Source organism: Photobacterium kasasachensis, assembly GCF_050336885.1.
Lineage (GTDB): Bacteria > Pseudomonadota > Gammaproteobacteria > Enterobacterales > Vibrionaceae > Photobacterium > Photobacterium kasasachensis.
Genome location: NZ_JAKJSH010000005.1, coordinates 115,343 through 230,685, shown reverse-complemented (window position 1 = coordinate 230,685; position 115,343 = coordinate 115,343). Strand labels below are relative to the sequence as shown.

Below are 115,343 nucleotides of genomic sequence, written 5' to 3'. Positions count from 1 at the left end.
TTATTCAAATTGTTAAATAATTTATCAATTATAGACAAGTGTTTACTTACATCTTGTGATATCTTCTCTTCTTTTAATTTTGCCAGCTTGATGTTCTTATCCAAGGCGTCATTTCTCAAAATCGATGGAGAAATACTTACTTCCTTTTCTTCTATAGCTTTTAATTCATCTTTTTCTAATTGAGCTGTAATTAATGTAAGATCCAGCATCAAAGTTTCTAATCTTTGCTGTTCAAACTTTATATCTGCAAGTACTTCTGTCTCTGAGAGTTTGGTAGCTTCTTCTGACTCTAAAAGCCTTCGGCTTGCATCAAGCGAAACTTTAGACTTTTTCAAGCGTTCACTAAGTTTGCCTATCTCCACATCCACAATAGAGCGCTCATTGTTCGTCCGGTCTAACCTTCGGGCCAGTGTGTCATTAAGCGCGCTTAGTTCATCAACTTCGCTCTGTTTCTGTGTTAGACGCTTGTCATATTCGCCGCCGACGATACCTTTAAGCCCGCCAATAAAGCCGCCCTTATTAGGGTCAGTACTAACAGAAGAGCACGCCGCTACCAATAACGATGTGGTAACTATCAGAATATTACGCACAATCAAGACCTATCTACTAATTCATACAATTCTTTATCGATTGCAACTAATTGTTGCTTTTGTTGATTGTATTTAGTCAACATTGCTTGCAATCCTGCCTCACCCTGCACATCAAACTGTTTTTCAAAATTTGCTAGGTTATTCGTGGCCTGCTCATACTTTTTATCTGTTAATTCAATAGCTTTAGCAATAACCTTACGGTCGTTTTGAATTTGGGCCACAAGATCTTCAAATTGCTGCTGTTGCTGCTGATTTTGCGCTATCTGAGATTCCAAATCACTCAGCCTTTTCCTATCTGCTGCTAGCAACTTTTGAGCGGTATTAACCATTGCTGAGAGATTTTCATTCTTATCACTTAAATCTTGTATTAACGCATTGAGAGCTGATTCTTTATCTGCGTATTCTTGCTTCTTTCCAGCAATATAGTAGCCGTAAGCGGCACCACCAGCAGCCCCAACTACTAATCCTGTTAATGCGGCCTCCTTGCTGTCACCTGCAACCAAACCAACCAGTGTGCCAGTTATCGCGCCGATTACAGCCCCCTCGGTGACGGTTTGGCTAAAATCATCTACTTGATTATTGAGCTGTTCTGCTTCTGGCGATATGTTTCTATCATTTAAAATGGGAATATCTGGTATGGTTTTACAGCTAACAAGGCTTACTACCAACAATGGTACAAGAAAAAAATGCCATATCTTAAGTGAAGCTGTCATATTAAATCCTTTTCGTTAACAAAATTGTTCAAGTATCAAGGCAATAATATCGTTGAAACAAACCAAACTTTTATCTCTTAATTTTAGTTATCACTTTAGCTGAACAAATGTAATGGCAATATGCAACATTAATCACTTCATTCTGTGGAGTATGTTTGCATTTTCAAGGTTTTTGTCAATCTTTATCGTCAACCTCTCTCTATAAGAATGAAGAAAGGTCCTTGTATTATCGTATGTAGGTTAGCTGACTGATTGAACACACCCGATAAACCTACTTGTCAAAGAAACGTTACTCAATATTAGTTCAACCAGTTGCTACACCCTATATTGCAAAGAATGCTTTCACTGGAACCAACCACAGAGCACAATCAATTCATTGTGTCTTAACGGTTTTCAGCAACAAAGAAACAAGATGCAGGGCAACCAAAGTGAAGAAGTCACAGTAAACGCCAAAACCATAACGAGCCCTCAGCTCCATGTGTCACCTGAAAGACCATGACGGGCTATAAACACACAGGCGGATAGCCTGAGCTATGAACTATGATCTTACTTTGGGTTGCTTTTGCTGATTACAAACTAACGGATGACATAGATTCCCCTTCCAGGGGATCTACCACACTGTAGTGGTTACTATTAACACTGGAGGCTCCCTGTCTGATTATTCTTATTTTGGCAGTATCGATTTAGCAAAAAATCATTTTACTACCCATGTCGTTGACTCTAAAGGTAAGGTCATTCTGCATAAATCGATTACTCGGTCTAAGATGTCAATTAAATAGCAATTTCGGATAACTTTTCGTAAGGAGACTTGTATCTACAGGGTACGAATGTTCCCCCCTTACACGTGGATTCCATAGAAGAAACGGGGCAAAAACGAGTAGACGCAACATGTCAGGCAAGACCGAAGCCTAATGGGATCTGACAGTTTGCGCCCAAACTTATTCAATTCATTTGTATTAGTTCCGACTAGTTATTGCTAAAGCTAGTCATTATATTTCGGCGTCAGCCGTTCGGCACTTTCGCTTTTATAAGTCAGGTACTGCGCATCGAAATAGTCATTAAGAGCGCCCATCGCTTGCTGAAAGTTTTCCTTACTGTGTTCAGTCTTCCATTGTCCGGCTTTCTCTAATAGCACTTCCTTCAGGTGCTGCCCGTTTGGTATATCACCCGCCCGCTTGTCCAGCTCCTTGGCAATATTCGAATCACTCTCTGTCAGTTTATCGAAGGCTTTGCCGATGCCTGTTTCGTGGTGCGATGCATACTGATCCCACAGTGCAGGCTGCTGGCCGTTTTGCCAGCCATTGAACTTTGTTTGCAGGTAAGTCAGCGTGTTATCACTGATCCACTCGGCAAGGTGATCATTGCTGCTGTGAGTGATACCCGCCCCCAGCTTAACCGCTCCGGCTGTGGCCGATGCATTTCCGCCTAACGACGTCGATTCTGTCGCACGGATATACTGCAGGTGGTATTTGTTGTCTTCCCCTTTAACAAAGTTGCCTTCAAACTGGGTACTGGCACTCAGTGAGCCACTTAATGCCAAATCATCCAGGCCGTCAATTTCACTCAACTCCAGACTATTTTCACTCAAGAACCGGCCAATGCCTTCTTTAAGGATCCCTTTGATCGCAGAGCTTTTATCCTTCACCGCCGGGATATCAAGCTTTAATGACGCATTGATATATTCGCCATCGTTATCAGGGTTGATATCACCGTCGATCTTGTTGTATTTCACCCCGAGATCAACGGTTTTTTCGCCCAAAACGGGCACCTGAACCGAGGTGGAGACGGTCCCCATTAACTGAGTATTGGTACTCATGGCACCTGATGTCAGCGTAAGAGACTTATCGATATGCTTTTGCTGTTCGAGGTTTAACTGAGGCGTCCTGAAGTCGTCAGCCACACTTTTCAGAAACTGGCTAAACGGTGCTTCCTGAGGATTAAGATGCGGTACTTCCCCTTCCCTGAAGCTTGCCATATAAGCCTGATTCAGCTTGGCATGAGTACACATTACTGCCCTTAAATACTCACCGCGCCCTTCTGCTCCCCGGCTTCCTTCAAATGCATGCTTGATATGGCCAAGATCGCGCTTTATCGCGCTACTTTCCCCACCAATTCGCGCTGCATCATAACTATTTACCACATTCAGGTATGAATCATATTCCAGCTTGAGAGCAACAATGACATCCTTCAGTTCACTGCGCTTGGCCGCCAGTTTGTCCTGATACATCTCCCCGTCATGATCCTGACCGAACGGCTCCTCACTCAGCTTTGTCGACAGTCTCATCAGCTCATTTTCTGTCTCCTGAATCCACTGCCTTCCTTCCGCGCCTTGTTTGGTCTGACGATCACCGAGAAAATCAGACAAATCCATCACAGCCGTATCTTTCAGGGGAACCGATACCGAGAAGAACTTACCGGGCCGACTCTCTATGCGATCGGGCTCGGTCATCAGGGTATCAAGCAAGTTGGCATGTTTGGTAAAGGTGGTATGAACAACAGAACCCTGTAGCGACCCTTTTAGTTTGGCTAACGCGTGAATGCCGGCCTCCAATGAGGCACTACCGTCGATACTCATACCAACCGCCGTGATCGGCGTCGCTGACTGACGGGGTTTGACCTGAATCTTATCGCCCTGCCCTAATATATTCTGCTGTATTAACTGCTTCGTCAGTTGCTGGTTGTGACTAACCACATTCCGCATCTGGGCATCCGCCCTGCGCGCCTGGATCATGCCCTTGAAATTATGCTTTAGCTTACCGGCTCCCTCCCCTGCCAACATAACCAGCATGTCATTGGCATGGTAATCAATAAAACTGTCCAAGTTGGCAAATGCCTGTGTCTTGCCCAGTGCCAGGCTACCAGTCAGCGCGACTTTGACAGGCGTTTCACCGCCACCCGCCTCCAGATTGACACTCAAGCTTCCCTTGTGAGATGCCCGGATCCGGGTATCGTCGTTGCCAGTGACCTTAACGTCATACCCAAACCCGACGGTCGCAGATGCCGCCTTGAGGTTAAATAATCCCAGCGCCGGTCCGATATCAAACTTTAAAGACACGGCACGCTCTGTGCCTCCTTTGGTCAGATGGTGGAACTGGTCTTGCAGACTCTGCTTAAACTCATTTCTCAGCTGTTCCATCCCGCCGCTTCTTACTTGCTCGGCAAGCTGGCGAACAGAAAGCGTCTGCGGATCACTTTTCGGCATTGACGATGCAAGATCTCTTAACGCCTCATAGGCCTGGCTGTGACTTTTCGCGTCCGTCTGAGTTGCCAGATTCTTTACCACCTGTTGCGCCTTGACGAGATTGGCTTTTGCCTCTGCCGGCAAGGCACGAGTGCTGAGGTGATCCAGTGCTTTGGCTACAACCGTCTGATCACCCGCATTATAAGTTTTCCCCAACAGTGCATTGGCTGTTAACTGAAGTCGCTCGTCTGAACCTTTGTATGTTTCTAGCTGACCGGCTGCTGCCATCACCTGATGAAAGGCTTGTTTGCTCAGCGGTTCTTGCTGCTGCTTGAGAAAAGGCGTTTCGAGTAATAAATGGCGTGAGGATTCTGGAAGTTGGTGGAACTGCGCGAGCTGTGATTGAGAGAACAATTGGCTCACCCGGTCGGCAGGCTGAGTAATGTTATGGCTCGGTATCGTTGATGGTGTTGCAGGAGGTGGGATAGCTCCGGAAGTTGATGATGTCGATTGCTGCTGAACATGTTGCGTCTGATCGAGCGCTCGCGTCTGTCCAACCGCTGATGCATTGAAATTAACCATGGAAACTCCTTATCAAACGAAACTCGCGCTGGCGATTGCCGATGGTGTTAGATCAGCGAATGCAGATACAGCCTCATCAGATGCTGTCTCATCAAGAACCGTCCCATCTGGTGAAATCAGTTTTTCAGCCCAGAACGCTGCGGCCTGTAAAAACTGGTTATACTGGTGTGCCCATTGCAGTGCTTGTTCGGCGGTGAACAGATAGGCAAGCAATACCTGGTTGCCCTCAAACACAGATAAGGTCGCCCCGTTTGTCTGCTGCCACATACAATTGGCAGACAGTAACTCGCGCAACTGTTGATCATGATTTACACGCCCTACCTGGGTATAGAGCACGACGCCATCAGGGCGATAATAGAAATTGACTGTAAGCGAGAGCGAAGGATGATTGATTGATGCCACATCATTTTCATCAAACCCCAAAGGACTTCCCGTCACTTCGGCCAACGCTTTTTGCCATGCTTCTTTGTTCATAGTTACCTCTTCTTGTTGTTATCATCTATTGCGATGCCGTTGAAAGTCGTGTTTCAAGCTGTTCGATGACATGCCCCATCGATGCCACAAACAGTTGGTCACCAATTTCAACTTCACACGCATTGTGTAAATGGTCAGCCCCCTCGCACTGAATATCGGGAAAATCACGAGTCATCACGCTGAGGTGCTCAGTAGGTACGCGAACTATCACGTTCTGGCTGTCTTGCACTTCCCTCAGAGCAAGTTTGACCAATGATCTGACTTGATCGGCTTCCGGATATTGGCTAATCATTGTCATCAAAGCCTCTTTGACTATTCCAGCCAGCTCGGATTCCAATGCCGACAAGGTCTCTTTCCAGCGTTCTCGCAGTTGCTGCTCGATATCAAGAACGACGATGGCTTGTCTGGCCTCGGCTTCCTTTTTTGCCAGCTCGAGCATTTCCTCAGCCTTTAACTTCGCTTCGGCAATCATCGCCTCGGCTTGCGTATGTGCAGACGCCAGTATTTCTTCTGCCTGTTGGTGCTGCTCAAGCTCCGATGCCGTTATGATTCTATTTCCCGCTCCTGCCGACATCAGGGCTGGAATCGTTGTAACCACTCGTACCATTCAGGGGATTTCCTTTGCAGACAAACCATTAAGCTAGGAGAGAGAGCATTCAGGGTTGCCGTGTTTATCGACAATGATGAAAGTGCAGATGGAGGTATAGATTCCTTTTCCGAACAAATCGGTAACTTCAGTTGCATCAGCCGCCGCCAGCATTCGGGCCAATCCTGAGTGAGCTTTCCCACTATCAAATTTCGTGTTCGCGCTTTTTCCTGCTGCCAATTCAATGCCGTAATTGCATATGGAGTCCTGGCAGACTTGGAGCGAGAACGCTTGGTGAGGTTGGAAAGCCAGGACAACGAGGAATAAGAGTGGCTAGATAGCTCTGTAGGGTGTGGATTGGCAGGATGCAGCCGCCCATGCGCCATCAGCCAATCGTAATCATTACCAAGATTATCTCTGATTGCTTGCAGGTCATTCCGACAGATTATCCGGGTGATCGCATCAAGGTGAAGCCACGCACTCCAGAGTGTCAGCACTTCTTCGAGTACCTGCCACGGTAATAGTGCCCAATACTGCAGCTGAGCCAGTTCGGACAACAGCGGCATCAAATCAAAGTGCTCAAGCAGCCCCTGATTGAGCCAGGCTTGCTGAGGCGCTGATAAATCCTCTGTCCACCACTGGCTGCTATTTAATCCCGCATTACCCGACTCAGAGCCTTCACTATCAGGTAGTTCTGCTTTCGTTAATCCGAGTTCAGCAAGTGCTGCCGCTGCCTGGGTAGGATGGATCACTTGATGCAAACACAAACAATGCTTCACTACCAACTGCTGCTCTGTATCACTGGCTCTGAGTAACACGCTCAAGCACCTCCAGATCGCGCCGCTTTTGCTGCCTTCTTTGCCAAATCATGACGCCAGTGAGTACCAACATCATAGTGCCAAGCAACCCAATCACACCGTATAGCACCATTGGCGTCGGCTGCAGGTTTTCTGCAACGACTGGTGCTAACAGCTGCGCCGATACCTGCGAGGCAACCATCACAACCTGAACATCATCGTACTTAAGCCCTTCGATACTGTTCTGGATCAGACTTTTGATCTGCGGGATCAACTGACCGACATCGGTGTTCTGCGCATGTTTGATAAATACGGCTGCCGACGAGGGCTTTAACGTCGCTCCCCTGACGGTTTCCGGTACCACCAAATGCACTCTGGCACTGATCACCCCATCAATCTGGTTAAGGGTTTCGGCCAGCGCCTGCGACAGCGCATAAACAAAACGCGCCTTTTCCTGGGTGGGTGTTGCCACCAACCCATCTTGCGGAAACAAGTCTTCTACCGTGGAAAACTGCTGGCGCGGATAACCATTTTGCTTTAGCAGCTCAACCGCATAGGCAAACTGCGTCTTCTCGACTTTCAGGCTAATGGTATCGCTGCTGGCTCCCTGCTTTTCGGCATCAACGCCATGGTTAAGCAGCAGCGCCAACATCTGGTTGGCATCCTGTTCAGAAAGGTTGGAATACAGGTTGTCTTTGCACCCCTGTAAAAGGCAGACAACCAATGCGATCAACAACCACCGGAGCCATCGTGGACCAAGAAAAGAAACAGCTGACATAACTATTGACTCTTTAGCAGGGTATCTATATTCTGGCTCGATTTGCTGACGGAGCGGGCCAGCGTTTCCTCAACCAAAACCAGACGCGACAAGTCCATCTGGACCTGAATCAAATCATGCAGAGACATTTCAGGGTTGTCGTTCAGGCGACTTTGGATCTGGTCTGCCTGAACATCCAAATCGTTGCGAATTGTCTGAATTCCCTCGACCATGGCATCGCCCATCGGCTGGGTGCTTTGCTCAAGCTGTTGGGTGAACAACTGCTCTAGGTTCACACTGGAAACACTTTGTTGCGGTAACACAAATGATGATTGCAGCGGGGCGACGGGATCAACCATGGTTAAGCTCCTTGATCAATTGCTCGCTAACGGGAATTAACGCATCTGCCATCGGCAATATTGTTCTTCCCAGGACTTCACCAGCCAAATAGCGTTCACCTTCTAACAGGTGGATCATTGCAATGAGCACCTGATTTTCAGGACCGCCTTCTTTTTTCAATACCGCCTGAGCCTGATGCATCTCATTGACTTCACACAGGCACATTGCCTGAATGATGGTGGCAACCTTGCGCTGGTATCGCCTTTGTTCGCTGTCTGCCGGAGACAATTCGCTGTCATCACCATGGTTTTCCAGTATCGGTGCCAGCAAAGTCTCGGCATCCTTGAGTCGAGCCTGACCGCCAAAAAGCAACGCGAGATTGGCCAAACCCTGTACTACATCTTTTGAATAATGCCCTGCAGCGCATCGCGTACTGATTTTATCGTCGCACTTTGCAGCCCCATCACCATTGACCACTCGCTGACCATCTTTTGAAATTTCATCAGATCTTCCGGCTTGCCCGGATCCATTTCTGTCGAGAAGCGAGTCAGCTCGGTATCCTTGGCTTCCATTATCTTGCCGAGCCCCTGGTTGATGGTATCGAAATTCATAATTCAGCCTTCCTTTATCATTGATATTATTCGCTATTTCTTGGTCGAGAATATGACTGACAGCCAGTTTCAATGCCTGCTGCCAACGCACCATCTGAGCAAACTGTGCAGGTAGCATAGGCTCAAGCAGCCGATTTTCGACCTGTGCCAATGCCCGCTCAAATTGACAAAAATGCTGCTCTAATAAAGTGGTATCTGAAAACATTCAACCTCCTGTCGGTAACCACCACTGCTTGCCATGTTTGGCTATTGCGATCCCTTCATCGGTAATTTCCCGAATCGTATAACCATCCCCGATCACAGCGCTGGTGAGGTATTTTTGACCATCGGACATCACGACATACGGTGTTCGACTCAGGCTCACCGCCCGGATAGACGGCAATGGGCTGTCTGGCAATAAGAAAGCCTGATATTTCACTGGCACCTGATGCCCAAACTGCTCGGCAGCTCGCTCGAGTAACGCTGTCAGTTTCGGCTTCTCCTGCTCTGCCAGCTTACCCGTCAGATAGATATGCTCGTCAGATTCAGCCACCATCAACCCCGGTAAATTCTGTTGTCGGATAGCTTGCTGAAGCCAACCGATCAAGCCTGATATACGGGCGGTCTGCCAATCCGTCCGGGTAAGCCCCTGAACATCGTCTTGCAGACTGTTAGAGATCTTGGCAAGTTCAAGGCCGTCTTTCAGCACCCCTTTAATGTGGGCGACACCCTGGGTATCAACCGCCACATCCAAGCCTGCCATGTCATGCTGGGCAAGCCAGGTCGTCACGGCGTTTTGTACGCTATCTACGCGATAAACTTGCCATTCAATGGGTTGCTGAGACTCGGCAAGAGTATTTTTCAACACTTGCAAACTTTCCCTGTCTTCGACATACCCTGACAACAGCAAGCGGTCGTTGAGTGGCTGCAGGGAAACCGAGGAATAGTCCAGCTGTTCCAATAGCTGAGCCGCTGTTGTCCTTCGTGCTTTGGCGTACTTTGTCGACACCACCAGCGATGCCGACAAACTGCCGACTACCAAAACCCCAGACAAGGCAATACCAGCCCAAGGGATTCGGCGGCGACTAACAACAGGAACAGTGAGTACCGGCCACACAACATCCGATGGCCCGAAAGCAAACGCCACTCCCCCGACCTGAATAACCTGATAAGGCTTGATACGGGCAATACCGGCTGACTGTCGTTTTCCATTCAGATACCAGACTTGGTCTGCCAAGATTTTTATTACCTGATCGGTATCCGTCAGGGTCAGCTGACAAGCAACGGCGGCAAAACCACAATCAGACAACACGCAATCGGCACGTGCACTGTCTGAACCCAAAACAATATTAGTTTGCTCGGTTGCCATTTCGGCCCCGGCATGGCTGCCGGACAGCACTTTTAATTTCCACCTTGTCATGCCCGTTACCTATATAAATGATGTGTAGAACCAGAGACAAAGGCTTGCTCCAGCGCCTCGACCTCGGCAACTCCCGGCACGATTTGCCTTAATTCAGGATATTGCTGGCGGGCTTCGGCCAGGTTATTCAAACCGGGCTCCAACACTTTTGGCCGGATCAGGAAAAGGCGAACCATTCGGCTGGTTGTGGTTTTCTCTTGGCTGAAAAGCGCCCCAATCATCGGTATGTCCCCCAACACAGGCACTTTGTCCGTTCCCATTGTTTCCGAATCCACAAAATATCCTCCAATCAGCAAGCTCTGGCCCTTTCTCACCATCGCTTCCGTCTTGATGAAACTGCCCTTAATTGTCGGCAGGTTGTCGACGCGCTCGTCAGTGGTTTTGCCATCCGTGATCTGGATATCAAGCTTGACCACATCGCCCGTCTTATCAGGGATAACCCTTGGGGTAACAGTGAGTTTCGTCCCGGCAGTCAATGGCACCAGTTGCGCGTCTTCCTTTGATGTCACTCGGGCATAAAATGTCTCGCTGTTATCCAGCACAGCTTCTGTATTTTCCTGGGTCAGCAAGGAAGGCCGAGACAGCATCCGCGCTTTGCTCTGGCTCTCTAACGCCTTGAGGCGGAACAATACACCGGTAATATTGGCCCCGATAATGGTGGAGAGATTGAGCCCGTCCCCCAGTACGCCGCTAATGACGCCACCTTGATAGCTCAAACTGCCCGACGAGCCATTGATTCCCCAGTCAATACCGAACTCCTCCAGTGCGTCTTCCTTGATATCAATGATCGTGACCCCAATTTCAACTTGCTTAAGGGCCCTGTCCATTGCGTGGATCATTCGAATATAGCGATCGATATTTGACTGGGTATCTCTTAGCAATACCGCATTACGGCTCTCATCCGATTCGATCCGGCCGATAGAGTCCTGCGAGTTGTACCCCATTAGCTTTCGCAGTGTCGTTGCGACCCCAGGTACTGTCTTGCCATCCCCGACCTGACGATCCCCCGCCCAGGCAAAGTACAGAGGAACGACATAGGTTTGCAGCTCTTCTGCCTGTTTGACCTTGGCCTGCTCGTCCAATCCGGTGGCCACCTGCTCGACAATGTCTACAAACCGCGGCGGACCCGATACCAGCAACAGCCCCTTGTCTTGCAATGAACGCCAGCCAAAACGGTCCAGATCCAAACCAACCTGCCCCATGGCCTGCTTCAGCGCAGCCGGTGACATCCGTTTCAAGGTCAGCACCTTTGTCTGCATTTCACTGCCGCAGTTAAAATAAAGCGTGTTGCCATAGCGAAACCAGATAAAGCCAAATGCAGCCTGTAGCTGACTTAAAAAATGCTCCGCCGTTGAGGCCGCGACCTGTCCATTGAACTTTTCACTAATACATTCACTGACAACGGCTGATAATCGGTAGTTGGCTGAAAACCCTTTCAGCACATCAGCCAGCGGCTCGTCTTGTCCGATATGCTGATAACCGCTACGCGGTAAAGATTGTGGCCAGGCCGGTGTTGAAGATAAGAACCCCACACAGAGCAACAGCAAAATAGAGATGGATAATGCCCTCGGCCTCCTTGGTGATAACCGCAACCATTTAGACAACCGTTTAAACAAAAGCTCAGACAAGCATTTCGATCCCCACTCAAGCATCAGACGAACACCATATTGTTAGCTGCCACAGAGGTAGCTGACGGCACCGTCAGTTGTTGTTCCGACCCCGTCAATTCATGCATAACGTCTACAACCCACAACAACTGCTCTATTCTCCCGTCCAGATCAACGGCCTCACTGCGATCGCCAGTCAGCTCACCGTCTCTTGTCAGGCGCTGCAGCAATGTCAGCTTGGAGTGATCCGATTCCACCATCAGCTCGACCTGAGTATGCTGTGCCACCCAGGCCATTTTTTTTAGTACTGCGCATAACTGGCGGCAGAGCTTATCAGGCTGCTGCCTTTCATCTGGCAGCAACATAAATGCGACCGATGCAACGCCTTTACTGACATCCACCTGCACCAGGGTGTTTTGGATTAATAACACTTCGATACCGTCAAGTTGCTGCACGGCTATATCATGTGTTTCAACAAACGCGTCGAGCTTTGATGCCAGTGTCGCCATTGATAAATTCACCCCGATTATTCAAGAAGTTATTGCAACATTGCCCACTTCATAAATCCTCAAAAAAACCTCAAATAAGTTGGAATCATGTTTTGAGAAAAAAAAGCGACCAATGGCAATGCCTGTGGTCGCTTTGGGCTACAAAGATTTGAAACGCCTAACGGGGCGAATTTGTTGTGTCACGAACAGCTTCCGTATAATCCGTTAGGGGCGCATCCATCCCTCTGATAGGTAGAGCATGCGAAGATAGCTTGGAACCCCATCCTTCTTCACATACTGAAATTGCTGATTAAGTTCGTCACGAACAAAGTGCGGATCCTTGCCGGTGTTCACGCCATCAATAACTCGGCCTAACACACCGTCTTGATCGTTCATCAATGACAGCAAGGCCTTGTCTGATTTCCGGCCAGTTTTCGAACCAAACTCCAGCTCTTCAGACGGCTCTGAGCCCAGCATGGTTTTCAATACCATCCGGTTCAGCTCCAGCTCCTTGTCTTCATCGCTCGGCTCAAAACCAAAGTCGTCTTTGCTCATGTGGGTATTTTCTGCCGGGCCGAGATACCGAAGCAGAGCCCGAACGGTACTGGTGTCGGTCAGCTCGAACGATTTCTCCTTGCCGTTATGGGTTGCTTCCAAACGAGGCAAAATACCGATCTCCATCCGCTTGGCACTGTCTTCATTGGCCGCAGCTTCCGGTATTACATGGTTCGCCGCCGCTTTAATTCCTGTCAGCCCAAGCGAATAGGCTTGTTTGGCGGCAAAATTGCCGACCGTATTGGTAACTGCAGAATCAACAGCGCCATTAACGATAGGCTTAATGCCCACCTTACCGACAGGACCAAGATTAAACGCCCCTAGCGGCATAAAGATAAAATCGACCGCTGTCGAGAACATCGCTTTGCGCGCCTGCTTTTCATGGCCTTCATAAAGAACATCGGTCAGGTTGTGAGCGAAGGTATTGCGGGTCTCTGGTTTTTCGGCCAGTTTCCCGATACGTCCGGCAAACAGTTCTTTGTCACACTCTTTGGAGGCAGTTACACACTTATCGACAATACCGACAAAATTACCAATCACAGGCACATACTTGGCTGCCTTCTTAACCGGTCCGCTGATATCTCCTTTTTTGGTGTCGTTCCAGACATCTGTCGCAGGCTTGCCGACATGCTCCTTGGCAAACTGCTTCACCTTGCCGTCGAAACAGCCCGGCTTATAATCCTCCAGCAACGCAATCATCCGCGGATCCCGGCCCGCCGTATTAAAGCATTCGGAAAGACATTTATACGCGTCCGGATCTATCTTCAGCTGCTGTAGCACCTGTTTCACTTCCTGGACATTGCGGCGGGTAATCGGATCACCTTTACGCAGGTTGTATTCCAGCGGACTGAACGCATCCAAACCATCTTTAGAATGCTCCCGTTGCAGCGCCGCCTTAAACTCGCGGCCTGTGGTGATATTCTCTTGCTTTAGCGCTTCGGCCTTACTGCTTGATACCAGACTGGTGATGCTGTCGATTTTTGAATCGGCCTTAACCACAGTGCCATCTTTGGCCAGCAAGCGAGTATCTGAGTTCTTGGCATACTGCATAAAATCTTGCAGCGGGACACTTGACGAGGTATTTCCAACTTGTGCAGGGCTCATCGTCGTCTCCTACACCATCATGGTTGTGACATCAGGTTGCGGGGTTTGGCTTTCTACCGATTTAAACCCGTCGGCCATCACCTTCCGCCAATGCTCGACCACTTCGACCGCGGTTTCAATTATTGCTGCAAATCCTTCGTACTGAACAACTTCCATTGAATCCTGGCGGCTGGCTATCAGCATGTCGGTTTCTGGCGACAGTGAGATCGTAAAGCCTTTGGTGCCCAGCCAGAAATAGTTGGCCGCAAGGATTTGCTTAAGCTGACTCACCGTGATGTCCTCAGGCAAAATGCCAACCTGAGTAAACAAAACCAAATAGCCCTTGTGCTCCTGCAAATGCAGACGAACACTATCTTGGTTGATTGCAAGGGTAACAATGCCCTCGTCGTTAGGCTCAATCAGATCGATACCGTAGTCCTGACAAAAATCTGCCATCAACTGTTTTAATTCCATCTAACACCTCCCATAAAATAAGGCGCTAGAGTAATTAATCAGTTTCATCAAATAAGGATAAAAACAGGAAATATCACTGAATTATTGATGTGTTCTCAGCAAGCCGTAATACCAAGCAAGCTTAAGGTGCTGGTTTATTTCACAACTTATTGACTACTTGGTTATTTGAGAGTTTTTTGAGGCTCAGAGCTTATATCCAAGCTACCTCAAGGTGCAGTATTCAGAGTGAGGCCAGCGATTTAAAGAAGCCTGGGGATATAAAAAAACCTCAGCACAACGGCTGAGGCTTTTCATTGAGAGGCTTGGCTTACTTAGAAGGTAAACTTCTTGAGTACCGTTTCAATAATGTTGTCGGCAATATACTTATGGGTTGCCGTTGTCGGGTGAGTCACTCCCCAGAATACATAAGAATCAGAACCATAATAGGCACACTCGTTTGTCAGGCTATGGCTGTACAGGTAATCGAGCGCCGAGCTACGGTTGATATCCAAACAAGGCTCAGAGGCATTCTGGAAGCCATGCTCCTGTGGGTTGCTCGTCATTTGCTCAAACAGAGAATAAGCATCGTACAATTGTACGTTAATGCCTTTGTCCTGATAGTACTGAGCTTGTTCCGCAATATACTGGTTAAATTCGACGATCTTCTGGCGAACCTTCAGCGCTTCTTCCTGAGTTGAATACTTAAACTGAGGCGCTTTGGTTGCATCAGGTAGAGTAAATAACAGGATGTTTTTCGCACCGGCATCGGTGAGGCGGATCAACGCAGCGCTAAAGTCAGATTTAACCTCCGGCACTTCACGGTCATAGTTCATAAAGTCGTTCAGGCCGAATTCCAGGGTGAACAGCGTATTTTCCGGGCGATAGTTTTTGGCCATCTTCATATAGGTCAGATAAGACGTAACCTGATCATAAACTCCCGTCAGGGCAACGTACTGGTTGGTGCCTGCCGCACCACCTACAGCCCAGTTATAAAGCGGGATGTCCTTGTTTTGCGCTATGTATTCAGTCCAGACAAATCCATTCGTGAAGTGGCCAAGGAACCAAGAGTTACTGTTTGGGAAAATCCACTGAGAGCCGTTAAACATATTACCCGTGTCTGACAGGCTGTCACCAAACACGACCATTTTATTGATCGCAGTTGGTTGGAACACATTATCGTTAGTCCAGATTGAGTGGTTATATGAGAAGCGGTTATCGGACGCGAAATACGTAATATCTGCCGTATCGTGAGTGACACCTAAGGTCTTATCACAACGCTGTTTGATGTTGTCCTGAGACTCGTCGGTATAGAACATGTTCTTAAACGAGACGGAAGAGTACCAGTAACCGGAAACTGTATAGTAGCTGCCATCGTCATTGAGTGCCCATTCCCAATCCGTTGCCGGATCATCGTGGCTAACCGCCGGGCGGTACCAACACCGAACATAGGTGTAGGTTTCCGAAGCCTGAACACTGCTGACTTGTGCAGCTGTAATTGCCTCTGGGGTTATCGTTGCATCAGCAGACGCTTGTGATGCAAACGGCAGTAGCATAGAGAGTAACAAGATATGTTTTTTCATTATTATCTACTTATAGTTTGTTGTGATGGAGTTTCCCCGCCAGGAAGGTCAGGGAGATTAATTGCAATGAAATGCAAATATATTTAGCCAGTTGTGCTTTTGCTCTAAATTAGAGCACTGCAACAGGTATCACTCACGTGAATAATTCTATTTTCTGAATGATACTCACAACAAATATCAATCCGGCATATGAAGCTCAGCTGGATGGTAGATTTTGCCAGAGGAATAAATTATCAATCTTCGGCAACAAACACGTACATATCACCACGGCAATAGTTGACACTGTACTCGATAGGCTTGCCACGGGTATCAAAGGCCGCTTGCTTAATCACCAAGACAGGCACAGAAGATTTTAAACCAAGGTGTTCGAGGAATTCATCGGTAGGCAGTTGCGCACTGACCCGGCTTTGGGTGCGTGTCGGGATGATATTCTGACTGCGGAAGTAGTCATACAACGACATTTGAATATCATCGACATCGCGGATCAAATAGGCAGGAACATAGGACTCTTCAACCGAAACCGGCTGATCATCAATGTAACGAATACGCTTTAGCAGGAAGACAGACTCATCAACCGCAATTTTCAGGTGCGAGGCAATCTCTTCAGAACAAGGAATAATATCTTTCTTGATCCAGAGCGTATCGGGCTTTTTCCCTTTCAACACCACTTGCTGAGAGAACCCCTTGGCCTCTTTCAACGAATATTCCATGGTCTCACTGATCATGGTGCCGCAGCCCCTTGATCGAACAATCACACCGTCTTTATCCAGCACATCAAGCGCCTTGCGTACAGTGATCCTTGAAACGCCGAGCAGATCACTGAGCTCACGTTCGGTCGGCAGAAAATCACCGCCGACCAGCATCTTTTGCTCAATCGCCTGTTTTACCGTTTCAGCTACCTTCACATACAGCGGGGATTTATCACCCTGCGCAATACGCTGTTTAATGTTCTCAATCAAGCTACTGTAATCGTTCATTTTATCTTGGTTCGCTTTCATCACCTCGGTTGGTGCAACCAAACCGAAGCTTTGGCATAAACTGTCGCCAACTATTTGATTGTCTTGAGGGAAGCATACCATGATAGGACCAATTCGCTCATCAATTAGAGTGATTTTGCAACATGCGTAGATTGAATCGGCTTTCCTTTTATCGGCTGAAGCCGCAACGACAGACCTATCGCAATAAGCATCAGACCACCGCAGGCATAATAGGCCACATCATACTCGCCAGAGAAATCAACCGCGACGGCTGCCAATACCGGGCCGATAAAGCCTCCTACTCCCCATGCGGTATACAAGACGCCGTAATTTGCCCCGTAGTGCTTCAAGCCATAAAAGCTTGCCATTATTGATGGGAACACAGCCAGCAAAGCGCCATAGCCAACCCCAGCCAGCGCCGCACCAACTAGCATCAGAATATTCGAATCATACCCGGCAAACAGGAACATATTGATGCCTTGCAGGCAAAAGGCCAGAGTCAGCGTTCTGACACCGCCCAGATAGTCCGACAAAACCCCTGCTGCCAGACGACCTCCCGAATTGAACAAGGCCAATGCCACCACAAGATAGGAGGCGCTAGTAATGTTAGCCTGATTAGCAGCAATCGAGGTGATATTGGCAATTACCATTAACCCTGCTGCAGAAGCGAAAGCAAACATCACCCACAGCATATAGAACTCACGCTGTTTCAGCATTTGGTGCCAGGGAATATCCTGACTGGCTGAAGATGATCCAGACACTTTAGACAAACCAGAGTCTTGTAATAACCCCTTCTCTTTTGAAGAGATGCCCTGTTGTAATGTATCGGCGGGCGTGTATCCGGTTGGCGGGTTATCTATCGTGCATGCCAGCGGGAAGGCTATCGCAATCAGTGCACATCCCAATACCAGAAAGCTGTGGCTGATCCCGTAGGTTTCAATCAAAAAGGTAACCAATGGAGCCAGATATACCGATGCAATACCAAAAGCCGTGGCCAGTAATCCATTGACCAGCCCTTTCTTCGATGAGTGAAACCACTTCATCGTAGCAGGATTAAGGCAGGCATAGCCAAAACCTATCCCGCAACCGGTGATCACCCCAAACGTAATATTCAACAGCAGCGGCGAAAGCGTAAAACTCGAGAGAATAAGTCCTGTTCCCGCAAGCAAGGTACCGGCCATCAGCACTTTCCGCGGTCCTATTCGGTCCTGGACAAAACCGGCAGCCAATAAGGCGAGCGACAACACGATAATCGAAATCGTATAGGGAAAGGATGCCTGAGCATTTGTCCAACCCGATTCAACCACCAGCGCATTTTTAAAGACACTCCATGCGTACAAAATGCCGATGCACAAATTCACGCCGCAACTCGCCAGCAAAACTCTGACGGCTTTGTTTTTATAATCCATATTATTGTTCCGAAGAAATAGCAGTAGCCGGTTGGCTACTGCTCATTTAATTACTGCTTAATAAGGTGGGCCCAATGAACAGCTAATGAATCTTCGAGCCCAGGGAAGTGATCACTCTGCAACTATGGTCGCCGACATTTAGTATTGAGAAAGGTAATCAGCGAGTTCTTTCTGACCAGGAGCACAATCTCCGCCGCGATGACTCACCACATAAGAAGCAATAGCGTTGCCAAGCAGCACCGCATCGGCAAGATCCCAGCCGGAAGCCAATCCTGCCAATACTCCACCTGCATGGGAGTCACCCGCCCCAATGCTATCAATCACCGTAGCTTTAAATGGCAGTACGCAGCCAATGGCGTTAGCATCGGCAAATAGCGCGCCATCACTGTCAATGCGTAAAATCAGCGGGCATTGATAGCGCTGATACCAAGAACGAGTAAAGCTCTCGGCATCGTCCATACCCAAAATCTGCGCTTCTTGGCGATTTAGCGACACGATTGGTTTTAGCACCAGCAGACGCTCAAGCAATACTGCCGGGATCTCAGCAAGCCGCGGGCCGAAATCCACAAACACATCGGTCGTTCGAGGCAATGACTCCAGCCAGGAAACAAGCAGCTCACCTGACGCCGAGGCCAGCTGATAGCCTGAGATATAAATCAGCGCATCCTCTTGCAATGGCAATGAATTCAACAATGCCTGATCCCATTGGTTTTCAACACCACTCACCGACAGGAACGTCCGCTCGCCGTCCGGCTCAACCAGAGCCATACACCAGCCATTGTCAGCCTGATCATTGCGAAGTTCGCTAATAACGCCTTTTTCGGCCATCGAAGCTTCTATGAGTGTCGCCCAGTTTCCCTTGCCAATCGGCAAAGCATTCAATGACTGAATACCCAGACGATTAAGCGCTATCGCAATGTTGAGTGCACAGCCACCAACATGGATCCCCTTTTCGGCCACCTCGGTATCTCCGCCTCGCGCAGGTAGCGTTGGCGTCTCGACCACAATATCAACGACCGCAGCACCGACGACACAGAGCTGACGCTGATTTTTCAGCGTCGGTATGAGCTGCAATAACGCATTATGAGGCATAGGCTTGCTCCTTCTGTTTACGCAGTTTGGCAAAGGACGTGCTGTATTTGCCGAAATCCAGCTGATTCGCTTCATCAAGCTGAACTTTCAGCCCGGCATCAATGCTCTCGATGCCATTCAGGGCGCCGCAGATCGCAGTTGCCATCGCGCCGATAGTATCGGTATCACCGCCAAGGTTGGCACACAAAATGGCACAGCGATTCGGATCGGTACCTGCCAGCTCCACCATACCAATCGCCGCCGGGACAGACTCGATAGTGCTGGTACCTGCGCCCACCAAGTCGTAAATTTTCTGCATTGCACTTTCGACACCGATATCTTCACGGGCTATCGACAATGCCAGCTCGATCCGCGCCCCCATCGACGGGCTGAAAGTAGTAATTTTCTTGGTCTGCGCCGCATTGGCGATAGCTGGTAGCTGATCGCAGATAGTCTGCCAGCTGTCACCATCAATAGCTTTAGAAACTGCCCAGGCAATGGCCGTTGCCCCGGCAATCGCAACGTCTGATTTATGGGTCGGGCTGGATGCCAGAGCGACTTGCTCAATGAAATCATCCAGCGAGTTGGTCGGCATCAGGCAGCCTAGTGGCGAAACACGCATCGCCGCCCCGTTGGTTACCCCGTTATTTTCCAGATCAGAAATCTGTACCCCTTCTTTGATAGCTTTCATCGCGGCTTTGGACGACGGACCGAAGACGTTCTTGTTAAAGGCATCAAACCCTTCGGCCCATGTCATCACATTACGTGCAATCACATCAGGCTCTATCTCACCCTGACACTCGATAATGGCATCGGCCAGTGCCAGCGCCATCGAGGTATCATCGGTAAAATGACAGGCATCAAAATAGCAAGCGGCATTATTCTCCGCAGGCCCTGGCAGAAAGCGGTCAATCCAACCAAAATGTGCCTTAACACGAGTGCGCGGCCAGAGTTCAGAAGGCATGCCCATTGAATCACCAAGGGCCTGACCGTAAAACGCACCAAGAATTCGACTTTCTGTATTGTTGTTCATTCAATTACACCTTAAAAATAAAAGAGTTCCGCCCAGCCCACTAACGCTGGACGGTCCCAAATAGTAATTACGCTTTTACTGCTTTCTGCTTGTCATCACTGTCGGTCTCGACACTGATTTCACTGATCTCGCCGCTTGGTTCACGGAAGAAAATCATGAAGAAGACAAAAATTACAGCAATCATCAGGGCACCAAATCCCCACATCCCTGCCCAGTTGAATGTCAATCCGTTCTGAGGCTCAGGATAAGCAAACATCTTCTCCATCAATACGCCGCCCAAGCGGTAACCCAACAGGCTACCAATACCCTGGCAGCACAGTGTGATAAGACCTTGCGCAGCTGTTCTCATGTGTTTAGGCGCTTTCTTGTCGACATAGATATAAGCGGTGACGAAGTAAAAATCGTAGCTCACACCGTGAAGCAAAATACCGGCAAACAGCAGCGAGTAGAGGTACCACTGATCGGCGCTGCCGTAGACAAAGAACCCGTAGCGTACAGCCGCAGTGAAAAGACCAAGCATTAATACCTTTTTAATACCATAGCGTTTGGTAAAGAAAGGCAGTGCCAGCATAAAGAAGATTTCAGAGAACTGTCCCAGCGTCATCCAGCCTGTCGCATTGGACATCCCAACTTCTGTTAAATAACCGTTCGCAAAAATGTAGTAGAAAGCCAGTGGCATACTGAACATGAACGAGCAAACGAAGAAGGCGAGGAAGTTTTTATCCTTTAGCAGTACCAACGCATCCAGGCCCAGCATCACCTTTAGATTGAGCTTGCCAGTACTCTTTGGTGGAGTATTTGGCAGTACCAGGGCATACACACCCAGCAAGGCAGAACTTGCCGCGGTAACCAATAGCGGGATGTTGGTCGCAGAGATCTCTCCGTAACCCAACCAGGTTGGCAAAAAACCACAAACAATACCTGAAGCAATCCAGCCAATGGTGCCTAGCACGCGGATCCGCGGGAAGTCGCGCTCGACATCCTCAACATTGGAGAATGCGATACTGTTCGTCAGCGCGATGGTCGGCATGTACGTTAACGAGTACAGCAGCAGCAGCGGGAAGAAACTCGAGAACTCGGTCTGCTGAGCAGCAAAGTACATTAACACCGCCCCTGCCAGCAACATAACGGACAGCACTTTTTGCGCCGGGAAGAACCGGTCGGTAATAGAGCCTACCAAGATTGGCGAAATGATTGCCGCAATTGCCGTACAGGCATACGACCACGCAATCTCAGTCGGTGTGAAACCATTTGTATTGAGAAACTGCCAGAGAGGAACAAACCAGGCTCCCCAGATGAACCATTCTATGAACATCATGAATGACAGCTTTGCATTTGTCTTAGTCATTACTTATTCCTTTAGTATGTAGGGCAGACCAAAAGTAATACTTAGATAATACCAAAGCAATACCAATGAGACCGAATAGTGATCAATTCGATCTTTTTCGTTCGAATGATCGTTAGAGTTAAGTCGCCCCTCCGCTCGCATATACCTCTGCTCTCATATAAGAAATGACGAACTACATGCTTTAAACGTAATACGTTTGGGGCTGAACAGGTAAAATGATTTTATTGGCATTGATTAAGAGGCAGAGCTAGAGTTGCGTACTTACGTACTATTCTGGATTCAATGGTGGAGTAAAACATCTACATGATATTAATTTTCATAGAGATATGTACTCTCACAGCTGGAAAAATATGTTAGCAATTAGACCTCTAACACGCCTTATAAAAGAATAACAACGAATAGGTAAGGTTAACTGCTTAAATTAACATATAAAGAAAATATTATACTTTTCATATTATTCAGAATGATATTAAAAGCATCGGCAATTCATATTGTTAGTTGATATAACCCTAATATTATTAGTAAGTCTCATAATTAAGAATGAAAGAATGTATAAGACATAATACAGTAATATATTAAATATCATACAACTGGTTATAATCATGAGTGATGGATCAGGCTCTAACCCTAAAGAGATAGAGGATAGAATCAATAGCTCAGCCAACGATATTCGTATCCTATTTATCTTTCTTCTAATTGCAGAGATGTTCATTATTATAACCATTTCAGGCATTACAGATTTACAGCTTCTAATGAGAAATGATAGCTATGCTATCCCTTTTCTTGGATTTAATGTTGATGTGGTTAACTTTTTTATATTTAGCCCATTATTTGTGTTATTTCTAACATATAATGTTAACTCTTCATTATTTGTACATTGTAAATATTTAAAGCAAACAGAGAGTTTAATAGATAAGGAAAACATCACTTCAAACTTTTTAAACAGAATATACATCAATGACAGGCCTATTGAGCAATTACTAATTCACATTAACATATCAGTTTTAATATCATTTATCCCCACATTTATTCAGCTATATTTATTAGCTCGCTTTCTTGACTACCAAAGTATACTAGTTACTATTTTTCACTTATCAATGGTAACTACAACTTACTTTATTTCAATTCTTTATTGGCAAAGAATATCTACACCAGAACTTTTACATGAAAAGTATGACAATATTAACGAATTAAAAGAAGTATTAAGGAGAGTTGTATACTTTAGATCTGATAGTACTGATAGTGCTGATAGTGCTGATAGTGCTGATAGTGCTGATAGTGCTGATAGTGCTGATAGTAACTCTAAAGAGCCGAAGATTCTTTACCTTTCTTTAGCAAAGTTAATAATTGCCACTATGATTTTTTATTTGCTAATTGTATGTTTACATCCATATATTTATCAATGGCTTGACATAGTAGAAAAGTCAATAGATCTTGAGTTTTTAGAAGACAAGAACTTAAGAGTAATAAGTCATGAGATTATAAAAGACTACGAAGACTTAACAATTAACATTTTGGCTTTAGCGACTTTGTCTTTAATTTGTAGAAGAATATCTTCACTTGTCATTTCTGTTTTAATCTTATACCTCTTAATAGAAACTCCATTTTTTCTATATAAGCTAGAAATTATATCAAACTTAAATTACATTTACTCATACTTAGACCATATCGAAATTGTCTATTTTTTCTTTGCACTATCATTGATATCATTGAAGACACAACCTGTAAGAAGAATAATCAACAAGTGTTTTACTGAAAACAGCCCCATCAGCAAGAGATTTTTAAATCCTGAAGAATTTAAAGGTATTTACATTTGGCAGTTTATTGAAATATCAGCACCAACCGTAGCATTAACATCAGCCATTATTCTAACACTAATATTAATAACATTATTATCAAAAGGAAAGTTTTATTCTGAAAGCCTTTCTTTTATTAACAAAGCTTATCCATTTATTAATGTCTCAGAAAAACAAATATTTGATTTATCAAAGTCATCACAGTTATTTGAAATCACCCATTCAACAGGTTCAGAATATTTACAAAACATGCAAACACTAAAAAAGTGTGTCAGTTTTAGTGGAGAAATTTGTCATTTTATAGAGCCTATAACTATCAACAATAGAAATTTACTTTTTTCAAAATTCAAAAACAGCAGAATGTACCAAATAAGAATAACAAACAGTGATTTAAGCTATAGCGACTTCACCCATTCTCACATGGAAGGTTCCACTGTAAAATTTAGTAATATTATCGAAGCTGATCTTTCCTTCGCTAAACTCCAAGGCTCTGATTTAGTTCATGTTGTTATTAACAAATCAAAAATGAAGTACACAAACATTTCCGATTCTACCATCTCAAATTCTAAGCTTGAAGAACTAGATATGTGCCATATTTCATTCAACAATTCTAAAATGTATAAGAGTAACTTCTCATGCTCATTAAAAATGCTGGAAGAAAGTAATGATATGCAAATTGATAAAAATTGCCAGTGTGATGTTAGTATTTATGATTTGTCTCCATCCATTTTCCAACAAAACAAAATTGCCAACATTATAGTTGACTTTAAAGACTATCTATACACTAAAGATAATGATAACCACCCTGTCATATTATTAGACCGAAACGAATTATTAAAAACTGACAAGAATAACTTTAAGCTAAAATTTCATATTGAGCCATCAGAACATTATACAAACAATGATTACCATATTCACAGCTCAATATTTGAGATATATGAAAACAATGAAAATCAAATTGATAGCATCACTAAAAAATTTAAACACATGTCAATTAATTTAAATAAGGATAAAACTAATAAAACAAAGACCACCAAAGAAGAAAATTCATCAAAAGTTAATGAGAACCATTGGACGAGTAATAACAACCCTGAAACGCATGCTCATATAATCAACATTATAAACCAATACAACCACAACAACAAAACAAAAAATAAAAACATATCCGAGAATAGTGAATATTTAAAGTATATTGGCGAACTATATTGCAGCTACTACAAATACAGAATTAGTATTCATTATAATAAGAAAAATGCAGATATCTTTACCGAGATAAGAGATGAATATATTAAAACAATAGCTAATGACAAATACCTTGAACCAAAAATAAGAAAATCCATAGTAAATAACTTACTATCTACACAACACACAGAATGTCAATAAATATAGAACAAACAAGATGGGACTCATTAACAAGCAATGTCATATCATTTATACGACTAGATTCTCTTAACGGTGGCTAAACTACGCATGTTAGCTTTGTCATTATACAATTAGCTTAGAAACAAAAATATTAAGATAGTTTAATAGATGAGTAAACCAGTAATTTGAAATTCATGAGAATAGAAATAGAAAATACTCACAGAGCGTTAAAAATGGAAGAGGCCATACTCGCCCCTTCCATTTTATCTAAACCTTGCAGCAATGGCCGTTATTACAAGGAACCCAACCATTTGGGCAAGCATTAATGCTGAAACTAGCCGAAGTACAAGACAATATTATTAACGCTGCAATAATTAATTTCTTACTTTTCTTTTTACCTTTCATTGTTCTAACCTTATGTCTATTCAAATGCTAAAAGACACATTACTAAGTATAGCTTCAAACAATTAAGCCAGCTACTAACCAAGCATGAATACAATTATCATAATGAAGTAAAAAGAACCATTACTTTCATATAAAACCGCCGTAACCTAGTAACTGCATTGCCATTTAAATGTAATACTTAGAACAACAGTTTAGTAAAATCAATCGAAATAAATTTGTGAGACACATATAAAAATCACATCCGATGGTTCGATCTTACTCTTTTTCAAAAACTATTTACTTTACGTCTTACGAAACTATCTAAGGATGTATAGACGTTTACTATCTAGCCTCACTAATATAGCAAGGCCAGACATTTCCTCAGCTCGCTTATCTCAACTCTAGGCTATAAAAAGCTCACCTTAATCCAGCGGCTTAGGCACATCACCGTTGAAGTCAATCCATGAGTTGGTGCCAAGAGTCTCAGTCCCTTCGACACTTAGTTCTTCGTAACGCATAACAAAGTGTTCAGGTCCGTGCCCATTAGTAGCATCCACTCCTAGAGCCGCACTCGCGGCTCTGATGAGTCACTGTTCAGCTACTTTCCAGCTCTTTAATTACTCAAATCTAACAACGATGGCTGATTGAACAGTCCCTGCAGGGTATTAATGAATTGGCCAACATGTAGGCCATCCACCAACCCGTGATGCACTTCTATCGAAAAGGGCATTCTCCAGTGCTCACCATCTTGCGTTAACTTCCCTAAGGCTGTTTTGGGAATACTGTCCGGATGTTTCGTATCCCTTGCGTGCGTCATGCTGGTGAAATCGACCCAAGGCAGTACAGTCATATGAATAGTATCTTGACGCATTTCTTTGCCAATAAACTGTTCCAGAATAAAAGATGAATCCTTGATTCTTTTTTCTACCTCAGTCGCGCTCTGGGTAAATTGTTTAAAAATAGGCTTATGAGGTAAATCGCAAAATCTTACTGTTTCGTCATTAGCCAGCAAAGCAACGCTGACACACATTGGTGAATAGATGCGCACTTCATCCCCAACAATGCGATATGCCAACGGCTCACACTGGTTAAGCGCTTGTTGCGTTAGATAAAGATAAGCATGGGAAAAACGATGACCATACTGCTTGCAATAATTGTATAGCTCAGTCACATCGAGGTTTGTGCAGATGTTATACCAAGGATGAGTAAAGCCTTGATAGAACTTGAAATGCTCTGCACGTGACCACTGGCTTTTATCCTGTACTTTATATGCCATTGAATTTCACTTTAAACCTATACCTTTGATGATTGTGGCGATGATATTGATTTATTTAAACAATGGGAACCAGAAAAAGATCCACAAGCCCCCTCTCGAAGCCACTCCATATGGCGCAAAAAAGCCGAAATAAGAATCAACACCAACTACAAGCCTCCCTCCCTTCTTTTAAACAGCAGAAATCACGCTTTAAGTACAGATCTTAAATCATATATATGGCACTAACTTAATCCAGATTAAGGATTGTCATCTATATAGTCGGTAATGTTTGCCGCTGCCGACTGCACATAGCAATAGTGGATAAAAGGACTGACATACATAAGTAAGGCTGTTCTTTATAAGGCTGATGAATAATACAAAACGATTTTAAGAGGATTGGACTTGAGTACTCTGTTTGCAGAAACCCGTATTGGCAACATGACATTAAAAAACCGCTTCATTCGAAGCGCGACGTGGGAAAATATGGCGACTGAAGAAGGTCATATGACGGATAAGCTATACGCCATCTACGAAGAACTCGCGAAAGGAGATGTCGGTCTGATTGTAACGGGCTACGCCAATATTGTAGAGGAAGAGAAGCCCAATGCCGGCATGATGGGAATGTACAATGATTCCTTTATCGTTGAATACCAAAAGCTTACTGAGTTGGTACACAACAACGACTCTAAAATAGTCATGCAGCTTGCCTACGGTGGCACAAAAACCACTTACAATGTCGGCGAAAGAGTGATTTATGCGCCAAGTGAAGTGTGTGAAAGAGGCACAAAAACACCAGGCAAAGCGATGACCCAGGATGAAATAGATTACATCGTCCAGGCCTTTGCTCAAGCAAGCCGACGAGCGCAAGAATCAGGATTTGACGGTATCGAAATCCATGCAGCACATACCTATTTAATCAATCAGTTCCTAAGTCCTTATTACAACCGAAGAGAAGATCAGTATGGTGGCAGCCTAGACAATCGAATGAGATTTCTCCTGGAGATTTATGCCGAAATACGAAAACTTGTCGGTGATGAATATCCAATATTAGTTAAATTAACGGCATCTGAATTTTTTGAGGGTGGCTTGACCTTCGATGAAACACGCATTATCTGTAAAAAATTAGAAGCAATTGGCGTGGATGCAATCATCATCTCGGGTAATATCCATGGTAAGGCGAATAGCATGATTGGCGAGTGCTATGACGGCTATACCATTCAGCAAGAAGGCTACTTCCATGAATATGGGCATGTTATCAGTCAAGAGATCAATGTTCCCGTTATTACCGTCGGCGGATTAACGGATATTGATGCGATAGAAGAAATTGCAAATACAACCAACATTCAATACTTTGCTCTTTCAAGACCTTTACTGTCTGAACCGCATTTAATTAAACGCTGGAAAGAAGGCGACAGAACACCAGTAGAGTGCGAAAGGTGCTCAAAATGCCGCACCAAACGTGGCAATTTCTGTGTCGTGAACAAAGAAAGAAAATCTCAACTAGCTTACCTATAAATAAGCTGACATATACCCCTCTCCAACAACAAGTCAGCAAATCATTGCTGACTTGCTCCATCTAAAAGCCACTGTCAATTCCCCCCCTGTTTTAGCGAAGCTACGTGATCATTTATACGAATTTTCAAGGAGTAAGGAACTATTTTTTTGCTTTGCAGGCCTTTGTATTGTCCGTAACTTGCCCTATACTACGCTGTAAATACATTTGTATGACAAATGGAAGAGGAGTCACGGTTATTCATTGAAATTAATCGGAATGAATACCAAGCAACGTAAGTATTTGATCATTATGCTGGTAAAAATCGTTTATAACTGCGTTATGATTTTACAATTAAAGAACTCGTTAGATTGTAATTCGAGCCTTGTTCTAAGTGATTTTTCCTGGGCAACTACCTGAACGACGACTTACTCTGATTGGTATAGAGATGCTGCTTAGTTACAAGAGATAGGATTAAATTACAACAATGTCAATAAAGAGAACGCTACACTGCATGGTGATCATTCTAATGCTCGCCATGGTTGCCATGATTTCAAGCTCACATTATTTTATTGGAAAAATACAAGCTGTAATAAATGCCTCTCAACTCGTTTATAGAGTCGAAGCTGACATGCTGGCATTGCGTAAGGACGAAAAGGACTTTTTAGCCCGCAGGGATATGAAATACAAAGAGAGTTTTGATTCAAGTTTCAGTCAATTTCACGCCGATTTACAGGCATTAAATCTCTCATTAGCCAATGCCGATATTTCGTTTGATAGTCTCCCAACACTAAAATCCATTACTAGCGAATACAACAGAATTTTTAATGAGGTTGTGTTAGTTCAACAGAAAATTGGTCTAAACAATAACAGCGGTATTATTAATTCCCTGAAAACTGCGGCCCATGAGTTAGAAACACAAATAAATCTTATTGATGACGCTCAATTGCGTGTTCAATTGCTTCTTCTTCGTCGCCAGGAAAAGGACTTTATGCTGCAGCGCCAGAATAAATATGCTGACGCCTTTACTAAACGTTTAAAACACATGCAGCACCACCTGTTATTACCTGAATATGCTGCAGTAAGAACTAACCTGACCCCTGTGTTGGCGCAATACCAAGAGTCGTTTAACCTTTTTGTATCCCTATCACACCAACAGGGCTTAACTGATAATCAAGGGTTAATTGGCGAACTAAGAAGTTCGATTAAAAGAACTGAATCTCTTCTGGCAGAGGAAGCGAGCCAGCTTAAAAGCCAGATAAGCCAGGCTCAAGATGAAGCGAGATCTTTCCTTCTCATGCTTGGTATTGGCATTACGATCATCATCTCTTCCTTAGTGATTTATTTCGCGAGTCGGATTTCTGGCCGCTTATCCCTAGTAACCAAAACCATGAACGACATTTCGCATGGTGACGGTGATCTTTGTGTGAGACTGGATACCAAAGGCAATGATGAGATTGCTGAATTGGGTTTAGCGTTTAACACTTTTGTAGGGAAGATCCATAGCACAGTCAATGTTGTCGCAAACTCAGTTCTGCAATTGGCCTCAACCACAGAGGAAATGTCGGCTGTTATGGAGCAGGCGAAAACAGGCGCATTCAAACAGCAGCAAGATATTAGCCAAATTGCTGTTGTCATGGAGGAAATGAATGCTTCCGTGCAAGAAGTTAAACAGAGCACAATCCAAGCCGATAACGCAGCAGAGCACGCCCATCAAGAAGCCGAGCAAGGGTGCGAAATGGCAGAACAAAGTATCCAGGGAGTCACTCTATTAGCCAATGAAGTAGAAAGTGCTACTGATGTAATTAAGACATTGATTATACATAGCGAAAATATCGGCGAAGTACTTAGCGTTATCCAAGGCATCGCAGATCAAACCAACCTGCTAGCGCTGAATGCTGCTATTGAGGCCGCTCGTGCCGGAGAATCTGGCAGAGGGTTTGCCGTTGTAGCTGACGAGGTTCGCTCCTTGGCATTTAGAACGCAGGAAGCTACGAAAGAAATCCTGACTATTACCGCCGGGCTTCAAACAGACGCTGAAGCCGCCACCAAGGTGATGGAAAACAGCGAAGGTCTCGCTACAAGTGCAGTATCGCAGACGAAGATGGCTAACCACTCGCTGCATGACATTACTAAAACGGTTGAATGCGTCAGTGAAATGAACCGTCACGTTGCCGTTGCAATTGAGCAGCAGAGTCATACAAGTGATGAGATTAACCTCCATATGGAAGACATCAACAATGTGTGTGAAGAGTCGGCAGCAGGTATGGAACAGTTAGCCATCGCAAACAAAGAATTGGCCACTATGACTCAAGAGCTGAAGGCCTTAATAGGGCAATTCAAACTTTGAGCAATCGGCTAAGCTGTATTAGTACAACTAAGCTACATGATGCTCGGTGTTAGACAAGCCGAGCGTCATACTCAAGATCAGTAAAATTGTACAAATTAAATAATCTATTGGAGTTATTGCGGGGGCGTCCGTTCTTAATTTAGTATTACTCAGTAGCCTCGTGGATCGCCTCTTTTGTACTCTGAGCCACTTCATTTGTCGTCCGCTTCGTTTCAGTCCAAATCGAAGATGAGTCCTTTTTAACGCCTTCCCATGTCTCAGCGCATCCACTAAGGAGTAGAACAATGGATAAGGCTGCAAGTGTATATTTCATTAAGTTCACCCCAAATAATCGATTTAGTTGTATATGATAAATAAAGAGACAATGCTAATCCAGCACGAGTATTTACATTTTCTCAACCAACGATTTAAATTGAGCCAACATTATGAAACATATTGATTAGTATAAATCAGCCTCACCCTTCACTTTAAATATCCTCGGCCAATTATGCTTCGGCATAGAAGCTAAGATCTCGCCGAAGGCTTTAAGTGCTAGTGCATTATCTTCGGTGCTGACCAGCAGCATTTACCATCCCTGCCGCAGCCATACCAAGAACTGGAACGGAGCTTGTTTCACCACTAATCATGGAGCTAGTGGCTTTCCATCATGCCCTGCTGAAACAGAAAGTCATCAACAACACCAGTCCATAGATACCAGTACGACTCAAATACGCTATGACCGCTGACTTGCTGCCCTAACTGATAAAATTTAAATGTGAGATCGCCTCCAGAGGCTTTATAAGTTTCGGCAAACTCTTCAATACTCTCATCGGCATAGAAAGGGTCATTATGCCCGTAAATGAACAGGCTCGGCACTTGCATTCTTCGACCGGCACTTTTGAACATAGGCAGGTTGGCTGACTCACTTTTAACTTGGCACATATCCGACACCCAACCACCCGAAAAATTAAGTACGCCAACCGCGGATTTAGGATGTTCAGAAGCATAGATAAGTGAAAGCATTCCTCCTCTGGAATGACCGGAAAGGACAATTTTCTCTTTGTTAACCCACGACTGAGAGTCTAGAAAGTTAAATGTGGCATCAAGTGATTCCAGTGCATACTCAATACCCTCGGTGATCCCCTTTGGGTTACAGGTATATTGCTCATCATAGCTTCCGCCAGAAGCCCCTCGCCCTCTTCTCATCGGAATAAGCAATGCGATATCTTTTTTAAGTAAATAATCACCAAAACCCCATGGGTTGATAGTCATGTCCTCGGGAATAACCCCCGGGCCCGTAGATCCATGGTTAAAGATCACTAGAGGAAAAGGGCCATCCCCCTCGGGTTTGTATAGCGTCGCTTCCAGAGTGATGTTCGAATCCCATAGAAGCCCTTCGTCTACCATCGGGATCTGAACCGTCTCCCCTTTATATTGGGCATTCGCCATCACCGGGAATAAACAAAATATAATCAGAGCAATTACGCGTTTTATCATCAGAGCGTCCTAATTAGAGGCTTAATCATCAGTAAATAATCAACTGTGTCAATGAGTTAGCTTAAAGCATTTCCGTTGCACAATGTGTGAGCAGACTACCTAAAACAAAAGGCCTGCCGAGGCAGACCTTTTTCTTTTTTATCAAGATGATAGCTGTGTTAAAGAGTTCGATTAATTAACTTTCAACAGTCGACCTGTTAGGGCTGGGACTGTGATAGTCGTTTTCTGATCTCCCGTTGCAATCACTTCATCAGTTAACAGATCGACTAGCTGGCCGGTCGCTTTCACCTTGCTCATATCCAGCTCGAAATTCTGCTCGTCGGTAGAGGTATTCAGTACGTACACAACCTGCTCATCACCGTACTGCTTCAGATCCGCATACACAGTCTCTGAGCTCAACAGATTACGGCGCTTACCTTTATACAATGCAGGAGTAGCAGCACGTACAGCCATCGCCTTGCTAAGCCAAGCCTTCAAATCTGCCTGTTCAGCCGATAATGTGACGCCTGTTACCCCTTCAATCTTGGCACTTGAACGTGCGACATGATCATCACACAGCCCTTGCGCTGCGCAGTCATCAGAGACCTTGGCAGCAAAGCCGTCGACTTCATCACCAATCTCGTCACCGTAGTAGAAGGTGATCGGGCCAGACCAAGCCGTCATGAAGCTAAACGCCGCCTTATGACGCTGGAAATACTCACCCTTATTGCCACGCTGGATCAAATCACCGAAGCGAACCAAATCGTGGTTGCCCAGCATCAGGTTAGGCATTGCATGGTATGGGTAGTTTTCGATCTTGTTCCAGGATGCATTGATCTCAGTTGCATTACCGGAGTTTCCTGACTCCTCTACAGCCAGAGCCTTAACCAAACCGTATCGTAGCGGGAAGTTAAATGCTGAAGATAGCGCCGGTTCTTTGTCGGTGCCGTAGGTTGTCGCTGCAATTTCGCCAGCCCCTTTCCATACTTCACCAACCATGTAACCCAAGGTACCCCAAGTCTTGCCTGCAGCCTTGTTGTCAGCCGAAGCTGCTTCAACCGCGGTACGAATCTCACGCCACTCAGCTAACGGCAACTGGTAGGACTGATCCAAGCGCCAACCATCGATGTCGTACTCGGTGATCCAGTGCGTTGCCACCTCTTTAAAGAACGCCAGACTATCGCTGTCAGGGTAAACTACCAGCTGGCCCGGATAGCTCGACCCACCCGATTTCAACGTCGGCAGTTTGCCTGTTGGCGATGGTTTCACCGTTACCTTATTGGTGTGGCCAAAAACGCCGTCGAGGAAGACATACAGACCTTTTTCATGGGCCTTGTTAATCAAGGTTTTCAGCTGGTCATTGGTTCCGAAACTCGGATCGACGTTGAAGAAGTCACAGGCAAAGTAGCCTGTTGCATCCAGCTTGTTATCCCCTGCCGTACCCGCACAGGAGTCAAACACAGGAGTCAGCCACAGCGCATTCACATTAAGGCTCTTGATGTAATCAAGGCTATTAATGATACCCTGCAGGTCACCACGGTGGTGGGACGGACCATACCCTTCGTTATAATCGGCGTTGCTATCGCCATCGACGAATGACTCAACCATCACCTGATACACCCTGAGGTCACAAGCTTTGTTGTCGCCACCGTAACAGGCAAAGTCAGTACCGGTACCTTTCACCACCACGGAAGGCTGATCTTTGTTGCTGGCGTCAAGCTCAAAGCGCCACACGCCCTGCTCAATTACTGTGATGCGAATGTTATCGCCGTTCTTTTCAAAGCTGACCGAACCGTCACCGGCTTTAACCTGGTCAAAGCCTAAGTTCACCGTACTCCAGTCTCCCGAGGCGATCTTAAACTCATACACTCCCGGCTCAAAATAGCTTTCAAACAAGTATTTTCCGTCGCCGATATATTGCATCTCGGCATCTTGCTCCCAGCTATTGAAAGAACCGCGAACAAAGATCTTTTCACTGCCATAAGGGGCTTTCACGACAGGTTTAATGTCGCCGCCAAGCCCTTCACCTTGCTCTCCGCTTTGTGGTTTAACAAACACTGCCGCAGTCAGTCCCGGTACTTCGAAGGTAGCATTTGTAAAGCTCGACGCTTTGATCTTGCTATCGGCAGAGCTCGCCATCACAGGATGAAGCTCAAACCCGGTGGTGCCATCAATCGTTACCGACTGGGTATTGATATTGGCATTAATCACCACGACCAACGCCTGATAATTGACATCAAGATCAGAACCCGCATTAACGCCGTCATCCACACTCATCACGATCATTCCCGGCGCGGATGATGCTCCGGTGTTGTGGAAGCGAACACGTTTCAGTACTTCGTCTTCAGTGTTCAGTTTAAGCAATGGTGTCGTCGAGCGGATCTTCAGCAGCTCTTTGAAGCGAGCATCGGTCCATTCGATATCTTGCGGGCGAGCCTGAGTGTTCGGGTTGGCAATAACCTGCTTGATCGCCTCCCAGTTGGCTTGATCTTTGTCTGCCCGTGGCAGACCCACATTCCAGTTATTGGTTTGCTTGCTAAAATCAACCTTGTTGTACCAGTCACCGGAATCGTAGCTATCACGCGCCATAGATTTGGAACGAAGCAGTTCCGAGCCCATATGCAGGAACGGGATCCCCTGCCCCAGCATAACCGGTGCCAGACCAATGATCTGCATCCGCGCGCGATCCTCAACCATCACACTCGGGTCTGCCTTGTACTGGTTGAAGTCCCACAATGTCTGGTTATCGTGCTTGGAAACGTAGTTAATGGATTCCTGTGGATCCAAGGTATAAGCCGCCCCTTGATCGCCGTATTTAAAATCACGGCCATTTACGGTGATACCGGTAGAGGTCTCAAGAGGGTAAGCCTGCAGATTGCCCGTCATGCCGTAGCGGATCAGATCCATTTTTGACTTCAGGTTGGCATCGAAGCGATCACCGGCATTGGCAAAGCCCGGCGTTTGTAGCAGGGCAAGACCGCTGTCGAACGGACCACCACCTCGTACACCGTCTCGCAGGCGATCGTTATAGGTACCGATCCCTGTCCCGGCCATTGGCCACTGGGTGGCATTCTCGCCACGAGCACCATTGACGACTTCGCCGAAGTTCCAGCCTTCACCATAGAACCAGTTATCCGGATCAACCGTTTTCACCTGGTCATAAACCTTGACCATGCTCGACTTCATCAGATGGCCCATCAGATCGAAGCGGAAACCATCAATCTTATAGTCCTGCGCCCACATCATGATGCTGTCGCCAACCAGCTTCTCAAACATCCGGTTCTCTGACGCCGTATTGTCACAACAGGTTGAGTTCTCGACAGCACCCGTTACCGGATTCAGGCGGTGGTAATAGCCAGGTACGGTCTTATCCAGTACCGATTTATCATAAAGGCCCGATGAGAAGGTGTGGTTATAGACGACATCCTGTACAACTCTGAAGCCAAGCTCGTGCAGTTTCAGGATCATGCTACGGTATTCTTTGATCCGGCTGACGCCGTCACTTTCTACCGCATAGCTACCTTCTGGCGCATTGTAGTGGAATGGATCATAGCCCCAGTTGAAGCCATCCAGCGGTCGGATATCTGCCAGCAGAGCCTGCGCACCGCCGGTAGTCGGGTCGATTTTCTCCAAAAGCTCAAGAATCGTTGATGAGCGCGAAGTACCGTCACTGCACAGATTGGCTTTAGGATTCACTGTGCAGAGCTTCTCGACGGTATCGTTGAGATCGACACGCTTGGCAGTATCTTCCTGAATTGATGCCAAATCATAACTTGGCAGTAAGTGGATTGTTGTCAGGCCAGCTTCCTTTAGGCTCTTAAGATGGCTGACACTGTCACGCTCCTCTTCGGTGAACGCCAGATACTTACCGTCATATTCAGGACTTCCCTTGCTATCACTGGCACTGAAGTCACGAATATGCAGTTCATAGATAATGTTCTCTTCCGGAGTTGCCAGAGTCGGGATCATTTGAGCGTCCCAGCCAGCAGGCTTAGCTGCCGGATCGGAGAGATCAACCAGCTGCGAATAGAGGCTCGAAGTGCTTAATGATAACGAGTACGGATCCGTCGTCGTCATCCACTCAATATGACCAGTTTTAAGGTGGTAGGCTTTAACCCGATAACGATAGAAGGCATTTTTCAGATCAGCATTGCCTTTATAGTGCCAGAGCCCGGTAGCCGGATCCTCAGTCAAGGCAACAGGCGATTCTGCGAGTAACGACTTATCGGCACCGTATAAATACAACTCAACGTCAGTGGCTGTTGGGGCCCATAGCGCAAAATTGGCCTCACCGGCCTCTATCCATGATCCCAGTCGAGCCTCATCCGCATCCTGCTTGCCTGCGGTGTAGAGCTGATCAACCACTCCCGGTATTTGAACCTTGGTTGCTGCAACAACTTTGTTGTTATCATCAATCGCGACAGCAATAAGCTGCTGCTTCAACAACGTCTTGGCAGCATCGCTTTCGACATCAAGAGTGAACGCCGTCCGACCGGCAAGGTGTGGGAACTTCGAATTCTTAATCACCCCAGACTGGCTAAGCGCTGCTCGCGTAAAATCATCGGGTTTAGTGATATCACCGTTACCCTTGTCTGTAGACCACAGCTCGTAACGGCTCGCGTCGCTATTTTCGAACCAGGCAAAAGTAGTGAGATCCAGCCAATGTGCTGATGCCCCGGACAATTTCACCGGAACTTCGGTAACCGCTTCATAATAAAGCGTGCTGTTACCATCAAAGGTGTAAATCTTGTCGCCCTTGGAAAAATCAAGCTGCAGATCATTGCCGCCTAGCGCTTTGTCGTTACCCTTGTGGACAATGAAATTCATACAGCTAGAGTGACCGGCCTTCAACGGCAGCTTATACACCGCACCGTATTCGTTGCTTATCTCGGTTGGAAGGAAAGGCGCTCCCCAAGACACACCTTCCAGCGCGCTATCGGCAATACTGTCACAAGTGTCGTTGTTCCAGATATGCAGGCCCCAGCCATCATAATTGCCATCGGCGCGCTTGTAGTGGATCACCGCTTCCGTGTATTCAGGCGCAGGTTTGTCCGGCGTGCTGTCAGTCCCTTTAGGATCAGGGTCGATACTGTCAGGAATGCCGTCACCATCGTCATCACTTGAGGCAAAGTCACCTAGGCCATCACCATTGGTATCAAGACTCTCAAATCGGTCACGTGGAAATGCATCGCTCTTGTTGTCTGCACCATCATTATCGATATCAGCATCATCCACATCGGCAATCTTATCACCATCAAGGTCGGCAGGCTGATCCGCTTTATCTTTGCTGCTTGAGCCTAAACGTTCCTCATCAGCATTCGACCAACCATCACCGTCCAAGTCTAGCGGAGTGGACTGCGGATTCTTAGGATCACTTCCAACCTCTAACTCTTTAGTATCTTTGAACGTATCGTTATCGTCATCAGGATCATCTGCATCGGCAATCTTATCGCCATCAAAGTCTGGCGGCGTTGAACTTGAATCATAAGGATCCGATTCCAGACGCAGCTCAACAGTGTCATTGAAGCCATCATTATCATCATCCAGATCGGCATGATCCCCAATTTTATCCTTATCAAAATCAGCACTTTCTTTCGGATCATTAGGAAAAAGATCTATATCGTCAGCAAAGCCGTCATTATCACTGTCAACAGCAACAGCCGGTTTTCCGTCTTTATCTTTAACTAACGTTTTATCTTTCAGGTTCGGTTCTTTATTATTCTTACGTTGGGTATCAATCTCTTGTCCAAGCGCTGTTGCACCCTGAGAAAGCGCCGCTTTCTGCTCGGCAATAGTATTTGTTTCTATCTGCTCAGGTAACAGCTGGGCAATAGCACGTGCCGACTGAGCAAGCAGCGTATTATTAGATGCGATGTAGTCTTGCTTTGGATCCAGATCAGGCTGAGCCAGTTCACTGCGCACTGAAGTCAAGGCCTCCTCTTCCGAGGCTCCCTCTGCCATTTTCAGGCCAATCATGGTCGTTACCGGGCTGATTTTCTGGTAACCCTTCGGCGCCATCATTACATAGTCACGAGTAACAGCAATATCAGGGTTATCCTCGTCGATAGTCTGCCCTTTAAGCACCTTGGTCATCAGCGAGTAGTGCGCCGGATCACCATTAAACTGGGTCAAATCCAAGGTCGCTTTACCTTCTGCACCAGTTATCGCCTGTGGCTCGTTAGGATCTAGCTTGAAGTTACCATTCACGTCCAGCCATACCTGGGCCTTTTGCAAGTAGCCATCCATTGCCTGAACACTTAATTGTGTTACCGGCTGGGTTGACGGCTGAGGTGACACTGAACCAGTGTCATTGTCGCCACAACCCGCTATCACACCGAGCGATGCTAGGGCAACGGTCAGCTTGGTTAGGTTCGTTTTCATTGTTCTACCCATTGATTTATAAAAGGCACCGGTGAAAACACGCCCTAACGAGAACGAAAGGAAACTGCGCACTGTACACCTTTACACATAAAAAAAGGGTATAAGAGCAAGGGGATACATTTCCTCCCCCTATCAGGATGCCGATAGGGGGATGAGAGTAGAGGCGTAGAAACTAAAGAATTGACGAGAGTCACTCTTTGTAAGTCTAATTATTTAATTGACTTACAAGATAAACCAACAATTCGCGATAGCCGTCACCTTTAGTTAGACAAAATGAGAGCATTAAGAAAATAAATAACATTTTGAGCAAATCAATGATAATGACAAATTTGTGCTGTTAATCAATAAAACTACATTGGATAAACTGCAGCAAACTTAGACTTTATGGATGATAAATAATCGAAACCAAGCCAAAATAATAAGTATGCGCTAGGTACGCATAAAACTATCCATATGCTGTGGAAGCCACCAAAAGGATGGCTCTAATTTTCATATTGAACGATGTGTTTTATTTGGTGTGAAAATGTCCATTTTGAACCAATACAAGCCTAGGGACAATAAACGCAGTCACTCCGAATTCATTTCAGCATGATAATACTAGGCGAGGTAAACCGTGTAAAATAATAACGTTAATCGTTACCATCTACCTACATCATAAACCCTCTTATAAAATACCAGTACATTCAATAAGTTAGAGTTAGAAATTGAAAGTGACGTTATGAAAGCAGAGCTACGCTGAATGCATGCAAGCATTCCGTAGAATAGACTTATTCGCATTTGAATATGTATGAGAAGCAAGTCTGTGTGCTAATCATTAAGATATTTTCTTTTATATTCAGAGGCTCGTGCAATAATGACAAACGGAAGTGCCGGTATGACTAAGCCAAGCGAGAAGATTATTTTTTCCTCTGATAGAAGCATTATCATACTCCCAATAATAGCGAGCAGTAGAGCACTGACTATAAGGTAATGACTTTTCTTATATTTTTGGCTAAATAAAGCGTAACTTCGGATCATAGTGAAAACTTTTAATGTTGTGTACCTTATTCTAGCGTCATATTGATAAAAAACTTAAATACTTTTTCTCTTTTTTATCTTGTCGCTTTATTATTAACACTCTTTCATATTGATGAATTTTCACTAGAGCTTTCGTTAACACACGTATAGATAATTTGAATAAAAATACAATTCTATTGTGGGCTATCACTGATCCAATAACTTTTTATATGCTAATAGGTAAATAAAGCACACTGGTAACTCTAGAAGCTTCGTATACCTTTAAATAGATTATATGCATAAGAAGTTACTAGATAGGTTTCATAGAAAAGCGATAAATAACATTCATTTTATGCTGAATAAACTTAAAGAAAATCTCGCTTTTTCGAATAAGGCTTAAATCAGTGGCGAAGCGACCAGGCTTGAAATCAACCGTAGGGCAAACCTAGCTCAACGCATACAAAAAAGCCTCGTCATTTTGACCGGGGCGCGCAGTCTGAGGCTTCAGTGTAGTGGCGGAACGGCCGGGGTCGCGCACGACCGGGACTCAAGCCGAAGGCTAGTGAGAGTTCCATCCTCTAACCTGCAAATAGCAAAAAGCCCAAGTCTTTCGACTCGGGCTTAAAGTAGTGGCGGAGCGGACGGGAGTCAACGCGCACGGCCAGTGCCGCGACCAAGAGGCCGAAGGACTCTCGTCGCGGGAATACAAAAAAGGCCCAGTCTTTCGACTGAGCCTTCAATGTAGTGGCGGAGCGGACGGGACTCGAACCCGCGACCCCCGGCGTGACAGGCCGGTATTCTAACCAACTGAACTACCGCTCCAATTCTGTACGAAACCCGGCTTGCGCCCAATTTCTAGAATGTGGCGGAGAGATAGGGATTTGAACCCTAGATACGCTACAAACGTATGCCGGTTTTCAAGACCGGTGCTTTCAACCACTCAGCCATCTCTCCGTAAGTGCGGTGAATAATACGCAGCCCTTGGGCCGTTGTAAAGAATCAACATAGTTAACTGCTCAACAGATAACCATTTTTGATGATTTATTTCTTATTTATCTCTGCTCAGGGCAAAACATGTCTATCACGGTTATTTTTCACACACATCCTGCGGCAACTCATACTTGTTGGAAGCCCTTAACTGCACGCCGGAGTCCCCTCTTCATCACACCCAATTGATTATGCAGCGGCTATAGTTATGCTAACCTCGAACCTTCACTCAAAAATAGATAACTACAACGATGAAAATATTCAGCAACTTTGAAAGTGGCAACATCCATGTTGTCAAAGCCGACACCCCCGAAGATATCCAGCTAACCATTCCCTGTGACAACCAATCTGAGTTCTACCAATGGTTTCATTTTCGTCTGGAAACTCAAGCTCAGACTGAGCACCACATCAAGCTGCTGAACCTGGCCAAGTCCGCCTATCCAGAAGGATGGCAGGACTACGATGTGGTCGCGTCGTATGATCGCGAAGAGTGGTTCCGTATTCCTGCCGAGTTTGACGGTGATACCCTGAGCTTTAAAGTGATCCCGGAATACGGCTCGATGTATTTTGCCTACTTTGCTCCTTACAGCTATGACCGCCACCAAGACCTGTTGCATCAGGCACAAACTCACTTTAACTGTCAGCTAACAACCCTTGGCTCGACCCTAGACGGCAACGACATGAGCTTGCTGACAATCGGCGAACCGTCGGATGAGAAGAAAAATATCTGGATCATTGGCCGCCAGCACCCAGGCGAAACCATGGCAGAATGGTTTATCGAAGGCTTATTGCAGCGCCTGCTGGATGACACTGACACTGTCGGTCGCGCCCTGCTCGACAAGGCGGTCTTTCATATCGTTCCGAATATGAACCCGGACGGCAGTATTCGCGGACACTTACGTACCAATGCCGTCGGCGTGAACCTGAATCGCGAATGGCAGACGCCATCAATGGAAAAAAGCCCGGAAGTGTTCCTGGTTCGCGAGCAAATGCTGAAAAGCGGTGTTGATATGTTCCTGGATATTCACGGTGACGAGGCAATACCATACAACTTTGTTGCCGGTAGTGAAGGCATTCCTTCCTATGACGAAAGGCTGGCAAGCCTGGAGAGTAAATTCAAGCAGGCCCTGCTGACCATTACTCCTGAATTTCAGGACGAACATGGGTATGACAAAGATAAGCCGGGCCAAGCTAACCTGACTATCGGTTCTTGCTGGGTGGCCGAGCAGTTCAAGTGCCTGTCTTACACCGTTGAAATGCCGTTTAAGGATCATATCCTTCATCCAGACAGCTTCTACGGCTGGTCGCCTGAGCGCAGCGTAGCCTTCGGCCAGGATGTGTTGGCGGCAGTACTGGCTGTTACGGATGATATTTAAGCTTCAAAGTTAACAAGCCTCAAATAGCAAAAAGCGCCAAATGACAAACAGGCTGACCATTACTGGCCAGCCTGATTGCTTCCCTGGGTATGTGAACAGCTCTTAACCGCTGTATTAGCGATTAATCATTTGCTCACGCTCCGGGCCTACCGAAATCATTTTGACCGGTACACCCATGAGTTCTTCGATACGCAGTACATACTTCTGCGCGGCAACTGGCAGACTTTCGAATGTACGGCATCCGGTAATATCTTCGCTCCAGCCTTCCATTTGCTCATAAACCGGCGCCAATGACGCAGTTTGCGGCCAAATTGGGTTCTCGCTGTGTTCGCCATCATAGTCAACGCAGATCTTCAGATCAGCCATGCCGCTCAGGCAATCAAGCTTAGTTAGCGCAATCTCGGTAGCTGCCTGAATTTCCACCCCGTTACGCGTTGCAACTGCATCAAAATAGCCCATATCACGCGGACGGCCGGTCACTGCACCATATTCGTTGGCTGACTCACGGAATGCATCTTGCTCTTCCATCGCCGTGATCAGGGTACCGGTGCCCACAGATGAACTGAATGCCTTAGCAACCGCAATGACACGCTCTGGGCGCAGTGCCGGCAAACCGCTACCAATACCTGCGTAGGTTGAGATCACGTTGGATGATGTCGTCCACGGGTATTCGCCGTAAACCAAATCTCGGCCAGCACCCAGCTGTGCTTCAAACAGCAGATTTTGCTCTTTTGCCTGTAGCTCTTTCAGCGGCAGGGTGACATTGCAGATTGCATCACGCCAAGGTGCTGATACCTCAAGCAGCCACTGCGTCATTTCTTCAGCAGTCTGCTCAAATTCAAAGGATGGATACAAAGCTTTAAGCTGAGGCAGTTTCCAATCCATCATAAACTGAATACGCTCTCGCAATACTTCTGGCTGCTTCAACCAACCGACCAAGATGCCTTTTTTCATGACTCGGTCGCCATAAGCGGGCGCTATGCCCTGACGTGTCGACCCGTAGGCACCATCACCCAAGCGCTCTTCTTCAAGTGTGTCTTCAATAGCGTGGAGTGGAAGACAAAGCGTCGCACGGTCTGAGATACGCATGTTGACGTTAACGCCAGCTGCTTTCACCTCAGCCAATTCTTCGGTTAATGGCGCCGGACTGATCACCATGCCTGGGCCTAGCACCGCAATACAATCAGGATTAAATACGCCGCTTGGAAGCTGGTGCAGCTTGAATGTGCCAAACTCGTTAACTACGGTATGGCCAGCATTGTTTCCGCCCTGAAAGCGAATGCTCGCTGAAGCCTGATCGGCTAAATAATCAACGATACGGCCTTTGCCTTCATCACCCCAGTTCGCACCAACAACAACAATAGACGACATGATTAACTCTCCTTAAAAGCGATGCCACTATCCTATTCCTCAGCTTGAAATAAGAAAAATTAATAATCGTTATTAGCTTGATAAGAATTCCATATGGGATTTTTCACTAACCAGCGTAGAATAACGCTTAGCATAGCGACAACTATCAGGGAGCAGCATGTTAGATATTCACTGGCTTAATACCTTCGTTACTTTGGCAAAATTAGAACATTTCGGTAAAACGGCTACTGAACTGCACATGACCCAGCCCAATGTCAGCCTTCACATCAAGCAGCTCGAACAGGCCACCCGGGTAAAGCTGATTGAACGTAACCCGTTTCGGTTAACACAGGCCGGCGAACGACTCTTGCAAAGTGCAGAAAATACCCTGATGGAACTACAGGTTTGTCAGGCCGATCTTAATGCTATCAACGACTTGTGTCAGGGAACACTGACGATAGCCGCCAGTGATATCATTTCAAGGCTGCTGCTGATTTCACCTTTCCAGTCGTTTAAGCAGGAGTTTCCCGGTATTGATTTGTCGCTACTCAACACGACTTCATCACAGGCCGCCGAGCTGGTGAAAAGTGCCAAGGCAGATCTGGGCTTCGTGATGGCGCAGAAGGAAAGCCAACCGTTGCATTTTACCGAATTACAACAGGTTAAGTGGTGCGCGCTCGGCAATGGATTGCAAAGCTGGCAGCAAGGAATCCAGACAAACAAGCAGGAAGAGCCCACACTGATCTTGCTCGGCCACGATACCCGTACCCGTGACCTACTTGATGCCGCCCTGCCAACCCTCAACCTGCCAACTTACCGTGTCATGGAAGTCGGTAGTGTTGATGCCCAAATTGACTGGGCCGAAGCCGGATTCGGGGTGGCGATAGTGCCGGAATTCTCCCTCCATCCCAAGCTTAACCTACAAACAACCATCACCCCACTGCCCGATTTCCCGACCACCAGTCTCGGCTATATCGTTAGGCAAAATCAGGTACTGTCTCGGGCAATCAAGCAGCTACTGAACTGGGTAAACGAAGAAATTGTCAGGTCACAACAGGTAAATACCTAGCCGCCCTTGTATAACAATTGCATATAAATTCCGCTACCGGGAACAATCTTGATATTACTCGCCACTTTACAGAATGTTATATATGACACATAAGCTATTGAAATATTTGATATAGCAAGGCCCCACTGATACTATGCGCGACCAATTTCTTAATAACAATCTGCATATTAAGTAAAACCAAGGAGTTGTATGCTTTGTTCAAAGTGCGAGTCTGCACGTTATCTTTCCGATTCATATTGCCCACAATGCGGTGATCAGCATCAAACGAAAATGACCATCAACCAGTGTCGTGATATTGATTCTGAAATTGCCAAGATTCACGATAAGCTGCCAAACGCCGAGGTGTTTACGGGTGTCATGACCGACACGCACCGCTATAAGCGTATCTTAAGGAATAAATCAAATAACAAAGAAGTCGGTTGTTGGTGGGTAACCCTTGATGACGGTGAAAACAAACGTCAACTTACACTTTCATCCGAAGATGACTTCCTCGACAGCCTGAACAAAGGCGACATTATTACTGTTTTCCGCCCAACCCCGGCAACAAAAACCTACAAAGTATTAGGCAAAGACTCCAAGGAAATTGTCACCAACGATGACTGGGCACCAGCTGTCGTTCTTCACAACGACAAAGGTCAGCGTTCAAGCCTGGATCCTATCTATGATCCAACACCACGCAATATTTCCAGCAGCATTTTCAGCACCTTATTAGGTAGTGCGATTCTAATGGGATTATTTTTCTGGTTTATTGACAGCCAGCGTATCTACATGACCACGGATAGCTTACTTGTTATCGGCGCTGTACTCTGGGGTATTTTGGCAACCTTATCCATTCGAAAAGATAAGGCGCGCTTCGAGGAAGAAACCGAGCTCCATAGTACAATCAAGCATTATCTGAAACGTATGCTTGGCTGCCAGACCAACGAGCTACAGGCAACGCACATCAAGCGTATCTACCAGCCAAACGACTGTATCTGCCCTGACTGCGATACCCGCATTCCATCCTCATCAAGCTATTGCTTTAAATGTGGTAGCAGCAGCAATGTGGCTCCAGAGCCAACAGCAGAAGCAAACTGTGACAGCGGGGAAAGCACTGAAGTAACAGTGCAGCAAAAGTCGACAATTTCAGCGCAAGAGCGCTTAATTGAAAAAGTCTCTCCAGCCCTGTATTCAGAAGCGACTGATTATACGCATAAATACGCCATTGGCTCAGCGGCTGGTACGCTGAACGGCCATGTGCTGTTTGGCACAGTGATCGACCGTGATCTGACATCCAACATTAACAGCTGGACTGAAGAGCAGATTGAAACAACGACCTATAAAAATGGCTACGGACATACAACGCGTACTGAGTCACGTGTAGTGAGCAGTGTTAACCACCGTCGTTCTAACATCAACGGCTACCTTGTCATTCGCACACTTAATGGTAAGGAGTATCCGTATAATCCTGGTAGTACCCAACTTGGCAGCACCGATGTTGGTGACCATGTAATGATTGGTTTTGCTGAAGCAAACTTCGGTGAACAGGACAAGACCAGCTTCCAGCAGTACTACTTTAACCTGACTAAAGATGATCTGTGGCAGAAAGAGTGTATTACCCAGCTTAACAAAACAGGGGCAACAAAAGCAGTAAACTTGCTTCTTCTGGCAGCCGCTGGTGGGCTCTACTTCTACTTCTCTGCCAACTACATGCAAGAGTTACTGATGATCCCGTATGCACTGCTCGGCGTGTTCGGTGTCTTGTGCATGAAAGCGATTGCTGCCGGTAGTGCCAACAACAAAGCCAGAAAGGCGCTTGCCGATATTCTTCATGACAAGTTGAATATTGCACGCAATGAGCGTGAAAACTGGCTTTCATGGCTTGGTTAACAGCCAATTTCAAATAACTTAAATAGCTAAAGCCGAGCAGTTGCTCGGCTTTGTTTATTATCATTGTCAGGAAATTTTTTAGTCTGGCTAATAGGATAGCAATCCTATTAAACGCAATTACGCTTTGGCCAGCTTGAACTTTTGCCAAGGCTGGATCTGATCCAGGAAGCGTAAGTTGGTATCAGTGACACGGCCGATAACATTGCTGCTGCCGTCATTGTCGAAATCAACCAGCGCAACATGCAACTCACCTTTGTAGCGTGGCGAGTTGGCATTATCGAGGATCACATCTCCCCGGCGGATCTGGCGCGCATTTTTCTCAGGGATCACTGCATCCTTAAACTTCAGGCGAGGCATGGTGGATCGAATAGTGTATTCACCGCAATCTCCGCGGAAGAAGTGCAGCTCTTCAAATGCGATAGTTTCCTCATCATCGTTAAGCTCGACTTCCAGCTCGACATCCAGTGTTACCAGCCCCTTGTGAAGCTCACCCAGCTTCTTCAGCTCTTCCTCACTCGGGAAGCAGTTGGCGATAATGACATCATCAACCACACCAGTATAAAACAGGTCTTTCGCCTGTACATCAATCGGCAAATCACGGTGCTCTTCGATGGTGCACAGACCATCAGCCAACGGCCAAGGGCCTTTCGCCCCCTCAACTGCCGACCCAACAAAGGCTGCAACGCGCAAACCGTGTTTCTTATAGATTTTTGAGCCCTTGATAAAGTGCTCACGCGTTAGACCAGAGCGGCGCTTAGGATAGAAGTTGTGACAGCCAATCAGGTAATCAGTATCAGGGTGGAAAGACAAAATGTTGTCCAGATAACCATTCGCCACACTGACGTTGAGCTCGATTTGCAACCCATATGGGTTAAATGTCATCAGGGCTTCTTCATTACCGGTAAAGCCTTCATCAAGGCGAATGCCATCCACGCCCATCTCGTTAAAGAAGCTCAAGTTCTCGTAGCTAATGCCAAGATCGTCGAAAATATGTGGTGCAACATCCGCAATGACTTCAAAGCCATGCTCTTTCGCACACAATACCATGTCTTTAAATTCGGCAATGATCTGCTCTTTATCACCGTCAACAGACAATAAGCAGGTAAAAATACGACTGAAACCATACTTGGCTGCCGTTTCGATATATTCCTTATTGCGCTCTAGGCTTGCTAATTCCGGATAAACCGATATACCCAACTTTCTCATTCATCTAATTCCTTATTGTAACTGCTCGATATTCTATTTCATTAAATATGGCGGAATCATATAAGCAAACTTCTTGTATCGAATCGCTATATTATTCACTCAAAAGAACGATAAAAAGAGGTCATAAACCATTTATTACCTCCCCTTTTATAAATCTATTCCCAGCCATTATATAATGGTTTAACTTTAAAAACAGTTTCCCCTGAAACAACAAAGATCACAATTACCATCAAACTTAGACATAAGTAAGCGCGCAATTTTTCGGGACACTTCGCAATTATATAAACGATGATTCACGGAATTACATAATGACCAATTATTAGTGTGTGAGATGAGGAAAGATAGGGCAACGCACTCAGCACCCAATTCTCTTCCAAAGTACACAATGACCGCTCAAGTCGGCAGAAGTGATCGCACATAGACATCAAGTGCCACAGTTCAAAGATGAGAATAACTCTCATTGACATCCCGGGTGATTATATGTAAGTTAAATGCATCTTTTGTTCATCTCGATGAAACATAATGAACTGTTCGATACTTCGGCCAAATGAAAATCATGTAAGATGGGGGTAAGAAAAAGGAACCTATGATGTCAAATAAGGAAATCCAGCTTTTTTGCCAAGACTTAAATATGTATCTCATGGAAAGGTTCAATTACAAAACCGGCCCAGCCACATCTAATATGTTCACTATTGATGCCAGCAGGAAACACTTTGATCTCTATTTAAGATTCAAGCCGACTACAGATATGTGGAAATCCAATACTATCGTCATTGCAAAAATAGGGTTTAAGCATACCCGTGTTGGGCATGGTACCGATCTACTCAAGTTCATCGTTAAAGTATCAAATAAATATCAAACCAATAATATCGGCATCGAAGGTGCCAATGACAGTTTAGCCAATTTTGCAAAAAACATGGGCTTTGAGAACTTTCAAGGCAAGCAATGGATTATTGATATAGAGCGATTAAGAACGATACTGAAATAAAGCTCCCATTATATTTGATAATAAGCTGACATACTTATACCTAAGCTAGCTCAAGCTGCTCGTTTCAGCGAGAATTACTTGGCTTCTGACCGAGCCGTGCAGGCTACTCAGCGATTTGGAAAGAGGGCGATTAAGCCCTCTCGGTTTTAACGTTAATCTTCTAGGATTTCACAATCCGGGAAGGCATCACGGAACACCTGTGGTACAGCGACCGACTCATAACCACTGCCATAACCGGTACGGTAGTCTGGCTGGCTCGGACGGCGGAAATCTAATAGTTTCAGCTTCTTGAGCTTGAACAGTACCTTAGGGAACTCATCGAAGTGGTTATAAGATAAATCCAGCTCTTCAAGCTCGGTTAACTTGGCAAGCTTAGCTGGCAGCCCCTCAAGGTGGTTAAACCTAAGACTCAGTTTTGTCACATCGGTATACAGCTCAAAACCGAATGGCAAAGCACCAAGGTAACAGTTACTCAAATTTAGCTCGGTAATTTTAGACGAAGCCGGCAAAGTCTTCGGCAGGCGGGTTTTAGGCTCTCCCAACATATTCTGGTGCTGCATATAAATATCCGGATAACGATGGCTATCAGTCATCCGTTTTTCGCTGGCACCTTCTAGCTGACCATTGAATCCACAACCTTTATTCCAGTTCAGGCACTCCCCTTCGATCAATTCGCTAATGATAGCAAGACGTTGAGGTGAGTCTTCTTTCTGGGTCAGCACCAATAGCAGGCCTTCACCATAGCGATCGAAGTAGTGCTTGGCAAAATCAAAGCAAAGCTCTGGTCCCCACTTTTTAAGCTGCCCTTTAAGCTTTTTGAACATCGGCCCTTCGCCCATATCCCAGCCTTCACCGTTATCACCACGCACCGCGTTAAACAAAATGCGATCATTGACTGCCAGTTGGAACAATTCGCTGCCATGACCCGCAAGCAGCGCCTTTATCTGAGCACGAAGGCCGTTATCTGAAGTCATCTTGAGGATCAAAAACAGCGGCATCAGCATAGCGCTGGTAACACCGCCCTGAGCCAGCATCTCAATCGCAACCCGGTGAGAAGCCTCATCCGGTGAATTCAGCATTTCCAGCACGCTGTCAATCATGCCGCTATCCACAGCACTCTCCTGTTGCAGAAACTGTGGCGCTTCTTGCTGGAAAAACTGTTGCAAGGCGGTATCGTCAACCAGTAAGTGCTGTTCAGGATCAATAGCCGCTGTACCTTTCGGATTATTACCCACCAGGATATGAGTAACCTTATCATCCAATTTTTTACTGATGCTAAAGCCCAGCTCAGCCGATTTAGCTTTGATTTCCGCAGACTTAAAACCACTGCGGCCGCAAATGAATATACAGCTATTTCTGTCCAACGGCCGTTTGGCCACCGTTGACTCGGCGACCTGTCGCAACCATGCCAGCGCCTGTTTTTTATACGGTGTATAGCGCGCTTCCATGAAGGTCAGGTAGAAACGCCCGTCCATTATCGGCAGTTCTCGGGGGAATTTCAGCGGGAGCAACTGTTGCCAATAATTACGTTTTTGATCTACCGTCAGCTCCGCATTAATTAATACCGCCAGCTGTTTTTGTAGCATCTCACTGCGACGCCCGTTGTCATACAGGCTAATCTCAACACTGCTCCCTGGTGGAAGAGCTGCCAAAGCTTCAAGGTTATAACCTTCTTCCTCATCAGGGTTAATCGCCAACTCCAAAGACTTGAACGCAGGCAAAGTAAGCAACCCGCTCAGCTCCGGCGAGTTTGCCGGATTTAGATTCATTGAAACATCGTCAATGACGACCTTCTCAAGCGAGCTCATTGCAGAGAGATCACCAAGCGCCTGCAATCGACACGTCTGAATAGTGAGCTGCTCTATCTGAGCCAATGTCCGGATTGCAGGATGCAGTTCAGTGCCGTCGCAATGATATAAAGCCAACGCTTTAAGGTTCGGCAGTTGTGGAAATACTGCGGTATCCATCAAACCTTGAATAGAACCCAATGACAAGTGTTGGAGATCGGAGCAAAGGTTGAGAAAGCCCAAATCATCAATGGAAGCACCGAATAAATCAATCTGTTCAAGGGCTGGCTGCTTTACCTGTGCAAAGCCGCTCATTACCCCTTTGGCATTACTTAATGCCAACTCTTTAACCGTTAGCTCGTCATGTAACAGGCAGCCGATGTTACATGGACTGTTATTCATGCGAAGAGATAAACGATCAACGCGCTTCAGTTGAGAAAACAAACCGTCCGGTAAGGATGCCGTCGGCTTTTTGAGCATGATTGTTAGCTCATCGGCAGAAAGCAGATTCCCGAACATCTTTTCCGGCAATGCCGCTGTCGTAATGTTCATCTCAAGCTTGCTCATATGTGGAGTATCACCCAGCACGTTTTCGGGCAAGCCATCCACGCAAGGCAATGACAGTCGCAGCTCATCCAGACTGTCGGGCAAACTTAGCCGCTTCACTGTCAGCTGGGTATCTTTGTCGTAATGGTAGCTTTCATCATTGAGATCTAACTGGCGCAGGGATCGTACAGCCCTAAGATCGATATCCAGCAATTCAACCGATGGCAGAACAAGGCTCACGAATTCAAGCGCCGATGCCGATGTCGCATCAAACACCAGAGACGTACCTTGTACGGACACTTCTAAGTGGCTCAGCTTAGGAAGATTGCCAAACACACTGAGATATTCCGCATCCAGCACTGAAGAGATAGTCACTGTTTCCAACTGAGACAGATTGGCAGGATCAACGCCTTCCAGTTGCACAAGGCAACCTCTTGCGAGCAGTTGCTTCAGTGCAGGGAAGTGAGCAAAAAAAACAGCATCGATTAACCGGCTCTGGTCTGCCCTATAACTGTAGCAGTTAAGCTCAATCGAACTCAGACTGGGAAATGCCTTCGCAACATCGCTCCATTCCGGCTTTTCTTTCCTGCATTCATATTTCAGGTGGGTGACATCGGAGTGCACCTTAGCCAACACTTCTTCAACGTCGTAATCATCCAGACAAGCATTCGTCACGAATTATTCCTTATTAATCATTATTCTGTACCGATTGACCATCCACGCATTATATGGATAATCACCTTAAAATCATACAGTTAAACGGTGTAACCACATTAGTTCTCACACATTGTCACGCATACTGGTAAAACTTATGTTGCGTGAGCCCTTCTATGGTCACTACCTGGGAGGCTTTCATAAATCGACAGTGGACAGCTGTGCTGAACATGCTCCGCCACTTCAGCTAAAGCCACAGGGAAAAAGCGACCTTCAACTGGTTTGCCTAAGTGAAACCTGGCAAAAACTGGACGAAGATCAACGGTTGGGGGCACTCAAGCATGAAGCTCTGCACTTGGTGTTTGGGCATCTCTTTGCGCGTGGCCGCTACGCTGATAAAGCCCGTTTTGACCTGGCCGCCGATCTCGTCGTCAATCAATACCTTGAGGCCAGACAACTGGTCGACACGGCGATAACGCTCTCAGACCTCAATAACTGGCGTCGAGAGCTCAAACTCCCTCCGCTAGAACCTAACCGCGAGCTCGCCTATTACTATCAGGCAATAGCGCAACCAGCAGAAGAACTTCCACCGCAATGGCGATCTGCCATTAGCAATAGTGAACGCAGTAATGATCGTGGCAATGACAATAACGACAAGACATCGCAAACCTTCAATCTGGGCCACGATGGTTGGCAAGTCTTCACCAATGCGGCTAAATCAGAACGATCCCTGTTGGAGCAACAGCTTGAGAATAAACTCAGCCAGGCAGCACAGCGAATAGAGCTGGATGCGAAATCACGAGGTAACCTGCCTGCCGCGGTCCTGCATGTATTGACCCAGCTTCTGGAAAAACGCCAGGCCACGGTGAACTGGCGCCGGTTGTTACGCCTATTTGCCAACAGCAGCCGTCGTACTTCAGTCAAAAATACCCTGCGCCGTCCGTCCAAGCGATACGGAACCACCCCGGGCACAAAGATCCAGCCGCATCAGCGCCTGTTAGTTGCCGTGGACACGTCTGCCAGTGTCGATAACAAACAACTTAGTGCCTTCTTTGAAGAAATTGGCCACATCTGGCGGGCAGGTGCCGAGATCACCGTACAAGAGTGCGATACCGAAATAAAACAGACATACCCGTATAAGGGCATTGCCCCGGATAACGTTTGTGGCCGAGGAGGGACTGATTTTAACGCCCCTATCGCCTACGCCAATCAGCACAAATTCGACGCCCTTATTTACTTCACTGACGGAGGCGCTCCGGCACCAGAGATCGCCCCACGAATGCCGCTGTTATGGCTGCTGCACAGCCCTGAACCTGGACATACGTCTAACGATTTACGCCGCAGCGGCCGCGTGATCCCGATGTCTGCATCCTGAATTTGACCCTTAAGCGAGTTCTTATGAGCCACAAACACAATTACACTTATTACGGCCTGAGCTGTCAGGCACCGGAAGTCCGCCAGTTTGTCGAACACCTTCTGCCTGTCGATGGCAAACGCAGCGTTCCTGTGTGTATCTGGGGTCGCCATGGGATCGGTAAAACCCAACTCGTTGAACAGATCGCCAAAGAACAAGGGATGCAATGGCGCGCGATTGCGCCGGCTCAGTTTGAAGAGATGGGAGACTTGCTGGGAATGCCAATTACCGAAACATTGGAAAGCGGTGAAACGGTCACCCGCTTTGCCGCTCCTCATTGGGTACCGACCGATCCGGGGCCTGGCATTCTGCTCATCGATGACGTTAACCGAGCCGATGAGCGAATCCTGCGGGGCATCATGCAGCTACTGCAAAACCATGAACTGATCAGCTGGACGCTGCCAGAAGGCTGGCAGATAGTACTGACTGCCAACCCGGATGGCGGTGACTATTCAGTCACACCAATGGATGATGCGATGCTAACCCGTATGATGCATGTGACCATGGAGTTTAATGCCAAGGCATGGGCAATGTGGGCAGAAAAGAGCGGCGTAGATCCACGCGGTATCGACTTTGTACTGACCTACCCGGAACTGGTCGATGGCGAGAGAACCACTCCCCGCTCGCTGGTACAGTTTTTCCAGAGCATTGCACCAATCGACGATCTGAAAGAGCAGCTACCGCTGGTAAACATGCTGGCACAATCGTGCCTCGACGAAACGACCTGCGCGGCATTTATCGCATTCGTTGAGCAAAACCTCAGCAAACTAGTATCACCACAGGCCATTGTAGACAATAAAAAGTTCGACAAAGAAATTGGTCCGCGGATCGTCAAAACTGTCGGCAGCAGCAACCCGCGTATTGATATCCTGGCAACACTCTGCACCAGACTGCACCACTACCTTGAGGTGTCCAGGCTAAAGGTCAACAAGACCCAAATGGGCAATATCCAGGCTTTTCTCAAAATGGATGTATTACCGAACGATTTACGCCTGGGCTTAATGCAGGATTTGATGAACTCAAGCAATACCAGCCTGAAAGGCGTCCTGGCAGACGCCGAACTGGCTAAGCTATTCCTTAGCCAGGCCGCTTAGAGCCAACATAAAAAACACCCTCAAGCAAAATGCTTGAGGGTGTTTTACCAAGCTCAGGATTTATTCAGCGGATCATGAACCTAACTGTTTGGTGTTGACTGATCGGCGTTAGCCTACATCATTTCAGCAATGATTAATTTTGGGCAACAAGCTCACCTTTCTCCTGTTGGCTTGGCGCAATCAGCTTGTAAGACATAATGCCGATGACCATGGCTTTGATAACCATCATTTGCGGGTTGCCGTAGTAGGCTGCCATTCCGATGAAACCTGACACCAGCATCAGTGCCCGGTACTTACGTAGCGTTGTCATATAAAGGGCTGCAACAATCAGTCCCAAGTCCATAAATTGCAAGGCAACAGGCAGTGTCGGCTCGGCAATAAACGCCGTAACAGCAACATACACGATGTACATGATTGCTGCTGCCATCACCGCGGCCAGTAAGTTAACCACCACTTTTGCAGCCTTGGTAAAATCATTGACGTAACGGTAAGTGTTAATGGCCGCTACAGACAGGTTGAGGATCAGTTTTGGCCACCAGCCCATCAGAATTGACCAGATAATGTCGTTCGCAGCAGAGCCAAATGCAGCAAAGCGGGTGAACTTCATACTGTTAAACACAGTGATGGAAATATAGAACGCAACTGACGTCCAACCTAATACTTCTGTAACTAGCTCTAGCAAAACCTAATCTCTTCTAATGTTATGCGGGTTAACCACACTCGGAGCAACATGAAGCTCTTAATGAGCTTATCTTTCCAGTGCAATTTGTCATCATGGTCGAATCATGCGGTGGATAATAACGTAAAGAACTCAAACTTTATAAACCAAAATTACGCTACAAGGCCATTTTGTGATGCCTGTACTAGCATGGGGATACATTTGGGGGCGAGTGTATATGAAAGCAGGCTAAATCCAGTCGAATACCCCCGCTATTAGTCTGGGTTTAGAATGTCTGAAACGACACAGGACTGGCTTCAAAACCTGAACACCCATTAAACCAAGCAGCCCTCAGATTAATGGGTGTTCTATCGTAGTACTATACTAGTTGCTGCTTTTTATAGTTTAGGTGGTGTCCCTTCACCGTTAGAAACAACGGCATCAATTTGAACTGATGCCGACATAGGAATAGACGCAACGCCAATCGTTGTTCTTGCTGGTAGTTCATCTTGGAAGTAGGTGACAAAAACATCATTAACGGCATCAATATCAGCAACATCTGTCAGTTGAACGTTCACTTTCACAACATCGTCCATGACATGATCAATGCTTTCTACGATCGCCTTAATGTTGTCCAGGCATTGTTTGGCCTGAGCTTTTACATCACCAGCGACAACTTCGCCTGTTTTAGGATTTAAGGGCAGCTGTGCTGCGATATGGTTGTAATGAGAAAACGCGACCGTTTGAGTGTAGTACGGGCTTGTTGGCGCGTTCTCTGTATTGTTGGCTTTGATAACGATGCCATGACGATCTTCTACTTCTTGCGGTGGAGTACCGTCACCGTGTGATACCACTGCGTCTATCTGTACCAACGCATCCATTGGTAATGCCGAAGCTACCACCACTGAGCGAGCAGGCACATAGGCAACAGCTCTCGCAATTGCGGAATCCGGGAAGTAGGTACTATAGATCTCGTTAACGGCTTCAATATCGTTAAGATCTTTTAGGAAGATGTTTACTTTGACGATATCATCAAATGGAACATCAATGCTCTCTAAAATCGCTTTGATATTCTGTAGGCACTGCCCTGTTTGCTCTTTGATTCCGCCAGAGACAATCTGATCTGTTGCCGGATCAATCGGTAATTGAGCAGACACATTATTATAGTGAGAAAACGCCACCGTTTGTGTAGACACAGCACTTTGTGGCGCATTGTCTGTATTTCTTACCAGTTTGATGAGGTCACACGGCTCTTGTGATGGGGTACCTTCACCATTAGAAATAACGGCATCGATTTGAACCAACGCATCATTTATTGGCAGCGCAGCCACCGCAACAGTTGTTCGAGTCGGAAGGTAACTGTTGAAAAAGCTTGAGTAGACATCATTTACAGCGTCAACATCAGCAATGTTTTTAACAAATACATTGAGTTTAACCACATCGTCCATAATGTGGCCGATGCTTTCAACAATGGCTTTAATATTGTCTAAACACTGTTTGGTTTGCTCTTTGATGCCACCGGTTACAATAAGGCCTGTGGTAGGGTCTATCGGTAATTGAGCTGAAATATTATTATAGTGAGAAAATGCAACGGTCTGTGTGGAGGCCAAGTCTTTAGGTGCGTTCTCAGTATTTCTTGAAAGTTTTATGATCTTGCTGGTCATGTCGGCGTTTATCCTGTTGTAGAGTAAGTGAATATTTTCTTCGTATTGGCTTGGGTTAATTCTTTATTTGCTCTTGTATTATTTAAATGAAAAGTAATTTCGGATAGCTAAAATTGCGAATGGTTAATAACTTTATAATAGATAAAGTGACGTACAATTTAATTTGATTAGAGTCAACATTCCGGATTAAACACTGATTCCGAGTAAAAAGTGTTAGCTTAATTTAAATATATTAAAGAAATAACATAGAAAAACCGATAGTGCGTTTTTATCACTAGAGAGGCGACTGATATTTTGCTAAAGCTGTTTCTTATCTTCTTTCTGTAGTTGCCATAAATATAAAAAGACCTCTAATAAATAGAGGCCTTTATTATTTAATATTGGTTAATCGCTATGCATTATAGTGTTTTTAAGAAGCCGTTGATCTTCTCTTCGTGATGCTTAATGGTCTCTTCTGTTGGAATGACCGCATGCTTGTGCGTGAAGTATACCAAGATGGCCATTTGAGCCGTTAAGCGGTTTTCAGCTTCATCGAACGCGACAGAGTACTCACTTTCTAGCGCACCACGGGTCACCTCTTCTTTGTCGTTAGCTGGTAGACAGTGCAACAACATTGCGCCTGGACGAGCTTTCACCATCAGTTCTTCGGTAATCACATAATCTGGCATGAAGGCAGCAAGACGCTCTTCTTTTTCATCCATTTGTGTTACCCAGTAGAAGCTGTCGCCGTAAACCACATCACACTCACTGATCTGATCTACATCATCAGTGATCTCGATATGACCACCAGACTCTTTACAGAAAGACTCTGCAAGTTCTACCCACTCTGGCTCCATATGGTATTTCTTAGGACCGATTTGCTTAAAGCCCATACCGTATTTTGCACATGTCAGCATCAGTGAGCGACATACGTCTGTCGCATCGCCCATAAAGGCAAGAGTCAGGTCTGACAGTCTGCGGCCATCTGTAATGTGCTCTCTGATGGTATAAAGGTCTGCAAGCATTTGAGTCGGGTGGAAGCGAGTATCCAGGCCGTTGATTACCGGCACGGTTGACATCTCTAACAGGCCATCTAGTGTTTCAGGACTGTTCGTACGCGCCATGATGATGTCACACATGCGTGATAATACACGTGAAGTATCATCAATAGACTCCTTACCGCCCAGGTGGATGTCTTTAGGAGACAGGAACAGTGCGTGTCCGCCAAGTAACGTCGCTGCCACTTCAAAAGAAACACGAGTACGCGTAGAGCCCGCCTCAAAAATCATCCCTACTGATTTACCCTTGAAAAGCTGAGGGATGGCGTTATCTCTGCGCGCTTGTTTGAGGTATGTCATCAGCTCCATCATGTTGTCCATCTCTTCAACAGAGAAGTCTTTCATTGACACCATGTGTTCCATGTTTGCTTTGTTTAGTTCAGTCGCGCTTGAAGAAGGTAGTTTCATGATAATGTTCCTTGTTTTATCCGGGGGATCTTCTTGTCGAACATCCCCTTTTGTTTCATTGAAAGTTGTTGGAGTAGATTTAAATTAAATTTTTGGTACTTGTTGGGTAATACAGTGGATGTTCCCGCCGCCAAGCAAGATTTCACGGGCAGGTACACCATTAACCTCGTAGCCAGGATAGATATCCTCTAATATCGCTTTGACGTCGTTGTCGTATCGCTCATCAAGCAGAGGCAGGACTATCTGCTTATTGGTAATAAGGTAGTTGGCATAAGAAGCCGCCAAACGTTCGCCTGCCTCTCGCTCCATTCCCTCTGCGATATCAATACCTGCCGCTTCTTCAGCAGACATAAACAGTGGGCCAGGCATCGGCAATTTGTGCACTTTGATGTTTCGTCCTTTGGCATCGGTTTGGCTGGACAGGTAATCGTAAGCTTCATGGCTAATTTCATACTGAGGATCATTTTCATCCTCACACCAGGTCAGTACGACTTCCCCTGGCTTCACAACGTGAAGAATGTTGTCGACATGGCCGTTAGTTTCATCGTTGTACAGCCCTCGTGGCAGCCAAATCACCTTGTCAACATTAAGGTGTTCACACAGAACGGCGGTAAGCTCCTCCTTGCTTAAGTCTGGGTTGCGGCTTTCATGAAGGAGGCACTCCTCAGTGGTATAGAGCGTGCCTTCACCATCAACGTGGATTGAACCGCCTTCCAAAACGATAGGCGCTCTGTAACGTGAATCTCTGATGGCTTCACACATTTTTTGTGCTACCTGATCATCACGATTCCATGGTGAATAGAGGCCATCAACAAACCCACCCCACGCATTGAACTCCCAGTCGACACCACGGCGTTCACCTTTGTCGTTGGTGACGTATGTCGCGCCAATATCACGCATCCATGAGTCATCCGTAGAAATCTCAAGTACCCGAATATCGTCTGGCAAGCGAGACACCGCGTTATCGTATTGCTCTGAACTCACCAGCATCGTCACTGGGGTAGTTTTGCTAATTTGCTTAGCGACATCGGTAAACACTCTTTGTGCTGGCTTGGCGCCATTGCGCCAGTTGTCTGTACGCTCTGGCCATGCCATCCAAATTTCACTATGAGGCTCATGCTCACCGGGCATTCTGAAACCATCTTGTTTTGGAGTCGTTGTAAACACTTTTTTCATGATTTTTCTCCTGAACTAAGCCTTCGCTTCTTGCTGTTCTACTTGTTCTTTTTTGCGTTTTAGTGCACCTAGCAGAATCCACTCACCAATCAAGATTGTGGCGATAACACCTACCAATACGGGGCCGGTATAGCTCCAATCTGCGACCGTAAGGTCAAGTGCTTCCGGGAAGATAAACAGTACGACTGCCTGGAAGATGACAAAGAAGCACACAATGGACATTACCCATTGGGCAGCCATGCCACCTGGCACTTGAAATGGACGCTCACGCTCGCCATCAACGAGGCGCAGCTTTAGGTAAGCCGGGAACATGAACAGGTAAGGCAGTAGGAAAATACAGCTAGAGAAAGCAAAGATTGACCAGAATAAGTCATCATTGCCCTGTGCAAACAATGCGTAAGACAAAATCACCACGGTAGAAACGATACCAGTAATGTTGTTTGCACCGACTGGTGAGCCTTTTTCTGACACTTTTGCCACTGGGGCTGGCAACTCGCCTTCTTGTGCCGCTTCTGCAGCAGCTCGGCTTGCACCCATTGTCCAGCTCACCATGTTGCCGATAAGAGTTAGCAGGGCGAGTGTGCCGAAAAGGTACACCATGGCAGTACCCAATACGCCGTCACCAAATAAGGTTTTGAAGGTATCGATAAGGCCGGCGACAAGGCCAATGCTTTCAACAGGCAGAGCCATCAAAATACCAACGGTGCCGAAGATGTAGAGGAAGGCCGTGATGCCAATAGAAAGGAAGACCGCTTTAGGCATGTCGCGAACATCTTTCATCTCTTTGGTCATGGTCGCAACCAGTTCGAAGCCCATTAGGTTAAAGACAATCGCAGGTAAGAAGGAAACGGCTGAATCCATATTTGGAATCATGGCTGAGAAGCTAAATTCGTTAGCGACACCATTGTTCATCGCATAGACAAAGCCGCCCACTCCAAGTGTGCTAATCACGATGATTTTCAACACCGCACCGACGTTTGTTACCCAGACGCCGATATCAGCAGACACATTACAAATCCAAACGGTTAACCAGGTTAGTAAGATACAGATGGCGATCTGTCCCCATAGGGAGAGATCCGGCATAAATAGCTCGGCAAACATTCCGGCAAACATGATGTAAACCGCTGGCATCCATAAACCAACATTGATCCAATAGAACCACGTGGTACGGACTGCCCATTTGAAATTAAACGCTTGTTTTACCCAATCGTATATCCCCCCGTCGCCTGGGTAGGTTGTGCTTAATTCGGATGTGATCAACCCATAAGGGATGACAAAAAAGATTAACATCAACACCCACCAGCCGATGGCACTAACACCGATACTGGCAGAGGCGGTTAATGTGTCGACTACCAACACTGCACATAAAGTAAATAGTGCAATAGCCGTGACTCCCATTTTACCTTGAGTTTCGTTACTCATCGCTCTTCTCTCCTTAATTCCAACTCGCTAGTTATTAAAGGAGAAAATTACGAAAAGAACTTTGATGAAAACTGAATATCGGTTTTGGTCAAATTAATTAGGATTAAAAATAAAATGGCTTCAACATAAATAGAGAAAATATACCCAATAGACCGGACAATTGATTTTTATCAATATTTGCCTTTTCGGATATCGATAAAAGGCTGGATAATTAAAATGTCTACGAGATCACATATCCAACTTGGAAAGTGGATTAATGATATTTTTGTGATTTAGGTAAGGTTTAATAATCCAGCTTTTGGACAAGAGTCGATTTGTGATTTTTATCCACAATCACAAGGATTTATTTCAATACAGTGTGATAAGTCTTTTTGACTTCACTTATTTGGAGAACTCGATATGTCTAAGCCTATTATTGTTGTCGCTGTAGGCGGAAATGCTTTGCTACAACGCGGTGAAATCATGAGTTGTGAAAATCAACAGAAAAGCATCGCGCAGACAGCAAGCTCATTAGCAGAGCTCAGCAAAGATTATCGTTTGGTTATTGTTCATGGCAATGGCCCTCAAGTGGGCTTACTTTCGTTGCAAAATGATGCTTACAAAGATTGTCCACCCTACCCATTTGATGTCCTGGGTGCTGAAACGCAAGGAATGATTGGCTACCTTATTCAACAAGGGCTCAATGCTGCCATTGAAGACCGTTATACCACCACCATTCTGACGCGTATTGTCGTCGACGAAAATGACCCAGCGGTGGCAGATCCTTCTAAGTTTATTGGACCTGTGTATACCGAAGAACAAGCCAAGCAGCTTGCCGAGCAAAATAGCTGGATAGTAAAACCAGATGGGGCGCATTGGCGTCGTGTTGTGCCGTCTCCGATGCCACAGGAAGTATTAGAGATCAAAGCTATTCAGGACCTATTAGAGAAGGAGCATCTCATCATCTGTGGTGGCGGTGGTGGTGCACCCGTGGTCGAAAAAGACGGCGCCTATGTGGGCTTTGAAGCCGTGATCGATAAAGACATGACTGCCGCATTGATTGCTCAGCAAATTGGTGCCGAACACCTGCTTATTCTGACAGACGGCACGCATGTGTGTTTGAACTGGGGAACACCAGACGAAGAGAAACTGGAAAATGTCTCCGTTGAGCAAATGAAACAGTACAACTTCCCAGCAGGTTCCATGGGGCCTAAAGTGGATGCATGCTGTCAGTTTGTCAAAAAAACAGGTCAAAAAGGACATATCGGTGACCTGACTTGCGCGTTAGAGATCATTGAAGGAAAATCCGGTACTCATATCCGTCGATAAAACCATTACTGTTTGATAAGCAGTTTAAAGGAGAGCTGGCTAAACTTTTCATTCTCTCAATGGATCTTTGGCAAGCGCTCCTTTATCTTTCTAATTAGTATTAGACTTAATGTATGGCAAGCATATGCGAAAAGTTAAGACAGAAGAAAAATTACGGAGAATTCACGAAGCTGTTGTCCAGTTGATGGATAGGCGTGAAGCAACGGATATCTCTATGTATGATGTCGCTAAAGAATGTGGCATGGCGACATCAACGTTGTACCATCACTACCCCAACATAGAAGACTTGTTTCATACATTATTAAAGGATGTTTTTGACGAGTTCGACCTATTATTGGAACGATGTATAGATGAAGAAAAAGTCTCGCATTGGACTGATATTAACAAGATGATAGAAACTGCCTATGTGGACTATTACAATAATAATCCTATTGCGAAGAAGCTAATATTAGGTCGCCATACATTCTCTGAATTAGGCCATGCCGATACCGAACATGATCTTGAATTAGGTCATCAGGTTGAAATGATTTATAGACGTTTTTTCGATATCCCTCAACTGTCGCAACCTATTAATATTTTTGCCATATCACTACAAGTTGCCGATAAAATCTATTCTCTTTCCTACCGGAAATTTGGTTATATCACACCAGAGTTAGCTCAAGAAGCGGTACGTCTTACCGAATCTTATCTTCAAATCTACATCCCCAAAATTTGTCAAAGAGTCGATTCAGAATGAAACCCCTAAGCAGTATAACGACAGCAATATACTGAAGGTTATTTATTAGCTAGCAGTAACTCACTCTAATACAGGCATTCAGCTAAACAATATAAGAGGTCGTTGAACCATATCGACCTTATGAAAATAAGGGGCCCTGAGTAGCCTTAATAAGCTACGTTTGGTAGCTTATTTTCTATTTGTTACTAATAATAATAAAATTTGGTATGAATAAATGGCGTTTAGAAAACTAAGTTTAAAGCAGTTGCTTACATCAATCATCGGAACCATGCTTTCTGTTATAGTTCTGAGTTTATCATTAATCAGTTTTACAACCTTCCAGGACTTTAACTATCAAGAAGCACTCCACTTTAGAAAGCAACAAGGTTTATCGGTCACCATTCAAGTCGATCAATACATTTCTGGTGTTGAACAGCAGCTAGGCATGATCAGTGAAGCGATCCAATATAAAGAAGGGGTAGTTACTAACAAAGTTGCGGTGGTGAACTTGTTAGCCAAACTAAACAATTCTGCAAACGGTACTGCAACTTATATTGTTTTTGAGGATGGTACATCTCTAGAGCATTCTGGAGAACAATACACAGATATACAACTTAATAAGCATTGGTATACCGGACCAAAATCTGGATTGCCATTCGTTCTTACCGAGCCATCGATTGATCAGGTAACAGGAAAGCTTCTATCTTCACTTGTAGTGCCTCTGACTCAAGAGGGACTATTTATCGGTGTTGTTGGCGTTGATATATCATCCGATGTATGGAAAAAGCTCGTCTCAAAAAATGTAACTGATGGGCAAATATTTCTTACCGATACCGAAAACAAAGTCTTGTACGCACCTTACCCCGAACTCCTTGGAAAAGACTTTTTTGAATTTCGACCAATGTATCGCAACTTTCCTGATTCCCATTTGCAATACCAAACAGATGATGGAAAAGAGTTCGTAGCGACTAAAAACGGTCCAACGAACTACGGATTGAACGTTTACACCTTCGAGAAATTAGATGTGATCTTAGCGCCTAGTGAAGATATGTTGAGCGTATCATTACTGTCTGCAGCCGTGTTTATAGCCATCACTCTAGTGGCCATATACACGATTATTGTTAAGTTGATTTACGTCCCTATTGGTGGTGAACCTAAAGAAATACAAGCCATTATCGAACGAGTTGCAGAAGGCGACCTAACCGTTAATGCTGTATCCAGAGGAAATGACACAGGGGTTTATGCAGCGACAGTTACCATGGTCGAAAAGCTCAAGATGGTAGTTGGTAGTATCAGCAACCAATCAACTCAGGTTGAGCATACTTCGGGTGAATTGACGTCGTTGGCGGAAGAAACAAGGCAAAGCTCAGATCAACAAATCTCCCAGATGGAGATGACCGCAACGGCGATGAACGAGATGGTTTCTACAGTAGAAGAAATCTCAAGAAATGCGCAACAGGCTTCAAGCTCTGCAACCGACGCATTTGAGCAAGCGAGAAGTGGTGCCAATATCACGAAGAAAACATCTCAAGTTATAGATTCATTGGGCCAAGATATTAGCTCTGTATCTCAAACAATTGATGAACTAAGGGTGGAAACAGAGAATGTGGGAGATGTACTGGGAGTCATTAGAGGTATTGCCGACCAAACCAACCTGCTTGCACTGAATGCCGCAATAGAAGCCGCTCGTGCTGGAGAGCAAGGCCGGGGTTTTGCCGTTGTAGCCGATGAAGTTCGTTCACTGGCGAGCCGTACACAAGATAGTATCGAAGAAATCAATCTAACGATTGATAAGCTACAAAAGGTTGCAACATCAGCTGTAGACTCAATGGAACACAGCCAGAGCAATAGGAAAGAGGCTATTTCAATGGCAACAAAAGCCAGAGAGTCATTGAATGCTATTTTGACCTCAGTTGGACAGATACAAGATATGAATACTCAGATAGCAACAGCTGCAGAAGAGCAGAATGCTGTAGCTCAAGAGATCAATCAATCGGTTATCGAAGTAAATGGCCTTGCTATAGCAACCAACGAGAATGCGGAAAGTACAGAGCACTCAACAAAGCAATTATCGAGTGTCGTAGAAAGCCTATCTGAAATTACAGGCAAGTTTAAGTTGTAGGGGCCTAGATTTTGGGCATAAAAAAACCGCTAATTGCTTAGCGGTTTTTTTGAATGTGGCGGAGAGATAGGGATTTACTGCTCGCAAGCTCGCGCCCTTCGGGCTATCGGCAGAGCCGATGTGCTTTCGCTTCGCTCAGGTGAACCCTCATCCAGGCTTCTTCACCCTATCTCATTCTTTACCAAGCAACAGATGTAAAAAAGCCAGCAATTAAGCTGGCTTTTTTTGAGTTTGGCGGAGAGATAGGGATTTGAACCCTAGATACGCTACAAACGTATGCCGGTTTTCAAGACCGGTGCTTTCAACCACTCAGCCATCTCTCCGTAAGTGCGGCGCATGATACGAGGCTAGCTGTTGCTTGTAAAGCAGATTTTCAAAAACTCCGTTTATATGATTAAACCTTGAGCAACATAGCATTATTTGGCAGTTGCGCCCTCCACAAGGAAGGCACTCTTGCTACTAACCTACACACCACCTAAACCGAAAACTTTCGCATCTCCTGATTGAGATCATCCACCTGAGCCTTGATCGCCTGCGAAGTCTGATTGGCGCTATCGCAATTGCTCGACACATCGGCAGCCGAATCAGACAACTGGTGCACTAAATCTGCCAGCGATTGAGATACATCAGATTGCTGCTCGGTCGCGGTCGTCATATCACTGACTTTGTCAGCCACATCGTCCATATAGCGAATAGTGTCTTGCAGCATGGTATTGGCCTGCGCGGTGTGTTCAGTGCCTGCCTTGACCAGCGACTGACTCTCACTGATCACCTTGACCACTTGCCCGGTCGAGGTTTGAATTGCATCAACAATCGCGTTGATTTCAGTCGTAGATTCCGTGGTGCGTTGTGCCAGCAATCGAACCTCATCGGCAACCACGGCAAACCCCCTACCCTGCTCTCCGGCCCTCGCAGCCTCTATCGCAGCATTAAGCGCCAACAAGTTAGTTTGTTCAGCAACACTCTCAATTACTTCTGTGACTCGCTCGATGCGATCACTCTCGTTACTCAGATGCTGAACCATTTCGCTTGCCCGGCCGATAAGGGCGTTAAGCTCACCCACCGTCTGCTGGTTTTGCTCTAAGGCTTTTTCACCGTTACCAAGCAGCTGTGAAGAGTGCTTCAGATCATCCGATGCCGCCTGAGTATGCTGCGCCGTTTCACTGGCTGTTACCGACATTTCCTCAATCGCCGTTGCCATTGAGCGAATTTTCTCGGCCTGATTCGTTGCCTCGTTCGCGGTACTGCTATTGTTCTCCAGCAATCGGTTCATACTTGAATCAACGTCTTTGGCCTTGTCCGTAACTCCGGTTACCAACGCCGACAACGATGCTGTCATACGATTTACTGCACCCACCAACGAAGCAATCTCATCATCGCCTTTGTTTTCAAGCGCTTCCCCGGAGAAGTTACCGTGGGAAATCTCTTCGGCCCTCTGGCCGACCAGAGTGAGTCTCGAGCCAATGCTCCGTCCCAACCAAGTCGCAACAAGTAGCGAACAGACACAAGCAATAATCGCCACCGCTATCAAAGTGGTGATCACCCGCGACACACTATCGCTGATAGCTATACCGCCTTGTTGGGCATTGTTCTGCTGAGCAACCACGACGGCATCAAGAAGCTCGGTAAACTGCGCTGCCGCAGGTCCGGTCTGCTGCGCCATCAAATAGTTGGCTTTGTTCCATTCCGGTGACTGACGCAAGATAATCACCTGCTCGGCTAGCGGCAGATACATCTTCTGCATCTCCTCAAAGATCTGCCACAGGCTTAAATCGCTATCGCTGAGCAATACCAGATGATTATTGACTTCGGCAACCGACTTGGAATGCTTCGTCATCAGCTCTTTGTACTTATCAAGATGATCCTGATTACCGTCAAACAGATAATCACGCAGTGCACCCAGCGCGTTCGAAAGCGAGGTATAGCTATCAGCATAAAGCTTCATGAGCCTTTTCCGCTCACCACCGAATGCATTGTTCTCTTCTTCGTTGATTAACCCTTGCAGCTGATCAAGCGCTACTTCGGCAATAGGGGCGACCTCGTTGAGCATCAGGGCATGAGCCGGGAGGTTGTCTGGCGTATGGCTAATATCAACGATAGCCTGCTCACTTTCCATCAGTGCCTGCCAGCTCTGCCCCACCTTGTCATACTGTTCATCGGTTAAATGGCTCTTCAGCTCGGCTAACTGGCGTTCAACAAGGGCAAAGGTATCTGTGAGCTGCTGCCTAAGAGCCTGACCGGAGGCTTCATCCCCGCCCTGCAGCATATAGGCCTGCAGCACCAATAAGGATGACTGCGCAGACTGCTGAAGCGAGCGGCTGGCATCCACCGTCGGCAAATCCTCATTGAGCAGGTAGTGGGCATTGTCTTCGACTTGCTTGATTTGTTGGTAAAGGATAACCGCTGCACATAAAAACAGTGCGGTAATCAACAAAAAGCTAATCCTCAGCTTTCTGGCGATAGAAAATTTCATAGGTACTACATCCATGTCTAACCAAGAAAGGTTAATATAATGTTAAATCAGTCAATAATAAATAATCCATGCGGATTAATCGCTACTAAGTGGTGAAAAATCACACAATTAAATTTAAAAACATATAAAATGAAAGGCTTACTTCTACCTCATACTTTGTTTCTTTACACTAGTGCAACTTCATCAAATTAATAAGAAATCAGTAACATAATAGTTGTATGACATTTAAGCGTCTGATAGCTTAAAGAACATGAACGAGAAAATTTTGCGCCAAACTTCAATGATGCACATGCCTTCACAGCGAATGCTGCGAGGGATGGGCTGCTTGTTCTAACAAACCATAAAAGCAACACCATTCCAATCATCACAAACTGGAATGGTTCGTTGGCAAAATAGGTGTCTGTTCCCTTCCGGTTTTGAAAGTTAACCCAAGGAGACACACTGATGACATCTTTTGTAACCACCCCTATTTTCTACGCCAATGGCGATCCGCATCTCGGCCACGCCTATAGTGGGATCATTGCCGACATTTTCCATCGCTTCAGGCAACTATCAGGGCAGCAAAATATATTCATTACCGGTACCGATGAACACGGACTGAAAATCGCTACTACGGCACAATCAGCAGGTATAGAGGTCACTGAGTTTGTTGATACTAAAGCCGCTGTTTTCTCGGGGTTATGGCCGGAACTGGATATTCATCCCGATATTTTCATTCGAACAACCCAGCAAGAGCATAAAGATCATATCAGCGCTGTGTGGCAACAATTATTCGAGAATAACGATATCTATCTGGGAAAATACTCAGGGCAATACTGTGTTGCCTGCGAGCAATTTTACTCTCCTCGAGAGTTGGAAAGTAACCTGTGCCCGGTTCATAAAAGGGAAGTCGAAACGGTTGAAGAAGAGACGTATCTGTTCCGGTTGGAAAAATACCGCCAGCGATTGCTGGAATACTATCTGACACACCCTGATCTCATTACCCCTAAACATTTTCAAGATTCTATTGTTTCATTGCTTCAGGAAGGCCCGCTGGAAGATCTCTCGGTATCCAGAATTAACAACGCATGGGGGATCAAAGTCCCTAACAATAACGAGCACACGGTGTATGTCTGGATTGATGCTTTATTCAGTTATATCACCGCTATCCAGCAAACAGGTAACGCTAACCAATCAATATCTCAAACTGTCCATGTATTGGGAAAAGACATCCTTAAGTTTCACGCGTTATATTGGCCAGCCTTCTTGCTCGCTCTTGATCTGCCTTTACCTGAAAAACTGGTGGTTCATGGTTGGTGGACAATAAACGGGCTAAAAATATCAAAATCTAACCCGGAAACAACGGTTAACCCCAATACCTTCAGCCACCAGCTTAGCTCTGATGGTCTTCGCTATGCGCTGGTAAGGCAGAAACCCCTTTTCCGCGATGGCAATGTCGCCAGCGAAGAACTGACCGAGGTAGTTAATGCCGATCTTGCCAATAACCTTGCCAATCTGGTGAAGAGAAATAACACCCTGGTATTGAAGTACTTTGATGGCCAATTAGAGAAAACCATCAAACATACCCTCGATGATGGATGTAAGCAGCTGTTGGCATCCTGCCACTCAGAGCTTGAAAGAGCCATTCATTGTTACAAGGGATATGATTTATATCAGGCCACTTTAGTCCTGAAACAAATCCTTGATCAGCTGAATACTTTCTTTCACCAGCGAACACCTTGGCTTATCAGCAAAGGACAAGATAGCCAACATGTGAAAAACACCTGCTTTGTGGTAAGTAATATTCTTCGTCAGGTGGTGCTAAGCTACGCTCCTATAACCCCTAAGCTTTCGGGCAGTGTGCTGGCTGAGTTTGGTATTGATATCTCTAAGTGCTTATTACGCTCCAGCATTGAATTAAGCGCTATCAATATCAGCCAAGCCAATAGCCACTTTGCAAGGATTAAGCTCAGTAACTAATTGATACTGCTGATTATTGGCACAGCTGACAAGTAGCACCACTACGCATTTTTAGGCCGTTGAGCGTCATTCAGGTCACGGCCTGAGAACTCTGTAACAAAGGTGGTCAGGAAATTCTGACAACCCGCGAAAAAACATCTTCTATTTCGCGATACATTCTTTCAGGATCACCTTCATAACGACGTGAAAAGTGGAACGGCATTAACTGCTCAACATCGGCTGCAGCGGCGATTTCACCGCATGCAGTAGTCGTCAAATGACCGTTATTGACTGCCCGAAACTGATCATCCCGGGAAAATGAAGCTTCACATATCAGTGTGCCTGCATTGCGTGCCAAAGCTATCAGCTTGTCCCTATTTTGGATCGTATCGGCAAGATCTGTGGCATATACGAGCTTTTTACCTGCCTGCTTATAAAGCAGTTGACTTGCCAGATACCCTACCAGCCGGTTTTCTCCGTTAGGTAATGTAACGGAGAGTCCATGATCACCCGCCATATAGGCGTACTTGAGTTTGCCTAACCAGGGGCCAGGCTGTAACTCAAGCTCTGAGAGAGCTTCTTCACTGACAACAACAGCAGACACAGGCTCGTAAGCATAAGCCAGCACAGGCGTACCATGATCCAGCTCGACGGCGCGTACCAAAAAACGCTCTTCCTGGTGAATAATACCGTCCTTCACACGCCTGTCTGGCATCGCAACAATTTTCTCCAATCCGGCTTTGATGCGAAATCTGCGCAACGTTTCTCCATGCAGCTCGGCAATATTAAACTCTGGACCGTTATCACCAATACGATCCCACAAGATACCGCTAAGCATACCGGTAATATGTCGTGCCAAGCCCGGTGGGCCATATAGGGTGCAAGAGGCGGGTGCGCCCAGCCGAACCCGAAGCAATCCCATGAAGCCACCAATGTGATCAAAGTGGGCATGCGTAATGAAGATATGGCTGACATTATGAGTGTGGCGCATGGGGAGCCGTGAGGTATTGCCAAGATCAAACAGCAGGCAGCGCCGACTCCAGTTGGTTTTGAGCAATAACAGTGGATCTTCGAACAGGCTATTTACCAGTTCCGCTGTGATATCCCTGCGGCGGATCTGAGTGCAGCTAACTGACTCTCGATGATCTGATGGGTACACTAACGAAGAGCCTTTAAATGCAGTTGTATCTGATTTTGCCTTCTTCCAGTGATTGGCAGTCACCAACTTTTGCCCCGGTAAATGCCATGCGTCACGCAACAATAGCTGAGAGGGCAAACGCCCCACAACGTGACACCGTAACCTAACGTTCTCCTTCTCCAGTTCGAGCACTTCGCCCATGCTGATCAATCCGTCTTCATCACTCAGGCTGATCAATCGGCCACACCATTTTTCCGGTTCTTCAATCGGAGGAGGCGTACCCAACACAGCAACGCTATCAATCGATAAAATGGTTTCCTCCGCACCGTCCATATAGGAATCCCACAGTTGTGTACGCCACGTTAAACGCTGAAATCGGCCGGGAGCTCGGGCATCTTCTGAACTTGAAATCCATATAACAGGGAGGTTGATACTGCCAATCTCGGGCTCCAGATCAATTGAGCCGTCCTGATTGTCATCCAATACAACCAGTACCGTTGCAGCCGTCAGGTTTATCAAAGTAGTTAGCAACTCTGCCGCCGCCACTCCCCTGGTCATCCCTGGAGCATCAATAAGCAAGGAGTGCTTTATGGTGGTTCTTAACAGCAAACGACTCACCGCCTCTGCCAGCGGTAAACGAAAACGTGCAGCATCCAGGCTACACAAAGCTTCAAAGTCAGCTAACCGCCACTGGTCACCTTTCCAGATACCGATGTTAACCGCCGCCGGCACACCGAACTTCGGTGACCCGGGATCTGCACTGAGGCATACACACGACTGATCAGCAGCACTCAATCGCCTTGCCAATTCGGCCGCCATATAGCTTTTACCGGCACCTGTCGGACCGAACAACAGAACTCGCTCATGCTGCTTTAATAATGTTTGAAATAGATGATCCACGCCTTGCGTATATGAAAGTTGCTGCTGCGGTAATACCATAACCAGCTCCGCTATCACTTGACGGTCGAGTAACCAGCCTTTGTTATAAGTATAATTAACCCTTGATATTGACTATCTGTCGCAGGGCATGGACCACCTCAACCAGGTCACTCTGGTTTTTCATTACCGTATCTATATCCTTGTATGCTTGTGGGATCTCATCTATCACACCTTTGTCTTTACGGCACTCAACACCGGCTGTCTGTTCTCTCAGATCTTGCACCGTGTATTGCTTTTTCGCCTGAGTGCGAGACATCCTTCGACCAGCGCCATGGCTACAGCTGAAAAATGACTCCGGATTGCCTTTTCCGCGCACAACGTAAGAGCAGGTGCCCATACTGCCGGGGATCACCCCCAAATCCCCCATCGCAGCCCGAATCGCTCCTTTACGGGTTACCCATACTTCTCGGCCAAAATGCACTTCACGTTCAATATAGTTATGGTGGCAGTTAATCGCTTCTTGGGTTACTGAAAAGTCTGGCAGGTAACGAGCGAGGATCCGAAGCGTAGCCTTCATCATCAGTTCACGGTTTATACGAGCATATTCCTGTGCCCAGCTCACCGCCTCGATGTAACCGTGATAATAACGAGCACCTTCCTGGAAATAAGCCAAATCTGCATCAGGCAAGTGAATATGATGCCGCTCCATATCCCGTTTGGCCTGGGCAATAAAATAGCGACCAATCGCATTGCCAATTCCCCGGCTGCCAGAATGTAACATTACCCAGAGGTTATCCGACTCATCGAGACAGAGTTCGAAAAAGTGGTTTCCTCCTCCCAACGTGCCTGCTTGATATGCCCAGCGCCCCGGTTTAATCATTTTTCGTAACTCCGGATTTTTCTGCATGATCTTGTCCAGCCCTTTGGCCAATTCAGAATCTCCCCTGATCTTGGCAGTCTGGTGCTCATGGCCCGGTCCCACCGGAATAACTGACTCAATTGCGTAGCGGAGCTCTTTGAGATTATCGGGTAGATCCGAGGCTGTCAGCGACAGACGAGCAGCATTGATGCCGCAACCTATATCGACACCGACGGCGGCGGGTATGATCGCTTTCACCGTCGAAATAACGCTGCCAATTGTCGCCCCTTTACCCAGGTGGACATCAGGCATTCCGGCAACATGATGATAAATGAACGGCAAAGAAGCGGTTCTTTTAAGCTGCTCGCCAGTCTGCACATCAATATCAGTGGTCCACACTTTTACCGGATGGAGCTGTTGTTCAGTCGGAGGATAAACAGTAAGCACAGGCATAGTATTCGCCTCGTTGCGTGATGACGCCCAGCAACTACTCTACACATTATAGGCCTATATGGCATTAACCTATATTTCTTATTATTTTTTATATATTTAGAATAACATCACTAAACATCATTATTAAACAGCATGGAATAAATACTTTTTCGTCACAAATCTATTTTTCAATGAAATGAGTAATTTATCATTGCACCATAATGTGAATTGTTGATACTATTTTAAGCAGATAAAGAGAGCCCAGCATTAAATTGACGACAGGTTTAAACGCTACCATATGCTTATTTAGCCTAGCCAGAGATAAGCTAAATAAGCATTTTTACTTAAAATACAAAATCTTGGGCAGATATAAAGTATTAACTGACAGACTATGCAAGGGATGCAATATGCTATCAAAGCTATTTGGTCGCACAAATAAGAAAAATAAAAAGGACAACGTTGCCACTTCTAATAAAGTGAGAAAAAGCAACTTGGCCACTGTTCGCTGCATTCACTCTAAAGATCCGGTAAAGCAAATAAAACCAAATGCATACATTCATATTGGTCAGCACAAGGCGGTAACCGTTTGCTCTAAGTGTAACCGTACGGCTATGGCATCTGCCCAGTCTGACTTAAAACCGTGCCCGGATTGCGGTGGGAAAGTACTACGCGGCACAGGACGCAACGTAGACGAATTAGAGAAATTCGTCGCCAAATGGGAGCACAATCAATGGGTTTTCTCAACTTCCAGCCCGCTTCCTCCCTATCTTGATAAAAGCAAAAAATGGAATTCCTACCTGTAATTTATCAATAGTTACTACCTAAACTCCCGTAGTTTATATATGTGCTTGGTTATAAAACCACATCACCAAGCAATATTTCCAGTCACTTCAAAGTGTTTACAGATTAATAATTTCACGGCATATCACTATCCCGGACATGCCGTTTTTATATTTAACTTTACTTCCAAGAAGAAATTATCAGGCAGAAATAACACATTTATCATCAAGATTTATGGCCGTAGTATTTTCTTCGTCTCGATTGTCGAAGTAAAGCATCAATGCTTCTACACAAAGCGGATCAAGTTTATTCTTTTGGACCATTTCATTTAGCTCATAAAGCGCTTCATCAACCGACCATGCTTTTTTATAGGGTCGCTCACTGGTCAGAGCATCAAATATATCCGCTACAGTAACAATGCGAGAAAAGATATTAATATCACCTGCTTCTACCCCATTCGGATACCCGGAACCATCAAGCATTTCATGATGGGCACCAATAATATGGTGGATCATCTGATAAGCATCATGCTGCCTGACTTTACTGTCGCAAACAGCATTGACCATTTCCAGGCCATACTCAACATGCCGCTTCATGACAGCATACTCATCAGGCGTTAAAGGCCCTGCTTTCAGCAGTATGTTATCGGGAATGCCTATCTTGCCGATATCGTGCAACGGAGAAAACTTGATGAGGTAATACATTTCCCGGTCTGTAATCTCGACAGTGTTGGCGACATGGGAAGATATAATACGAGTTAATTCCATCAACCGAAGACAGTGCAGCGCAGTCCCTTTGTCCCTGATCTCAGAAGCTTTATCAGCAAACTGGCTCAGCGACACTATCTTGTCGAACATAATCCTTTCTTGATAGATACCTGTTTGTATCTCTTCAACGGCATCCCTCAACAACGCCAGCATTTGTTCGTCAAAGTATGATTTTCTCTTTGAGTTAAAGAATATAAAGCCAAGAAAATCACCACTAAAGAAGACAGGAATTGTATAAGATGACAGCAGTTTGTTTTTTATCAACCATGCATTGGCCCGGTCCGTTTTTCCTTTCAGGTAACAGCTATAGTCATCGACAATTCTGGATTTTCCGCTCTGTACCAATTGAGTCAATGACAGCGATGTACTGAGCCTTTTGCTATGGTGGCTAAGGGGAATACTTCCCACCGTTGAGTCGACATATGTACGAATATGCTCCTCGTCAAGCAAAGCAATCGAGATCCGGCTTAACTCATCCAAGCCAGAGTTCAGTAATTGTCTGTGGAGTTGCCCTACGGTGTCCTTAAGCGTTGTCACAATAGCCTCAGTAATCACTTAAATGCTGTGCAATTGTAATCATTTAGTGACGGAGATAAAGAATAGTTATCACATATTCATCAATTTGTATTGAATTTATTCACCGCATAAATAGACATTGCTCCACAAGCTATGAAAAACAGGATAAGTAAACACAGCATAACCATCTTCCTCCCCTCTGTGGCAACATGAAAGATAACCATTCGTTAACCATCAACGCGCTAGCCTTAAGCCGATAGCCATAAGCAAAAATAAAGGCACTAAATCACTCAAACAGCCATGATAAACTCACTATTATCATTCCCTATAAACATACCGAGCTCGTTCAAGGAATAAACGGATGACAATTGAAGCTCTCATCATTGAAGATGATAAAGATCTGGCAGAAGCCATCAGTGACTACATGGAGTTGGACGGAATTGAGTTCGACTTTGCCTACCATGGTGCTGCCGGGCTCACTCTCGCGCTTGAAAACAGCTATGACATTATTCTTCTGGACATTTCCATGCCCAAAATGGATGGGCTGACAGTATGTCAGCAATTAAGGCAAAAAGGGATCAGCACCCCCATCCTCATGTTGACGGCAAGAGACACGCTGGAGGATAAACTCAAAGGGTTCTCGGCCGGGACGGATGACTATCTCGTCAAGCCTTTCGCAATGGCTGAGTTAAAAATGCGCATTCAAGCTCTGGTAAGAAGAACACACGGAACAGTTCAGAAACTGAGTGTCGCTGATCTATCGATTGATATAGACAAACATGAAGTAACACGTGCAGGGCATCCCGTATCCTTGTCACCAGTATGCTGGAAAATACTTGTTTGTCTGATGCAGCACTCTCCGAACGTAGTGTCGAAGCACGAGATAGAAAAAAACGTCTGGGGAGATGACCTTCCTAGCGCGGATAGTCTCAAAGTCCATCTACACAAGCTTCGCCAGCAGATCGACAAACCTTTTCCCTTCCCACTCATTCACACTGTCCACGGTGTCGGCATCGCCCTGAGAGAGTAATCGACATGCCAAGTATTAAACGAGATATTTACCTATTTCTATGTGGGTTGGCATTGGTACTGGCTACGATATACAGCCTGCTAATGAATCAAAGCTACTTAATGGGGATGGTTGAGACAGAAAAGTACGTTTTTATGTATGAGATTTCCTTGCTTGAACGAGAGTATACCTCCAGCGGGAAATTACCGGTCTTTCAGAATGCAGAGACATTTCAAGTCTATACCGACCTTGCTCAAATCCCTGAAAAATATAGGGTTCAACTTGATTGGGAAAACTTTGCGCCAGATACCATCTACGAAGGATACCTCTACCCAACGTCTGAGCAGAGCGGACAATATCTCTATGCAATGATGCACCCGTTTTCAGCATCCGAGCAGACTTTGTATGTCGTTTCCCAATACGATGAAAACATTCTCTATAACATCTTTGAAGAACATAACACATCCCAGTCAAACAACCGCCTGATCGGTATCGTTGCCGGTATCTTGGTCATCATCGTTTTTCTCATCGTCAGAGTGCTAATCAATCGCCTGACCCAACCCGTCTTCCGGCTTCTAAGCTGGGCTCAAACTCTGAATACCGAAGATCCCCCGAAAACACAAGATTTGCGCTACTCTGAGTTCGGGCAGCTTGCCGATCAGCTATCGAGCAGTGTTAAAAAACAAAAAGAAGTCGTCGAACGAGAAGAGTTTTTTCTCCGGGCGGCCAGCCATGAAATGCGTACTCCCGTTACGATAATATCGGCAAGTGCTGAGATGCTCGAACGTATTGTACAAGACGCAAAACCCAGTGTTCAGCGGGCGATCGGCAGGATTACTCGCTCATCGGCCAATATGCACAGTCTCATTACCACCTTGCTTTGGATTTCACGTGACAATCATCATGATCTAGCAATCGACAATATCGACCTCCATCAAATGGTTGATGACGTCGTTCAAGAACTTGACTATCTGGCTGGTGACAAAACAATAGCAATAAGCATAGAAGGCATCACTGGCCAGCTCCTAAAAGATCAGGTTCATGAGCTGGTACGAATCGTTGTCGTTAATTTAATCCGAAATGCTATTCAGCATTCGCAACAAGACACAATCAAAATCAAACTGTCTGGCTCTTCGTTATCCATCGAGAACACCACGACAGATACCATAGATAACACTGCAGATGTTGAAAGCACAAGCTTCGGCGTTGGCCTCTATCTAGTCGAGAAAATATGCGCCAAACAACACTGGCATTTCGAAACTCAACCCCAAGCAGACACTTTCAAGGTAACCGTTAACTTCAGCACCTGACAATTTCAGCCCGGGCCATTAAAGTTAACCTAAAATTAACCCTTCCCTCTTTAAGCTGGCGATACACATATTTTGAGGCTTTCCTTATGTATCGCCACTTACTTGCTCCGCTTTCTTTGGGACTCTCAGCTCTGCTCGTTTTCTTACTTGTCGAATCAACCTGGGGGAATTCTTATCCAATCACGAACATCAAACTATTCATAGAGTCAGCTCTGGGTATTAACCATCCCTTAGCGAGAAAAGCCAACCCTCTGCCTTTGCAACTCCCCGCCAGTACTGAGGCAACATCACAATATACAGTTACCACACAACCGACCATGCATTTTGTCGGAATAGAAAAGAAAGTTGATGTAAACAACAAGCTATTTACTCGAGAGCTTTCCAACGCTTGGCAAGCGTATGCCCGAAACGCCAAGACCATAGGCATTAAAAACAAGGTGAATAACAGCGTCTACATTATTTATTCTGACTATTCGCCCTTACCCAAAGGCTATATTTCAGTTTTTCTTGCTTACCGGGTATCAGAATATGCAGATATCCCAGCCGACCTTGACACCCTTACCGTGCCCAGACACAGCTACGCCATTTTCAACGTTAATCAACGCCACTCACCACAAGTTGCTGCATGTTGGGACAAAATAAATCGCTTCAATTTGAACAGAACATATCGCTATGACATGGAGTCTTACCCGAGCAACAGTTCAACCAGCGATACCAATACAGCCCAAATAATGATTTCAATTCACTAGGAAATAATGTGTGATGTTTACTTCAAGCTGGATATACCTTGCCGCATCAGAGCTATTCTTCGTCTGTTCAGTCGTATTACTTAAATTCAGCCTGAAACTTCCGCCCACCAGTTATATCGGTTTGGCAATGTGGCTGTGTTCGGTGGTGTCTTTCTGGATGTTTGGCCGAGCAATGACCTTCTTTGACCTTGGCAGCCTACTTGCCTTATTCATGGGTATCGGGCTGCTGATGATTACGTTGATTTCTTATTTTTTGTTCAATGAAACACTGAGCTTCTGGAAAACTATTTCAATTATTCTCACCGTATTTGGGGTTGTTGGATTGTGCCTGACGACTTCGAGCCAGTCTTAAAATCCAGCTCTCTGAGGGCCTGGCAAGCGGTAACCAAATGTTAACCAACCCTCTTATATTCTGTTGATATCGCATTATCGAAGAGGTTTAAAGATGGGTACTTGGATTCTTGAAACACTTATCTGGGCAATGGTTACTGTTGCTGTCTGTGTCGCTATCTGGGGACTTAGCACAGCTAATGTACTTATCGGGCTGGGCCTGTCCGTTGCGATTTCTCTGCTTATCGGCAATAGCTGGCGTTCATAACAGGAAATATCATCATGAAAGTTACTTTGATTAAAGCTAGCCAGGATAACTACTTCAAATCCTATAAAAAGTACCAGGGCTCACCACCTCAGAATATCTTTTCTGCGGCTGCCGCACTGCAAGGTAAGGCAAAAATAGAGATGTACGACGAAACGTCAGGCATGAAAGTGCCGAACAAAATTGATAGTGATCTTGTTGTTATCTACATGTCGACACCTGACGCCTATCGCGGCTATGAACTTGCCGATAGCTTCATGAGACAAGGCATCAAGGTGATCCTCGGTGGGCTGCACCCTTCTTTCATGATGACAGAAGCCTTGCAACATGCTCATGCTGTTATCAAAGGCGAATCAGATTTGCTCTGGGACGAGATTCTGGCAGACGTCTCCGCCAATAAGCTAAAAGCTGTCTATGAAGCAACACAGCTGCAAGATCTATCTAGCCTGACGCCCTATCCGACGAACATCATTACGCCTGATGTCTATAACGGGGTATGGTCTGTCATGGTGTCCAGAGGCTGCCGCTTCAAGTGTCACTATTGCACGGTTCCTCGCTTCTTTGAAAGGCAAACCTACCGCCCAATCGGTCACATCGTGGATGAGATCAAAAAGAGCGGTCAGAAAGTCTTTGAGCTAAAGGCAGATAACCTAACATCTGATCGAGATTACTGCCTTGAGTTATTCGAAGCGCTGACACAGCTGAATATACACTGGGTAGCCGAAACCAACCTGCGTTTTGCCGATGATGACGAACTACTGAGCGCGGCATCTCGAAGCGGTTTATGGTACCTGCTTGTAGGACTGGAGACGCCATCGAAATCAGCACTCAAAGAGGCTTCCAAGGGGTTCAATAACATCCATAAATCAGCCGATTATATTCGCAAGCTTCACGATCACAACATCGTCGTAGACTCATGCATGATTTTCGGTTTTGACGAACACGAGACATCCATCTTCAACGACACTTGGGACTATATTCATGACGTAGAGCTCGACGTCTGTCACCCAACGATAATGATCCCCTTCCCGGGCACGCCCTTGTTCAATGAACTGGACGAGCAAGGCAGGATCCTGACCAAAGACTGGTCTAAATATGACGGTAATAATGTCGTCTACCAGCCCGGAAAAATGACTGTCAGCGAACTCGAAACTGGTTTGAATAATTTCGTCAACCGGTATTACTCGACCAGCAACAGCCTAAAACGCAAATGGCGTCAAACCAAGCGCTTCGGTAGCGAGGTGGCGTGGCAGTTACCATAATCAACAATACCTGCCCTACAACAAAATTACCTTTGTTAATCAACAATGAATAACGCTCGCCTGATAAGGCATAAAGCGGAGATAAAAATGACAGATAGTCCATCCAAGGTTAGCCGTTTCTTAATGCAAGCCACCCTCGGCGCAGACAAGCAATTGATCGATCAGGTATCAAAAATTGGGATCAAAAAATGGCTCCAGAAAGAATTTGAGGCACCAGTAGCCCAATCCAACACCTATCAGAACCAGACAAAGGAAATATGGCAATATTTCCGCCAAAGGCTTGTTAACAAACATGGCCAAAAGGCCATTGATGGTGACGGCAATAACCCGGCTCTCCCTTACAAGTGGTATTTTCACATGGCCTGGTGGCAGCAAACCCTCGGCAACCAGGAACACCTGCTGCGACAGCGGGTTGCCCAAGCATTAAGTGAAATCCTGGTGATCTCCGACAACTCATCCCTGGAGCTAGATGCTGTCGGTATGGCCAGTTACTACGACCTGCTCTACAACCACGCGTTCGGCAGTTATGTCGATCTTCTCTATGATGTTTCGATGCACCCTTGCATGGGCGTGTACCTCTCTCATATGAACAACAGAAAAGCGGATCCGAGTGCAAATATTCATCCGGATGAAAACTATGCTCGCGAAATTATGCAGTTGTTCTCAATAGGCCTGTATGAGCTCAACCTTGACGGCGCACGTAAACTCGATGCATCGGGAGCACCCATCCCAACCTATGACAACAGAGATATCAAAGAATTAGCCCGTGTATTTACAGGGCTGAAAGCACACAGCTACCAGTTTGAATGGACCAACAGTTTTTGGAACAGTGACTTTAACGGCTATGAAGTCAGCTTCGAGGACGGTATAGAAAAAACCTACAAAACCGTACCTTTTGTCGAAATGACCAAACCAATGTCAGTCGACGAGGCTTACCATGACCGAGCCCCCAAGTCTCTGTTGGGCAATCACATCAAACTTGCCGGTAACCAGCCCGGTCAGCAAGAAATTCGTGAGGTTGTCGAGCGTCTTGTTGCCCACCCGAGTACGGCACCGTTCATTGCCAGAAAGCTCATCAACCAACTGGTTACATCGAACCCTAGCCCGGAGTATATTGAATCTGTTGCCAGACGTTTCGGCAAAACCGGTAACCTCAAAGCAGCGGTCGAAGAAGTACTGACCTTTCCTCTCAAGCACCCGGTAGGAAGCAAACGCTTTGCTGCTAGCCAAGTACAAGACGGCAAATTAATCCAGTCACAGAAGCTGAAATCTCCTGTATTACGTATCACTCAGTTACTGCGGGCGTTTAATGCAACTAATGAGTCGGGGCGCTACTGGATGATTGGCGACGACATTCAGGACCAGTTGGCCCAGCATCCTCTATCATCACCGACTGTTTTCAATTTCTACAAACCCGACTATACCCCGCATGGGCCAATTGAAAAGATGAAACTGCTCGCTCCCGAGTTCGAGCTGCATACTTCTGCAACATCCATTGCACACGTAAACCTGATGTACTATTGGTTCTTTGGTGCTTACTTGCCAGCTGTCAGCACTGCAATCAGCTCACAACCTGGAATTAATAACGTTGCTGAACTCGATATCGACACACTCTCTGCAAACACACAAGACAGATTGAAGTTCGACTTCAAACAAGAAATAGAACTGGCTGCCAATCCCGCTAACCATGACATGCTAATCGACGAACTTAGCCTGATTTTAACCGGAAAAACGAACTTACCGACTAAACCGCAAATTAAAGCTGCATTTTCAACATACCGGGATCACCCAGACTGGGTCGTCGAAACTATCGTTTTTCTTATTAGTATTTCACCTGAGTTCACGGTTCTGGAGGCCTAACCATGATCGATAAACAAATCTCTCGAAGAGGCTTTATCAAAGCCAGTGCCGCCGCAGCCGGTGCCAGCATGATGCTCTCGGGGGCAGCACCAAGCTATGCAGCCCCGCAGGCTAATAAAGCGAAAGCGATTAACATCAAGCCAAGCAAAAAAGCCTTGGTATTCATTATGCTAGACGGTGGAAATGACAGCTACAATATGCTGGTTCCTACCTCCTCAAAGCACTACAAAGAATATCAAGCCAGTAGAAGCAACCTTGCCCTTGGCAAACAACAACTGCTGTCACTTGATGGTTACCAGGACAGTCAGAGCAGGACATTTGGCGTGCACGGAAGTATGCGCGATGTACAACAACTGTTTAAACAAAAAAAGCTGGCTTTCGTTGCCAACACGGGGCCAATGATAGAACCCGTTACCAAAGATCAGTTCTATAGCGGTGAAGCGAAACTGCCTTTGGGGCTGTTATCCCACTCCGATCAATTTAAGCACTGGCAAACAGCCAGGCACGAACTGCGTATCAACCGAGGCTGGTTTGGCTACTTTGCCGATGCCCTCCAACCCAACCGCGCTGTTGATCAAATCCCGATGAATATCTCGCTCTCGGGCAGCAATATCATGCAAAATGGTATTTTGTCTTCGCACTACTCAATTACTCAGGACGGCAGTGTCGGGCTAATAGTCAACAAAGACAAAACACCACTGAACAATGTACTACTCGATAGCTTTGAGAAATCATTGAACTTCAACTACAGGGGCGATCCACTAAAACAGTCATACCTCTCGATCACGAGAGAAGCGCAGGCCCAACATGAAAAATTCAGTAGAGCGACAGATAAAATACCGGTTCCGACTTCGTTTTCAGATACAGCACTATCCCAGCAGCTTAGAAAAGTAGTGCAATCAATCAAGGCTGCCGACTCGCTCGGACAACAGCAGCAGACTTATTTTCTGCGCTATATCGGTTGGGACCACCATGACGAGCTGCTAAACAACCACGCAAGAATGCTAAATATATTGAGCAAAGCACTTGGTGAGTTCCAGCTTGCTCTGGATAAACTAGACCTTGCAGACAAAGTAATCACCTTTACCGGTTCTGATTTCGGCCGTACTCTCACCTCAAATGGCAACGGTACCGACCATGGCTGGGGAGGCAATACCCTGGTAATGGGAGAGCCTGTTAATGGCGGCCAAGTCTTTGGGAATTACCCTTCATTGGCTTTGGGTAAAGATAACCCGCTGGATGTAGGAGATGGCGTATTAATCCCGACCACACCGATAGACGCGCTTTACGAGCAACTTGCCTTGTGGTTTGGTACTAAGCAATCCAGCATAAAGGCCTTATTTCCCAATCTGTCAAACTTCGAACAATCGGCAAAGAATAGCCAAATACAGGGGCTTATTCGCAGCTAGTTGTTCACCCTTTGCCCACAGTTCAACAGCATCACTTAAAAAAGACTCTTACTGCTAGAACTTCTCGAGAAAGGGCTGCCTTTAACCCAGCAGCCCTTTCGCTTTCTATAGGCATATAGAGTGCATCACCTCTATTATCGGCGCTGACTGTCAAAACCACCAAAATAATAACTCCTTTATATTCAATGCATTAAATCTATCACATCGTTTAATTCGATAAATCTAGAAATAACGTATTGACAGTTGCCTGCCTTGACTCTATATTTCCACACATGTCGAAACATTCTTTCTTACAAGGCAACGGTTATGAGTCCTGAAATTATTACGATGATAAAAGAAGCGGCAGACATGTTTGTGTTCCTAGCCGCAGAGCTAACCATTCTCTTTCTTGTCGTCAGCTATCTGGTTGGTATTTTGCAGGAGTTCCTGACTCCCGAGAAAATTCAGTCGATCCTAAGCTCGCGCAAAGGCAAAGGGTATGTGATTGCAGCACTGCTGGGTGCAATTACGCCATTCTGTTCTTGCTCGACGATCCCTTTCCTGAAAGGTCTGCTCCGAGCCCGCGCAGGTTTTGGCCCGATGATGGTATTCCTGTTTGGCAGCCCATTACTAAACCCTGTCATTATCGGTCTGTTCGTCGTGACCTTCGGTGTCAAAGTCGCGGTTTTCTATTTCCTTGTTGCAATGGTGGTATCGGTAACAGCAGGTTTCGTACTGGAAAAACTGGGCTTCGAGCGATATGTGCGAAAAGAAGCTTATGAGACAGCAGATAGCGGCTCTAGCTGTGGTACATCTTGCGGTGAGGCAGCTCCTGCATCTTCTTGTGGTGATACCAAGCCTGCGGCAGTATCAAGTTGCGCTACAAAATCAACACCGGCAACAACATCATGCTGTGATTCAAGCGCATCAGTCGAAGTCAATGCGTGTGGCGAAGCGGTGCTAACCGTCAAAGAAGAAAGTCGTTGGATGCGTGTATGGCGTGCAACATGGAAGGACTTCAAACAAGTATTTCCTTACTTGCTTGCGGGTATCTTACTTGGCTCGTTCATTTACGGCTTCATTCCGACGGACATGATTGCAAAATATGCGGGTGCCGCTAACTGGTATGCAATTCCTGTTGCTGCGGTCATTGGTATTCCACTGTACATTCGCGCAGAAGCTGTTATTCCGCTAAGTGCTGCGTTGGTACAGAAAGGGATGGCTCTTGGCTCGGTAATGGCACTGATCATCGGCAGCGCGGGGGCAAGCTTAACCGAAGTTATCTTGCTAAAATCTATCTTCAAAAACCAAATGATAGCCGCATTCCTTACCGTTATCCTCGGTATGGCAATCGGAGCAGGTTACCTCTATACCTATCTATTTGGTTAATCCTGCCTGCAATTAACCATCGACGCCTCCCTTTTGGGAGGCGTTTTTGTATGTACAGGCTAAACATGACAGCAAATATGCGTAATCTAGTAAGCCACACCAATACGCTGGTTTGGATACTTGCCTGCCTCTAGCTCGTCAATCATAGCGACAGCATAATCACTCACGGAAATGCGGCTTGCTCCCTGTTCATCAGCCAACAGTTGCTCGCCCCCAACGCGATAAGGCCCTTCTTTTTCACCTGGGAAAATCTCGGCTGCTGGGCTGACAAATGTCCAGTTAAGATCACTACTCGTTGTACGAAATACCTTTAGCGCCTCGCCCATTGCGATGGCTTCATCTTTATATTCCGCCGGGAAATCGGGAACAGTTACCAGCTCAACACCCGGTGCAACTTCCAAAGAACCGGCACCACCGACCCAAAGCAACCGCTTGACCCCGACAACAGGAAGTTGAGTAAGAAGTTTTTCAGCCGTGTTCCTCACAATCTCATGGTTACCGGCTGCACGTCCACCAATAGCCGAGATAACCACATCCACATCTTTGGTTGCTTTGGCCAGATCGGCACTGGCATCCAGTAAATCAAACTGGCGTACTTCAACACCCGCATCATCAACTTTGCTGGTATCTCGTACAAGAGCGATCACCTCATGGCCTCGCGCTTTCGCTTCGTTAACAATGTGGCTACCGATCCAGCCTGAGGCACCTAATACTGCAACTTTCATCTCATATCTCCTGACAATTAACTCTCTAATATCGACAACAATTGCAGTCTAATAGATGACTATTTGTGGATAAATGGCGATAATTGATGCAGATTATATCTGAATTCATAACTAATGAGCTTTCTATGGACCGACTGACAGCGATGCGCAGCTTTGTGGAAGTAGCAAATACCGCCAGCTTTACCAAGGCTGCCGAGCAACTGGGGCTAAATCGTCTGCAGGTATCACGGCATGTTCAGGAGATCGAATCATGGCTGCAACAGCGGCTACTCCATCGCACAACCCGCAAGGTGAGCCTGACAGTCGCCGGTGAAGAAGCGCTAAGACGCTGCGAGCAAATCCTTCACGAGACAGCAGAGCTCGAGGTCAGTGCACTGCATCGGACTCAGAACTTGTCGGGAACCATTCGGGTAGCTACGCCGATTGGATTAGCCCAGGGGTTATTGCTTGATGTCGTGGATGGTTTTACTGAGGCAAACCCGGATGTAATAATTGAGATCCTGACATCTGATAGCCTTTCCCAACTGGTCGACGAGCGGATCGATATTGCTCTTCGTTTTACGTCCCAGCCAGACGAGAGCCTGATCGCCAGAAGACTGATGACAATTGATTCGGTCATTTGTGCTTCACCCGCTTACATAAAGCAGCACCCGCTACCAGTCGTGCCCGACGATTTGCGAGAACATAACTGCTTCGTTCACTTAGGTGCTACAAGGTGGGACTTTGTTCAAGACAACCAGCACATTGCAGTCGATGTGAAGGGCAATATTAAAGCGAATGAATTAGGTACGCTGTTGAGGTTTGCCCTTCGAGATAAAGGCCTGATTCGCTTACCTTGTGATTTAGCTAACCCTCTTATTAGCAGTGGGCAACTTATTCCTTTGCTGACTGATTACAACATACCCAGCAGCTCTTTGTGGGCGGTCTATTTATCGAGGAGCTACCAACTTCCCGTTGTTCGCCAGTTCATCGATTATATGGCGGAGTGTTGGAAAGAAGATATAAAACCATATTAACTTTATCAGTGGCTTCATGACATAAACAGATACAAACGGTATGTTCAAAGCAGAGCTCCTAATGTGGAAACAGGGAGAAAACATCTACACTGATACTCCGGATGCTTACCAACTGGAATTTACACTCACTAAATAGGCTAGCCTGAGCAAACTGTGAGCCCTAATAAACAAGCCAGCATTTCTGCTGGCTTGTTTGCTAAGGTCATTGCTGAATGAGCTAGACATAGTCTGTGCCCCGCAGAATCGTCCCTTACGTGTTAGACAGATCCTGGCGGGTATTAAGCTTCTGCAGACCCGTATTCAAATACTGATATAAAAATACAATTTCTGACACATAGATACGAAGGTACAGGTACGAAAAGAAAAAAGACTTTTGGGGATATTGGCGGGATTCTTTATTTCGGCTCAACGACACTACCTAAAGGAAGCACCCTGGCGCGCTCGATGGCTGCAATCAATGTGTCAGGAGACACTAGCGCCTTTTGAATATTCATTTTCACTTGTCGACAGCGGCTGAATCGATCCATACCCTCAATGCTGATGTCACAAATAATAATCGCCAGATCAGCCGATGCGATATCCTCTTCGGAAAGCGCATTTTCTGTGCCTAACGCCCCCTGGGTTTCGATTTTGATTCGAAAGCCGTGCTTTTGGGCTAGCTTTTCCAGTTGCTCCGCTGCCATATAGGTGTGAGCAACGCCACTGACACAAGCTGTAACAGCAACAAGGCTAAGCTTCGACATAACATTCCTTATTAAATAGGGTATAACGATATCATTATACCCTATTGGCCTATCTGCCTGATAATACAAACTGTTTGTTAAATCACATCCAAAACAGTTTTATCATGACCATAAACAGCTTCCCAATCACTCACAAAACCCGCAACACCTGATTCGGTCAGAGGGTGCACCAGCAACTGTTCGAAAACATCCGGGGCAATGGTCACTGAATGTGCGCCTGCCAATGCCACTTCGTGTACCTGCTGAACATTCTTAAATGATGCCGCCAGCACTTTGGCATCAAGCTGATAAGTATTGATCAGATGCACCATTTCACTAGCAACCTGCGCACCGTTCGAGCAGATGTTATCAAGACGGTTAACGTAAGGTGCCAGGAACTCAGCACCAGCGACGGCCGCCATCAATGCCTGCTGAGGAGTCAAGATAGCCGTTGCCGTGATCCGAATACCTTCAGCAGCAATTAGCTTCATCGCTTTCAGCCCCTGCGGAGTCACCGGTACCTTAACGATAATGTCTTGGTCAATTTCACGTAGTGCCTTGGCTTCTTCCAGCATGACTTCAGCATCCTTGCCCATGACCTGAGCATGTAGCATCCGTTCGATCCCAATCACTTCGCGGATATCCAGCAATATTTCGCGCAGCGGTCTATTTTCCTTGGCGATGATCGATGGGTTGGTCGTCACACCGGCAAGGGGGTACAGGTCAACCGCCTTCGCAATAGCCTCGATATTGGCCGTATCTAGCATATAAATCATCAGTAAACTCCACTCACTTACTATTAAATCTTAAATCCAAACTCACTCAGGCAGTGACTAATGGCATCCGGGCTCTCGGTAAAAATGATCCCTTGCTTGGCAAGCTTTGAGGTATCAAGACGAACATCCCGTGTTGCCGGCGCGGCGACACCTTCCAGAAGCTGTTCGATACGTGCTTCCTGGCCAAGCTCGACCAAAATATGGCGAGCGATATCGTATCGGCTCAAATCGTTCCTGGCCCCCACATGGTAGGTGTCATAGGGGATATCAAAGATTTTGTCGAATTGGTCAATCAACTCATGTACATAGGTTAACCCGCGGAATTCGTTCGTCCGCTCCACCAGCGTAGTGCCTGAAACCAGATTCTGCAGCGTATTCCAGATCACATTCGGATTAATCGAGGTCTGGCGCTCCGGTAAGCCAAACAGCCAGGTAAACCGGATGATCCAAAGCTCGTCCAGTATCTCCTTCAACTTGCCTTCGGCTTCCAGCTTATTTTGTCCGTAGACAGTATCCGGCACCGGAGTATCCGTCTCGCTATAGGGGCCCGGCTCTTTATTGCCATTGAAGACTTGTTCGGTACTAATGAAAACAAGTTTGCTACCGTATTGGCGGCATGCCTCGGCAACATTTACCGCCCCGTCAATATTAACCTTGCGGGCGATATCCGGGTGCTTGTTACAAAAGTCCGTCACTGCAATTGCAGCGGCATGAATAACGTAATCCGGCTGTATTTCCGCAAAGGTCGCCATGACTTGCTCTTTATCAGTAATATCGAGCTGCTCAACGTCCGTGGCATAAATATCAAACTGATGCTGGTATGCCTTAATAAAACGAGTGCCAAAAAAGCCATTGGCCCCTGTTAATAGAATTTTCTTTTTCATTAGATTCATCCTCCAATAATGACTCGATAACCTGCGGCTTCAACATGGCGGCGAATCGCATCAACCTCACTCGATGTCGGCACCTGCACATCTTTCAACAAGTAGTTCATCTTCAGACTGGTGTATTTATTTGCTCCGTACTGGTGAAAAGGCAACAGGTGGATCTCCTCGATATCAAACGGCTGCAAAAAGCGCAGCACTTTATCAACATTAATCAGGTCCAGGGTATAACCCGGGATTAGCGGAAGACGCGGGATAACACTGATCCCGGCTTCAACCAGCAATGTGAAATTTTTAAGCACCGTGGGCAAATCGATTCCGGTTACAGTCTTCGCCCGCTCAGGATCCATGATCTTGAAGTCAAAAAGCACTTCATCACACATCTTACCGAGAGCCAGCAACTGCCTGGCATTGCCCTGCCCGGTTGTTTCAACGGCTACGGGGTAATTCAGCCCTTTAAGCCGCTTTGCCAGTTCAATCGCAAACGGCGCCTGAGCCATGACTTCACCACCGGATAGCGTCACACCGCCGCCGGAGGTGCGGTAGAACACGCTGTCTTTTTCGATTTCGGCAATGATTTCGTCATACGACATCTCTTTGCCAACCCGTTCAAGCGCGCCGCTAGGGCACTCATCAATGCTCTCACCGGTATCAAGCACGCACTCATCACATTGAATGCATTTCGCCTCTCGCTTAATCACCTGCTGTTTAGGGGAGCGTGACTCAGGGTTGGCGCACCACGGGCAGCTCAGCGGACAGCCCTTAAAGAACACAACCGTCCGGATCCCCAGGCCATCATTGAGCGAATATCGCTGAATGTTGAACACCCTGCCCATTCGCTCATTAGGCTGTTGGAGAATATCCGGATGAGGCGACATCACCTGAGTCCTACAGTTCATGGGCTGTACGGCGGATAATGTCGTCCTGTATTTCTTTGGACAACTCGACGAAGAAAGCACTGTAACCAGCTACCCTTACGACTAGGCTGGCAAAGTCTTCTGGTTTCTCCTGGGCCTTCTTAAGCGTCTCGGCATTTAGCACGTTAAACTGGATGTGCTGTAGCTTCAGCTTCATGAACGCGTGCAGGAAGTCACACAGCTTGTTGAGCCCCTGTTCACCTTCAAGCGTGCTAGGCGTAAACTTGGCATTCAGCAGACTACCGTTAGACAGCAGGTAGTTATCCAGCTTACTGACCGTTTTCAGAACTGCCGTCGGGCCTACTTGGTCCTGCCCCAGCATCGGTGACAACCCGCCATCGGCCAGCTGCTCTTTGGCCAGTCGGCCATCCGGCGTCGCACCAACGACCTCTCCCAAAGGAACATGCGCCGACACTGTGTATGAGCCCGGGGTAAACTTACCGCCACGCGGATTATCGTATTGCTCCACCTCTTTGCAGAACAGGCGCAGCAGATCGGCACTGATCATGTCCACTTCATCAATGTCGTTGCCGTACTTTTCGTAGCGGTTGATCAAACGCGCCCGCACCTTGCTGCCACCTTCATTCTCGAAGTTACTGTTGAGCATCTCGATAAAGTCTGCATAGCCCATCCGCTGCTCTTCAAACACAAACTTTTTCAATGCGTGAAGCGAGTCTGACAGGTTGGCAATACCGATTCCCTGCACGCCCGAGAAGTTATAGCGACTACCGCCTTCGGTTATATCTTTGCCATTATCGATACAGTCATTAATGAATGACGAAAGAAGCGGTACCTGCGCCCAGTCGCGATGGCCGATATCACAAATATTCGAGCCATCGACCATCAGCTTGACGTAATGACAAATGTCCTCGCGGATCTCTGCAATCAGGCTGTCATAGCTGACGTCAGGGCTATGTTGATTGCGTTTGAGCACTAGCTCCATCACTTTCAGCAAGTTAAACATGGCGATATCATGCAGGCCGTATGTCTTACCCGGTATCGACAGCTCGACGCATCCGACAACAGAATAGTCCCGGGCATCCTCTAGCGACACACCGCGGTTGAGGAAGGCCGGAACAACCACCTCATCATTGAAGATCTGCGGGATCCCGGTACCGAGGCGGATAGTCTCCGCTGTTTTTTGCAGAAACTTCCTGTCAATTAGCTCATTGACCCTTACCCCGAGGTTAGGTTGCGGCAACTGGATACTCTGGTAGGCATCAAGACAAAGTGTCGACAGCTCATTGACGGCGCTGTGTCCCGTTTCATTCAGGCCACCCAGCAAAATGGTATAACCGGTCGGAAATCCGGCAAAAAACTTGGCGCTGTTGGTCGAGCGCAACAGTACAATGTCATTGGTCTTAACCCACAGGCTCTCAAGCAATTCCTGCAGCGACGCCTGCGTTTCACCAGCCGCTAATGACGCGCGGTAATAAGGGAGCATATATTGGTCGAAGCGGCCCAGCGACAGCGAACTGGCGTTGGATTCATATTGCAGAATAATGTTCATATACCAAAACAACTGGCACGCTTCGTAGAAATTCTCTGGCGGCGCAATGGCTATTTTTTGCGAGATTCTGGCAATGTTATTCAGCTCGGCGGCTCGCTGAGACTTACCTTCGCGTACACAGCGCTCGGCCATTTCATGCGCCAGCTGCTCATAGCGGCAAATATGCCGGGTGCTGGCCTCGAGCAGTATCTGCACAGCCTTATAAAAATGGTTATCAGGGTGTTGCTCTGCCAGAGAAGTCATTTCACCAACCAGAGCGCCGAGACCATTTTTCAGCAAACGATCATAGTCAACAATGATATGTCCCTGTCCTTTGTCGGTCTGGTTAACCGAAAAGACCTTCTGACTGGTTGCCTCTCTGATGTCGTCCGGGAACTGACTATTAATGAAATCCTTCATCGAACGCTGCGACCAATATGGCAACAACGTCTCGCGGTAGATCTGCTTGTCTTGATCGGAGATAACAAACTTGTCCTGCGGCCGTGAATGGAAGCTATCGAGCTCTTTGTCGATCCAGTATGGGTCCATCTCTGGCGATACAATGCCTGCACGGGGTTTGACGGTGCGGTTACCGGCAATCAGTTCATCGTCACGGATTGCGATCTCAACATTATCCATGACATAGGCTGTTGCCTTGGCACGGCGAATAATGGTGGGCTGCCCTTCTGTCTGCTGATAACTTTCTGTGTATAGCAACGCCCTTTCCAGAGATATCTCACGCGGGGCGGCGAATAAATTGCTTTTCAGACGGTTTATACGTTCTGTCGTCATGGTTGTTCACTCTCCTGCAGGTTGAGCCACTGCTCGTGGAGGAAATAAAAGCAGGGAGATTCTCCCTGCTTAATTCATTCTTCTCTACTGAATGTCATTGTGGGAAGTTGGCGGTCACTTATTGTTTATTGAAGAACGCTTCGACTTTCACCATTACCGCATCAGCACGTTTAACAGCGTCGCTAACACCAATTCGGACCACTGTTTTGCCTTCAAAACGATCTTCGTTCTTAATACCGATATCTTTAGTCAGAATGACCAGGTCAGCGGCCTGAATATCAGCGGCCGTCAGCTCGTTTTCGATACCGATAGAACCCTGAGTTTCAACCTTGCACTCCCACCCTTTACCTTTAGCCGACTGGGAAATGGATTCAGCAGCCATATAGGTATGAGCTACACCAGATGGACACGCGGTTACTGCAATAATCTTTTTCATCTTAATCACCAATTCTTTAATACAAATACTTATTCAATTGTTCAGTCAGCCAAGACACATCACTTCATTTCCGATACTGTCTTGGCCCATCAATTAGTTGATTTCGAAATCAATATCGATATCGTCTTCTGTCTCTTCTACTTTTTCCTGAGGGCGGCGTGCTTTAAGAAAGTTGACCAGCAATGCAGTCACCACAGAACCTACAGCGAGTGCGATGATGAAGCTAAAGCGTCCCTCGACAACCGGCAGCACAATCAAACCACCCCATGCGGCGTAGCTCTTGACCCCCAGAACAGCAGCGGTCACGGCACCGGCAGCAGTACCAATCATGATGGAAGGAATAACTCGTAGCGGATCGGCGGCGGCAAAAGGAATCGCACCTTCGGTGATCCCCATGGTGCCCATTAGGATAGAAGCACGGCCTGCCTCTTGTTCGTTGGCGTCATACAGTTTTTTGCCGATGAATGTTGCCAGCCCCATACCAATAGACGGAACCGCAACCGCAACTGAACTGATACCGGCCACATCATATAAGCCTTCACCGACACAAAGAATTACGAACGCATAGGCCACTTTGTTTACCGGGCCGCCCATATCAAAGGCAATCATCATCCCCATGATGGTGGCAAGAACAACAATGCTTGAGCCCTGCATGCCTTTAAGGAAATCAGTCAATGAAGCCGTTAACGCACCAATTGGTTCACCGATCCCCCACACAATTGCCCCTGCAGTAATGAAGGTACCTACAATAGGAATCACAAAGATAGGCATCACCGAGCGGGCAAATGCAGGCACTTTTATCTTCTTCAGGTAAAAGACAACAATACCGCCGAGCAAACCGGCAAAAATGGCCCCGAAGAAGCCGGTGTTATACATATTCGCGCCGATGAAAGCGGCGATAGCAGATGGTGCCAGAGCAGAACGATCGGCAATCGAGAAACCGATGTACGCAGCCAGAATAGGTACCATCAGCTGAAAACCGGCGACACCAATAAAGAACAAATCATGTAGCCAGGTGCCTTCTTCTGGTACTGCACCTTCACCGTAAATCATGACTGATGCCGCCAGCAGGATACCGCCAGCAACAACAAACGGGATCATATGGGAAACACCTGTCATTAAGTGCTGCCGGGTATTTTTTAATATTGTTATTAAATCTTTCATAACCTCTTCTCCGTTGAGAGCTTTCGTTTCGCTATTAACTATGGAGCAGAGTCAGAGAGGCTGGGAGTAGAAAAAAAACCACTAAACTGGATTATTGTTAGATCGCTATCAAGCTGTGATCTGGCGCACTTAGTTCATGCTTCACTTAGCCAAAACCAACAGCAATTTACTGAATTATAATGATTTATTTTTATTCGCGATGTATTTCATCAAAAATCAAAGCTTGTTCAAGTTCATAGAATCGAGTGGATATTACAATAATCCAGTAGATGTGATTATTTTCCCATAGTCGACACTGGCAACTCGGCATATTGTCATTACATAAATCAAAAACGGGTTGTTTCTCTTAATCTGGCTACAGCCCAATGAAAGGTACTGACGATGACACAAACACTCACTTTTACCTGTGAACTGCCAAACGGTGTTCATGCCCGCCCAGCCAGCCATGTCGAGCAGTTGTGCAACACTTTTGCCGCCGATATCAAATGGGAAAATACCCGCACAGGCAATATCGCCAATGCCAAAAGCGTTCTCTCGTTAATTGGCACTGATACCCTTCAGGGAGACGAATGCATTATCACGGTCTCCGGCGAAGATGAAGCGCAGGCTATAGAGAAGATTACCCACTTCATCAAAAACGAATTCCCCCACTGTGACGAGGCACTGGAAACAACAGAAGAAACGGGTGACTTTGCCCCGCTTCCCCGCAATCTAAGCAACCTCAACCCAGCAATTGTACGTGGCCACTCGGTAAGCTCAGGACAGGGCCGCGGCAAGCTGATCCAGGCTGGCGGCATCAACTTCGACAAATTTACCACTCTGCCGACCTCAAAAGGGATCGACGAAGAGCAAACCGCCTTGGGCAGTGGTCTGGAGCAACTACGTAATGCATTAGTGCTTCAGCAAAGAGCTGACAACGGTACGGCCGTGGCAGTCATTGATGCCCACCTTTCCATCCTGCGTGACGAAGAGTTCAGCGCCAAACTGCTGAGCGGCATCTCCGAGGGAAACAGTGCTGCCAAAGCCATTATCGCAACAGCAAAACATTACGGTAAGCAGTTGCAGCAATCATCCAGTGCCTATCTTCGTGAGCGCGAACTTGATATCCGCGATGTCTGCTTCCAGCTACTCCAGATGATTTACGGCTCGAGCCAGTTTAGTTGCGATAACTCACTGACAGAACCAAGTATCTGCCTGGCCGATGATCTCACGCCAAGCCAATTTCTTGAGCTGGACAAATCTTTGCTCAAAGGCCTGGTATTAACACACGGCGGCAGCACGTCCCATACCGTGATTCTGGCTCGCTCTTTCAATATCCCGACCCTGGTCGGTATTGAAGAAAGTGCCCTGAGTCCTTTTGTTAATCAGGAAGTACTCATCGACTGCAAACAGGGTGTTGTGATCACCACAATTACCCCTGAGCTGGAGCGTTATTACCAGGAAGAGCAGCGGGTCAATGATATTTTGGATGCCCGCCATGCCGAGTACCGCAACCAGCCGGGCCGTACCGCGGATGCCATCAAGCTGGAAGTCGCGGCAAACATTGCCCATGCTATCGAAGCTGAGCCAGCCTTTAACAACGGGGCTGAAAGTATAGGTCTGTTCCGTACCGAAATGCTCTATATGGATCGTACCACCGCCCCGGATGAAGACGAGCTGTACAATATATTCTGCCAGGCTCTTGAGGCCGCCGGTGATAAGTCGATTATTATCCGCACCATGGATATCGGCGGCGACAAGCCAGTCGATTATTTAAATATCCCGACCGAGAACAACCCGTTCCTTGGCTACCGTGCGATTCGTATCTACGAGGAATACATCGAGCTATTCAAAACCCAGCTACGGGGTATTTTGCGGGCGTCGGCGCACGGTTCACTGAAGATAATGATCCCGATGATTTCCTCTGTGGAAGAAATACTGTGGGTCAAAGACGTACTGGCCGAAGTGCGTCAGGAACTGCGAAAAGAAAAAGTACCGTTTGACGAGAAGATCCCGCTCGGCATCATGCTGGAAGTGCCTTCTGTCGCCTTCATCATTGACCAGTGCTGCGAAGAAATCGACTTCTTCTCGATTGGCTCGAACGATCTAACTCAGTACCTCATGGCCGTAGACCGCGACAACGCCAAGGTAACCAAAACCTACAACAGCCTCAACCCGGCCTTCCTGCGCACCTTGGATCATGTTGTCCGCGAAGTACACCGCCACGGCAAGTGGATTGGCCTGTGCGGCGAACTGGGTGCCAAGGGCTCTGTACTGCCATTGCTGGTTGGCCTTGGCCTCGACGAAATCTCAATGAGTGCCCCGTCAATCCCAGCGACAAAAGAGCGACTGTCCAAACTCGACAGCCGCGAGTGTCGCCAGTTGCTCAACAAAGCCATGGCATGCCGGACCGCAATGGAAGTCGAACACCTTTTGGCACAGTTCAGAATGGCGCAGAGCGATGCACCACTCATCACCACCGAGTGCATTGTGCTTGATGCGGATCTTGGCAGCAAAGAAGAGGTGATCAAGACACTTTCAGACAACCTGTATCTGGCCGGACGCTGCCGCTACCCCGACAAGCTTGCCGATGATCTGTGGGCACGTGAGGATGTCTTCTCGACCGGACTCGGATTTGGTTTTGCTATCCCGCACACCAAGTCGGAACATATCGAGCAATCGACCATCAGTGTCGCCAAGCTCGCCCAGCCGATCCTTTGGGGCGAAGACGAGGCACAGTTTGTGATCATGCTTACCCTCAACAAGCACGCTGCCGGTGATCAGCACATGAAGATCTTCTCCAAGCTGGCGCGGAAGATCATGCATATCGACTTCCGAGACAGCCTTCAGAAAGCAACCAGTGCCGAGGAAATCGAACAGCTGCTTCAAAGCGCCATTGCCGACTAGGTAATACTTACTTCGGGGGCCTACGCCACTCTTCACGGCCCCCTCAACCCGGATAATGCTATGACTTCTATTAGAACGGCCCTGGTAGGTTTTGGGATCTCGGGGCAGTGCTTTCAAGCCCCTATTATCGAATCGGTTGATGGCCTTGATTTGGTTGCCGTCGTCTCAACCAATCCCGACAAGGTCAACACTTTCCTGCCCGGTGTGAAAGTCTTCCCGAACCTCGAAGCACTGCTAAGTGACTGCGATGCAGAGCTGGTTGTTATTGCGACACCGAATGACCTCCACTATCCCATGGCCAAGCTGGCTCTCGAGGCAAACCGCCATGTAGTGATCGAAAAGCCATTCGTGATTGACAGCGAAGACGGCGAAGAGCTCATCGAATTAGCCAAACAGAAAGACCGCCTGCTCAGCGTTTACCAGAGCCGCCGCTTTGACGGTGATTTCCTGACTATCCAACACCTCAAAAACTGCAACCAACTAGGCGATATTCACACTTTCTATTCCAGCTATAACCGCTATCGCCCCGAGATAAAAGATCGGTGGCGCGAACAAGATCTGCCGGGGGCCGGAATTCTTTATGATCTGGGTGCCCATCTCATCGATCAGGCGCTGATCTTGTTCGGCATGCCCGATTCCGTCACGGCTCACCTTCGTAATCAGCGTCCCGGCGCTCAGGCCGTTGACCATTTTCATTTGGTGCTCAGCTACCCGGATACGGAGGTGATCCTCCATGGCAACTGTCTCAGTACAGCGCCAGGCCCACGCTTTCAGGTCTTTGGTTCGAAAGGCACCTATATCAAATACGGTATGGACAGCCAGGAAGACGACCTGCGCCAGAACAAAGGCCCCTGGTCAACTAACTGGGGACTCGATCCGGTTGAACATTACGGTTTACTTACCGATAGCAATGGCCACGAACAGCCGCTCAAGACCTTCAAAGGAGGCTATGAAGCCTTCTACCAACTTATCGCAAGTGCCATCCAACATGGTACCCCCTTGCCTGTCGAGCCCAGCGATGCCCTTAATGTCATCAGAGTGATAGAAGCCGCTTACCTGAGCGAACAGCGCGGTTGCCGTATCGAACTGTCACGCTCGCCGACATAAAACAATCAACAAGAACCGATTTCGAAACATACCCAATTAACCATTAATAAGGATTTTGCCATGATTTCAACAACGATTTTTCCCGGCCGATATGTCCAAGGCAAAGACTCTCGTAAGTTGCTGGGCGAAGAACTCGCTCATTTCGGCAGCAAAGGCCTTCTCATCTGTGATCCATTTGTATATGACAACCTTCGCCATGAGTTCGAACCTTATATCAGCAGCCAGGTAGAGATCGACGTCGTACGTTTTGAAGGCGAGTGCTGTGACGAGGAGATCGCCAGACTGGTCGAGCAGCTGAAAGCCTTCGACGGTCAGTTTGTTGTCGGCCTTGGTGGCGGAAAGACATTAGATACCGCAAAAGCCACAGCTTTTGAAGCCAAAGTACCGGTCGCCATTGCTCCGACTCTGGCCGCCAGTGATGCGCCATGCAGTGCGTTGTCTGTGATTTACACCCAGACCGGCGAATTTAAACGTTATCTGGTCTTGCCTACCAACCCGAACCTGGTACTGGTCGATACCCAAATCATTGCTACCGCCCCGACTCGTCTGCTGGTTGCCGGAATGGGTGATGCTCTGGCAACCTGGTTCGAAGCCGAGTCATGCAAGCAGAGCTTTGCCACCAATATGACAGGCCGGTTTGGCTCCATGTCAGCCTATGCACTGGCCCATATCTGCTACACCACCTTGCTGGAATATGGTGCCAAGGCAAAATCAGCCAATGATGCCGGCGTAGTGACTCCTGCCCTTGAGCATATTATCGAGGCCAACACCCTGCTCAGCGGGCTGGGTTTCGAAAGTGGTGGTCTTGCCGCCTCGCATGCGATCCACAACGGCCTGACGATACTCGAGCCTACTCATGCTTACCTGCATGGTGAAAAAGTTGCCTTCGGCGTGCTTTCATCTCTGTTCCTGACCGACAAGCCAGCAGCGAAAATCAACGAAGTCTTTAACTTCTGTGAAGCTGTCGGGCTGCCAGTCACCTTAGAGCAAATTGGCCTGAAAGAGGTCACTGACGAAGAACTCATGGCCGTGGCAGAAGCAAGTTGTGCCGAGGGAGAGACCATTCACAACGAGGCAATGCCGGTCACTAAGGAAATGGTATTTGCCGCGCTGAAAGCAGCTGACGCGGAAGGCAGACTACGCCGTCAAAAGGGTTAACACCATAATGAATGATCTACTCACCGAACTGCTGGCTGAAGAAAGTCGACTGCAGTTTGCCTATTTCAACCACCAGCGCGCATGGGAGCTCGGTTGCGCGCTTAAGGAAGCGGCCGAGCAACTTAACGCCAGTGTCGCTATTGATATTACGGTAAACAATCAGTGCCTGTTCAGCTATGCCATGCACAATACCACCATTGACAACTTGGAATGGATACGTCGAAAACGCAATGTAGTTCATCGTTATCAGCATAGTTCGTGGTATATGGGGAATTATTACAAAGCAAAAGAAAGTACAATTGAGAAAAGTGCTCTGATCGATCCGCGAGAATTTGCGCCCTACGGCGGCAGTTTTCCGTTGACGATCCGCAACACCGGCGTCATTGGGGCAATCTCAGTCTCGGGGTTACCGCAAAAAGAAGATCACCGGCTTATTGTCAATGTACTGGAGCGCTTTCTCGACCCACATGAAACACAGGAAAATCGTGCATGATACGCCACATTCTACTGATTGAGCTCAATCCCGAAGCCAGTCACGAGCAGGTTGATGCCGTCAGGCTTGCTTTCGAGCAGATCCCCGGACAGATTGAGGGCGTTACGGATGTCGAGTGGGGAGTAAATGACAGCCCCGAAGGCAAAAACCAGGCTTTCACCCATTGTGTCTTGATGACCTTTGAAGACGAGACTGCCAGACAGGTCTACCTTCCTCACCCAAAACACGAAGCGCTGAAAGTCATTTTTCGTCCGATCATCAAAAATATTATCGTCTTCGACTATAGTCTCTGACCAGTAATTGAGGTTTAGCACAATGACGTTTAAAGCTCTCAAACTCTCCATCCGCGACTGACACTTTTCCACTATTACGACCAAGCCCTCTCTATCGAGGGCTTATTACATTAAGGGACCTTATGCAAGATTCACGTTTTATTGCCGACATTCATGATGACACTATTATCGGGTTTGGTCGGGACGTTATTCAAACCGAGCTCAACGAGGCCCAACAGCTGTTGCAACGCCTGAAGACAGACTTCGCCGAAGCCTGCAGACTCATTGCCCAATGCCATGGCAAAGTTATCATCACCGGCATCGGCAAATCAGGCCATATCGGAAAGAAAATTGCCGCCTCTCTGGCCTCGACGGGCTCTCCTGCCTTCTTTGTTCACCCGGCCGAGGCATTGCATGGCGATCTGGGTATGGCGACCAAGGGCGATCTTATCATCCTGATCTCCTATTCCGGCGAAGCCAGCGAATTCAAGCTCATGCTACCAAGACTGCAGGAGCTCGAACTAAACACCATCGCAATGACCGGCAATCCATCATCATTTCTGGCCACCAGTTGTGATGTCATCTTGGATATTAGCGCAACCAAAGAAGCCTGCCCGCTCGGCCTGGCTCCGACCTCCAGCGCCGTCAATACTTTGATGATGGGCGATGCGCTTGCTATCTCCGCCATGAGAATGCGTAACTTCGATCACCATGACTTTGCACGCTCTCACCCGGCAGGCAGCCTGGGCGCCAAGCTCCTGTTGAAAGTCGATGCTGTGATAGACACAGCGTTGGCATCACCGCAGTGCTCGCCCCACAGCACGCTCATAGAAGCCATCTCGCTGCTCTGCGCCTCCGGCTTAGGCCTGCTCGCTGTGGTCGAGAACGAGAAGGTTGTCGGGGTATTCACCGATGGTGATCTACGCCGTGCGCTGGCCAAAGAATCTGCCCTGAACCAGAGCGTCGGTGAAACCATGACCCGCAACTTTATCTCATCCCGACAAGGAGAACTCTGCAGTCATGCTCTTACAATAATGCTAGACAACAGCATTACGGCGTTACCGGTACTTGATGACGAACAACGCTTTCTGGGTGTGATCAACCTGACTCAGCTCCATAAAGCTGGTATTTATTAATCGGCAAATAAGGCAGCGACGCACGAAACATAAATACAACAAAGATCACACATGGAAAACAAGTCAACATTAGTCCAGTAAATCTAACTTATGAGCTGATTATCACTTGCGAATGATTCCTTAGGATTGAGTTAACACCAAGCCATAACAAAAAGAGGATCAGCCAATGAGTAAGATAGCCAGCCAACATCTAACAGCCCTGGGTGCCGATATTGCATTGTCTCCAACAATGGTTGACGAATTGGACACCCACGGCTTTACCATAGTCCCCAACATGATTGAGCCAGACTGGCTTGATGAAATGCGCAGAACCTTCGATGCTTTAGTTGAGCGCGAAGGCCAGGATCTGGCAAAAGAGCACCACACAGAGGCAACAGTGACCCGTGTGGCGAATCTCATCAACAAAGGAACGGTATGGGAAAAAGTCTGGAGCCACCCTTTGCTGCTTGCCGCGGCTAAGCACGTTTTCGGCGGCGAGTTTCGGGTATCAAGCCTTAATGGTCGAGAAGCCCACCCCGGCGGCGGCCACCAGCCCCTCCATGGTGACTGGAAGCAGCCAAGACCCGACTTCCCGAGAGTACATGTTCTCAACTCCATTTGGGCCATTGATGATCTAAGTGCTGAGAACGGCTCACCACGGATTATTCCTGGTACGCACAATCGCCCCGAACTACCCGAGGAAGCCTTGCAAGATCCCGACGCCCCGCACCCCGGCGAAATCATCCTCGAATGCCCTGCAGGTAGTGTCATGATCTTCAATGCACACACATGGCATGGTGGCACCATTAACCATATTGGTAGCCGGCGACGCGTGCTGCATGGCTATTTCACCCGCCGTGATGATCCGCAGCAGCAGGATCAGCGTCGCTGGATCACCGAAGCAACACTTAGCCGCCTGACCCCGGCACAAAAGTGGTTACTGGATGTGGACTAATCAGAAAGGTTGTGACAATAAGTAATATCGCTGAGCTTCATCTTAAACAGGGGAAGCTCAGCGACTCATAACAGATTGCCTGAGTGTTACCGCCAACAGCTATGTCAGCTTACTGCGGTAGTGGACTCGATACTCGGACGGTGAACGGTTGGTATTTTTCCGAAACGCCCGGCAGAAGTAATTGCTGTCTTTGAATCCGCAATTATGGGCGACCTCTTTCACCTTCATATCGTATTTTTTCAGCAGGTACTTTGCCTTTTCCAGCCGGGCCTGAATAAGGTAATCCTGAAACTTCACCCCACCCTTGCTATAGAACAACTGCGACAGGTAATTCGGGCAAATATAGAACTCTTTGGCAACGGATTCCCGAGTGATCGATTCTTGATAATGGTGATCGATATAATCCCGAATAGCCTCAAATACCGCATGACCCTTCGACGGTGTCTCGGGCGGGTGAGTGAGGAGTTCCTGTGAATTGCTCAGTAAAGAATGGATTAACAACTGCGCGGTTTGTTGCTCTTCCTGATGCCAGCACAGCTCTTCCAGTGCCCGCAGGATAAACGTACCGGTACGTGGGCCGCGACGAGGTATATGACGCTTTTGCGGTGCCTCAAACCCTTCGCCATTCCAATGCAACAGGCTAAATCCCAGGCTCTGACGACCGAACAGCAGACTCAGCGTGGTCACCGGCTCGGTGAAAGTCGGTTTGTTCCAGCAAAAGTCAGGAAGATACAACACTTTCCCCGGCACCAGTTCAATGTCGACAGACTCACCATCCTGGGTCGCTATCTGCATCGGCAAACGCCCCTCCAACACCAGCTCGATCCGCGGAAAATCAACCTGATAGGCAAGCTCCGGCGGCGCTGGCTGGTTACCGCCAAATAACACCTGTTCAAACGGGCGCGCCTGCCCCACTAACTCACTGATAGCCTTCTCTATTGATAAGTTGTTATCCATAAGAATCTAAGCCAACTTCAGTCCATTAAATGACAGTATTATAAGTAATTATCGTACTTCGGCCCTGTTTCACATCACAGTAATGGCTATGTTTACCTTAAGCTTCTTATTAATAAGTGTACGACTCAATTGCAGAAACAATAAAAAGGACAGCAATAGCTGTCCTTTTCTATATATCATAATATTATTACCAGCGTCGCTCCTTACCTGTTATTCCTTCGAGTGCTTCGCCAATAGCCATCATGCCCAAAGTAAACTGCGCATCTGCGGATAAAACATGATCTAAAGTGATTTTCCACTCTCCATCCTGATAAACAAAAGTTCTTGGTTTGTTCTGCATCGTGGAACGAATATGTTTCTTTCTGTTGCTTGGATCAAAGAGCTCAATATCGGCAGTCACACTGCACCGATATGTATCTTCAGCCCCTTTCTGTTCACAGTTATCTAGCGATAACGTATGAATATTCACTTTCCAGTCTATCTCATCGACAATCAATTCTACCTGATCCTCAATCTCACTAGCTCTTGGGGAGCTTGAAGAAAAAAGAACGAAACTTGCACATACCACTGTCACGACACTAGCAACTATGAATACCATCCGCTTACTATTTACAGGTAAGCTTTTACTATTGATAGTATTGGTAACTTGCTGAGTCTGTAGTTGTAAACTGTCTTTTATTTGCTGGTTGTCACTCAAGATCTTTTGCCCAAGCTGAGTAACTTTTTGCGTCTTATCTTTTGCTATCTCAGCAACGCCTCCATGACTATCTAACTGTTGATTAAGTTGAGACTTCCCCTTTTCAACCGTTGCCTGTAGACCAGAGAGTGATTGAGACGCTAACTGTTCGATGGATTGCTTAGACAATGCCTGCTTGAACTCAGAAGCACTTGGGTAGCCAACATTGTTTACCTTATACTTGGGTGCAACTAAGGCGATGATACAGGCGATTAGGCTTGGAATAGTTAACCATGCTAGGCCAACATATTCTTTAAAATATTCTGGCCTATCAAGTTTACGAAAATAGTCGTAACCTGTTTGTTTGGACAAAAAGTAAACATCATCTTGAAATAACCTTGTCGCCGACTGTAGCGCATCAATACCCACGAAATGATCAATAAAAGGCAATGCAATAATTAAAGCAATTGCTGCCAGCAATAAAATACGGCACCAACGCAAAGATGCACCTATCAGGTAAGCACCACAAGCAGGCAGCAATATAAATGCCAGTGACCATATCGGGTAGACATGCGTCAGACTCAGAGATAAGTCTCGGTCTTGAATAATAGGTTGGGACAAAGAGAAAAGTAAAAATAAAGGCGCAAGCGCGTATAGTGCATTTGGCCATTTAACGACACGCTTAATCAGTGCCACAATAGAAGTCTGTTCGGTCATTTTTGATACTAAAATTGAGTAGCCGGCCCGCTGATGAGCCGACTAATGGTGATCAGAAAAGTTGTTGATGAATTCGGTCCAAGGCACCACTCTTACTGTTTGAGTAGAGCGAGATATTGTCATGTAGTCGGAGTTCTCCCTCAGAATTAGCAAGCGCAGATCCATTCCATAGGTAAGCTGACTTTTGACCCGAAACATAAGTAGAGGTTGAAATAAACAGGTAGGCAATATTGGCTTGTTCTACACCATTAGGTAAATCAAAACCGCTTTCTTCCACAGCAAACGGAATTAGACTCTGTTCTAATTGCTGCCTGATTTTCTTAACATATATTCGGTCAGAAACACCGTTGTAGTCCTTGAATACTCGAGTATCGTTGTTAATGCGGACATTTTGCACTCCTCGTGTATATCCCATCGCTTTTTCAAAGCCTTTAGACTCCAAGTTCAAGGTACGATCTTCATTGATCAATCCTTCTGGATAACGAGATATATTCCGTTTAATGCTGCTAACAGCGTATTCTGCATCTTTTAGCGAACGCCCATATTTATTTTTCGCAATGGTCTCTTTCTTGCGTAGTTCATGCCGTGCTTGATCTCTTAGGTTTTCTGCGTAACCAAGCTTAATATAGTGCTCACGATCAGCAGCTTCTGCTTTTTCTACAATAGCATCTAGGTCTGCTTTCGTTTTCTCATCCAAACGCAAAGTATATTTGTTATAGCTTAAATTGTATTCATATTCGTAAACACAGATGGTTTCACCGCCAGTTGCCTTCATGAGTGTACCGCGGTAATCAGCTTTCTCTTTACGGCTCTTATTGCAGGTTTGTCCATTTCTGAAGTTTTCAATATTACTGAAATCAACGTCAACACCTACCTTATTCACACTGATTGGGAGCTCATTATCAATGATGTGTTGATCAATAGCCTTATTCGCTTTATCCAATAGCTCTTTCGCCGTTTGTTTATGCTGGTTGTATGCCGCATCTTTTGTTTTAAAATCAGCTGACGCAACCTTCAGAAAGGCTTTTTGCTCGTTAAGCTTTGCGGTTGCGGTGTCTAAATCAGCAAGAAGAGGTTTGATGTCTTTCTCTAATCGCTCAATTGTCAGTTGCTTTCGCTGCTCTTGTGCTTTGAGATATTGCTCAATATTCGTTTTATATTGTTTCACTCGCTCTACAAGGCGAGTGGTATCAACACCTTTGATAGCAGATAAATTCTTGATATGTTTATCAAGTTCAGCAACTGGATCTTGTGTATTGCGTGCAAAACTACGTGAACCAACGGCACTTTCGGCGGCTGATACCTGCGAAATAATGCTTGATACGTACTCTTTGTCTAAGAATGAGCCCTTAATTTTACTGGCATCAAGCAGCGCTCCCTCATAGCTTGAAAAATCCATATTGTTATCATCATGAGCTTTAAACTCTACATCGTTTCCACACCCAGTTAGAGTAATAGCAAGGCCAAGTAAGCCAAGCTTTTTTATAGTTTTCATTTCAGTTTTCCATGTGTATATGTTCAACCAGAATTCTATAAAAATTTAACTCCCCTCCGAGTTATATTAGATATTAGGAAAAGGTATTGTTATTAAATTAACATTCATAAGCCCGAGCTATGCTCTAATGCATATACATATCGCTAGCAATGGATTTGCACACATTCCTAAACCAACGATGATGAGGATCGTTATTACGAGTTGGATGCCAGAACATGGACACCGATATTTCTTCATCAAAGAACGATGGCTGTAGAAGATTTAGTTGATGAGACTCGATAGAAGCTGATAATGACTTGCATGGAACCATCGCGACGTAATCGGTATTTTTCACCATATTCAGCATGTCAGTTGCATTGTTGACTCGTAAAGCAATTTCTCTCTTATCAAGCACTGATGATACATCTAACCCCTTATTCGTCATATAGTTTTCATCTTGAGGATTGTGGGCATAAGCAATATGTTTTTCCGAAAGAAATGCTTCATCTGAAATAGTTTGGCCTGACAACCTCGGATGTTCTGACCTACAAACTACGGACATCTGTTCGTAAAATAAACTTTGCGAATTGAGCTGTTTATGCTGACCTAAGTCTGCTTCCAACACCAAATCAATTTCTTGTAGCCTCAGCTTCTGACTAACTTGCTCTGAAACCAGTGGTACGACACAAAGCCTCACTAAAGGTGCATGCACAGAGAGATATTTAATCACTTCAAGCAAGAGCGAGTTATTGATCACACTCAACCCTGAAAGAGTGAATTCTTTATCACAGGTAACTGGATCGAAACGCTGGTACCTAGGCAGAGTACGCGAGATCTGGCTTAGTGCCCTGGACAAATCAGGGTAGATACTCTGGGCATATTTGGTAACTTCTACACCGTGGCGATGGCGAACAAACAAGGTGTCATCAAAAAGCTCTCGAAGCTTATTGACGTTTTGGCTAACCGCAGACTGACTCACTCCTAACTTTTTTGCAGCTTGAGTGTAATTTTTCTCTTCGACTATTGCGACAAAAGTAGGGATCAAGGCGTAATCAGAAGGTTTCATCGTAGAAATTCGGGGGCTTATAAAAAATGGTGTTCATTATAACGCAAGCACTCTTATAAACTCCACTAATAACAATTATCACAATAGTGATGGTGTGCGTAATTTAAGCAGAGAAAGTAGTACATAACTTTAATCAATCCTATGGAGGGTAATTCCTAATACTTATAAAGACAAAAGCCCAGCATCTCTGCTGGGCTTCCAAATGTGGCGGAGTGCTTCGAGGGTATTACGGATTTGAACCCTATATTTTAGATATAAAAAAACCGCTAATTTCTTAGCGGTTTTCTTTAAAAGTGGCGGAGAGATAGGGATTTACTGCTCGCAAGCTCGCGCCCTTCGGGCTATCGGCAGAGCCGATGTGCTTTCGCTTCGCTCAGGTGACCCCTCGTCTAGGCTTCTTCACCCTATCTCATTCTCTGCCAAGCAACAGATGTAAAAAAGCCAGCAATTAAGCTGGCTTTTCAAATGTGGCGGAGAGATAGGGATTTGAACCCTAGATACGCTACAAACGTATGCCGGTTTTCAAGACCGGTGCTTTCAACCACTCAGCCATCTCTCCGTAAGTGCGGCGAATAATACAGAGGACATTTAAGCTTGTAAAGCATCATTGAGGCCTTCATCTATCAAGTGGCGAAGTTTGCAGCAGAGTAGCAACCTACGGGCGGTTTACTCGTCATCCCGCATCACAAATACCTTCTTTTTTCGCTTTGGGTAGTCGTAATAGATAGCCTCGGCCTGTTCACTAACTACAGCCTGCCAACAGTCAACTTCAAAAGCAAACACCGCTACGCCGCAGGTTGGAATATTATCGATGTGCAAGCCCAGCATGCTAACCAAATCATTGATCGCCGGGTTATGACATACCACCATCAGGCGATCGACTTGTGTCGAGCTGTCTTTGATAACATCTAGCAAATCGAAGGCCGACTCGGTATAGAGTTCAGAACGCGTTTCCAGTTTAGGCTCGCTGGAAAGCCCCTTGGAGAAGAAATACGCGGTCTGAGCAGCTCTTAATGCCGAACTGGAAAGAATAAGCTGAGGGCCAGTTTGCCAGGCATTAAGGCGATGCACCATCTCAGGCGCACTCTTCAATCCTCGATCGTTCAGTGGGCGCTCATGATCATCGAGTGTCGGATCGTCCCAGGAAGACTTTGCATGGCGAACTAGAAATAGTAGCTTCATTCTCAATATACCCTCCAGCGTTGCGCATACGTCGATACTCATTCCGTTTGGTATAAGTATATAGATCCCTTTTTAAAACGTGGTAAAGGGAAAGAGACAAACCCGATGAAATAGGCATGAGAGGAAGGTCGGCCTTGGTCTCCAAGGCCGGAATAGTTTACAAGGCGGCTTTGACTGCACGTGCCAGTTTGCTGGCCGTCTTTTCAGGATTGGGATCCTTGGCATTAAAGAAATTGGTCACCACATCGAATATAGCAGCCTGAACGTAACTCGTTGTTGCGAGGCCTTGCGAGACACTCGGCACCAGCCCGCCATTAGTGGATGTCGACTTAAACGTTGCCATCGAATCCAGTGCGCACTTATCAAAGCGGCTCATATCCATATCCAGTCGAACAGGAATCGACCCTTTGTTCAGGTTGAAGATTTCCTGAAAATCTTTATCGAGTATGGTTCGTGCCAAGTCCTTCTGTGCCTTGCGATCTGCTTCCTCGCTGAGTTTAAAGAACGCAAAGCTGTCGATATTGTAGGTGAACTGACCCTGGGTGCCCGGCGCAGAAACACAGAGATAATCTTTGCCCGGCGTTTTATCGGCAGCTGCAAATTCACCTTTGGCCCAGTCACCCATAATCTGCATGGCAGCCTCGCCGTTGATCACCATCGATGTAGCCGAATTCCAGCTCCTTCCCCGGTATTTAGGATCAATGTAATCACGCATTTTTCTGAACTGGGTGAAAACCTCTGTCATCCCTTCGCCTGACAATACATCCATGTCCAAATCAACAAAGGCTTTTTGGTAATCCTCGGCACCCAGTACGGCAAGAGCTACCGCTTCAAACAATGTAATGTCCTGCCATGGCTGACCGCCGTGCGCCAGAGGGATGAAACCAGCCGCTTTGACCTTATCGGCCACCTTGAAAAACTCATCCAGGGTTGTCGGTACCGATGCGCCGGATTTTTTCAGTACGTCTGGATTGACCCACAACCAGTTAACACGGTGTACGTTCACCGGCACGGCGACATAGTCACCATCGTATTTCATCACTTTGGTCACTACTTCCGGCAACACGCTGTCCCAGTTTTCTTCCCTGGCAACATCACTCAAATCAGTAAGAAACCCCAAACGGCCCCATTCCTGAATATCATGTCCCTTAATTTGAGCTGCTGACGGTGGGTTACCCGATACCGCCCGGGTTTTCAGAACGGTCATGGCACTTTCACCGCCACCACCGGCAATCGCGAAATCTTTCCAACTATTGCCTTGCTCTTCCATCAGCCCTTTCAGGACCGACACCGATTTAGCCTCGCCCCCGGAAGTCCACCAGTGGAGTACCTCCACTTCACCGGCATGGGACGCGGCAGCCATCAAGGACAGGGTAATTGCTGACAGTGTCTGTTTTAGTTTCATCATCTCGCTCTTACTACAAAACGGCCAGTGGCACTATTCTTTCAGCAGGCGGGGAATATAGACTTTCACTTCCAGCCCGCCTTCTTTGGCATTATGAATAGTCATATCACCGCCGTGGGCGTGAATAATATTTCGGGCTATTCCCATTCCTAAACCATGCCCTTCGTCATCCTTGGCAATCCGGAAATACGGTTCAAAAACGGCCTCAAGCATTTCTTCAGGAATACCCTCCCCTTTATCTTTGATGATCAGCACCAGGGCGTCAGACTCATCCGAAACAATTAGACTCACTTCGTGACCATATTTGACACCATTGTCGATAAGGTTACTCAGACAACGCTTCAGCGCCAGTGGCTTACCTGTCATCGGGGCTATCTTGGAATTAGGAATATGCACCTTTATCCGTTTGGTGTTATGGCGCTCAGCTATACTGCGCAGCATTTCTGACAAATCGACCTGAGTCAGATTCTCATGAAGGTCGGTGTCTTTAACTGTTTGCAGCGCACCCTTGACCATCATTTCAAGTTCATCGAGGTCACGGTTGAATTTCTCAATCTTCGCCTCATCATCAATCAGCTCGGCGCGTAATCGCAATCTAGTGATTGGCGTTTTCAAATCATGGGAGATCGCCGAAAACAGGTGTTCCCTGTCGTCGATATAACGCCGCAAGCGAAGCTGCATACGGTTAAAGGCCTGCGTGGCTGTCACTAGTTCACTGGCTCCCTCTTCTACCAGCGGCGGCTGATAGATGTCCAGACTGAGCGCATTGGCCGCGTTTGCCAGTCGCTTAAGCGGCTTGGTCTGGCGACGGATCATAAAATAGGTGAACACCAACAACAGCGTAGTGATAAAGATAAGGAAGATCACCTGCTGCTTGGTAATGATCTCATCTTCCAGCGTCACATAGGGTGACGGCAGCAAGGCGGCAATATACAACCATTCATTGGTTGCAAGCTCTAACTGTACTACCAAAATCGGCGGGTTAAACGGCTCCAGGCTCAAAGTGTAATGCGCCCAGGAACGAGGAAGATCGGTCAGTAAAATATCATTTTTCAGAACATGCAGGGTTTCCGGGCGGGAAAACTCAACCCGGATAACATCCAATCGAGGTAATTTCTCGCTCAACACTTCTTCAAACACCCTGACCGCAGTATTTTTCATCTTCGAGGAGGGAATGGGATCAATCAGAATTTCTTCTTCGTTAAACGAAACAAAGAAACGGGTACCACCCATGTTCCGAAGCTGATCCAAAACGATATGACGGTATTCTAGAGGCAGTGACTGAAAGAAGGTGACCGTCGATGCAAACATGTTGGCCATACTGGCCGACGCCGACTCAAGCCCTTCCAAATCCCGCTGTTTTGACTGCCCGTACCAAATAATGGTTGCAATCAGCTGGGCCAGAAATACCGCCAGTAGGGTAAACCACAAGGTGCGCGCCAGAAGAGACTTCGGCCACCATTTTTTCCAATTCATGTCTCAATGCCTTCTTCGGTCACATCCGGGCGAAATTATTCTTCGTAGGTTACTTCGGCATTGAATGAATAACCGTTACCTCGGCTGGTTTTGATCAGCCTTTGCTGTGTTCCTTTGTCACCCAGACGTTGACGTAGGCGGCTCAGCTGAACATCAATACCACGTTCAGAGGGGTGTGCCTCACGGCCACGGGTTGCAAACGAGATAGTATCGCGATCCAGCACCTCATTCGGACGGGTAAGGAAGAGCATCAGCAAGGCAAAGTCACTGCCGGACAGCTCATAGTCCTTGCCTTTTTCCAAATCAAACAGACGCTGCGAAGCCGTTTCCAAACGCCAGTTAGCGAACCTAATCGCTTTAGGGGTGGCCGGAGCTGCCTGCTGGGCTTCCTCGGTTGTTTTCACCCTGCGCATCAAAGCTTTTATACGGGCCATCAGCTGACGAGGGCTGAATGGCTTGGCGATATAATCATCCGCCCCTAACTCGAGGCCGATGATCTGATCCATCTCGTCTGAGACAGCCGTCAGCATAATAATAGGTACGTCGGACGTTTTACGTATGTACTGACACAAGGTGAAGCCATCATCTCCGGGCATCATGACATCCAATAAAATGAGATCGGGATAACCCAAAGCCAACCGACGCTTCATTTCTTCGCCTTCGGCAGCCGTTGTTACCGTAAACCCTGCTTTCGTCAGGTATTCATCCAATAGCTCGCGAATCTCCTGATCGTCATCAACAACAAGGACCTTCTTGCTCGCACTCATTTCGTCTTCCTTTTATACCGGGCAGCCCCAACTTGCCAATAAATGCCTACAAACACTCTGCCTGAGCTAACGGGCACCGGTGTATTACCAAATAGTTAATCCAGAATATCTAGGTTGCCGAAGCCAGAAAACATCAGTACCCCATCCGGTTATGTCTCTTCCTAAGATACCAGACCATACAGAAAAAGGCGCGCATTATGCCTCAGAATCATGAACTTCGCGAATATCACTAAGCAGCTACGCTATATTGAGGCCAAAAAGAAATAAAAAGCGCACGCAAAAAATACAGCCAGATCAAAAAAGCTGCCATCGGCAGCCTTTCATTCAAATCATACGTCTGTTTGGCAAACGGTTCATAGAACACATTGAGTGAAACTATGCCACGCCCATCTGAGACTTGTATTTACTGACGGAACGCTCGAAAAAATCTCGTTCGTCATCATCGTCGATATTGTTACTCAGCTCGGCAAATACCTCATACCCCTTCTTGGCATTTTTAACTTGCCATACGGCGTAGGCCGCCTGCTTGTCGAGTTCAATACGATTTTTTTCAGCGTCAGATAATAGCGTTAGATTATGCATAGCCCAGTACCAAGGTAAAACACAGCGCCGATATTAGCCGATTTTTAGCTTCAGACCAATTCTTTAACCCAAGCTACCTCAAGATACAGGGCTTAGAAACCTAGATGCATTTTCAAGATAATAAAAAAGCCAACCAGTACCCCGGTAACCAAGGCTACGCTCAGCACCGGGCTTAACGTTGACGAGCAAGGATTATGCAGAGCATCAGTCAAAGTCGGTTCGCTGTCATCAGGCACCTTCTGGCCTTTCAACTGCTCTGCAACATAATAGGTTACTGTCTCAATTGATTCCTCGGCAGAATCTATCACTTGGGCACCAAACCATTTTTCGCTATCCACCAACTGATAGCCTTCTACCATCCGGGGCTTACTGAACAATCCGGTCCGTTTGTCTATCACCGACACGGCACGTTGCTCGTCATCTGCATACCACACCCAACATGGTAAGTAGTTCCCCTGAATCTTAACTTTACTGGGATAAGGATAATGGGTATCTGCCATCACCTTCATTAACTGCTCTTTGGAGAGCATCAGATAATGCAGTTGCTGCAGGCAGTGTTCGAGCCAGTGAGGAAAGTTGTTTCGATAGGATGTCTGACGCAACGGTGCAAGACGTGCTGCACCGCGCACGACATATTCGGTTACCTGGTTGCTCACCGGCTCATTGTCGGCCCAGAATGATTCAGCCATGACTTTTGGCAAGGTTAATCGCTGGCAAATAGAGCCACTCGGTGCAACTAATAATAATTGCTGCTCATCAGAGTCATTAACATCCTGGTACTGAACCTGCCACGGACGGGTTAACTTACGAAGGATAGCAGCATTAACCCTTGCAACTGTTGCCTGGTAATGCTCATAGTTTGACATTTTCTACCCTCCGCTGATGACCTCAAATTGTTAAGCTCATAGTAAAGGATTACAAGTACATCGACCTTGATCAGTTTCGTCTTTTCATCAATTTATCCTGCCTAAGCTAGAAATAAACTGAGGAATAATTACTTTCAGCAATCTCTTTGCGTAGTTTTATTCTGGCTACACATTAAACTCGGTGACGGATATTAATTCCGTCCCAATAAATGATATGAGTTATCAATATACTTCTCGGTTACATTTACTGACTATCAATAAAAGGTAAGCCGCAACGGTGTGATAAAACAAATCAGACAATTAAAAAAAGCTGCATAACGCAGCTTTTTAAATACTTAATATAGACAGCCAAACCTACAAGCTAATATCCACACCAACGACAACAGCATTGTTTGTTACTTCGCCCATATCACGGTACTCGTAACCCAGGCTCAAATCCACAAGTGGTAACAGGGTAAGAACGAAACCCGCACCGCCAGTAAATGCCCAACCGTCATCAGTGGCTTTTACGCCATCTCTTGCGACATCGACATCATAAAAGTTAGTACCCGCTTTGGCGTACAGGCTACCGATCAACAAAGGTAGATCGCCTCGCAATGTAACCGGAAAGGCTGTGTAGTCAATATCGTTCTTAGACGCCGACAGATTTGAATCTACCTCGCCGCTGCCCTGGACAACACCAGCATTAATACTGAAGAAGTCATTCAATGCGTAGCTGGCATTCAGGCCGTACTCATAGCCGTATTCTTTATTACCTTGAAAATCTAACTGAGCGGCACCTGCTGTCGCACCGACCGATAAGCCAAAGATATCGGCACTGGCCGGTAGAGCCGTCAATGCCAACATGGCAGCTAGCAACGTTTTCTTCATGGTTACATTCCCTCGTCTAAAATTTGCGTAGTTAAATAGAACCCAATCATTTGTAATCTTTATTATTACTTAGAATTTCACAAGAACATACCGTAAACCCTGCGCATTCGCTCATTTCCGTGTGCAGACTCACCTCAACGTCACATTTTGCTCCTAGCCTTATGAGGCTCTGTCCATAAAAAAGGCTGCAGATTAGGTCCGAGACAGGCTCGATTCAGATGAAATCCATTACAAGATCACACATTAAAGATTCATGTTTCATTGCCTGACTATTTGAGTTTTCTTAACCACAAATACACGTAAATACTTGATAGATAAAAGTTATAAGGGTGACCCATGAATTTATCTTCTGAATATAAACCATCAAAAAGCAAACGCTTCCCTTCCCAGTTTCAACAGAATTGGTAATCAAGGCGCTATTTTTAGATAATAGGGAAACAAATTGTGATCAAGATCGCGAGAATATAAGAGCGCGTTCCTTACACTTGCTCTATCAAACGGCAACAACAAAAAGGCGCCATTTAGAGCAGCCTCACAAGCCGTCACAAACTTATGCAACACACAGAGGGTAAACACATGAACGAGATTCTGCTTGCGGTTTTTGCAGGGCTAATTGTTGGCGTATTTTTTTCTGCCATCAAACTTCCGCTTCCTGCGCCACCTGTACTGCCGGGCATTATGGGTATCGTAGGTGTTTACCTTGGTGGCATTGCATACCAAAATATTGTTGAACGTTTTTTCTCTTAAGTCCCCCGTATTTTATTTATTAACAAATTCCTAGGAGTGAGCTATGGCTACCCCACATATCAATGCTGAACTTGGTGATTTTGCAGAAACAGTCCTGATGCCAGGCGACCCGCTTCGTGCAAAATTCATCGCAGAAAACTTCCTGGAAGATGTAAAGCTAGTATGTGACGTTCGCAACATGTTCGGCTACACCGGCACATATAAAGGTAAGCCAGTTTCTGTCATGGGCCACGGTATGGGCATCCCATCATGCTCAATCTATGTTCACGAACTAATCAAAGATTTTGGTGTTAAAAACGTTATCCGTGTCGGTAGCTGTGGCGCTGTACATGATGATGTAAAACTGATGGACGTAATCATCGGTATGGGTGCATCAACTGACTCTAAAGTTAACCGCATCCGTTTCAACAACCACGATTTCGCAGCAATTGCTGATTTCCACCTGCTGGAAACGTCTGTTAACCAGGCTCGCCTACAGAACGTTCCTGTACGTGTAGGTAACGTATTCTCTGCAGACCTGTTCTACAGCCCTGAAGCTGACCTGTTCGACAAGATGGAACAGCTAGGCATGCTAGGTGTTGATATGGAAGCAGCTGGTATCTACGGTGTTGCTGCTGAACTTGGCGCGAAAGCTCTGACAATCCTAACTGTTTCTGACCACATCAAGCGTGGCGAGAAACTAAGCTCTGAAGACCGTCAGAAGTCTTTCAACCAGATGATGAATGTTGCACTAGAAACAGCAATTAACATCTAAACAATTTTAGTGGCTGGTGCGCCCCCGATGCACTGGCCGCTTTTCTCCGCTAGCTAGCACTAATACTAATGTTATTAATAGGTTGATCATATTGGTATTAGTGAAAACTAGGGACAATTAGAGCTAACGAAGTTATAGGGATATTGTTTAGCCGCGGCTCAAAAATTTTGTAAAATGTGGCGTCTTACACAATTTAAACTGAGTATTGCCAAGATGGCATCCCTCAGGCGTGCTAAGTAGTATCTCTGTAAATTCATTGCTTCTAATTTAGTACTGAATAAAAGGTTAACCCCTTTTATTCAGTACCCTTCCCTCCCCCTTCTATGCGCGGTCACACTGTTCACCGCACGTATTGCTCAGGCACAAGGATAAGGTTAGGCTGATATGATGAAAAAACTTCACTCCGATAGCAACGATACCTTATTGCCACCTGCTAGCGGCCAACTTCAGCTTAATCACTGCAAAACCGTCGGATGCCGGAATTTTGGCTCTGACGACAAGAGCCACTATGTGCTTCAGCGTACCAACCCGAACCGGCCTACCCTGGTTTGCCGTGAATGTGGTGCGTTTCCGCCAGTACTGAGCAACCATGACGTTGCCGAAGAAGTTTCCCGACTCAAATTATTGCAGAGCAGCGGCCTGCCCGCCTGCAGCAACCCTGACTGTGAGAACCTCGGGCTTCCCGTCCTGACCCACCGCCACCTCTATCATGCTTTTGGCTATAGTGGTGATCGCCAGCGTTACCGTTGCAAATGCTGCCAGGCTACCTTCGTTGACCGATGGTCTGGCTTCAATGGCAAAAATCAGGTGCAGCAAAAGCTGCTCGCCCTGCTTTTCACCGGGTATTCGGTACGTGATATCTGTCGTCGTCTGGGCATGAATCCGAAATCGTTCTACGATCAGCTATCGCATATTGCCAGCCGCTGTCGTCGCCAGTTGTCGATGTTTGATGCTCGACTCTTCAAGCATGCGCAAAACCTGTCACTGGCCTCCGATCTGGTACCGCTGCAACCCCACAGCAGTAACGGTGTCAGCTGGATTGCCAGTTGTGAAGCCGCATCCGGTTATGTCGTCGGTCAGCACGTAAATTATCAGCAAAATGATGTTGAGAACCCAAGCGATCAGCACGACCCGTATGTAGACGGAACCCGCTTTATGGCAGCACCGGGTGCCAGGCTGGTCGAGGTACCACCACCGGCACCGCAGGGGATCCTGGCACGCGTTGATACCAAGTACCGCGAGGTTCTTTCGCGCCCTAACCTTGAAGATCCGCTAACCAGCATGCCGCGGATAAACTATCCGACCAAGGGCTGCCTGATCCGTCCGCAGTACACGGTTTATGCCCACTATCTGCATTTGTCCCAGATGTTGGAATACAACGAATCGCTGTCTATTTTTATGCCTCAGGAACCACTGTTGCGTTCTGCCTGTATCTCGGTTTTCATGGAGCGTATAAAGGATAAGACTATTCATCCAATCTATGTCGAAACCGACACCGGCTGGCAGCATGGCCAAGAGGCAGGACGAGTAGATATCGTGCTTATGGGTTGGTGGCGAGATCGCTGGGCCTTTACCCGTCACAACGACATCGGCAAAGGA

90 protein-coding genes, 4 tRNA genes and 1 pseudogene (2 of these 95 running past the window's edge) are annotated in these 115,343 nt (G+C 46.5%); 35 read left to right on the top strand and 60 right to left on the bottom strand.

Annotated features, from left to right (window positions below):
• Both L4D19_RS05410 and L4D19_RS05405 read right to left on the bottom strand, forming a co-directional pair.
• Positions 1–590, bottom strand: partial view of a hypothetical protein gene (locus L4D19_RS05410; RefSeq protein WP_428451568.1) — the 5' portion only. 13 nt of this gene lie to the left of the window's left edge; 590 of the gene's 603 nt are visible here — the first part of the coding sequence; the start codon lies at positions 588–590; its stop codon lies beyond the left edge, outside the window.
• A gap of 2 nt (positions 591–592) precedes the next feature.
• Entirely contained in the window at positions 593–1,303 is a 711-nt protein-coding gene (locus L4D19_RS05405; RefSeq protein ID WP_428451567.1) for a YMGG-like glycine zipper-containing protein, read from the bottom strand.
• 650 nt (positions 1,304–1,953) lie between these two features.
• On the opposite strand from L4D19_RS05405, the pseudogene L4D19_RS05400 reads away from it, so the two are divergent.
• Positions 1,954–2,070: pseudogene (locus L4D19_RS05400) on the top strand (IS110 family transposase); the annotation flags it as partial.
• Positions 2,071–2,285: 215 nt separating this feature from the next.
• Here L4D19_RS05400 and L4D19_RS05395 read toward each other — a convergent pair.
• The 19 genes from L4D19_RS05395 to L4D19_RS05305 all read right to left on the bottom strand — a co-directional run bounded on the left by L4D19_RS05395 (position 2,286) and on the right by L4D19_RS05305 (position 21,633).
• Positions 2,286–5,066: a hypothetical protein gene (locus tag L4D19_RS05395; RefSeq protein WP_428451566.1), complete on the bottom strand. Its 2,781-nt coding sequence runs from the start codon at positions 5,064–5,066 to the stop codon at positions 2,286–2,288.
• A 12-nt stretch (positions 5,067–5,078) separates the two neighbouring features.
• The gene (locus L4D19_RS05390; protein ID WP_428451565.1) at positions 5,079–5,540 is read right to left on the bottom strand and encodes a type III secretion system chaperone; all 462 of its coding nucleotides are present in this window, start codon (positions 5,538–5,540) and stop codon (positions 5,079–5,081) included.
• Between the two features lie 25 nt (positions 5,541–5,565).
• A complete protein-coding gene (locus tag L4D19_RS05385) occupies positions 5,566–6,147 on the bottom strand; it encodes an HrpE/YscL family type III secretion apparatus protein (RefSeq protein WP_428451564.1) in 582 nt (193 codons plus the stop codon).
• On the bottom strand, positions 6,114–6,944 hold the full coding sequence (locus tag L4D19_RS05380) for a SctK family type III secretion system sorting platform protein (protein WP_428451563.1): 831 nt from the start codon (positions 6,942–6,944) through the stop codon (positions 6,114–6,116). Before L4D19_RS05380 ends, L4D19_RS05385 begins: the two co-directional genes overlap by 34 nt.
• Positions 6,925–7,701 carry a type III secretion system inner membrane ring lipoprotein SctJ gene (gene sctJ, locus L4D19_RS05375; protein WP_428451562.1) on the bottom strand — a complete coding sequence of 259 codons (777 nt, stop codon included), beginning with the start codon at positions 7,699–7,701 and terminating at the stop codon, positions 6,925–6,927. Before sctJ ends, L4D19_RS05380 begins: the two co-directional genes overlap by 20 nt.
• A gap of 2 nt (positions 7,702–7,703) precedes the next feature.
• On the bottom strand, positions 7,704–8,039 hold the full coding sequence (sctI, locus tag L4D19_RS05370; protein ID WP_075761814.1) for a type III secretion system inner rod subunit SctI: 336 nt from the start codon (positions 8,037–8,039) through the stop codon (positions 7,704–7,706).
• On the bottom strand, positions 8,032–8,406 hold the full coding sequence (locus tag L4D19_RS05365; RefSeq protein WP_428451561.1) for a hypothetical protein: 375 nt from the start codon (positions 8,404–8,406) through the stop codon (positions 8,032–8,034). Before L4D19_RS05365 ends, sctI begins: the two co-directional genes overlap by 8 nt.
• An 8-nt stretch (positions 8,407–8,414) precedes the next feature.
• Positions 8,415–8,630, bottom strand: coding sequence for an EscF/YscF/HrpA family type III secretion system needle major subunit (locus tag L4D19_RS05360; RefSeq protein WP_075761812.1), 216 nt, complete (start codon positions 8,628–8,630; stop codon positions 8,415–8,417).
• 205 nt (positions 8,631–8,835) lie between these two features.
• Positions 8,836–10,029, bottom strand: coding sequence for a type III secretion system inner membrane ring subunit SctD (gene sctD / locus L4D19_RS05355; RefSeq protein WP_428451560.1), 1,194 nt, complete (start codon positions 10,027–10,029; stop codon positions 8,836–8,838).
• Between the two features lie 5 nt (positions 10,030–10,034).
• Entirely contained in the window at positions 10,035–11,561 is a 1,527-nt protein-coding gene (sctC, locus tag L4D19_RS05350) for a type III secretion system outer membrane ring subunit SctC (RefSeq protein ID WP_428451559.1), read from the bottom strand.
• A gap of 119 nt (positions 11,562–11,680) precedes the next feature.
• A complete protein-coding gene (locus L4D19_RS05345; RefSeq protein WP_428451558.1) occupies positions 11,681–12,145 on the bottom strand; it encodes a hypothetical protein in 465 nt (154 codons plus the stop codon).
• Positions 12,146–12,349: 204 nt separating this feature from the next.
• Positions 12,350–13,783 carry a hypothetical protein gene (locus L4D19_RS05340; protein WP_428451557.1) on the bottom strand — a complete coding sequence of 478 codons (1,434 nt, stop codon included), beginning with the start codon at positions 13,781–13,783 and terminating at the stop codon, positions 12,350–12,352.
• A 9-nt stretch (positions 13,784–13,792) separates the two neighbouring features.
• The gene (locus L4D19_RS05335) at positions 13,793–14,236 is read right to left on the bottom strand and encodes a type III secretion system chaperone (RefSeq protein WP_428451556.1); all 444 of its coding nucleotides are present in this window, start codon (positions 14,234–14,236) and stop codon (positions 13,793–13,795) included.
• A 311-nt stretch (positions 14,237–14,547) separates the two neighbouring features.
• Entirely contained in the window at positions 14,548–15,795 is a 1,248-nt protein-coding gene (locus L4D19_RS05330) for an SGNH/GDSL hydrolase family protein (RefSeq protein ID WP_428451555.1), read from the bottom strand.
• A gap of 233 nt (positions 15,796–16,028) precedes the next feature.
• Positions 16,029–16,793 carry a GntR family transcriptional regulator gene (locus tag L4D19_RS05325; RefSeq protein WP_428451554.1) on the bottom strand — a complete coding sequence of 255 codons (765 nt, stop codon included), beginning with the start codon at positions 16,791–16,793 and terminating at the stop codon, positions 16,029–16,031.
• A 104-nt stretch (positions 16,794–16,897) separates the two neighbouring features.
• The gene (locus L4D19_RS05320) at positions 16,898–18,181 is read right to left on the bottom strand and encodes an L-lactate MFS transporter (protein ID WP_428451553.1); all 1,284 of its coding nucleotides are present in this window, start codon (positions 18,179–18,181) and stop codon (positions 16,898–16,900) included.
• Between the two features lie 138 nt (positions 18,182–18,319).
• On the bottom strand, positions 18,320–19,273 hold the full coding sequence (locus L4D19_RS05315) for a PfkB family carbohydrate kinase (protein ID WP_428451552.1): 954 nt from the start codon (positions 19,271–19,273) through the stop codon (positions 18,320–18,322).
• Complete coding sequence (locus L4D19_RS05310; protein ID WP_428451551.1) at positions 19,263–20,285, bottom strand: ADP-ribosylglycohydrolase family protein; 1,023 nt, start codon at positions 20,283–20,285, stop codon at positions 19,263–19,265. The genes L4D19_RS05315 and L4D19_RS05310 overlap by 11 nt, the downstream gene beginning before the upstream one ends.
• Positions 20,286–20,352: 67 nt before the next feature.
• Positions 20,353–21,633: a nucleoside permease gene (locus L4D19_RS05305; RefSeq protein ID WP_428451550.1), complete on the bottom strand. Its 1,281-nt coding sequence runs from the start codon at positions 21,631–21,633 to the stop codon at positions 20,353–20,355.
• Positions 21,634–22,235: 602 nt separating this feature from the next.
• Here L4D19_RS05305 and L4D19_RS05300 point away from each other — a divergent pair.
• Positions 22,236–24,812 (top strand): pentapeptide repeat-containing protein, encoded by a 2,577-nt coding sequence (locus L4D19_RS05300; protein WP_428451549.1) that lies wholly within the window; start codon positions 22,236–22,238, stop codon positions 24,810–24,812.
• A gap of 785 nt (positions 24,813–25,597) precedes the next feature.
• Here L4D19_RS05300 and L4D19_RS05295 read toward each other — a convergent pair.
• Positions 25,598–25,732: a hypothetical protein gene (locus L4D19_RS05295; protein ID WP_428451548.1), complete on the bottom strand. Its 135-nt coding sequence runs from the start codon at positions 25,730–25,732 to the stop codon at positions 25,598–25,600.
• A 56-nt stretch (positions 25,733–25,788) separates the two neighbouring features.
• Positions 25,789–26,451, bottom strand: coding sequence for a CatA-like O-acetyltransferase (locus tag L4D19_RS05290; RefSeq protein WP_428451547.1), 663 nt, complete (start codon positions 26,449–26,451; stop codon positions 25,789–25,791).
• Between the two features lie 381 nt (positions 26,452–26,832).
• On the opposite strand from L4D19_RS05290, the gene L4D19_RS05285 reads away from it, so the two are divergent.
• Positions 26,833–27,945, top strand: coding sequence for an NADH:flavin oxidoreductase (locus L4D19_RS05285; protein ID WP_428451546.1), 1,113 nt, complete (start codon positions 26,833–26,835; stop codon positions 27,943–27,945).
• A gap of 506 nt (positions 27,946–28,451) precedes the next feature.
• Positions 28,452–30,272: a methyl-accepting chemotaxis protein gene (locus L4D19_RS05280; RefSeq protein ID WP_428451545.1), complete on the top strand. Its 1,821-nt coding sequence runs from the start codon at positions 28,452–28,454 to the stop codon at positions 30,270–30,272.
• A gap of 630 nt (positions 30,273–30,902) precedes the next feature.
• On the opposite strand, the gene L4D19_RS05275 is transcribed toward L4D19_RS05280, so the two are convergent.
• The 4 genes from L4D19_RS05275 to L4D19_RS05260 form a co-directional block, all read right to left on the bottom strand.
• Positions 30,903–31,748, bottom strand: a complete 846-nt coding sequence (locus L4D19_RS05275) for a dienelactone hydrolase family protein (protein WP_428451544.1) — start codon at positions 31,746–31,748, stop codon at positions 30,903–30,905.
• A 171-nt stretch (positions 31,749–31,919) separates the two neighbouring features.
• Positions 31,920–38,108 carry a pullulanase-type alpha-1,6-glucosidase gene (gene pulA / locus L4D19_RS05270; protein WP_428451543.1) on the bottom strand — a complete coding sequence of 2,063 codons (6,189 nt, stop codon included), beginning with the start codon at positions 38,106–38,108 and terminating at the stop codon, positions 31,920–31,922.
• A gap of 1,741 nt (positions 38,109–39,849) precedes the next feature.
• Positions 39,850–39,926 (bottom strand) — tRNA-Asp (locus L4D19_RS05265).
• Between the two features lie 41 nt (positions 39,927–39,967).
• Positions 39,968–40,058 (bottom strand) — tRNA-Ser (locus L4D19_RS05260).
• A 284-nt stretch (positions 40,059–40,342) separates the two neighbouring features.
• On the opposite strand from L4D19_RS05260, the gene L4D19_RS05255 reads away from it, so the two are divergent.
• Positions 40,343–41,467, top strand: a complete 1,125-nt coding sequence (locus L4D19_RS05255) for a M14 family metallopeptidase (protein WP_428451542.1) — start codon at positions 40,343–40,345, stop codon at positions 41,465–41,467.
• A 114-nt stretch (positions 41,468–41,581) separates the two neighbouring features.
• Here the strand turns inward: L4D19_RS05255 and L4D19_RS05250 are convergent, their stop codons facing one another.
• On the bottom strand, positions 41,582–42,838 hold the full coding sequence (locus tag L4D19_RS05250; RefSeq protein WP_075762784.1) for an adenylosuccinate synthase: 1,257 nt from the start codon (positions 42,836–42,838) through the stop codon (positions 41,582–41,584).
• A gap of 157 nt (positions 42,839–42,995) precedes the next feature.
• On the opposite strand from L4D19_RS05250, the gene L4D19_RS05245 reads away from it, so the two are divergent.
• Positions 42,996–43,886, top strand: coding sequence for a LysR family transcriptional regulator (locus L4D19_RS05245; protein ID WP_428451541.1), 891 nt, complete (start codon positions 42,996–42,998; stop codon positions 43,884–43,886).
• 189 nt (positions 43,887–44,075) lie between these two features.
• Entirely contained in the window at positions 44,076–45,755 is a 1,680-nt protein-coding gene (locus tag L4D19_RS05240) for a hypothetical protein (protein WP_428451540.1), read from the top strand.
• Positions 45,756–45,872: 117 nt separating this feature from the next.
• On the opposite strand, the gene L4D19_RS05235 is transcribed toward L4D19_RS05240, so the two are convergent.
• Positions 45,873–46,961 (bottom strand): DUF871 domain-containing protein, encoded by a 1,089-nt coding sequence (locus tag L4D19_RS05235; RefSeq protein ID WP_075762781.1) that lies wholly within the window; start codon positions 46,959–46,961, stop codon positions 45,873–45,875.
• Between the two features lie 589 nt (positions 46,962–47,550).
• Between L4D19_RS05235 and L4D19_RS05230 the strand changes: the two genes are divergently transcribed.
• Positions 47,551–47,949: a hypothetical protein gene (locus L4D19_RS05230; RefSeq protein WP_428451539.1), complete on the top strand. Its 399-nt coding sequence runs from the start codon at positions 47,551–47,553 to the stop codon at positions 47,947–47,949.
• 152 nt (positions 47,950–48,101) lie between these two features.
• Here L4D19_RS05230 and L4D19_RS05225 read toward each other — a convergent pair whose 3' ends face one another.
• On the bottom strand, positions 48,102–50,957 hold the full coding sequence (locus L4D19_RS05225) for a BRCT domain-containing protein (RefSeq protein ID WP_428451538.1): 2,856 nt from the start codon (positions 50,955–50,957) through the stop codon (positions 48,102–48,104).
• A 136-nt stretch (positions 50,958–51,093) separates the two neighbouring features.
• Between L4D19_RS05225 and L4D19_RS05220 the strand changes: the two genes are divergently transcribed.
• Entirely contained in the window at positions 51,094–52,311 is a 1,218-nt protein-coding gene (locus tag L4D19_RS05220; protein ID WP_428451537.1) for a vWA domain-containing protein, read from the top strand.
• Between the two features lie 23 nt (positions 52,312–52,334).
• Positions 52,335–53,444 carry an AAA family ATPase gene (locus L4D19_RS05215; protein WP_428451536.1) on the top strand — a complete coding sequence of 370 codons (1,110 nt, stop codon included), beginning with the start codon at positions 52,335–52,337 and terminating at the stop codon, positions 53,442–53,444.
• Positions 53,445–53,577: 133 nt separating this feature from the next.
• Here L4D19_RS05215 and L4D19_RS05210 read toward each other — a convergent pair whose 3' ends face one another.
• From L4D19_RS05210 to L4D19_RS05190, 5 genes are all read right to left on the bottom strand, one after another.
• The gene (locus L4D19_RS05210) at positions 53,578–54,126 is read right to left on the bottom strand and encodes a hypothetical protein (RefSeq protein WP_239413636.1); all 549 of its coding nucleotides are present in this window, start codon (positions 54,124–54,126) and stop codon (positions 53,578–53,580) included.
• A gap of 374 nt (positions 54,127–54,500) precedes the next feature.
• Positions 54,501–55,766 (bottom strand): RidA family protein, encoded by a 1,266-nt coding sequence (locus L4D19_RS05205; protein ID WP_428451535.1) that lies wholly within the window; start codon positions 55,764–55,766, stop codon positions 54,501–54,503.
• A gap of 398 nt (positions 55,767–56,164) precedes the next feature.
• The gene (argF, locus tag L4D19_RS05200; RefSeq protein WP_428451534.1) at positions 56,165–57,211 is read right to left on the bottom strand and encodes an ornithine carbamoyltransferase; all 1,047 of its coding nucleotides are present in this window, start codon (positions 57,209–57,211) and stop codon (positions 56,165–56,167) included.
• A gap of 84 nt (positions 57,212–57,295) precedes the next feature.
• On the bottom strand, positions 57,296–58,387 hold the full coding sequence (gene aguA, locus L4D19_RS05195) for an agmatine deiminase (RefSeq protein WP_428451533.1): 1,092 nt from the start codon (positions 58,385–58,387) through the stop codon (positions 57,296–57,298).
• Between the two features lie 15 nt (positions 58,388–58,402).
• Positions 58,403–59,809, bottom strand: a complete 1,407-nt coding sequence (locus L4D19_RS05190) for an APC family permease (RefSeq protein ID WP_428451532.1) — start codon at positions 59,807–59,809, stop codon at positions 58,403–58,405.
• A gap of 399 nt (positions 59,810–60,208) precedes the next feature.
• On the opposite strand from L4D19_RS05190, the gene arcC reads away from it, so the two are divergent.
• From arcC to L4D19_RS05175, 3 genes are all read left to right on the top strand, one after another.
• Positions 60,209–61,117: a carbamate kinase gene (gene arcC / locus L4D19_RS05185; RefSeq protein ID WP_428451531.1), complete on the top strand. Its 909-nt coding sequence runs from the start codon at positions 60,209–60,211 to the stop codon at positions 61,115–61,117.
• Positions 61,118–61,241: 124 nt separating this feature from the next.
• Positions 61,242–61,853 carry a TetR/AcrR family transcriptional regulator gene (locus L4D19_RS05180; protein ID WP_428451530.1) on the top strand — a complete coding sequence of 204 codons (612 nt, stop codon included), beginning with the start codon at positions 61,242–61,244 and terminating at the stop codon, positions 61,851–61,853.
• A 214-nt stretch (positions 61,854–62,067) separates the two neighbouring features.
• Complete coding sequence (locus L4D19_RS05175) at positions 62,068–63,954, top strand: methyl-accepting chemotaxis protein (RefSeq protein ID WP_428451529.1); 1,887 nt, start codon at positions 62,068–62,070, stop codon at positions 63,952–63,954.
• 232 nt (positions 63,955–64,186) lie between these two features.
• On the opposite strand, the gene L4D19_RS05170 is transcribed toward L4D19_RS05175, so the two are convergent.
• Together L4D19_RS05170 and L4D19_RS05165 are read right to left on the bottom strand one after the other, a co-directional pair.
• Positions 64,187–64,277 (bottom strand) — tRNA-Ser (locus tag L4D19_RS05170).
• A gap of 152 nt (positions 64,278–64,429) precedes the next feature.
• Complete coding sequence (locus L4D19_RS05165; protein WP_428451528.1) at positions 64,430–66,427, bottom strand: methyl-accepting chemotaxis protein; 1,998 nt, start codon at positions 66,425–66,427, stop codon at positions 64,430–64,432.
• Between the two features lie 444 nt (positions 66,428–66,871).
• On the opposite strand from L4D19_RS05165, the gene metG reads away from it, so the two are divergent.
• On the top strand, positions 66,872–68,386 hold the full coding sequence (gene metG / locus L4D19_RS05160) for a methionine--tRNA ligase (RefSeq protein ID WP_428451527.1): 1,515 nt from the start codon (positions 66,872–66,874) through the stop codon (positions 68,384–68,386).
• 106 nt (positions 68,387–68,492) lie between these two features.
• Here the strand turns inward: metG and L4D19_RS05155 are convergent, their stop codons facing one another.
• Both L4D19_RS05155 and L4D19_RS05150 read right to left on the bottom strand, forming a co-directional pair.
• The gene (locus tag L4D19_RS05155) at positions 68,493–70,442 is read right to left on the bottom strand and encodes a Clp1/GlmU family protein (RefSeq protein ID WP_428451526.1); all 1,950 of its coding nucleotides are present in this window, start codon (positions 70,440–70,442) and stop codon (positions 68,493–68,495) included.
• Between the two features lie 55 nt (positions 70,443–70,497).
• Positions 70,498–71,694, bottom strand: a complete 1,197-nt coding sequence (locus tag L4D19_RS05150; RefSeq protein ID WP_428451525.1) for an RtcB family protein — start codon at positions 71,692–71,694, stop codon at positions 70,498–70,500.
• A gap of 386 nt (positions 71,695–72,080) precedes the next feature.
• On the opposite strand from L4D19_RS05150, the gene L4D19_RS05145 reads away from it, so the two are divergent.
• The gene (locus tag L4D19_RS05145) at positions 72,081–72,476 is read left to right on the top strand and encodes a hypothetical protein (RefSeq protein WP_428451524.1); all 396 of its coding nucleotides are present in this window, start codon (positions 72,081–72,083) and stop codon (positions 72,474–72,476) included.
• A 177-nt stretch (positions 72,477–72,653) separates the two neighbouring features.
• Here the strand turns inward: L4D19_RS05145 and L4D19_RS05140 are convergent, their stop codons facing one another.
• Positions 72,654–73,757 (bottom strand): HD-GYP domain-containing protein, encoded by a 1,104-nt coding sequence (locus tag L4D19_RS05140; RefSeq protein ID WP_428451523.1) that lies wholly within the window; start codon positions 73,755–73,757, stop codon positions 72,654–72,656.
• Positions 73,758–74,097: 340 nt separating this feature from the next.
• On the opposite strand from L4D19_RS05140, the gene L4D19_RS05135 reads away from it, so the two are divergent.
• From L4D19_RS05135 to L4D19_RS05095, 9 genes are all read left to right on the top strand, one after another.
• Entirely contained in the window at positions 74,098–74,766 is a 669-nt protein-coding gene (locus L4D19_RS05135) for a response regulator transcription factor (protein WP_428451522.1), read from the top strand.
• A gap of 5 nt (positions 74,767–74,771) precedes the next feature.
• Entirely contained in the window at positions 74,772–76,055 is a 1,284-nt protein-coding gene (locus L4D19_RS05130; protein ID WP_428451521.1) for a sensor histidine kinase, read from the top strand.
• Between the two features lie 86 nt (positions 76,056–76,141).
• A complete protein-coding gene (locus L4D19_RS05125) occupies positions 76,142–76,804 on the top strand; it encodes a GyrI-like domain-containing protein (protein WP_428451520.1) in 663 nt (220 codons plus the stop codon).
• 13 nt (positions 76,805–76,817) lie between these two features.
• Complete coding sequence (locus tag L4D19_RS05120; RefSeq protein WP_428451968.1) at positions 76,818–77,156, top strand: DMT family transporter; 339 nt, start codon at positions 76,818–76,820, stop codon at positions 77,154–77,156.
• 93 nt (positions 77,157–77,249) lie between these two features.
• On the top strand, positions 77,250–77,402 hold the full coding sequence (locus tag L4D19_RS05115; protein ID WP_239412380.1) for a hypothetical protein: 153 nt from the start codon (positions 77,250–77,252) through the stop codon (positions 77,400–77,402).
• A 14-nt stretch (positions 77,403–77,416) separates the two neighbouring features.
• Positions 77,417–78,661: a B12-binding domain-containing radical SAM protein gene (locus L4D19_RS05110; RefSeq protein WP_428451519.1), complete on the top strand. Its 1,245-nt coding sequence runs from the start codon at positions 77,417–77,419 to the stop codon at positions 78,659–78,661.
• Between the two features lie 87 nt (positions 78,662–78,748).
• Positions 78,749–80,521 carry a DUF1800 domain-containing protein gene (locus L4D19_RS05105; RefSeq protein ID WP_428451518.1) on the top strand — a complete coding sequence of 591 codons (1,773 nt, stop codon included), beginning with the start codon at positions 78,749–78,751 and terminating at the stop codon, positions 80,519–80,521.
• A gap of 2 nt (positions 80,522–80,523) precedes the next feature.
• Positions 80,524–81,930 (top strand): DUF1501 domain-containing protein, encoded by a 1,407-nt coding sequence (locus L4D19_RS05100; RefSeq protein ID WP_428451517.1) that lies wholly within the window; start codon positions 80,524–80,526, stop codon positions 81,928–81,930.
• 306 nt (positions 81,931–82,236) lie between these two features.
• On the top strand, positions 82,237–83,298 hold the full coding sequence (locus L4D19_RS05095) for a permease (RefSeq protein WP_428451516.1): 1,062 nt from the start codon (positions 82,237–82,239) through the stop codon (positions 83,296–83,298).
• An 86-nt stretch (positions 83,299–83,384) separates the two neighbouring features.
• Here L4D19_RS05095 and L4D19_RS05090 read toward each other — a convergent pair whose 3' ends face one another.
• Positions 83,385–84,023 (bottom strand): NAD(P)-dependent oxidoreductase, encoded by a 639-nt coding sequence (locus L4D19_RS05090; RefSeq protein ID WP_428451515.1) that lies wholly within the window; start codon positions 84,021–84,023, stop codon positions 83,385–83,387.
• 125 nt (positions 84,024–84,148) lie between these two features.
• Here L4D19_RS05090 and L4D19_RS05085 point away from each other — a divergent pair, with 125 nt between their 5' ends.
• Positions 84,149–85,039 (top strand): LysR family transcriptional regulator, encoded by an 891-nt coding sequence (locus L4D19_RS05085; protein WP_428451514.1) that lies wholly within the window; start codon positions 84,149–84,151, stop codon positions 85,037–85,039.
• Between the two features lie 395 nt (positions 85,040–85,434).
• On the opposite strand, the gene L4D19_RS05080 is transcribed toward L4D19_RS05085, so the two are convergent.
• From L4D19_RS05080 to L4D19_RS05050, 7 genes are all read right to left on the bottom strand, one after another.
• Positions 85,435–85,782: a PTS fructose transporter subunit IIB gene (locus L4D19_RS05080; protein ID WP_428451513.1), complete on the bottom strand. Its 348-nt coding sequence runs from the start codon at positions 85,780–85,782 to the stop codon at positions 85,435–85,437.
• Between the two features lie 77 nt (positions 85,783–85,859).
• Complete coding sequence (locus tag L4D19_RS05075; RefSeq protein ID WP_428451512.1) at positions 85,860–86,537, bottom strand: fructose-6-phosphate aldolase; 678 nt, start codon at positions 86,535–86,537, stop codon at positions 85,860–85,862.
• Between the two features lie 23 nt (positions 86,538–86,560).
• Positions 86,561–87,421, bottom strand: a complete 861-nt coding sequence (locus L4D19_RS05070) for an SDR family oxidoreductase (RefSeq protein WP_428451511.1) — start codon at positions 87,419–87,421, stop codon at positions 86,561–86,563.
• Positions 87,422–87,426: 5 nt separating this feature from the next.
• Entirely contained in the window at positions 87,427–88,299 is an 873-nt protein-coding gene (locus L4D19_RS05065) for a [formate-C-acetyltransferase]-activating enzyme (RefSeq protein ID WP_428451510.1), read from the bottom strand.
• 10 nt (positions 88,300–88,309) lie between these two features.
• Positions 88,310–90,619 carry a formate C-acetyltransferase gene (locus tag L4D19_RS05060; RefSeq protein WP_428451509.1) on the bottom strand — a complete coding sequence of 770 codons (2,310 nt, stop codon included), beginning with the start codon at positions 90,617–90,619 and terminating at the stop codon, positions 88,310–88,312.
• A 118-nt stretch (positions 90,620–90,737) separates the two neighbouring features.
• Positions 90,738–91,055, bottom strand: a complete 318-nt coding sequence (locus tag L4D19_RS05055; protein ID WP_428451508.1) for a PTS fructose-like transporter subunit IIB — start codon at positions 91,053–91,055, stop codon at positions 90,738–90,740.
• 93 nt (positions 91,056–91,148) lie between these two features.
• Complete coding sequence (locus tag L4D19_RS05050; protein WP_428451507.1) at positions 91,149–92,219, bottom strand: PTS fructose transporter subunit EIIC; 1,071 nt, start codon at positions 92,217–92,219, stop codon at positions 91,149–91,151.
• A gap of 381 nt (positions 92,220–92,600) precedes the next feature.
• Between L4D19_RS05050 and ptsP the strand changes: the two genes are divergently transcribed.
• The 7 genes from ptsP to L4D19_RS05015 all read left to right on the top strand — a co-directional run bounded on the left by ptsP (position 92,601) and on the right by L4D19_RS05015 (position 100,205).
• Positions 92,601–95,105: a phosphoenolpyruvate--protein phosphotransferase gene (ptsP, locus tag L4D19_RS05045; protein WP_428451506.1), complete on the top strand. Its 2,505-nt coding sequence runs from the start codon at positions 92,601–92,603 to the stop codon at positions 95,103–95,105.
• Positions 95,106–95,165: 60 nt separating this feature from the next.
• Positions 95,166–96,212 (top strand): oxidoreductase, encoded by a 1,047-nt coding sequence (locus tag L4D19_RS05040; protein WP_428451505.1) that lies wholly within the window; start codon positions 95,166–95,168, stop codon positions 96,210–96,212.
• Between the two features lie 60 nt (positions 96,213–96,272).
• Entirely contained in the window at positions 96,273–97,370 is a 1,098-nt protein-coding gene (locus tag L4D19_RS05035) for a glycerol dehydrogenase (RefSeq protein WP_428451504.1), read from the top strand.
• A 7-nt stretch (positions 97,371–97,377) separates the two neighbouring features.
• Complete coding sequence (locus L4D19_RS05030) at positions 97,378–97,863, top strand: heme-degrading domain-containing protein (protein WP_239412740.1); 486 nt, start codon at positions 97,378–97,380, stop codon at positions 97,861–97,863.
• Positions 97,860–98,156, top strand: a complete 297-nt coding sequence (locus tag L4D19_RS05025) for a Dabb family protein (RefSeq protein WP_428451503.1) — start codon at positions 97,860–97,862, stop codon at positions 98,154–98,156. Before L4D19_RS05030 ends, L4D19_RS05025 begins: the two co-directional genes overlap by 4 nt.
• A 122-nt stretch (positions 98,157–98,278) precedes the next feature.
• Positions 98,279–99,271, top strand: coding sequence for a KpsF/GutQ family sugar-phosphate isomerase (locus tag L4D19_RS05020; protein WP_428451502.1), 993 nt, complete (start codon positions 98,279–98,281; stop codon positions 99,269–99,271).
• A 166-nt stretch (positions 99,272–99,437) separates the two neighbouring features.
• Complete coding sequence (locus L4D19_RS05015) at positions 99,438–100,205, top strand: phytanoyl-CoA dioxygenase family protein (RefSeq protein ID WP_428451501.1); 768 nt, start codon at positions 99,438–99,440, stop codon at positions 100,203–100,205.
• A gap of 99 nt (positions 100,206–100,304) precedes the next feature.
• Here the strand turns inward: L4D19_RS05015 and L4D19_RS05010 are convergent, their stop codons facing one another.
• From L4D19_RS05010 to L4D19_RS04955, 12 genes are all read right to left on the bottom strand, one after another.
• Complete coding sequence (locus L4D19_RS05010; RefSeq protein ID WP_428451500.1) at positions 100,305–101,162, bottom strand: helix-turn-helix transcriptional regulator; 858 nt, start codon at positions 101,160–101,162, stop codon at positions 100,305–100,307.
• Positions 101,163–101,349: 187 nt separating this feature from the next.
• Positions 101,350–102,555, bottom strand: a complete 1,206-nt coding sequence (locus L4D19_RS05005; RefSeq protein ID WP_428451499.1) for a hypothetical protein — start codon at positions 102,553–102,555, stop codon at positions 101,350–101,352.
• 52 nt (positions 102,556–102,607) lie between these two features.
• A complete protein-coding gene (locus L4D19_RS05000; RefSeq protein ID WP_428451498.1) occupies positions 102,608–104,050 on the bottom strand; it encodes an OmpH/Skp family outer membrane protein in 1,443 nt (480 codons plus the stop codon).
• Positions 104,051–104,174: 124 nt separating this feature from the next.
• Complete coding sequence (locus tag L4D19_RS04995; RefSeq protein ID WP_428451497.1) at positions 104,175–105,095, bottom strand: LysR family transcriptional regulator; 921 nt, start codon at positions 105,093–105,095, stop codon at positions 104,175–104,177.
• A gap of 468 nt (positions 105,096–105,563) precedes the next feature.
• Positions 105,564–105,654, bottom strand: a tRNA-Ser gene (locus L4D19_RS04990).
• A gap of 107 nt (positions 105,655–105,761) precedes the next feature.
• Positions 105,762–106,277, bottom strand: coding sequence for a SixA phosphatase family protein (locus tag L4D19_RS04985; RefSeq protein WP_428451496.1), 516 nt, complete (start codon positions 106,275–106,277; stop codon positions 105,762–105,764).
• 157 nt (positions 106,278–106,434) lie between these two features.
• Positions 106,435–107,682: an ABC transporter substrate-binding protein gene (locus tag L4D19_RS04980; protein ID WP_428451967.1), complete on the bottom strand. Its 1,248-nt coding sequence runs from the start codon at positions 107,680–107,682 to the stop codon at positions 106,435–106,437.
• A 33-nt stretch (positions 107,683–107,715) separates the two neighbouring features.
• Entirely contained in the window at positions 107,716–109,158 is a 1,443-nt protein-coding gene (locus L4D19_RS04975) for an ATP-binding protein (protein ID WP_428451495.1), read from the bottom strand.
• Positions 109,159–109,193: 35 nt separating this feature from the next.
• Positions 109,194–109,925 (bottom strand): response regulator, encoded by a 732-nt coding sequence (locus L4D19_RS04970; protein WP_075762668.1) that lies wholly within the window; start codon positions 109,923–109,925, stop codon positions 109,194–109,196.
• Positions 109,926–110,300: 375 nt separating this feature from the next.
• Positions 110,301–110,507, bottom strand: coding sequence for a DUF3283 family protein (locus L4D19_RS04965; protein WP_075762667.1), 207 nt, complete (start codon positions 110,505–110,507; stop codon positions 110,301–110,303).
• Between the two features lie 92 nt (positions 110,508–110,599).
• The gene (locus L4D19_RS04960) at positions 110,600–111,373 is read right to left on the bottom strand and encodes a hypothetical protein (RefSeq protein WP_428451494.1); all 774 of its coding nucleotides are present in this window, start codon (positions 111,371–111,373) and stop codon (positions 110,600–110,602) included.
• Positions 111,374–111,727: 354 nt separating this feature from the next.
• Positions 111,728–112,243: an outer membrane beta-barrel protein gene (locus tag L4D19_RS04955; protein ID WP_428451493.1), complete on the bottom strand. Its 516-nt coding sequence runs from the start codon at positions 112,241–112,243 to the stop codon at positions 111,728–111,730.
• Between the two features lie 576 nt (positions 112,244–112,819).
• On the opposite strand from L4D19_RS04955, the gene L4D19_RS04950 reads away from it, so the two are divergent.
• The 3 genes from L4D19_RS04950 to L4D19_RS04940 all read left to right on the top strand — a co-directional run.
• Complete coding sequence (locus L4D19_RS04950; RefSeq protein WP_128783553.1) at positions 112,820–112,990, top strand: XapX domain-containing protein; 171 nt, start codon at positions 112,820–112,822, stop codon at positions 112,988–112,990.
• 43 nt (positions 112,991–113,033) lie between these two features.
• Positions 113,034–113,744: a purine-nucleoside phosphorylase gene (deoD, locus tag L4D19_RS04945; protein WP_075762664.1), complete on the top strand. Its 711-nt coding sequence runs from the start codon at positions 113,034–113,036 to the stop codon at positions 113,742–113,744.
• 384 nt (positions 113,745–114,128) lie between these two features.
• Positions 114,129–115,343, top strand: partial view of a transposase gene (locus L4D19_RS04940; protein WP_428451492.1) — the 5' portion only. Its footprint extends 276 nt past the window's final position; 1,215 of the gene's 1,491 nt are visible here — the first part of the coding sequence; the start codon lies at positions 114,129–114,131; its stop codon lies off the right edge, out of view.

What these genes read in the sequence shown, in the direction of transcription:
- L4D19_RS05335 (WP_428451556.1), bottom strand. Translation starts at nt 14,236, where the DNA reads ATGGAATTAAAACAGTTGATGGCAGATTTTTGTCAGGACTACGGTATC.
- L4D19_RS05055 (WP_428451508.1), bottom strand. Translation starts at nt 91,055, where the DNA reads ATGAAAAAGATTATTGCAGTAACCGCGTGTCCATCTGGTGTAGCTCAT.
- L4D19_RS05230 (WP_428451539.1), top strand. Translation starts at nt 47,551, where the DNA reads ATGTCAAATAAGGAAATCCAGCTTTTTTGCCAAGACTTAAATATGTAT.
- L4D19_RS05255 (WP_428451542.1), top strand. Translation starts at nt 40,343, where the DNA reads ATGAAAATATTCAGCAACTTTGAAAGTGGCAACATCCATGTTGTCAAA.
- L4D19_RS04970 (WP_075762668.1), bottom strand. Translation starts at nt 109,925, where the DNA reads ATGAGTGCGAGCAAGAAGGTCCTTGTTGTTGATGACGATCAGGAGATT.
- L4D19_RS04965 (WP_075762667.1), bottom strand. Translation starts at nt 110,507, where the DNA reads ATGCATAATCTAACGCTATTATCTGACGCTGAAAAAAATCGTATTGAA.
- L4D19_RS05320 (WP_428451553.1), bottom strand. Translation starts at nt 18,181, where the DNA reads ATGGATTATAAAAACAAAGCCGTCAGAGTTTTGCTGGCGAGTTGCGGC.
- L4D19_RS05070 (WP_428451511.1), bottom strand. Translation starts at nt 87,421, where the DNA reads ATGAAAAAGAAAATTCTATTAACAGGGGCCAATGGCTTTTTTGGCACT.
- L4D19_RS05330 (WP_428451555.1), bottom strand. Translation starts at nt 15,795, where the DNA reads ATGAAAAAACATATCTTGTTACTCTCTATGCTACTGCCGTTTGCATCA.
- L4D19_RS04995 (WP_428451497.1), bottom strand. Translation starts at nt 105,095, where the DNA reads ATGAAACCTTCTGATTACGCCTTGATCCCTACTTTTGTCGCAATAGTC.
- L4D19_RS05085 (WP_428451514.1), top strand. Translation starts at nt 84,149, where the DNA reads ATGGACCGACTGACAGCGATGCGCAGCTTTGTGGAAGTAGCAAATACC.
- L4D19_RS05360 (WP_075761812.1), bottom strand. Translation starts at nt 8,630, where the DNA reads ATGAATTTCGATACCATCAACCAGGGGCTCGGCAAGATAATGGAAGCC.
- L4D19_RS05005 (WP_428451499.1), bottom strand. Translation starts at nt 102,555, where the DNA reads ATGACCGAACAGACTTCTATTGTGGCACTGATTAAGCGTGTCGTTAAA.
- L4D19_RS04955 (WP_428451493.1), bottom strand. Translation starts at nt 112,243, where the DNA reads ATGAAGAAAACGTTGCTAGCTGCCATGTTGGCATTGACGGCTCTACCG.
- L4D19_RS05340 (WP_428451557.1), bottom strand. Translation starts at nt 13,783, where the DNA reads ATGAGCCCTGCACAAGTTGGAAATACCTCGTCAAGTGTCCCGCTGCAA.
- L4D19_RS05220 (WP_428451537.1), top strand. Translation starts at nt 51,094, where the DNA reads ATGTTGCGTGAGCCCTTCTATGGTCACTACCTGGGAGGCTTTCATAAA.
- L4D19_RS05385 (WP_428451564.1), bottom strand. Translation starts at nt 6,147, where the DNA reads ATGGTACGAGTGGTTACAACGATTCCAGCCCTGATGTCGGCAGGAGCG.
- ptsP (WP_428451506.1), top strand. Translation starts at nt 92,601, where the DNA reads ATGACACAAACACTCACTTTTACCTGTGAACTGCCAAACGGTGTTCAT.
- aguA (WP_428451533.1), bottom strand. Translation starts at nt 58,387, where the DNA reads ATGAAAAAAGTGTTTACAACGACTCCAAAACAAGATGGTTTCAGAATG.
- L4D19_RS05275 (WP_428451544.1), bottom strand. Translation starts at nt 31,748, where the DNA reads ATGATAAAACGCGTAATTGCTCTGATTATATTTTGTTTATTCCCGGTG.
- L4D19_RS05395 (WP_428451566.1), bottom strand. Translation starts at nt 5,066, where the DNA reads ATGGTTAATTTCAATGCATCAGCGGTTGGACAGACGCGAGCGCTCGAT.
- L4D19_RS05345 (WP_428451558.1), bottom strand. Translation starts at nt 12,145, where the DNA reads ATGGCGACACTGGCATCAAAGCTCGACGCGTTTGTTGAAACACATGAT.
- L4D19_RS05250 (WP_075762784.1), bottom strand. Translation starts at nt 42,838, where the DNA reads ATGTCGTCTATTGTTGTTGTTGGTGCGAACTGGGGTGATGAAGGCAAA.
- sctJ (WP_428451562.1), bottom strand. Translation starts at nt 7,701, where the DNA reads ATGTCAGCTGTTTCTTTTCTTGGTCCACGATGGCTCCGGTGGTTGTTG.
- L4D19_RS05065 (WP_428451510.1), bottom strand. Translation starts at nt 88,299, where the DNA reads ATGTCGCCTCATCCGGATATTCTCCAACAGCCTAATGAGCGAATGGGC.
- L4D19_RS05050 (WP_428451507.1), bottom strand. Translation starts at nt 92,219, where the DNA reads ATGAAAGATTTAATAACAATATTAAAAAATACCCGGCAGCACTTAATG.
- L4D19_RS05325 (WP_428451554.1), bottom strand. Translation starts at nt 16,793, where the DNA reads ATGAAAGCGAACCAAGATAAAATGAACGATTACAGTAGCTTGATTGAG.
- L4D19_RS05155 (WP_428451526.1), bottom strand. Translation starts at nt 70,442, where the DNA reads ATGGTATTACCGCAGCAGCAACTTTCATATACGCAAGGCGTGGATCAT.
- L4D19_RS05125 (WP_428451520.1), top strand. Translation starts at nt 76,142, where the DNA reads ATGTATCGCCACTTACTTGCTCCGCTTTCTTTGGGACTCTCAGCTCTG.
- L4D19_RS05315 (WP_428451552.1), bottom strand. Translation starts at nt 19,273, where the DNA reads ATGCCTCATAATGCGTTATTGCAGCTCATACCGACGCTGAAAAATCAG.
- L4D19_RS05300 (WP_428451549.1), top strand. Translation starts at nt 22,236, where the DNA reads ATGAGTGATGGATCAGGCTCTAACCCTAAAGAGATAGAGGATAGAATC.
- L4D19_RS04950 (WP_128783553.1), top strand. Translation starts at nt 112,820, where the DNA reads ATGAACGAGATTCTGCTTGCGGTTTTTGCAGGGCTAATTGTTGGCGTA.
- L4D19_RS05150 (WP_428451525.1), bottom strand. Translation starts at nt 71,694, where the DNA reads ATGCCTGTGCTTACTGTTTATCCTCCGACTGAACAACAGCTCCATCCG.
- L4D19_RS05130 (WP_428451521.1), top strand. Translation starts at nt 74,772, where the DNA reads ATGCCAAGTATTAAACGAGATATTTACCTATTTCTATGTGGGTTGGCA.
- L4D19_RS05405 (WP_428451567.1), bottom strand. Translation starts at nt 1,303, where the DNA reads ATGACAGCTTCACTTAAGATATGGCATTTTTTTCTTGTACCATTGTTG.
- L4D19_RS05245 (WP_428451541.1), top strand. Translation starts at nt 42,996, where the DNA reads ATGTTAGATATTCACTGGCTTAATACCTTCGTTACTTTGGCAAAATTA.
- L4D19_RS05000 (WP_428451498.1), bottom strand. Translation starts at nt 104,050, where the DNA reads ATGAAAACTATAAAAAAGCTTGGCTTACTTGGCCTTGCTATTACTCTA.
- L4D19_RS04985 (WP_428451496.1), bottom strand. Translation starts at nt 106,277, where the DNA reads ATGAAGCTACTATTTCTAGTTCGCCATGCAAAGTCTTCCTGGGACGAT.
- L4D19_RS05280 (WP_428451545.1), top strand. Translation starts at nt 28,452, where the DNA reads ATGCTCGCCATGGTTGCCATGATTTCAAGCTCACATTATTTTATTGGA.
- argF (WP_428451534.1), bottom strand. Translation starts at nt 57,211, where the DNA reads ATGAAACTACCTTCTTCAAGCGCGACTGAACTAAACAAAGCAAACATG.
- L4D19_RS05025 (WP_428451503.1), top strand. Translation starts at nt 97,860, where the DNA reads ATGATACGCCACATTCTACTGATTGAGCTCAATCCCGAAGCCAGTCAC.
- L4D19_RS05060 (WP_428451509.1), bottom strand. Translation starts at nt 90,619, where the DNA reads ATGACGACAGAACGTATAAACCGTCTGAAAAGCAATTTATTCGCCGCC.
- L4D19_RS05120 (WP_428451968.1), top strand. Translation starts at nt 76,818, where the DNA reads ATGTTTACTTCAAGCTGGATATACCTTGCCGCATCAGAGCTATTCTTC.
- L4D19_RS05215 (WP_428451536.1), top strand. Translation starts at nt 52,335, where the DNA reads ATGAGCCACAAACACAATTACACTTATTACGGCCTGAGCTGTCAGGCA.
- L4D19_RS05010 (WP_428451500.1), bottom strand. Translation starts at nt 101,162, where the DNA reads ATGGATAACAACTTATCAATAGAGAAGGCTATCAGTGAGTTAGTGGGG.
- L4D19_RS04980 (WP_428451967.1), bottom strand. Translation starts at nt 107,682, where the DNA reads ATGAAACTAAAACAGACACTGTCAGCAATTACCCTGTCCTTGATGGCT.
- L4D19_RS05180 (WP_428451530.1), top strand. Translation starts at nt 61,242, where the DNA reads ATGCGAAAAGTTAAGACAGAAGAAAAATTACGGAGAATTCACGAAGCT.
- L4D19_RS05165 (WP_428451528.1), bottom strand. Translation starts at nt 66,427, where the DNA reads ATGAAATTTTCTATCGCCAGAAAGCTGAGGATTAGCTTTTTGTTGATT.
- L4D19_RS05090 (WP_428451515.1), bottom strand. Translation starts at nt 84,023, where the DNA reads ATGAAAGTTGCAGTATTAGGTGCCTCAGGCTGGATCGGTAGCCACATT.
- L4D19_RS05015 (WP_428451501.1), top strand. Translation starts at nt 99,438, where the DNA reads ATGAGTAAGATAGCCAGCCAACATCTAACAGCCCTGGGTGCCGATATT.
- L4D19_RS05035 (WP_428451504.1), top strand. Translation starts at nt 96,273, where the DNA reads ATGATTTCAACAACGATTTTTCCCGGCCGATATGTCCAAGGCAAAGAC.
- L4D19_RS05205 (WP_428451535.1), bottom strand. Translation starts at nt 55,766, where the DNA reads ATGACCAGCAAGATCATAAAACTTTCAAGAAATACTGAGAACGCACCT.
- L4D19_RS05075 (WP_428451512.1), bottom strand. Translation starts at nt 86,537, where the DNA reads ATGATTTATATGCTAGATACGGCCAATATCGAGGCTATTGCGAAGGCG.
- sctD (WP_428451560.1), bottom strand. Translation starts at nt 10,029, where the DNA reads ATGACAAGGTGGAAATTAAAAGTGCTGTCCGGCAGCCATGCCGGGGCC.
- sctI (WP_075761814.1), bottom strand. Translation starts at nt 8,039, where the DNA reads ATGGTTGATCCCGTCGCCCCGCTGCAATCATCATTTGTGTTACCGCAA.
- L4D19_RS05030 (WP_239412740.1), top strand. Translation starts at nt 97,378, where the DNA reads ATGAATGATCTACTCACCGAACTGCTGGCTGAAGAAAGTCGACTGCAG.
- L4D19_RS05290 (WP_428451547.1), bottom strand. Translation starts at nt 26,451, where the DNA reads ATGGCATATAAAGTACAGGATAAAAGCCAGTGGTCACGTGCAGAGCAT.
- L4D19_RS05310 (WP_428451551.1), bottom strand. Translation starts at nt 20,285, where the DNA reads ATGAACAACAATACAGAAAGTCGAATTCTTGGTGCGTTTTACGGTCAG.
- L4D19_RS05020 (WP_428451502.1), top strand. Translation starts at nt 98,279, where the DNA reads ATGCAAGATTCACGTTTTATTGCCGACATTCATGATGACACTATTATC.
- L4D19_RS05390 (WP_428451565.1), bottom strand. Translation starts at nt 5,540, where the DNA reads ATGAACAAAGAAGCATGGCAAAAAGCGTTGGCCGAAGTGACGGGAAGT.
- L4D19_RS05095 (WP_428451516.1), top strand. Translation starts at nt 82,237, where the DNA reads ATGAGTCCTGAAATTATTACGATGATAAAAGAAGCGGCAGACATGTTT.
- L4D19_RS05100 (WP_428451517.1), top strand. Translation starts at nt 80,524, where the DNA reads ATGATCGATAAACAAATCTCTCGAAGAGGCTTTATCAAAGCCAGTGCC.
- L4D19_RS05080 (WP_428451513.1), bottom strand. Translation starts at nt 85,782, where the DNA reads ATGTCGAAGCTTAGCCTTGTTGCTGTTACAGCTTGTGTCAGTGGCGTT.
- L4D19_RS05110 (WP_428451519.1), top strand. Translation starts at nt 77,417, where the DNA reads ATGAAAGTTACTTTGATTAAAGCTAGCCAGGATAACTACTTCAAATCC.
- L4D19_RS04960 (WP_428451494.1), bottom strand. Translation starts at nt 111,373, where the DNA reads ATGTCAAACTATGAGCATTACCAGGCAACAGTTGCAAGGGTTAATGCT.
- L4D19_RS05145 (WP_428451524.1), top strand. Translation starts at nt 72,081, where the DNA reads ATGCTATCAAAGCTATTTGGTCGCACAAATAAGAAAAATAAAAAGGAC.
- L4D19_RS05040 (WP_428451505.1), top strand. Translation starts at nt 95,166, where the DNA reads ATGACTTCTATTAGAACGGCCCTGGTAGGTTTTGGGATCTCGGGGCAG.
- L4D19_RS04975 (WP_428451495.1), bottom strand. Translation starts at nt 109,158, where the DNA reads ATGAATTGGAAAAAATGGTGGCCGAAGTCTCTTCTGGCGCGCACCTTG.
- deoD (WP_075762664.1), top strand. Translation starts at nt 113,034, where the DNA reads ATGGCTACCCCACATATCAATGCTGAACTTGGTGATTTTGCAGAAACA.
- L4D19_RS05305 (WP_428451550.1), bottom strand. Translation starts at nt 21,633, where the DNA reads ATGACTAAGACAAATGCAAAGCTGTCATTCATGATGTTCATAGAATGG.
- L4D19_RS05135 (WP_428451522.1), top strand. Translation starts at nt 74,098, where the DNA reads ATGACAATTGAAGCTCTCATCATTGAAGATGATAAAGATCTGGCAGAA.
- L4D19_RS05115 (WP_239412380.1), top strand. Translation starts at nt 77,250, where the DNA reads ATGGGTACTTGGATTCTTGAAACACTTATCTGGGCAATGGTTACTGTT.
- L4D19_RS05190 (WP_428451532.1), bottom strand. Translation starts at nt 59,809, where the DNA reads ATGAGTAACGAAACTCAAGGTAAAATGGGAGTCACGGCTATTGCACTA.
- arcC (WP_428451531.1), top strand. Translation starts at nt 60,209, where the DNA reads ATGTCTAAGCCTATTATTGTTGTCGCTGTAGGCGGAAATGCTTTGCTA.
- pulA (WP_428451543.1), bottom strand. Translation starts at nt 38,108, where the DNA reads ATGAAAACGAACCTAACCAAGCTGACCGTTGCCCTAGCATCGCTCGGT.
- L4D19_RS05175 (WP_428451529.1), top strand. Translation starts at nt 62,068, where the DNA reads ATGGCGTTTAGAAAACTAAGTTTAAAGCAGTTGCTTACATCAATCATC.
- metG (WP_428451527.1), top strand. Translation starts at nt 66,872, where the DNA reads ATGACATCTTTTGTAACCACCCCTATTTTCTACGCCAATGGCGATCCG.
- L4D19_RS05235 (WP_075762781.1), bottom strand. Translation starts at nt 46,961, where the DNA reads ATGAGAAAGTTGGGTATATCGGTTTATCCGGAATTAGCAAGCCTAGAG.
- L4D19_RS05240 (WP_428451540.1), top strand. Translation starts at nt 44,076, where the DNA reads ATGCTTTGTTCAAAGTGCGAGTCTGCACGTTATCTTTCCGATTCATAT.
- L4D19_RS05105 (WP_428451518.1), top strand. Translation starts at nt 78,749, where the DNA reads ATGACAGATAGTCCATCCAAGGTTAGCCGTTTCTTAATGCAAGCCACC.